The sequence below is a fragment of the Croceitalea sp. W27 genome, assembly GCF_055693185.1.
Genome location: NZ_CM146327.1, coordinates 1326054 through 1440394, shown reverse-complemented (window position 1 = coordinate 1440394; position 114341 = coordinate 1326054). Strand labels below are relative to the sequence as shown.

Genomic DNA, 114341 nt, shown 5'->3' with positions numbered 1-114341 from the left:
GCGCTAACCAATAGACCGCAGCATTTGGATCGCTGCCACGAATAGATTTTATGAAAGCAGAAATAATATCATAATGTTGCTCGCCAGTTTTATCATATAAAACGGTGTTCTTTTGAACTTTCTGTAAGACCAAATCATTGGTTATAGTAATCTTAGCTTTAGATTCTGAATTAATAAGTAGTTCAAAAATATTTAAGAGTTTTCGTCCGTCTCCACCAGAGAGTCTTAATAGGGCTTCGGTTTCTTTGAGTTGTACCTTTTTAGTTTTTAAATGCTCATCTTTTGAAAGTGCCCTTTTTAATAGAGCTTCTAAATCTTCTTTTTCAAAAGAATTTAAAATATACACCTGGCATCTTGATAGTAAAGCCGGAATTACCTCAAAACTCGGATTTTCGGTAGTTGCACCAATCAATGTTACCCAGCCTTTTTCCACCGCGGCTAGCAAAGAGTCTTGCTGCGATTTGCTAAAACGATGAATTTCATCGATAAATAGTATAGGGTTTTTAGCAGTAAACAACCCGCCACTTTGTTTGGCTTTTTCAATGACCTCACGAATGTCTTTCACACCACTGTTTATGGCACTTAAGGTGTAAAAAGGGCGCTTGCTTTCTGCTGCAATAATGTTGGCTAAAGTTGTCTTACCCGTGCCAGGAGGCCCCCAGAGGATTAGAGACGGAATTATGCCCTGCTTAATTTGATGGGTCAAAGCTCCTTTTTCACCAACCAAATGAGCCTGACTAATATAGTCTTCTAAACTTTTTGGTCGCATGCGCTCTGCGAGAGGTTCATTCATTTTATAAAAATAACTAAAAATGAGTGTGACAATTTATCCGATTTTGCAATTGTGGAAAAGAAATTGCGACTTTAGTGTTATGTCATCAGAGAATCATTTGAAATTTTCTAATAGCGTGCTATTTATACCATTGTTTGTGGTACTTAGCATCTGGACTGTTTTTTGGTTTGAAATAAAATTCAATATCAATTTAAATGAATTTGGTATTGAACCAAGGAGTATAAAAGGCCTTAGAGGAGTACTTTTTTCTCCGTTTATTCATGGTTCAGTCGAACACTTATATAATAATACCATTCCCTTGGCCACTTTAACCGCGGCCATTTTCTACTTCTATAATAAAGACGCCGGTAAGGTTTTATTTTTTGGAGCGCTATTCTCAGGGTTGCTGACATGGTTTATTGGTAGGCCTTCATATCATATAGGTGCAAGTGGACTTATTTATGTTTTGGTGAGTTTTATCTTCTTTAAGGGGATTTTTGCACGGCATTATAGACTAATAGCCTTATCTCTTGCCATGGTTTTTTTATATGGAAGCATGATTTGGTATATTTTTCCGATTAAAGAGGGTATTTCATGGGAGGGCCACTTATCTGGTTTTTTAGTGGGTTTGATACTTGCTCTTGTTTTTAAGACAAAACTTGTAATTGAGAAAAGATACTCTTGGGAAAGAGATGATTATAACGAGGAAGAAGATGAGTTTCTAAAACATTTTGATGAAGATGGCAATTTTATTGAAAGTGTTGACCCGCCGATTAATGAAGTGAAGATCAGCTATCACTTTAAAGAGAAAAAAGACAGGGAAGAGGGTTAAAGCTGTCGCTGCCTAACTACTTCGTACAAAAACACACCACAGGCTACAGAAACATTTAAAGAGGCTATTTCGCCCATCATTGGTAGTTTTGCCTTATTATCGACCATTTTTAGAATAGATGGATTTATACCACGGTCTTCTGAACCCATAATGATGGCGCATGGTTGCTTTAGGTCTAAGTCAAAAATAGATTCATTGGTTTTTTCGGTGGCCGCAACAAGTTTTACACCTGATGCCTGCAAATAAAATATGGCATCTTTTAAATGATCAACTTTTGAAATAGGAATATTAAAGGCAGCACCAGCAGATGTTTTTATGGCATCATCATTAAGAGGTGCCGAGCCGCTTTTTGGAACTATAATGGCATCTACGCCGCAACATTCTGCAGTCCTTATAATTGCCCCAAAATTTCGCACATCTGAAATCTGATCTAATAATAAGAGGAGAGGAGCGGTATTTTTTTCAAGAATGCCTTCCAACAAAGGTTCGAAATCTTGAAAACCTATTGATGAAATATTGGCAACTACTCCTTGATGGTTATGCTCTGTAAGTCTGTTGAGCTTTTCTGCTGGAACATAAGAACTACTGATTTTATTTGTTCTTATAGTACTCTCCAATTCTTTGAATAAATCACCTTTTAGACCTTTTTGAAGGTAAACTTTATTTATTGGCTGATTGGCCTGTATGGCCTCAATCACTGCCCTAATACCGTAAATTTGGTTTTTATCTGTCATTTTTTGCAAATAAATAACCCGTTCAATTTATTGAACGGGTTATTTAATTCTTTAAAGTTTTTGTTATTGATTTAAGAAGTTTACTGCTCTTAACAACTCTGACTCTGATTTAATTTTTAATCCAGACTCTTTGTAGAATGCTTTTAAATCTTCTTTCTTACTATCTTGAACTAGATTTAATAATTTTTTATTTTTAAGTTCAACTTCATCAATTCTATTTCTACCTTCTACCTCTAAATAATACTCAGTGAACTGAGAGAACCTTGCGGGCGTTGCTTTGATAAAAGAATTTTGAGCCTTCTGACCTTCAGTAAATTTAATATCAATTCTTTTATATAATCGATATTGGCCTTTTTGAAGTAGTGTTAAATAACCATTTTGAGTTCTATTTTTCTTATCTATAAAGGTTTTGAAACTCATTGGTTTCCCGTCGATAGAAATTATTGAAATACTTTTATCCCTTCCTAAAGCCCTTATTCCTTCATTTTCTAGATTTTGTTTTTTAACCTCAACCTCCTCATTATATGCATTGTATCTGTAATACAAATTCCCGTAGTTTTCTTCTTTGTAAAAGATCTTAGCTGGAAGAAAAACATCCGAAGTGTAAGGAGAACCTTGAATAGCATTATTTTCCTTGGTCAATTTGGTTTGGGCTTCAGAAATAGGCCCTAAAATTGTATTTAATTGTGAGGCCGCACTGTAATTTGATAAGCCGGATGATCCGTAATTGGCAATTTGACCTGAAGTCTGAGCGGCTAAACTTATTATTCCAAATAATAATACAGTCAGTAAAGATATTTTTTTCATCATTAAAGAATTTTAAGTGAAATTAGTTAAAGGTTGAATACCAAGCAAATATGAACAAAACATTAAATGTTAAAAAAGATCAATAAACAGGTAGACGGTTGAGGTTTAATATTACCTAAATGCTTATTTGTTATATTCATATATGCTTAACGGCGCATTATTCTTTGACACTAGGAGTAACTTGCGATTACTGATTTTTATCATATCTAAATCTCTAACTTCTCCATTTAAAATTAAACTACTTTTAGTAAATTCTTCGGGCATGTAACCATTTGACTTATTAGATAACAATACCAAACCTGAGAACGCATCTAATCTAGGGGTTTCTACTTCGGTTTCATAAATGTTTCCACCTAGTATTACGTCTTCATATCCATCTCCATTAAAATCTTCAAAAACTGTTTGAAGAATTGGAAAAAATTGGGCCTCAATGGGTAAACTGGCACTTTTAAATTTATTTTCACCCTGGTTTATGAGCAAAATAGACTTAAAGTTTGTGACTTCATTTTGATATGCTGTTTCTAAACCTTCTCCGTATATGTCTACTAACTTTGCATTTGCAAATTCGTTATACGTTTTGAACTTTTCTAGAATAAAGGGCATTTGTTGAGATGAGCATTCTCTTCCTCTAACGGGTACATATTCACCTTTATACTTCTTACTTAAAACAATATCAGTTGAGCCATTTTCGTCAAAATCGTTTGCGTAGATTTTGAAGGGTTTAGAACCACTAGCTTTGAACTTTAAGTTGAGTCCAACATTTCCGATAACATAGTCCGGTAAGTTATCATTGTTAATATCGGTTTCACTTATTGAAAACCACCAGCCTTTATCTTCTATTCCGGTTTCATCTGTTCCAATTAGGGAAAAGTTACCTGAGTTGTTTTTAAAAAAGCCAATAGTTGACCATTCTCCAACTGCAATAAAATCATCCCAGCCGTCATTATCGAAATCTGTTGTCAATATATCGTTGATAATGCCAAAATTCAACAAATCGGATGCTTTTTCTTCTGTACTATTTTTTAAGATGCCGTTATGGTTTTCATAAAGAGTTGAAGGTGCATGGTTGGGATAGTTTTTTGGAATTATCCTGTTACCAACTAAAATGTCTAAATCTCCATCTTTATCAAAGTCAATAACAGAAACGGTTTTTCCACTCTCAGGATAATATTCCAAAGTTGGGCTTTTGAATCGGACAAATTCTCCTGTGCCATTATTAAGATAAATACGGTCGGCATAAAGAGAGGAGTATTTGGCAAATTCATTACCCCCGCTTACAACAAATAAATCAAGATCATTGTCATTATCAAAATCAAAGAAAACGGATTCCATATCTTCAAAAACACGATCTGTTTCGAATGCCTTTGAACAACTTTTTTTAAAGGTTCCATCAGTATTTTGTAAAAATAGAGTGCCGGGCTGACCTGAGGGCCCTCCTATAAAGAAATCTTCTTTACCGTCACCGTTTACGTCTCCTTTACTGATATAAGGGCCTAAGTTTGACTGTTTGTAGGGTAATAAAATTTCCTTTTCGAAATCGTCATAGCTATTCTCTTTTTGGGTATAATTAATGCCGAGCCTCTTGGCATCGAGCTCTTTAAACAGTTTTCTACTACTTTTTTTTGGCGGCACTTTTATATTTGCATTCTCTTCTTTAAATGTAATTGTATTATTAATGGGAATGTCATATAATTCTTCATAAAAACCGTTTGGCCATAAAACTTGCACAGTGTCTATTTTATTAGAACTGCCAATCCCAAAATGCGCTATATTTTGATGGGAAGACCTATAACCTCTAACTCGTCTTGTTTCTATAAATTGGCTCTTGCCATTGTAACTTATTTTAATTTTAGGATATGATTCGGATAGTTTTGAGACTGCCTTTACTTTAAGGTAATTACCCAATTTATTTTCCATGGTAGTATTTCTATAGACAAAACAGTTTTCATCAATATTGTTAACTACAATATCTAAATCCCCATCATTATCTAAATCTCCTACAGCTGCGCCATTACTAAAAGAAAAGTCACCTAACCCCCATTTTTTGGCCTTTTCTTCAAAAAGGAGCCTTCCTTTATTTTCAAACAAAATATTTGGAAGCTTTTCCGAAGTCATGGATTCATACAAATACTTTTTTACGTCTATAGGAACGTTGCCATTATATTTTACTTTGGCTTCATAGACTTTTCTTTGCAAGTCATTATCTAAAGCATATCGTCGATACCCATTGGTAATATAAACGTCTTTATCTTCATCATGATCAAAATCTGACATTAAGACCGACCAACTCCAATCCGTATTGGCCATTTCAGTCGCTTGAGAAATATTTGAATATTTATTTTCTCCTAAATTTAGCTGTAGCGAGTTGAACATGTATTGATGATGAAAGTCGGCTTTATTTACTAGATAGTCAAATTTCTTTGTATTCATAGATGCCATTAAGGTTTTAGACCTGACGTGGTCGTTAGCAGCCATATCTAGGACAAAAATATCTTGCATCAAATCATTATTGATGTCAGCAATGTCCATACCCATTCCATAGAAAGAGATGTGATTGGTATATTGTTTTATTTGGTCTGTAAAAGTTCCATTTTTATTGTTTATGAATAAAACATCAGGAATATAATAATCACTGGCAATATAGAAATCTAACCATCCGTCATTGTTAATATCTGAAACAGTAAGGCCTAAGCCAAAAATTGGAAGTTCAATATTGGCCTCCTCGGTAACATCTGTAAATTTCCCATTATCATTGCGATACAAGTGAGAACTACTGGCATGCTTGAGTTGTTTATTTTTTTCGGTTAGTTTTAAAAGGTTTATTGGGTCGACACCATATAGCTCACTTTCATTCATCACGATACAATCTAAATCTCCATCTTTATCATAGTCAAAAAAGGCAGATTGGGTGCTAATACCAGTATCTGCTAGTCCTCGACTTTCAGCCTCCTCCTTAAAGCTTCCATCTTTTTGATTGATATATAATAGATTTTTTCTATTTTGAGGACCGTGAGGACCTCCTTGAGACAAATAGATATCCATCCACCCATCATTATTGATGTCAACAAATGAAATTCCATTTACCCAATTTTTCCCAAAGTTGATTTTGGCACTATCAGAAATATCGGTAAACTTTAAGTCACCAAGGTTTTTATATAATTTGTTTTCTACTTGATTTCCGCAGAAGAACACATCAAGTAGGCCATCATTATCAAGGTCTTCAAGGCCTACTCCCGCACCATTATAAAAATAGTCGTAATTAAATAAATTCTCCAAAGTACTTAAATCTTCGGTTAAGGTGTTAGAGAAATTTAAATTACTGTCGTCGGCACTAATTCTTTCAAATATGGGTATAGTATCACTTTTATTTTTTTCTACTATTTCCTCATTTTCTTTGCAAGAAAAAATTAAGACTAGAATGGCTATTAAATAATGAATTTTGGGCACTTTGTTATTGTGTTGATTCATCTATAAAAGTAAGTACTAAAATAGTCAAAGGATATATAATAAAGAAAGCCACTATATAGTGGCTTTCTTAAAATGTTTAAAATCAGACTAGACTAGATGCAAATACTTAAAATTATTTCTCCAACAGTTGGACTTGGTCCGTCTTCTACTGCTAGTTCGCCAGTTGGGCCAATAATCTCATAAGTATGTTCTCCTTCAAAACTACCAGAAGTGTATGTGAAATTTAGTACACTTGTTCCATCAGGAACGTTGAAAGTAAATTCCCCAGATGACCCAGAAGTAATTGTATAATCTGTTTCGGTACCATCTAAATCAACTGTAATAAAGGCACCATCCCATCCATCACCAAAGCTATCATTAATCTTGATAGTATAATCACCAGGAACGGGAGCTGTAGGAACACACTTGATTACCAAAGGGTACAAGAATGGTGAATTAAAAAATGACCCTGTAATTGTACCTGTATTATCGGTATTTGTGAAAACACGACCATCGGTAAGGGTCAATTCAAGTCTAAACAAAATCCTGTCTCCACCATCAAATTCTCCATCAACTAAACCTAATGTACTAAGAGCATCTGCAAAAGAGCTTGATACGCTTGCTCTCGGAAATCCAAATTCTCCAGGTTCAAATTGATCAGCAGTTAAGGTCTCAACAAGAACTTCAGGTCTACTTTGATCACCATTGAATCTTGGTTTATCGGGATCATCGGTGTTATCATCAAAACCAATGTAAAAATCAACTTTTTCTAACAAATCGCCATTTTCTTGATCTTGTTCTTCAAACACTAAGCTCCAAGCGGTACTAGTATCATTTCTGTCAAAGAAAGAGCCCTCTTGAGATATAGTTCTGAGAATAGCGCCTCTTTGTTCATTTGACGTAATTTCGTCAAATGGTTTGTCAGCGTCCGCGCATGAAATTAGCAAGATAAAGGACGCTAATACGGCTTTTATGTATTTTATGTTCTGTTTCATTGTTTAGTATTTTTTAGTTAGCAGGAGGAAATGTTGGGCTAGCTGGATTTGTATCCCAAAACACTTGCGTTGCTAAATCTGATTTCTGAGTTAAATTTGGATTTGTAATCACCTCGTTTTGAGGTAATAAAAATGTTCTTGGAAATGCTCCTGGCTCTGGTTCCCAATTTGGAGCTAGAGTGGTAGGATAACCAGTTTTACGATAGTAATTATACCCTTCTGTTGCACCTCCATATAGTGCTGTCCAATATTGCTCTGCAAATATATTTTCTTTATCATCACCTGTAGCAGCATTAAAATCAGCAATTATTCCATCCACGTAAGAGGTTACCGCAGCAGCATTTGGTTCAAATGATAAATCTGCATTTGAATCTAGACTGCCAAAAGTCTGAACCTTAGCTATAGATTTTGTAATACCATCTCTAAGAGCGGTTGCTTTAGCGGCATCGGTGCTAGCCATAGCGCCAATCCAAAAATCTACATAAGAGGCTAGTATTATAGGTTCAATACCTGCTCCACTACCGCCTTGTCCAAGACCAACTTCTCCAAAACTACTGTCATCAAACAATCCCCCGGCCGGATAAACACCAACAGCTGTTCTCAGGAAGTTATCTGGTGGAGTTCCTTCATCATTTCCATGTGATCTACCCCAATAGCCATTTGCCACACTACAATAAACAAAACCATCATAGTGAGGTGGAGGCACAACTAATGAACACGACAACGATTCTTCATCAGCAGGCACACCTGGTGCTCCAGGGGTTCCCTCTTGTTGTCTATAGAAATAGTAGCGAATTCTTGGATCGGCATTTTCAACCATTTTATTCATTAACCAATTTGATTGGTATATGTTCGCTCCAGATGGGGTGTAATCTTGAGCATAATCAGGATGTCTGTTATCCGGTTGTAATTCTGAAGTACCATACTGAATTTCGAAATCATCGTCGTTATCAGTAATGTAGTTACCCCCAGCCACAATACTTTGGAATGCAGAACTATTTCCCGTAAGGAAATAAGAACGCATTCTAATTGTGTTAATAAGCTTGATCCAATTATCATTATCGCCTCCGTAAAATAAATCAGTAGCTCCTTGAGCTGGTGGGTCAGCTGCGAACAAAGCTTCTGCTTCACTTAAAAGAGTAAATGCTGCGGCATATACATCCTCCCCGCTATCAAGATTAGGGAAAGGAAAATCAACAGGATTCAGTGCTTCACTAAAAGTAGCTTGACCTATATAATCTACTAATTGAAACAATTGATGCGCTAGCAGAGTTTTGCCGACACCTATGTGAAAAGAATAATCTACATCTGAACCTTCATCAATAGCAATAAGTGTATTTAAATTGGTATACATACCAACTTGAACAAAATCTCCAACATTGTTGCCACCACTACTATACGTCCTTCTCCACACCTGATCAAAGGTGTCTCCAGGATAGTTATTGAAATAGATTTGACCAAACATGTAATCAATTCTTACCAATTCCGCTCCTAAGTCGCTTATTACTCTTTGGTTAGAGCCATAGGCCAACTGTATTGCATTTAGCAGTAAATTAGGGTCTGCCTGATCGGCGGCAAGATCATTTGGACTAACTCTTAAGTCCAGCTCAGTTGTTTCACATGCCACAAAAACTGTGCATGTAATCATAACCAGTGAAATATATTTAATTAAATTTTTCATATTCTCTATCATTAACAATTTTATTAAAATGTTGCTTTAAGACTGAATCCATATCTTCTAGAACTAGGTCCATTGATAAAGTCAAAACCTCTACCGTTACCAATACCAACTCCCTGAACATTTGGGTCAAAATTCGCCCCGTCAGGAGTGTTATATGCGTCATACCAAAGATTGAATCCTTGTGCTGTAATCGATAAAGACCCAAATGGTGTTTTATCCAAGAATTTAGAGGGGAATGTATATCCTAAAGAAAGCTCTTGAAGTCTAACCACTGAAGCGTCATAAATTCTTGTTTCAGTTGGGCCAAATAATAAGTTATTAAAATAATAGGTCGAATTATTTATTTGTCTGTTATTTACTTCAGTAGCTATACCAGTTGTAGCATCAACAGAATTTTGTGCGAAACCTGGTAAAATATAGGTGTTTTCTCTGTTTTCGGTTTCTGTTATTAACCCCCTACCTAACAATACAGCGATGGTACTTGAAAGTACATCACCACCTTTAACATGGTTGATTTGAAATCCAAGATTCCAGTTCTTGTATCTTAAGGTGTTGATGAAGTTCATAGTGTAATCAGGAATTGCATCACCAATAATTGGAACATTACCATCAGCATCCTGTTCAACCGCAACATAACGACCGTTTGTTCCTACCAAAAAGTTTCCGGCTGCATCTCTTGCAATGGCAGTACCTACAATGGTACCTAAAGATTCTCCTTCAATAGCAGCATTTGATCCGCGGAAAAGCGCCCCGCCAACGGCTAAAGAACCTGCATATGCAATAAAGTCTTGGTCTTGCTGGGTGACCGTTTCATTATTGGTAAAGAAGTTCACTCTAGAATTCCATGAGAAATTTTCGCTTTGGAAAATATCAATACCAAAATCAGCTTCGATACCCTCATTTTGAATCTCTCCAATATTACTTTGTGTAAAGCTGAAACCAGTTGCTGGTGCCAAAGGCTCTCTTACAATTAAGTCGTTTGTTCTTCTATCAAAATATGTGAAATCCAATGAAATTCTGTTTTTCCATAATTTAGTTTCAAATCCGAATTCTAATTCTTCTAAAAGCTCAGGCTTTAGATCTGGGTTTGCCCTAAAGTTGTCAACCTGATTAGTTGTAATGCTTGTGCCGTTGTTATCAAATATCTGGGTATTCTGCTCTACAACGTTTATAGTTGGATATCCTGTCGGGAAAGTTGCAGAAGTACCATAACTGGCTCTTACTTTTAAAAAGTTAATCCCATTTTCAGATTTTAATTCAGGAAATGCATTTGTAGGTAAAAAAGACAAACTTGCCCCGGGATAAGTCCTACTATTATTTGCGGTAGTTAGGTTAGAGACCCAGTCGGACCTAGCAGAAAGATTTAAGAATAAGTAGTCGTCATAATCAATGGAAGCTTGTCCTAAAACACCAACGATGTTTCTCTTTTGAGAAAATTGAATAGGAGTTTGATTTTGGTAGTTAAAATGCCTTTTTATACCAAAAACAATCTGACCAGTACTACCGACACCATTTTGGTCGAAGAAATCTTGTCTAGATGTTGCCCCTGCAGTAAATGTTAGTCCAACCTTTTCTGATAAGTCATAGTTACCGTTTATGGATACAAAGTGATCCCAAATAGTGTTGTTGTTATCAAAAGTATCTAAGAACCCAAATATGGCACTGTTAAATTCAACACCACCCTTATTAGAACCATTGGTATTTCTTTCGTTGTAAAAGTCTAAACCAGACCTCCAGTTAAGGTTAAGATTGTCATTAATGTCATATGTTAATGCCACGTTCCAGTTAAAGCGATTAGTTAATTGACGGTAGGTAACATTTTTAGCGGTCCATCTTGGATTTATAATATCGTTACCATTTCTATAGTAAACACTTGAACCGTCAATTGGGTTTTCAAATGGCAAGCCCAACAGATCCACACTACGTGGCGTGAACAGAACGTTACCGTATACAGAGAGACCATCCGTTCCATTACCTCTACTTGAAGCAACAGGTGGGGTTTTATAATCGGTTCTCGCATAGTTCATTGTCCCAGTCACGGTAAACTTATTAGAGAGTTTTGAGCGGCCCCCAATAGAAATATTAGACCTATTTAAAGAATTACCAGGGGTAAAACCTTTGTCATCTAAGTAACCAACGTTGACGTTGTACGTAGTATTTCCATCAGGTGTAGCTCCCGCAACATTCACAGATGTATTATTAACAAACCCGGGCTTAAAAAATTCTTCAACTGAATTGTAGGGTCTCCAATCATATCTGGCACCCTGTAATTCTGGAAAAGCTTCTCGGGTAGACCTAACTGCCGTGGAAGAATATGGATGTTCAAGTGTTCCTTGATCGTCAATGGCTGATTGTCTTCCCCAACCAGAAACACCTTCTCTATCAAAACTTGGCCCCCAGTTACTGAAGAACCATCCAAATGCTTGGTCAAAACCATTACCATATTGGTCCTGGTAATCTGGTAAAGAGGCAAACTCGTTGGTAAAAAATGATTGATTAACCGTTATTTCAGTCTTTTTTACCCCACCGGTTGAAGCTCCCGCCTTTGTGGTGACCAGTATAACTCCGTTTTTACCTTGAGTACCGTAAAGTGTCGCTGCCGCTAAACCTTTCAGTACCTCGATGCTTTCAATGTTGTTAGGGTCCAAATCTAAAAAACGAGAAGAACCAGTGGCCCCGTTAATGAAGCCTGAGTCAACACCGTTTTGAGAAGTATTGGTGTCACTACTAAAAGGAATACCATCAACAATAAATAATGCTTGGTTACTTCCGCTAAAAGAACTTAAACCTCTTACTGTAATGTTTGTAGCTGAACCTGAGGCACCACCAGCCGCTGTAATCTGCACACCTGCAGCCTTACCGGCAAGGACTCTACCAACATCACCTTCGGCGCGTTGTTCGAGCTGTTCTGAACCTACCGAAGTAGTGGCATAACCTAGAGCTTTTTTCTCTCTTTTAATACCTTGTGCAGTCACAACTACCTCTTCTAAGGCTTGAGCATCTTCGCTCATCTGTACATTAATCGTGCTTCCAGCGCCTACAGTGCGTCTCTCGTCTTTTTGGCCGATGTAGCTAAAAAGAATAGTTTGGCCGGCACTTGCTGATATGGAATAGTTTCCATCAAAATCAGTTTGTGTACCATTGGAAGTTCCTTCTACGACAATGTTAACTCCAGGTAAAGGTAGACCGTCTGCGTCTGTAACCGTACCTGAAATCGTTTTGTCCTGCGCAAACGTTAGATGCACAACAAACGCTAGTAAAAGCGTTAAGATTCCATTAAGTTTTGTTCTCATTTGTTAAATTATTTGAATTAGCTAGCTGCTAAAATCATAATTTCATGTTAATAATCCAAGCGAATATTAATAAACTTTTAAGAATTGCTGAATTATTGGTTTTTTAAGGAAAAAATGAAAATTGATAAAAATGAGAGCTGAAATTATTCTGTTAAAGTAATTTTTGATAGTTTGTTAATTTATTTAAGGGATAAGAAGCTTATATGTGGCTGATGAGAAAAGTAGGTAAAACCTTAATAGAATATATAGTTCTTTTGGATTAAATAGAACAATGACTTCTTTTGATAAATTGGCATTTAGGGAATAGTTTTTAAAATAATTAAATTCAGATTTGAATTTTTGCGAAATATCCCTACATTTGCAGCCCTCAAAATGAGGGTTATTTTATTTAATAAAAGAATTTAATGCCAACAATTTCACAATTAGTTAGAAAAGGAAGGGTCACAATTACCAAGAAGAGTAAATCGGCCGCTTTGGATTCTTGCCCACAAAGAAGGGGAGTTTGTACGCGTGTTTACACTACTACACCAAAAAAACCGAATTCGGCAATGCGTAAAGTTGCTAGAGTTCGATTAACAAATGGTAAAGAAGTAAATGCATACATTCCTGGAGAAGGGCACAATCTCCAAGAGCACTCGATAGTATTGGTAAGAGGCGGAAGGGTAAAAGATTTGCCAGGAGTTAGATATCATATCGTTCGTGGAGCGCTAGACACCGCTGGTGTTGCAGGCAGAACACAACGTAGATCTAAATATGGTGCAAAACGCCCCAAAAAGTAATCAAAACTTTTAGTAAGAAGAGATGAGAAAAAGACAGGCAAAGAAAAGACCATTATTACCAGATCCTAAATTTGGTGACCAGTTGGTTACACGTTTTGTAAACATGATGATGTGGGATGGAAAGAAGTCCACAGCGTTCAAAGTATTTTATGATGCAATCGATATTGTAGAAGAAAAAAATACTGACGAAGAAAAAACAGCTTTAGAACTTTGGAAAGATGCATTATCTAATGTAATGCCACACGTTGAGGTAAGAAGTAGAAGAGTGGGTGGTGCTACATTTCAAATTCCAATGCAAATTCGTCCGGATAGAAAGATTTCAACTGCGATGAAGTGGTTAATTTTGTATGCAAGAAAAAGAAACGAAAAATCTATGGCGCAAAAATTAGCGGCAGAGGTTTTAGCGGCTGCAAAGGAAGAAGGTGCTGCGGTGAAGAAAAGAGTTGATACTCATAAGATGGCCGAAGCAAATAAAGCATTTTCTCACTTTAGATTTTAAGAAGCAAAATGGCAAGAGATTTAAAATTTACAAGGAATATAGGTATTGCAGCACATATTGATGCTGGAAAGACAACAACTACAGAACGTATATTGTTTTATACCGGTGTTAGTCATAAAATAGGTGAGGTACACGATGGTGCAGCAACTATGGACTGGATGGAGCAAGAGCAAGAACGTGGTATTACAATTACGTCGGCAGCGACAACATGTGAATGGCACTTTCCAACGGAAAACGGGAAACCAACTGCAGACGCTAAAGGATATCATTTTAATATTATTGATACCCCTGGTCACGTTGATTTTACGGTTGAAGTAAACCGTTCATTACGCGTTCTGGATGGTTTAGTATTCTTATTTAGCGCAGTTGACGGTGTTGAGCCGCAATCTGAAACTAACTGGAGACTTGCTGACAATTACAAAGTGCCTAGAATAGGATTTGTTAATAAGATGGATCGTCAAGGATCAAACTTTTTAATGGTTTGTAAGCAGGTAAAGACAATGCTTGGTTCTAATGCAGTTCCGATTGTTTTGCCAATTGGTGAAGAAGCTGACTTTAAAGGTATTGTGGATTTAGCCAAGAACCGAGCTATTGTATGGCATGATGAAGGTTTTGGTTCTACTTTCGATGTTATTGATATTCCAGAAGAAATGAAAGCGGAGGTTAAGGAGTATAGAGCTGCCTTAATTGAAGCTGTTGCTGAATATGACGAGGAATTGATGGAGAAGTTCTTCGAAGATGAAGATTCTATAACAGAAGAAGAGGTTCATGCTGCTTTAAGAGCTGCGGTAATGGATAGAGCTATCATACCTATGATATGTGGTTCTTCTTTTAAAAACAAAGGTGTTCAGTTCTTATTAGATGCTGTTTGTAGATATTTGCCTTCTCCTTTAGACAAAGATGATATTGTTGGTACGGATCCAGATACTGGAGCTGAGTTAACAAGAAAACCAGATGCTAAAGAGCCGTTTGCTGCTCTTGCATTTAAGATTGCTACAGATCCTTTTGTAGGTCGTTTAGCATTCTTTAGAGCATATTCTGGTCGTTTAGATGCGGGTTCTTATATTTTGAATAACCGTTCAGGTAAGAAAGAACGTATCTCACGTATCTACCAAATGCATTCCAATAAACAAAATGCCATCGATTATATCGAGGCAGGGGATATTGGTGCAGCCGTTGGTTTTAAAGATATTAAGACTGGAGATACCATGTCTTCTGAGAAGCATCCTATCATATTAGAGAGTATGAACTTCCCTGATCCTGTAATTGGTATCGCTGTCGAGCCTAAGACAAAAGCCGATGTTGAAAAACTAGGTATGGCTTTAGGTAAATTGGCTGAAGAAGATCCTACTTTTCAAGTTAAAACGGATGAGGCTTCGGGACAGACTATTATATCTGGTATGGGTGAGCTTCACTTAGACATTATCGTTGATCGTTTACGTCGCGAGTTTAAAGTAGAGGTTAATCAAGGTGAGCCACAAGTAGAGTACAAAGAGGCATTGACTAAAATGGCTTCTCACAGAGAAACTTATAAGAAGCAATCTGGTGGTCGTGGTAAGTTTGGTGATATTGTGTTTGAAATGGGGCCTGCGGATGATGATTTTGAAGGAACAGGACTTCAGTTTGTTGATGAGATTAAAGGTGGTCGTATTCCTAAGGAATTTATTCCTTCCGTCGAGAAAGGTTTTGCTGCTGCAATGAAAAATGGTCCATTGGCAGGTTATGAAATGGACACAATGAAGGTTAGGCTGATAGATGGGTCTTTCCATCCAGTTGATTCTGATGCGCTATCTTTCGAATTGGCAGCCAAAATGGGTTACAAAGCTGCTGGTAAAGCTGCCGGTGCTGTAATTATGGAGCCTATCATGAAAATAGAAGTATTGACGCCTGAAGAGAATATGGGTGATATCGTTGGGGATTTAAACCGAAGAAGAGGTACAATCTCTGATATGAGCGATAGAGCCGGTTCTAAAGTGGTAAAAGGTGAAGTTCCACTTTCTCAAATGTTTGGGTATGTTACTTCATTAAGAACTTTGTCTTCTGGTAGAGCAACATCAACGATGGAATTTTCGCACTATGCAGAAACTCCATCCAATATTTCAGAAGAAGTTATCAAGGCAGCTAAAGGTGTAACCGCTTAATTTGTAGAAAATGAGTCAAAAAATTAGAATAAAATTAAAGTCTTACGATCACAATTTAGTGGATAAATCTGCTGAGAAGATTGTAAAGACGGTAAAGACAACCGGTGCTGTAGTAACAGGTCCAATTCCTTTACCAACAAATAAAAAGATATTTACTGTGTTGCGTTCGCCGCACGTAAATAAGAAATCTAGAGAGCAGTTCCAATTAAGTTCTTATAAGAGATTATTGGATATATATAGTTCTTCTTCGAAAACAATTGATGCTTTAATGAAATTAGAGCTTCCAAGTGGTGTAGAAGTGGAAATAAAAGTGTAAGTTTGCACGCCCTTAGAAATAGGGTTACATGTCCTGAGCTGCGTGCGAGGGAAAAACGGTGAAAGAAAAAAATCTGGGTCAGAGGATTTTCTTGACCCTTTTTTAATGCCATTAAATTGGTAAGTTGATAAAGTAAATAATTAATATAATTAAATATGTCTGGGTTAATAGGAAAAAAAATCGGCATGACCAGCATTTTTGACGAGAATGGAAAGAACATTCCATGTACTGTCATTCAAGCTGGACCGTGCGTGGTTACCCAAGTCAGAACCGAAGAGGTAGACGGGTATAGTGCCCTTCAACTCGGTTTCGATGACAAGGCAGAAAAGCGTGCTAATAAGGCCGAATCGGGCCACTTTAAAAAGGCAGGTGCTTCTCCAAAGAAAAAAGTCGTTGAGTTCCGTGATTTTGAAGGTGAGTTTAAATTAGGTGACACCGTAGGTGTTGACATTTTTGCTGAAGGAGAATTTGTTGATGTAGTTGGTACATCAAAAGGTAAAGGTTTTCAAGGTGTAGTTAAAAGACATGGCTTTGCTGGTGTCGGTCAGGCTACTCATGGACAGCATAACAGATTAAGGGCTCCGGGTTCTATTGGTGCTGCTTCTTATCCTGCAAGAGTATTCAAAGGAATGAAGATGGCTGGTAGAATGGGTGGTGACAGGGTTACTGTTCAGAACTTAAGAGTGTTAAAGGTGGTTTCCGAAAAGAACATAATCGTTGTTAAAGGAGCTGTACCTGGTCATAAAAATGCTTACGTAACTGTAGAAAAGTAAGAAAATGAAGGTAGCAGTTTTAGATATAAAAGGAAAAGAAACAGGTAGAAAGGTGGAGCTTTCTAATGATGTTTTCGGTATAGAGCCTAATGAGCATGCCATCTATTTAGATGTTAAGCAGTATTTAGCGCATCAAAGACAAGGTACGCACAAGGCAAAAGAGAGAGCTGAAATCGCTGGTAGTACCAGAAAGATTAAGAAGCAAAAAGGTACTGGTACGGCTAGAGCTGGTAGTATCAAGTCTCCTATCTTTAGAGGAGGTGGTAGGATTTTTGGCCCAAGACCAAAAGATTATAGCCAAAAACTTAATAAGAATGTAAAGCGACTTGCTCGAAAATCAGCATTTAGTTTAAAGTCTAAGCAGAAGGAATTGTTAGTTGTTGAAGACTTTAATTTCGATACCCCAAAAACTAAAGATTTTGTGAACGTTTTGAAATCTTTAGGGATTGAAAACAAAAAATCTTTAATCGTCTTGGGCGACTCGAATAATAGCGTATATTTGTCGTCGCGTAATTTTAAAGGTTCTGAAGTTGTAAAAAACTCAGAATTAAGCACTTACAAGATTTTAAATGCTAAAAGTGTTGTTCTTTTGGAAAGTGCGGTTGAAGGAATTGAATCTAACTTAAGTAAATAAGCAGAGCATGAGTGTGTTGATAAAGCCAATCATTACAGAAAAAATGAACGCAGACAGCGAGCTTTTCAAGCGTTATGGTTTCTATGTTGACCCTAAGGCCAACAAGTTACAGATTAAGGAAGCTGTTGAGGCAACTTACGGTGTGTCTGTTGAGAAAGTTAGAACTATGAATTATGGTCCAGAGCGTCGTACGCGATATACTAAGACCGGTATTCAACATGGAAAAACAAATTCTCGTAAAAAGGCAATAGTTGATGTTGCTGAAGGAGATATCATTGATTTTTACAGTAATCTATAAAGACAAGTAATGTCAGTTAGAAAATTAAAACCGATAACCCCCGGACAGCGTTTTAGAGTAGTAAATGGTTTTGACGCCATTACTACTGATAAGCCGGAGAAGAGCTTGCTCGCTCCGTTAAAAAAGTCTGGTGGTAGGAACAGTCAAGGAAAGATGACCGTAAGCCATAGAGGTGGTGGTCACAAAAGAAGGTATCGTGTGATTGATTTTAAAAGAGACGTGCAAGGTGTTGCCGCCGAAGTTAAATCAATTCAATACGATCCTAATAGAACTGCGTTTATTGCACTTTTAGAGTACAAGGGCGGTGATAAAAAGTATGTAATCGCACAGAATGGGTTGCAGGTTGGTCAGAAAGTTATTGCTGGCAAAAAAGCTGCTCCTGAAATTGGTAACGCGTTGTTTTTAAAGGATATTCCTCTTGGAACTGTGATTTCATGTATTGAGTTAAGACCGGGACAAGGTGCTGTAATGGCAAGAAGTGCTGGAACATTTGCTCAGTTGATGGCAAAGGATGGAAAATTCGTTACTATCAAATTGCCTTCTGGAGAGACAAGGTTGGTTTTGGCTAATTGTTTGGCTACTATTGGTGCGGTTTCAAACTCTGATCATCAGTTGCTGGTTTCTGGTAAGGCGGGTAGAAGCAGATGGTTGGGCAGAAGACCTAGAACTAGACCTGTAGTAATGAACCCTGTAGATCACCCAATGGGTGGTGGTGAAGGTAAATCTTCAGGTGGTCACCCAAGATCTAAGAACGGTATTCCGGCTAAAGGATTTAGAACACGTTCTAAGACTAAGGACAGTACAAGATATATCATAGAACGTAGAAAGAAATAAAAGAAAAAGTAAATGGCACGTTCATTAAAAAAAGGACCTTACATTCATCATAGTTTAGAGAAAAAAGTTCAAGCTAATATTGAGTCTGGTAAAAAGACTGTAATTAAAACTTGGTCTAGAGCTTCTATGATTTCACCTGACTTCGTAGGTCAGACTATAGCGGTGCATAATGGTAGACAGTTCGTCCCAGTTTATGTTACTGAAAACATGGTAGGTCATAAATTAGGAGAATTTTCACCAACTCGTTCGTTTAGAGGACATGCTGGTGCTAAAAATAAAGGTAAAAAGTAAGCTATGGGAGTTCGAAAAAGACAGATGGCTGAAAGAATTAAGGCAGAAAAAAAGGAACTTGCTTTCGCTAAGTTGAATAACTGCCCTACTTCGCCACGAAAAATGCGTTTGGTAGCTGATTTGGTAAGAGGTAAGCAAGTTGAAATGGCTTTGGCTATTTTAAGATTCAACCCTAAAGAAGCTTCTAGAAAACTGGAGAAGTTATTACTTTCTGCAATTGCTAACTGGGAGGCTAAGAACGAGGATGCTAATATCGAAGATGCAGATTTATTCGTCAAAGAAATTCGTGTTGACGGTGGTACCATGTTAAAAAGATTGAGACCTGCCCCGCAGGGACGTGCACACAGAATAAGAAAACGTTCTAACCATGTAACAATGGTTTTGGGCGAAAACAATAATACAGAAGCTAAGGCATAATATGGGACAAAAAACCAATCCGATAGGAAATCGCTTAGGAATTATCAGAGGATGGGAATCTAACTGGTACGGTGGAAACGATTACGGAGACAAACTAGCCGAGGATGACAAGATTAGAAAGTACATCCATGCGCGTCTAGCAAAAGCAAGTGTTTCAAGAGTTATTATTGAGAGAACTCTAAAACTGATTACTATTACTATTACCACGGCCAGACCAGGTATTATTATCGGTAAGGGTGGTCAAGAAGTTGATAAATTGAAAGAAGAGCTGAAGAAAATCACCAATAAGGAGGTTCAGATCAACATTCATGAAATAAAAAGACCAGAGGTTGATGCTCATTTGGTTGCTGCTAGTGTCGCTAGACAGATAGAGAGTAGAATTTCATATCGTAGAGCTATAAAGATGGCAATTGCCGCTGCAATGCGTATGAATGCTGAAGGTATCAAAATTCAGATTTCAGGTCGTTTGAATGGAGCTGAAATGGCACGTTCGGAATCATATAAGGATGGTAGAATTCCTTTATCGACTTTCAGAGCCGATATCGACTATGCTTTGGTTGAGGCACATACTACTTATGGAAGATTAGGTATTAAAGTATGGATTATGAAGGGTGAGGTATATGGTAAGCGCGAATTATCTCCATTAGTTGGCTTGTCTACGGGACAAGGCAAAGGTGGAAAGCAAGACGGGAATAAAAGACAACAACGTCGCAGAAAGTAATAAGATAAAGAAAAGGTAAGATGTTACAGCCGAAAAGAACAAAATTTCGTAAAGCCCAGAAGGGACGAATGAAGGGTATTTCACAGCGTGGTCACCAACTTTCAAATGGAATGTTTGGTATCAAGACTTTGGATTCGCATTTTATTACTTCCCGTCAGATTGAAGCTGCTCGTATTGCTGCAACAAGATATATGAAAAGGCAAGGTCAGTTGTGGATTAAGATATTTCCAGACAAACCTATTACTAAAAAGCCTTTAGAAGTACGTATGGGTAAGGGTAAGGGTGCTCCAGAATACTGGGTGGCCGTTGTAAAACCAGGCAGAATTATGTTTGAGGTTGCAGGTGTTCCATATGATGTCGCAAAAGAAGCATTAAGACTTGCAGCACAAAAATTACCAGTAAAAACAAAATTCGTTGTCGCAAGAGATTACGAGGCGGCTTAATAAACTGATAAGAGATGAAACAAGCAGAGATAAAAGAACTATCGGTTGAAGAGCTTCAGCAGAAATTAGCTGAGACTAAGAAAGAGTATGCGGATTTAAAGGTGGCGCATTCAGTTACACCATTAGAAAATCCATTGCAGATAAGAAAGACCAGAAGAACGGTGGCGAGATTGGCGACAGAGTTAACTAAAAGGGAATTACAATAACGGGTTCGGCCTTATGGAAGAAACAACAAGAAATTTAAGAAAAGAAAGGATTGGCGTAGTAACCAGTAACAAAATGGAAAAATCCATTGTCGTGTCTGAGGTAAAGCGTGTAAAGCATCCTATGTACGGTAAATTCGTTTTGAAGACCAAAAAGTACGTTGCTCATGATGAAAAGAATGATTGCAACGAAGGTGATACCGTAAAAATTATGGAAACCCGACCATTGAGTAAGACTAAATGTTGGAGATTGGTTGAAATCCTTGAAAGAGCTAAATAATTATGTTACAGCAAGAATCTAGATTAAAGGTTGCGGATAACACAGGTGCTAAAGAAGTACTTACTATTCGCGTACTTGGGGGAACAAAAAGAAGATACGCATCTGTCGGAGACAAGATTGTGGTTACTGTGAAAGAGGCTACGCCAAACGGGGCCGTTAAAAAGGGTTCTGTTTCTACAGCAGTTGTAGTAAGAACGAAAAAGGAAGTAAGAAGACCTGATGGTTCTTACATCCGTTTCGATGACAATGCTTGTGTATTGTTGAATCCAACCGGTGAGATGAGAGGTACACGTGTTTTCGGTCCTGTTGCAAGAGAATTGCGTGACAAACAATTTATGAAAATAGTTTCACTTGCCCCTGAGGTATTGTAATTGAACGAGAAGATGACAAAGTTGAAAATTAAAACAGGAGACACCGTAAGAATTACTACTGGAGACCATAAGGGTACAGAAGGTAAGGTTATGCGTGTTGATGCTGAAAAAAATAAAGCTATTGTTGAGGGTGCCAATATGGTGTCTAAGCATGAGAAACCAAGTGCAAAGAATCCTCAAGGTGGTATTGTAAAAAAGGAGGCTCCTATACATATCTCAAATCTTTCTTTGGTAGATTCCAAAGGTGAAGCTACTAGAGTAGCCTATGAAGTTAGAGATGGTAAAAAAGTTAGAGTGTCTAAAAAATCTGGAGAAATAATCTAGTTATGAGTTACATTCCAAGATTAAAGCAAGAATATAAAGAGCGTGTTGTAAAAGCACTTTCTGACGAGTTTGGTTATAAAAACGTAATGCAGGTTCCTAAACTACAGAAAATAGTTCTTAGTAGGGGAGTTGGTGCTGCGGTAGCAGATAAAAAACTAATTGACCACGCTGTTGACGAGTTGACAATGATTACGGGTCAAAGAGCCGTAGCAACAATGTCTAAAAAAGATGTTGCAGCTTTCAAACTTCGTAAGGGTATGCCTATCGGCGCTAAAGTTACGCTACGTGGAGAACGTATGTATGAATTCTTAGATCGTTTGATAACAACCGCTTTACCAAGGGTGAGAGATTTTCAGGGCGTGCGAGCAACAGGTTTTGATGGAAGAGGAAATTATAGTCTTGGAGTTACCGAGCAGATAATTTTTCCAGAAATCAATATCGATAAGATAAATAGAATCAACGGTATGGATATCACCTTTGTGACTTCTGCCGAGACTGATAAAGAAGCAAAATCATTGTTAACCGAATTGGGAATTCCCTTTAAAAAGAACTAGTATGGCTAAGGAATCAATGAAAGCCCGTGAACGAAAAAGGGCAAAAACGGTAGCTAAATATGCTGAAAAGCGTAAGGCACTAAAAGAGGCTGGTGACTATGATGCTTTGCAGAAGTTACCAAAGAATGCATCACCTGTTCGTATGCGTAACCGTTGTAAGTTAACGGGTAGACCAAGAGGTTACATGAGAACTTTCGGTATATCAAGGGTGACATTTAGAGAGATGGCCAATCAAGGTTTAATACCTGGAGTCAAAAAAGCTAGTTGGTAAATAGAATTAAAGAGTAGTAGAAATGCTTACAGATCCAATATCAGATTATTTAACACGAATTCGTAACGCTAGTAGAGCTGGCCATAGAGTAGTAAATATTCCGGCATCCAACCTTAAAAGGGAGATGACCAAAATTCTATTCGATCAAGGATATATCCTTAGTTACAAATTCGAAGACGACACAACTCAGGGTAATATTAAAATTGCTTTGAAGTATGACAAGTTTACGAAAGCACCAGTAATCAAAAAGTTACAACGTGTTAGTAAGCCAGGTTTAAGAAAGTACTCTGGTTCTGAAGATTTACCACGAGTATTAAACGGTCTGGGTGTTGCTATAGTTTCTACTTCTCACGGAGTAATGACTAGCAAACAGGCAAAACAAGAAAATGTTGGTGGCGAAGTATTGTGCTACATATATTAATAAGAGTAAAGTTTTAGAGAAATGTCTAGAATAGGTAATAATCCAGTTTCAGTTCCAGAAGGAGTAACCGTTGAACTTAAGGACAATGTGGTTACTGTGAAAGGAAAGCTTGGCGAATTGACCCAAGAATTTTCAGGAGTTGAAGTAGCAATGGAAGACGGTAATATAATGGTGAAAAGACCATCTGACTCCAAAGAGCATAAGGCAAAACATGGTCTATACAGATCTTTGTTCTTGAATATGGTAGAAGGAGTTTCTAAAGGATGGACTAAGGAATTGGAATTAGTTGGTGTTGGTTACAGAGCAAGTAATCAGGGTCAAAAACTAGATTTGGCCTTAGGTTTTTCACACAATATAGTCATCGACGTTGCTCCAGAAGTTAAGATTGAAACTATATCTGAAAAAGGAAAGAACCCTATTGTAAAGTTGACTTCATTTGACAAGCAATTGGTTGGTCAAGTGGCAGCAAAGATTAGAGGTTTCCGTAGACCAGAGCCTTACAAAGGAAAAGGTATCAGGTTTGTAGGTGAACAAATTAGAAGAAAAGCAGGTAAATCAGCTTAATAAGTACGAATTATGGGATTGTCTAACACTGATAGAAAATTACGCATCAGAAGAAGAATCAGAAAGATTTCTTCTGGTACTGAAACAAGACCTCGTTTGTCTGTTTTCCGTAGTAATAAAGAAATTTACGCTCAACTGATCGATGATGTTAACGGTAAAACCTTAGCGGCATCATCATCAAGAGATAAAGGTATTGATGCAAAAGGTACTAAGACCGAAGTTGCGAATGCTGTAGGTAAAGCCATCGCTGAAAAAGCAAAGAAGGCAGGTATTGAAACAGTAGCATTTGATAGAGGTGGTAACTTATATCATGGAAGAGTAAAATCATTGGCAGAAGGAGCCAGAGAAGCAGGACTTAAATTCTAAATCAATATGTACCAGAAATACAAAAATGTAGAAATTGTTAAGCCAGGTGGTTTAGATTTAAAAGACCGTTTAGTTGGTGTACAGCGAGTAACAAAGGTTACTAAAGGTGGTAGAGCATTCGGTTTCTCTGCGATAGTTGTTGTAGGTGATGAAAACGGTGTTGTCGGTCATGGATTAGGTAAATCTAAGGATGTTGCAACAGCAATTGCCAAAGCAATAGAAGACGCAAAAAAGAACTTGGTAAGAATACCTTTGAACAAAGCTACACTTCCTCACGAACAAAAAGGAAAGTTTGGCGGGGCTAGAGTTTTTATCAAGCCAGCATCACAAGGTACAGGAGTAATCGCCGGAGGTGCTGTTCGTGCGGTGCTTGAAGCAGTTGGAATTCACGATGTACTTTCAAAATCTCAAGGTTCTTCAAATCCTCACAACGTTGTTAAAGCGACTTTTGATGCTTTATTGCAGTTAAGAGATGCCGGAACTGTTGCAAAACAAAGAGGTGTTAGTTTAGAAAAAGTATTTAAAGGATAGTAAGTAATGGCGAAGATTAAAGTAAAACAATTGAAGAGTGCCATCAAGAGACCTCAGAATCAAAAGAGAACTCTTGAAGCATTGGGACTAAGGAAAATTGGCCATGTTGTTGAACATGATGCAACACCTAATATCCTTGGTATGATAAAGAAAGTTGAACATTTGGTTTCTACCGAGAAATCTTAAAGAATAGATAGAATGGATTTAAGTAGTTTAAAACCAGCAGAAGGAGCTATAAATAGAGATGGAAAACGTCTTGGAAGAGGTCAAGGTTCAGGTAAAGGTGGAACTGCGGCTAGAGGTCATAAAGGAGCGAAGTCTAGATCTGGTTATTCTAAGAAAATAGGTTTTGAAGGTGGTCAAATGCCATTACAAAGACGTGTTCCGAAATTTGGTTTCAAAAATATCAATCGCAAGGAGTATCAGGGTGTGAACTTAGATAAGTTACAGACCTTAGTTGATAACAAAGCTGTTAAAGGTGAAGTTACTTTTGAGGCTTTGGTAGAGAACAGATTGGTAAGACAAAACGAATTGGTTAAAATTTTAGGTGGTGGTGAATTAAAGGCCAAACTTAAAGTTTCAGCTCATAAATTTAGTGCTACGGCTAAAGCGGCTATCGAAGCGGCAGGTGGTGAGGCAATAAGTTTGTAACGATATTTTATTATGAAGAAATTTATTGAGACCATATCCAATATTTGGAAGATTGAAGAACTAAGACAACGTATTATAATTACGCTTGGCTTGTTGTTGGTGTACCGTTTCGGTGCCCAAGTAGTACTTCCTGGTATTGATACAGCTCAATTGGCAAATTTATCTGCAAATGCAGGTGATGGTATTTTAGGTATTCTTAACGCTTTTACCGGAGGGGCATTTGCTAACGCTTCGGTTTTTGCATTGGGTATTATGCCTTATATCTCGGCCTCAATTGTGGTTCAATTAATGAGTATAGCAATTCCTTATCTGCAAAAGTTGGATAAAGAAGGCGAGAGCGGTAGAAAAACCAAGAATCAGATTACAAGATGGTTGACTATTGCTATTTGTATCGTTCAAGCCCCTGCTTATTTATACGGTTTAGGAGCCCTTGGTGTTCCTGACAGTGCTTTTATTTTAGGTAAAGGTTTAGATTTTATTGTGCCCGCGGTGATTATTTTGGTTACCGGTTGTGTATTTGCAATGTGGTTAGGTGAAAAAATAACTGATAAAGGTATTGGTAACGGTATATCATTATTGATAATGATAGGTATTATTGCTACGATGCCACAGTCTTTTGCACAAGAAGCAGTTTCTAGATGGAACGGTACAGGTGGGCCAATGCTTATTATTGTGGAAGTAGTTATTTGGTTCTTAGTGATTCTTGCCAGTGTATTGTTAGTAATGGCTATTCGTCAAATTCCTGTACAATACGCACGAAGAAGTGCTTCTGGTGGGTATGAAAAGAACATTACTGGCTCGAGACAATATATTCCATTAAAGTTGAATGCTTCAGGGGTTATGCCAATCATTTTTGCTCAAGCGATTATGTTTGCGCCAAGTTTAATCGGTAGAACTTTTAATGACACTGCTTTTGGCCAATGGATGGAAGTTCAATTTGCTGATATTTTTGGTCTAGCATATAATATTTTATTTGCTGTGCTTATTATAATATTCACCTATTTCTATACAGCGATTACAGTTCCAACGAACAAAATGGCTGACGATTTAAAAAGAAGTGGCGGTTTTATTCCTGGTATACGTCCAGGTAAGGAAACAGGAGATTATTTAGATAAGATAATGTCTTTAATAACATTCCCTGGTTCAGTGTTTTTGGCCTTGTTGGCAGTATTGCCAGCAGTTGTAGTTAAGCTTATGGATGTGCAGGCAGGATGGGCATTGTTTTACGGAGGTACATCATTGCTGATTATGGTAGGTGTTGCTATTGATACTGTGCAGCAAGTGAATTCGTATTTATTGAATAGACATTACGATGGTTTGATGAAAACCGGTAAAAATAGAAAAGTAGCTTAAATAGAAGTTAGATGCTAGAGGTTAGATGTTAGATAAATTCACAACCAATTTTGAATGAACTAGCTAACTGAAAACTTAGAACTGAAAACTAAAAACTAAATAATGGCAAAGCAGCCAGCAATAGAACAAGATGGATCAATTATCGAAGCGTTGTCAAATGCAATGTTTCGTGTTGAATTAGAAAACGGTCACGTGGTGACGGCTCATATTTCAGGAAAGATGCGTATGCATTATATCAAATTACTTCCTGGAGACAAGGTAAAACTTGAGATGAGCCCTTACGATTTGACCAAAGCAAGAATTACATACAGATACTAAGATGAAGGTTAGAGCATCAGTAAAGAAAAGAAGTGCCGACTGCAAGATTGTTCGCAGAAAAGGCAGATTATACGTAATCAACAAAAAGAATCCTAGATTTAAACAAAGACAAGGGTAGTTATGGCAAGAATTGCAGGGGTAGATATCCCAAAACAAAAGCGAGGCGTAATTGCACTTACCTATATCTTCGGAGTTGGTAGGAGCCGTGCTAAAGAAATTTTAGCAAAAGCTGGTGTTAGTGAAGACACAAAAGTTTCTGATTGGAACGATGATGAAATCGGGAAAATTCGTGACGCTGTTGGTTCTTACACAATTGAAGGTGAGCTTCGTTCAGAAACGCAGTTGAATATTAAACGTTTGATGGATATTGGATGTTACAGAGGTATTCGACACAGATCTGGTCTGCCATTAAGAGGTCAGCGTACAAAGAACAACTCTAGGACAAGAAAAGGAAAGCGTAAAACAGTTGCTAACAAGAAAAAAGCGACTAAATAATAGTTAGGTATTATGGCAAAAGCAAATACTAAAACAACCAAGAAACGTAAAGTTATTGTTGATTCTAATGGGGAAGCCCATATCACAGCATCTTTCAATAACATTATCATTTCTTTGACCAACAAAAAGGGAGACGTAATCTCATGGTCTTCTGCAGGTAAATTAGGATTTAGAGGTTCTAAAAAGAATACACCATATGCTGCTCAAGTAGCTGCTGAAGATTGTTCTAAGGTGGCTCATGAAGCTGGTTTAAGAAAGGTAAAAGTTTTCGTAAAAGGACCAGGTAATGGTAGAGAGTCAGCTATACGTTCTATACACAATGCGGGAATTGAGGTAACAGAGATTATCGATGTTACTCCAATGCCACATAATGGATGTAGACCTCCAAAAAGAAGAAGAGTATAATTAATCAATATGGTTCGCCTTAGGCGGATTTTCACCGAAGGTGTACAAAAGATTATCGAAGGATAAGCCTTAATTCATAATCACACTTTCATAAACTTAGAAGATGGCAAGATATACAGGACCAAAATCAAAAATCGCACGTAAGTTTGGCGAAGCGATATTCGGAGACGACAAAGCCTTCGAAAAAAAGAATTACCCTCCGGGACAACACGGTAACAACCGTCGCCGTGGAAAAAAATCAGAATATGCAATCCAGTTAATGGAAAAGCAAAAAGCTAAATATACCTATGGTATTTTGGAAAAACAGTTTAGAAATTTATTCGCGACTGCCAAAAGAAAAGAAGGTGTAACTGGTGAAGTGCTTTTACAATTGTGTGAATCTCGTTTAGACAACGTTGTTTACAGAATGGGTCTTTCTTCATCAAGAAGAGGGGCAAGACAACTGGTATCACACAGGCATATTACAGTAAATGGAGAGTTAGTAAACATTCCATCATATTCATTAAAACCTGGCGATGTTGTTGGTGTTCGTGAAAAATCAAAATCTGTTCAAGCTATAAATGATTCCTTGGCGAATAATAGTAGCGTTTACGAATGGATTACATGGAACAGTGAGAAGAAAGAAGGTGCTTTTGTGAGCATTCCTGAAAGACTTCAAATTCCAGAGAACATCAAAGAGCAGTTAATCGTCGAGTTATATTCTAAATAAAAACAACACTAATCCAATATGGCACTACTTAATTTTCAGAAGCCCGATAAAGTTATAATGATAGACTCGACAGATTTCGAGGGGAAATTCGAATTTCGCCCTTTGGAGCCTGGCTATGGATTAACTGTTGGGAACGCATTACGAAGAGTACTACTTTCTTCCCTAGAAGGTTTTGCAATAACTGCAGTACGAATCGATGGAGTTGAGCATGAGTTTTCGGTTATCCCGGGCGTTGTTGAAGATGTGACGGAGATAATCTTAAATTTAAAACAAGTTCGTTTTAAAAGACAGATTGATGATGTTGAAAGTGAAACAGTTTCTGTTTCGTTGAGCGGAAAAGATAAATTGACCGCTGGTGACTTTCAAAAATTTATTTCAGGGTATCAGGTTTTAAATCCAGACTTGGTTATCTGTAATATGGATGCTAAGGTTTCAATAAACCTAGAAGTAATTATTGAAAAAGGACGTGGTTACGTTCCTGCGGAAGAGAATAAAAAATCTAATGCTCCAATAGGAAGTATTGCGGTTGACTCGGTTTACACACCGGTCAAAAACGTAAAATATAGTATTGAAAACTTTAGGGTAGAGCAAAAGACCGATTATGAAAAGTTGGTTTTTGAAATCTCTACTGATGGTTCTATCCATCCTAAAGACGCTTTAACAGAGGCGGCTAAGGTTTTAATACACCACTTCATGTTGTTTTCAGATGAGCGTATCACATTAGAAGCTGATGAGATAGCGCAGACCGAGACTTATGATGAAGAATCACTGCACATGCGTCAACTATTGAAAACCAAATTGGTCGATATGGATTTGTCAGTTCGGGCACTAAATTGTTTGAAAGCTGCGGAAGTGGATACTTTAGGAGATTTGGTTTCTTTCAATAAGAACGACTTAATGAAATTTAGAAACTTTGGTAAAAAATCATTGACCGAATTAGAAGAACTAGTGATTAACAAAGGACTTCAGTTTGGAATGGATTTGGCAAAGTATAAATTAGATAAAGATTAAATAATCATATTTTGCTCTCCGCAATAACGGATTTGGTAGCAAGATGATAATATAGAAAAATGAGACACGGAAAGAAATTTAACCACTTAGGTAGAACAGCGGCCCACAGAAAGGCAATGCTTGCTAATATGGCATGTTCTTTAATTGAGCACAAAAGAATAAACACGACCGTTGCAAAAGCAAAAGCTTTAAAGCAGTTTATTGAGCCATTGATTACAAAATCAAAAGCTGAAAACAATCAGACTATTGAAAAAGGAACTCACAATCGTAGAGTTGTTTTTAGTAATCTGAGAGATAAGCATGCTGTAACCGAATTGTTTGGCGATGTTGCTGAGAAAATTGGTGATAGACCAGGTGGTTACACAAGAATCATTAAGTTGGGTAACCGACTAGGTGATAATGCAGATATGGCAATGATAGAGTTGGTTGATTACAACGAAATCTATAACGCAGATAAACCTGCTAAGAAAACTACGAGAAGAAGCAGAAGAGGTGGTGGAGCCAAAAAGGCAACCCCAGCACCAGTTGAAACAACAGCAACTGATGACTCTGAAGAATAGTATGTTAATTACTAGTTTAAAATACATTAAAGGATACGCTAAAACGTATCCTTTTTTTATGTTTTTTTGTTAAATTTTATTTACGATATGAAATATCACACAAGAAAAAAAGCACTTATATTATTACAGGACGGGACTATTTTTTATGGGAAAGCCGTAGGAGATAGAGAAGGAACTGCATTTGGTGAAGTTTGTTTCAATACTGGTATGACAGGTTATCAAGAGATTTTTACGGATCCTTCATATTATGGACAGCTTATGGTGGCCACTAATGCGCATATTGGCAATTATGGAACTCATGAAGATGAAATTGAATCAGATTCTATAAAAATTGCTGGTTTGATTGTCAAGAACTTCAGCTATAACTATTCTAGACCAAGCGCAAATGCTAGTTTGTTGCAATTTCTTGAAAAGAATGATTTACTGGCAATCTCTGATGTTGACACTCGGGCTTTGGTGAGTTACATTAGAGACAACGGTGCGATGAATGCGGTTATTTCTACAAGGGTTGACGATATTGAAGCTTTAAAAGCAGAATTAAAAGAAGTTCCAAGTATGAAAGGTTTAGAGCTGGCCTCTAAAGTTTCAACTAAAGAACCTTACATCTATGGTGATGAGAATGCAAAGTATAAGATTTCTGCTTTAGATATTGGTATCAAGAAGAATATTCTTCGAAACCTGGCAAAACGCGGTGCATGTGTGAAAGTTTTTCCATTCGATACTTCTAAAGAGGAAATGATTGCTTGGAACCCCGATGCATACTTTATCTCGAACGGACCAGGCGATCCTGAGCCTTTAACTGAAGCTATTGAAACTACCAAGGCCCTGTTGGAAATGGATAAGCCTTTATTCGGTATTTGTCTAGGGCATCAGGTATTGGCGCTTGCAAACGGAGTTTCTACCTATAAAATGCATAATGGACATAGAGGTATAAACCACCCTATTTTAAATCTGATGACGGGTAAAGGTGAAATTACATCTCAGAACCATGGCTTTGCTATTAATAGAGAAGAGGCTGAAGCAAATGGTGATCTAGAGATTACACATACCCATCTAAATGATAACACGGTAGCCGGACTAAAGTTGAAGGGTAAAAATGTGTTTTCTGTTCAGTACCATCCAGAAGCAAGTCCTGGGCCGCATGATGCAGATTATCTTTTTGATCAATTTTTCGATGCCATAAAAACAAGTGCTAACTAAAACGTTGTAGTTTATTTTTAGGTTATTATCAGGTAGTTATGTAGTTTTCTTTAAGGCTAAAAGAGCGTCCTTTCGTATCTTCGTTCTTCTTAATTTCAATCACAAATAAATATAACAATGAGCATTATTATCAATATTCATGCGAGACAAATTTTAGATTCGAGAGGTAACCCAACTGTAGAGGTTGATGTAGTTACGGAAAACGGAGTTTTGGGCCGTGCAGCTGTTCCATCGGGGGCATCTACTGGCGAGCATGAAGCTGTAGAGCTGCGTGATGGAGGAGACTCTTTTATGGGCAAGGGTGTTGGAAAGGCGGTCAATAATGTGAATACCCTCATTGCAGAAGAGTTAGTTGGTGTTTCTGTCTTTGAGCAGAACTTTATCGACCAAGCGATGATTGATTTAGATGGTACCCCAAATAAATCAAAATTAGGCGCTAATGCTATTCTAGGTGTTTCTTTAGCTGTTGCAAAAGCTGCAGCGGAAGAGTTGGGTATGCCATTATATCGATATGTTGGTGGTGTTAGTGCTAATACACTTCCTGTTCCGATGATGAACATTATCAACGGTGGATCACATTCAGATGCACCTATTGCTTTTCAAGAGTTTATGGTGATGCCTGTCAAGGCGAAAGACTTTAGTCATTCCATGCAAATGGGAACTGAAATCTTCCATAATCTAAAAAAGGTACTACATGATAGAGGATTGAGCACTGCTGTTGGTGATGAAGGCGGCTTTGCACCTACTTTAGAAGGTGGTACAGAAGATGCTTTGGATACTATAGCAAAAGCTGTTGATAAAGCGGGATATAAACTAGGTGATGACGTGATGATTGCTTTAGATTGCGCTGCCGCTGAATTTTATATAGATGGAAAATATGACTATACAAAGTTTGAAGGCGATAAAGGGCAAGTAAGATCTTCTGAAGAGCAAGCCCAGTACCTAGCCGATTTATGCGCAAATTACCCTATTATCTCAATTGAGGATGGTATGGACGAGAACGATTGGGACGGTTGGAAAATGCTAACCGATAAAGTTGGTGATAAAGTGCAATTGGTAGGTGACGATTTATTTGTTACCAATGTGGAGCGCCTTTCTCGTGGTATAGAGAACGGAATTGCGAATTCTATTCTTATCAAAGTAAACCAAATAGGCACGTTGACAGAAACAATTGCAGCCGTGAATATGGCCAAAAATGCAGGGTACACCTCAGTGATGTCGCATCGTTCAGGAGAGACCGAAGATAACACCATTGCAGATTTGGCGGTTGCATTGAATACGGGTCAGATCAAAACTGGTTCAGCCTCTCGAAGTGATCGTATGGCCAAATACAATCAACTGCTTCGTATTGAAGAAGAATTAGGTGACACTGCTTATTATCCTCAAGAAAAAGCTTTTAAAATAAAGTAGAATTATTTCTATAGTGTAAAAATTGAATCATAGCCTTTCTTCTTTTAGAAAGGCTTTTTTTTGAACTATAGATAATGTATATTATGCTTCGAGACCAACTAATTATAGAAAGGATATGAATAGTTTTCTTTTTGCAGCAGCTGAGAACGATGGTATAGCCAATTGCAAAGCTGGCGGAATGGGAGATGTAGTAAGAGATGTTCCCAGACAAATCTCTGAAAAAGGAGATAAGGCCCATGTGGTTGTTCCTTCTTATGGTAGGTTACACCAACAAGGGGTCTTAAAGACCAAGTTGAACTTTTCGCTTCGCGGGATGGTTTATACTGCTGAGTTGTATGAGGTTAAACCGAAAAAAGAGTATCCAAATGTCTATCATTATGTTGTTCACCATCCCGAAATAGAGGCGGGGGGTATTGCACATATTTATCATGATGACCCCGAAGAGCCTTTTTATACAGATGCTATTAAATATTTTATTTTTTGTACTGCGGTAGCCGAAGCTATAAAAAAAGGGGCCTTCGGTAAATTAGATATTGTTCACCTTCACGATTGGCATTCTAGTTTATTGCTTTTTCTTAGAGAATATCATAGAGGTTATGAGAATCTTAGAAAAATAAGATTTGTCTATAGTATTCATAACCTAGCGATACAAGGTATCCGCCCTTTTGAAGATAATTATTCTTCTTTACGAAATTGGTTTCCTGATATTCCTTTTGATGAAAAAGGCCTTATTGATTACAGGTATCAAGATTGTATTAATTTAATGGCAGTAGGCATCCGTTTGGCAGATGCCGTTCATACAGTGTCTCCCTCCTACAAAGAAGATGTAATGAAGCCAAGTTCACCACCAGAATTTATCGGAGGTGAGGGCTTAGAGAAAGATTTGCAACAGGCCGATAAAGAAAATAGACTTTTTGGTATTCTTAACGGCTGTAATTACAAGAATATTAATGTCGAAGAAAAAGGCCAAATCTATCGAAATACGGTTAAGGCCCTTTTTAGCTGGCTTCAAGAAGAGTCAAAAAAATATAAAGCTGATTTTTTGGCCCATACCGGGGAGAAAATTATGCAATATGTAGATAACGAACCAAAGTTTATTGTTTCGAGTGTAGCTCGATTAACGGAACAAAAATTCTATTTTTTTAAACGTTCTCCGGAGGCTTTCGTTGCTATCTTAAAAAAGCTAGAGAAAATAGATGGTATTTTTATCCTTCTTGGAACTGGAGCCCCAGAATATGAAGAACTATTTAGGGATATCAGTTACAAGCACAAGAACTTCATTTTCACAAACGGACAATCGGAGAATTTGATTGATTCTATGTATTTAGAATCTAATCTCTACTTTATGCCAAGCCTTTTTGAGCCATGCGGAATCAGTCAAATGCTCTCCATGCGAAACGGAAATCCCTGTTTGGTTCACCATACGGGCGGACTTATAGATACCGTTAAGCATATGAAAACAGGTTTTGGTTTTGATGGGGACTCTTATGACCAAAAGATTAAAAATATGCTTTCCACTTTTGATATTGCGTTGGATATTTTTGTAAACGATAAACCAACATGGAAAAAGATTCAAACTAACGCTAAGAAAGCACGATTCACGTGGCAAAAATCAGTAGATGAATATTATAAGGTTCTTTATAAAATGTAAACCTATTTTCTTACTTCAAGTATTGTTAAGAATTCTCCAAAATTGAAGGGCATTATTGTTAAAACCTTTCCTTTTTCGTAATTTTAACAGCTTATCATAATAACTATAAATCATTTAAATGTCGGACAAAGCAACACTTGAATTTGAAGGAAAAAAGTATGAATTCCCGGTTATAAAGGGAACGGAAGATGAGTTGGCAATCGATATTAAAACTTTGAGGGGAACTAGCGGAATCGTTACCATTGACCCAGGTTACAAAAACACAGGCTCTTGTGAAAGTGCAATTACTTTTTTAGATGGTGAAAAAGGAATTTTACGTTACCGCGGGTACTCAATTGAAGAACTTGCCGAAAAGGCTGATTTTCTTGAGGTGGCCTACCTTTTGATTTTTGGAGAGCTGCCAAACAAAGAGCAGTTGGCTGCCTTTCATTTAGATATTAAGAACGAATCTCATGTAGATGAGGAAATGAAAAAGATTTTGGACGGTTTTCCAAAGTCTGCTCATCCAATGGGTGTATTATCTTCACTTACGAGTGCCTTAGTGGCATTTAACCCTGGTTCGGTCGATGTGGCTTCCAGCGATGCTATGTACAATTCCATTGTGCGTATTCTGGCCAAGTTTCCGGTATTGGTTGCTTGGGCTATGCGCAAGAAAATGGGACTCCCTTTAGATTATGGGGACGATTCTTTAGGTTACGTTGAGAACATTCATAAAATGATGTTCAAAAGACCGAATCAAGAATATAAAAGAAATAGAGTGGTTATTGATGCGTTGGATAAGTTACTTATTCTACATGCTGACCACGAACAAAACTGTTCTACATCGACGGTGCGAATAGTTGGTTCTTCTCATGCGGGATTATTTGCTTCCCTTTCTGCCGGTATTTCGGCATTGTGGGGCCCATTGCATGGTGGTGCAAACCAAGCCGTATTAGAAATGTTAGAAGCTATTGAGGCCGATGGCGGTGATACCAAAAAATATATGGCCAAAGCCAAGGATAAATCAGATTCTTTTAGGTTAATGGGCTTTGGGCATAGGGTCTACAAAAATTTTGACCCAAGGGCAAAGATTATCAAGAAGGCCGCTGATGAAGTTTTAGGGGATTTGGGCATTAACGACCCTATTTTAGATATCGCCAAAGGATTAGAGAAAGAGGCGCTTGAAGACGAGTACTTTGTAAAAAGAAAGCTTTATCCAAATGTAGATTTTTATTCGGGCATTATTTATCGTTCGCTGGGCATACCTACGGATATGTTCACGGTAATGTTCGCTTTAGGAAGATTGCCGGGGTGGATAGCACAATGGAGAGAGATGCGTCTGCGTAATGAGCCTATTGGTAGACCAAGGCAAATTTATGTAGGTGAAAACTACCGCCCTTTTGTTGGCGTTGACAAGAGGTAGATTGCTACCTTAATAAAAACAATAAAGCTCTTTTATCTAATAAAAGGGCTTTTTTTATACCAAAAAACGAGTTTATTTTATAAAAATTTTTCAAATGCTTCAGTTGAACATTAACAATGAAACTTCGCCTTTAAAAGCTGTGGTGCTTGGTACTGCTGAAAGTTGTGGCCCAACACCAATACCTGAGGAAGCCTATGACCCTAAGTCTTTAGAGCATATTCTCGCTGGAACTTATCCTACAGAAGCTGATATGATTGAAGAAATGGAAGCCTTTGCGAAAGTATTTGAGAAGTATGGTGTAAAGGTTTATAGGCCATCTGTTTTACACGATTGTAATCAGATATTCTCTAGAGACATCGCTTTTGTAATTGGTGATAAATTGGTGCATGCCAATATTCTGCCCGATAGGGAAAAAGAGTTTCAAGCGATACAGCATGTAATAAGTGAAATAAAGCCAGAAAATATCATATATCCTCCTGAAGAAGTGCATATAGAGGGAGGGGATGTGATGCCTTGGAACGATTATATCTTTGTAGGCACGTATACCGGTTCAGATTATCCTGATTATATAACGGCCCGAACAAATAAAGAAGCGATAGAATTTTTAAAAAAACAATTCCCAAACAAAACTGTAAAGTCTTTTGAACTAAGAAAATCCAATACGAATGCCAAAGAAAACGCTTTGCATTTAGACTGTTGTTTTCAGCCTATCGGAAAAGATAAGGCCATTCTTCATAAAAATGGATTTTTGGTTGAAGAAGAGTATCAATGGCTTGTAAATTATTTTGGAACAGAAAATATATTTGAAATAACGGCTGAAGAAATGTATCAAATGTTTAGCAATGTATTTTCAATATCACCTGAAGTTGTAGTTTCCGAACGTAACTTTACTAGACTAAACAACTGGCTTAGAGGTCAAGGTTTTACCGTAGAAGAAATCCCCTATGCTGAGATTGCCAAACAAGAGGGGCTTTTACGATGCAGTACCTTGCCCTTAATTCGCGAATAAAGAAAAAGTATTTAAATGCAGATTACCAATACCATCCTAATGATTCGCCCTGTGGCTTTTCGTATGAACGAGCAGACGGCTGTAAATAATTATTTTCAAGAAGATATAGACATAAAGAATCAAACGATCAACACAAGAGCTCAAAAAGAGTTTGACGACTTTGTAAGTGTATTGCGCGATAGAGGAGTAAATGTAATCGTTGTTGATGATCGAAAAGAAACCGATACCCCAGATTCTATTTTTCCGAACAATTGGGTTTCATTTCATGCTAATGGTACAGTAGTGGTTTACCCCATGTTTGCTGAAAATCGTAGAAAAGAAAGACGCGAAGATGTTTTTGACATTCTTGAAGAAAAAGGCTTTCGAATAGATAATATAGTCGATTATACTTCAGCTGAGAAAGAAGGCGTTTTTCTAGAGGGTACCGGCAGTATTTTAAAGGATAGGGTTAATCAAAAGGCCTACTGTGCACTTTCAGAAAGGGCACATGAAGAATTGTTCATCGAGTTTTGCGAAGATTTTGATTGTTTTCCGGTCATATTTACTGCTAATCAAACTGTAGATGGTCAGCGATTGCCAATTTACCATACCAATGTAATGATGGCAATGGCAGAGACTTTCGCTGTTATTTGTTTGGATACCATAGATGATAAAAAGGAACGTAAAAACGTTACCGAACATCTAAAAAAAGATGGTAAAGAGATTATTACTATTACGGAAAAACAAATGCATCATTTCGCTGGCAATATGCTGCAAGTATATGGTGCGAAAGACAAACGCTTTATGGTCATGAGCTCAGCGGCATACCACAGTTTGCGCGAAGATCAAATAAGTGCTATTAAAAAGCATTGCGATATCATACACAGTTCTTTAGAAACTATAGAAACTTGTGGGGGTGGTTCGGCACGCTGTATGATGGCGGAGGTGTTTTTACCTAAAGCTTAGTCTGATTCTGTAGCTGTAAACTCTCTAATGGCCTGGTTGGGTTCCATAATGTTGTAACCTTTCCAAAATTCAGGGTCATACTTTGCCATATAGGTGGCCTTGATACTTTTATCTTCTTTAAAACTATCAAACTGGTTTTGGTCGATAATGGTATTGTCAAAAATCACGAGTTCCCATTTATTGGTATTGGTCATTCTAAAATCAATATTTAAACGTAGTTCATTTTGTTTGTTTCTACCTTTAACATGCTTGTTTTTTTCTATGACATCTAGCGGTCTATCAAATCTAAACCAACGTCCAAAACTAAAATCCACAAATTTCAAGTCATACTTGTTATTGGAGAGTTTCGTAAAGTGCATTGAACCTTTATATAGTATTTCCCTATAAAAAATACCTAATAACCTGAAGTTTCTTAGGTTCTTAAGATTTTCAAAGTCAATTCTCATGATGGCAAAATCTTCAATATTAACAAAGATTCTTCCTTTAAAGTCTGCACCGCCCTTTGGTTTAAAATCGATTACATAAACTCCAGCGTTGTCAATATCGGCATATCCGGCAAGTTCGAATTCATACTTCCTACTTTTGTTTATGACATTTAGTTTAGTGTCTTCTTCGTAAAAGACCTCGCCTAAGAGTTCGTCAAAAATGTGTTTTTGTTCATCTACAAAGTCAGAGACGGTGTCTTTCTTCATTTCTTTTTCGAGTTCTTTGGCCTCTTCGGCTTCTAAATCACTCATAATAGAATCTACCTGTATTTTTTCACTGAAGATTCCTGATTTTATTTTTAAATAGGAATCAGGCTTAACGTTTTGTTTGAAGATATTCTCCATACGCTTACCCAATTCATCAAAAGAGCCGATATCTTTTTTATCATAAAGATTGGCTGCTTTTAAGACATTCACTTTATAGTCTTTTTTAGTCTTGTAGAAATCACCGAGAGCTTCAGTATAGTGATATGAATTTCTAGGGATTATACTTGCAAGGCTATCGATAAACTCCTTGTCTAGCTCTTCAATAGAGGATTTTTCAAATCCGAAATCCACTTTTTGGATGTTCCCAAAAACCGACTGTCTCAAGAAATAACGTTGTTTTATGGGGTCATTATTTGTGTTCTGAGGTAAACGCTCTTTCATTTTGTCAATAATCTCATCAACCTCTAATTCTTTATCGAATAGGTATACTCCGCTAAGTTCAATAGCTTTTGGTTGTATGTAAATAACACTATCTAATAGGCTTTCATAGGTAAAACCCAATTTTTCATAGCCCATACTAGAGATATAGATAGAATCAAGTTTTTGCGTGGTAGCATCTAATACAAAACTAAATCTGCCTTCTTCATTAGAAATTACGCCTTGGTTTTCGCCATACTGAATGGTTACATATGGAATAGGGTTTTTGGTTTTACCATCGACTACTTTTGATGAAATAGTTTGTGCTAGGCTAGATGAAACAACAGATAGGCAAAGTAATAGTGTAAGCGTGTAATATGATTTCATGTAAATTGGTTTTTTGATAAAGTGATGTATATAGATAAAGACGTTTTTTGATTGGGAATGGTTGCTTCAAAAGTCGAGCCAAGATTATTTTTTGGCAATATTTCTGATCATACCGCCAAAAATAAAATAATGCAAAGGCACTATACTATACCAGTATAACCTACCTTTTAGGCCACGTGGACGAAAAGTTGCAGTTTGATGCAACACATTGTCTTCGTCAATTTTAAATTCTAGCCAAGCTTCGCCAGGTAGTTTCATCTCGGCAAAAAGTAATAAACGTTTTCCTTTTTTGTCAGCTAAAAGAACACGCCAGAAGTCAAGGGCATCTCCAGCAAAAATTTTATCAGGATGTGTTCTTCCCCTTCTAAGTCCAACACCACCGAAAAGTTTATCTAAAAACCCTCGAATTTTCCAGAGCCAGTTGCCATAATACCAACCTGTTTTGCCTCCTATCTTCCAAATTCTTTTTAACACCCTTTTTGGGTCGTCTACTTTTAGTTTTTGTTCATCCCTAAGCACCCCAAACTTGGGAACCTGAACATACTTTTCAAGATTCTTATTAAAACGACCGCTGACCATGCTGTCTTTCCAACTACTCATAACAAGATTCTGCTCAATTTTTTTAAAGGCCATGTCAATAGCTTCCATGTAGGAATGTGGCGTAATATCTAACAGCTCAGAAAGTCTATTGTCGTTTGCAATGACCTCAATTTTCATGCTATCGACTAGGTTTAGCGCCAATTTATATGAGGTTGAGGTAACAAAATATAACCAGTATGAGGATAGTTTTGGTGTCATTACCGGTACGGTGACTATCCAATTTTTGAAACCTCTTGCCTTGGCGTATTGATGGAGCATTTCTTTGTAAGTAAGCACATCTGGCCCCGCAATGTCAAATGATTCATTATAGGTCTCTGAATTCCCTAGTACTCCCGTTAAAAACGCAATGACATCGCGAATAGCTATAGGCTGCGTTTTGGTCAAAACCCATTTTGGGGTAATCATAAACGGAAGTTTTTCGCATAGATCTCGTATAATTTCAAACGAAGAACTACCAGAACCCACAATAATTCCGGCACGTAAAACGGTAAGGCTAAAATTGCCTTTGTATAAAATCTCTTCTACATTTTTTCGAGACCAAAGATGTTTAGAAAGATTTTTGTCATTGACAATGCCACTTAAATAAATAACCTGTTTAATGTTGGTGTCTTTTACCAGGGCATTGAAATTTTTAGCGGTAATAGCCTCCATCTCATCAAAATCTTTGGTTGATGAGGTCATGGAGTGTATTAGGAAATAGGCAGCATCAATATCCTTCGGAATTTTTCCTTCCGAAACATCATCTAAAAAATCAATTTCTAAAACCTTGATCTTAGCCAGGGTTTCTTGGTCTACCGATAAACGTGAGGCGTCTCTAACGGTGCAGACAACATCGTGGCCAGCATCAAGCAATTGCGGAAGCAATCGCATACCGATATAACCATTGGCACCTGTAAGCAGAATCTTCATGATTTGGGAACTTTGAACATTTTAAAAATGGATATAAAGGGGCCTAAGGTTATTGCCAATAACAAAACAATTATGACCCAGCCAATGCTAAAATGATTTACTTCTTTTGCCATTAGTATAGCATTAAGTGAAATCACCAGAAAAATTAATGCGATGCCAAGATTGAGCCAGGTTAACATTCGAATACTTATTGCATAGATCTTTGACGCGTTTTTCTCGGTTACCTTGGTGGGGTAATTAAAGTTCCATGGCTTCATTTTAGTAGCGAGCATAGTCATTCCAAAATATATTGCTAGATTTAGAATAGGCAGTACCCAAAGTGTTGATTTATTTCCAAACCCGTCAGCTTCACCTTTAATGTTAAAATGGGCTGGAATAACCTCTGGCAAGCTAGCATAAAAAGAAAAAACCAAAATAAAATTAAGCGCGACGAGAAGCCAACCTGCTAAAATTAGTTTTCGGTCAAAATCATTAGGTTCTACATCAATTTTTGGATGGTTCTTAAACATTATAAATCTTCAATTGAAGTGGGGGCATTATCTGCCTTATAGTCCAATAATTTTCTAAAATATTTTTGAATGGCCTTGGTATCTGATTGTACCTTGATAAAATAATGATCTCGATAAACAGAATATACAGCAAAATCACCTTTATAGATGGTTAGTTTATAATATGGAATTAACAATGCATACGTTTCAAGTAATGATCTAAAACGAACGATAATACCCTTAGGTCGCATTTCTATATTACATGAGTTTCTGTTGTTATCTAGTATCAAAAGGTTCTGTATTTCAATACTGGTTTCTTTAATAAATAGCTTCGGAGAACCAATTCCTCCTAGTTTTAGACGTTCTTTTAGGGTAAAGGGTTTGCCCACTTCATCATCAACCTTTTTGGTTATTTTCTTATCGTTGTACGAAACATTTAGTAACATATCTTAAAATTAGTGAAATACAGGGTTTCATGACTTTTGAATAGTCTTAATCTTATCTAAAAAGGTTAAAAAAACGTAGTTTTGCAGCTTGAAAAGGCAATTTTGATGGAGCTACAAAAGGTTTTAGAGCAAAAAGTACAACAAGCGGTCAAAGATTTATTCAAAGCTGATTTACCCTCGGTGGAATTTCAACCCACCCGGAAGGATTTTGAGGGAGATGTTACCGTTGTCGTTTTTCCAATGTTACGTGTTGTAAAGGGCAATCCGGTGCAAATCGGAACACAAATAGGGGAGTATCTTGTCGCTAAGGTAACTGAGGTTTCTAAATTTAATGTAGTCAAAGGCTTTTTGAATTTGGTAATAGCGGATTCGTATTACCTAGATTTCTTCAGAACTATTTCCACAGATGCCAGCTATGGCTATGCAAAAGTAGCTTCTAAAGATGCTGTTATGGTCGAGTATTCTTCACCGAACACAAACAAACCACTGCATCTGGGACATATTAGAAACAATCTTTTAGGTTATTCGGTTGCTGAGATATTAAAAGCGGCCGGACATAAAGTATATAAAACCCAAATCATCAACGATCGTGGCATACATATTTGTAAAAGTATGTTGGCATGGCAGAAGTTCGGCGAGGGTGAAACTCCTGAATCTTCCGGGTTAAAAGGAGATCATTTGGTAGGGAAGTACTATGTTAAATTTGAAGAAGAACTTAAAAAACAAGCTAAACCAATTTTTAATGAATATATAAAAGGGAATATATCTCCGCCTGTAGTTGGAGGATACGAAATTAAGTTTTTAGTAAAGGAAATTGAACAGCTAAAACAGAAAATAGAAAAACTAGAATCCAATGATTCAAGTAAAAAACCAGAAATACTGAAAATAAAGGAGAAAATAGTTGAAAACACTTCCCAAATAAATGATTATGCCAGAAACCGAACTGATTTAATGTCTTCTGCATATAGTATGCTTCTTCAATGGGAAGCTGGTAATGAAGAAGTAGTTTCCCTTTGGAAAAAAATGAATGACTGGGTATATGCTGGTTTTGACACTACCTATAAAAATATGGGAGTTGACTTTGACAAACTCTATTATGAAAGTGACACCTATCTTTTAGGACGGGATGCGGTTAAAGAGGGACTTGCCAAAGGAGTCTTCTTTAAAAAGGACGATGGCAGTGTTTGGATAGACCTTACCGATGAAGGTTTAGATGAGAAAATCGTACTAAGATCAGACGGTACTGCGGTTTACATGACCCAAGATATTGGTACGGCAATTCAAAGGGTGACCGATTTTCCGGACATTAACGGGATGGTATATACCGTAGGTAATGAGCAAGATTATCATTTTAAAGTATTGTTCTTAATTCTAAAGAAGCTGGGCTATTCTTGGGCTGAAAAGTTATACCATTTAAGTTATGGTATGGTAGACTTGCCATCTGGAAAAATGAAGAGCCGAGAAGGTACTGTAGTAGATGCCGATGATTTAATGGAGAATATGACTAGCACAGCAGCGACTATTTCTGAAGATTTGGGCAAATTGGAAGGTTATACGAAAGAAGAAAAGCAAGACCTCTATAAAATTATTGGTCTTGGGGCATTAAAATATTACATACTTAAAGTAGATCCTAAAAAACGGATTTTATTCAATCCTGAAGAGTCTGTTGATTTTCAAGGAAATACAGGCCCTTTTATTCAATACACCTACGCTCGAATTCAATCTATTTTACGAAAGGCAAATGATCTTGGTATTTCTGATTCGGTAAAAGACTTAGATGCTAGTGACTTAGCACTTCATGAAAAAGAAAAGGAGTTGTTAAAGCAGTTACAGCTTTATCCGGAAACCGTGCAATTGGCAGCGGAGAATTACAGTCCGGCACTCATCGCGAATTATACGTATGATTTGGTAAAAGAGTTTAATTCTTTTTACCAACAAGTATCTATTTTGGGCGAAGCTGATGAGCAGAAACGACTTTTGCGGGTTTCCCTTTCTAGAAAAGTTGGGGAAGTTATCCAATCCTCATTTAGATTATTGGGGGTAGCGGTTCCAGAACGGATGTGATGGAAGATTTAACAGAAGTGCAAAAACAAATAGCGGCAATAACCCTAGTAGTAGGTTTACTGCTTGTTTTTGTAAAGGCGCTCTATGAACGTTTTGTGCATGAACGGTTTACGTTCTTTAATCTTTTTCACCCTGTAAAGCCTATAAATGCTAAAGAACGTCGCTTTATAAGTAGCTTTCTTGTTCCTTTTGAATCCTTTAGTGCCGCACAGCGAAAACTTTTTTTAAAGCGTTTTGCTTGGTTTAAATCAAAGAAACCTTTTGTTTTTTATGGTGATATTAAAAATAAGGAAGAAATAAAAGCCTATGTATCCGCTTCGGCGATTTTGATGACCATGGGGCTCAAAAACTTTCGTTTTGAGAATTCTATCAATAGAATTATTATTTATCCTTCACAATATTATTCCAATATTGGGAAACGCCATCATATAGGAGAATATAATCCTCGAATGAAAATTTTGGTCTTTTCTGCCGAAGACTTAAAACAAGGATTTAAAATTCCGAATGACAATAAAAACTTAGGGCTACATGAAGTAGCACACGCCTTGTTGTTTGAAAATAGAAGAAAGTCAACTTGGGAGGCTAGAAGGTTTAAAGTGGGTTTGATGAAATTAAGAACGGTCTTTGATTCTACCAGCTTTGAACAAAAGATGAGTCAATCTGATTATTTAAGAGATTATGCCAAAACCAATTTTATAGAATTTTTTGCGGTATTGATTGAAAGTTTTTTTGAAAGCCCAAGAGATTTAGAGCGCGAGTTTCCAGAAATATTTTTCTACTTGGGCAAAATGCTGAATAATTAAAGTACAAGCCCTAAAAGTAAAAGGTCCAGATTTTAAATCTGGACCTTAATTTAGTAACCAACTAAAATTATAAGATTAGTTCTTGTCCCGGGCTGCAACTGCAGCACCGTAAACCACAAGACCAAATCCTATTTTATTTATGGCGTCTCCAATGTTGTAGATAACATCCATATTAAGGCCTAAATTTGCAAGTCCGTCATACCAGCCCGGTGTTCCGGCCATATATCCAAGTGGATAAATTGCCCACCCGACTAATACGAACCAACAAAGCATTTTATGTGCTTTTAAAACTGCACCGCCCGCTTCGGTCGCCAATTTTTTGGCACTACCTAACCATATTTCATATACGATGTAGAAATAAGCTATCCCTGAAATGAGACCCCAAACTGCAGGTCCGCTACCGGTATTGTATACTGCTTCGCCAAAGTAACCTGTAACAAGCATTACTACGGATGCAAGAATAAGCTTCCACATTAATGATTTTCTAGCGCCCGCAACCTTAAGAATCAAGTAAAACTCTACACACATTAAAGGTACCGTTAAAACCCAGTCGACATAACGGAAAAATGTTGGAGATTCTTCAAATGCAGCCCAGTAATCACGCATGTACCAATAGTGCACAGCTGCAATAAAGGTGATAAGACCAGAAACTAAAATGGAAGTTTTCCATTTTTTGTCAAAATCGTTCATTGATAAAAAGAAGAAAGCCGAAGCTGCCATCATAGCCATGCATCCCACAAAGAATGTGAAACCGACGTAGTCGTCAGTGGCAATTTTTGATACGTCTGCCAAAAGAGGCATGTTTAGAAACATTGTTTTCATATATATAAAAGTTAATTGTTTGCGTTTTGTTGAATCAAATCTAATAAAACTTAAACAAAAAATAGATAATATTGTTTAATATTTTTTTAATATATTTAAACAAAATCAAAATTCTAGTATTTTGAAGAACTGGATTATTGTAAGTACATTTTTTTGTCTTTGGATTTCAACTATGTTCAGTGGTTCGATTCAAACTTATTTGGCCTATGCTCTAATACTAACATTTGGTGTTTTGCATGGAGCGAACGATATTAGTGTAATTCGCATAAGCGCAAAAAAGAATGGTCTCTCTTTTGGTTTTTATAGGGTTTTAGGCTATTATATTCTTACAGTTTGCAGTATATCACTCTTATTTTTATGCTATCCTCCGGCTGCACTCATCTTATTTATTATGTTGAGCGGTTACCATTTTGGTGAGCAACATTTGAGCAGTAGGTCTACCAAGGAGTCACTATTTTCGATACTATTGTACTTCTTTTATGGATTAACAATACTGTTTATGATATTCTATTTAAATATAAACAAAGTGACTTTAATACTTAAAGAGGTAACCGGGTTTGAAATTATAGATGTCTTTTTTGGATATGGATTGTTAGGGGCAGGCATTTTTCTTACTACAATTCTGGCGTATATGAGTGTTACAAAAAAGATAATGGTTAATCTCGTTGAAGAATTTTTTTACCTATTGGTACTTTTCGTTGTATTTTCCACTGCAAATCTTCTTTGGGGGTTTTGTATTTATTTTGTAATCTGGCACAGTCTACCTTCACTTAAAGACCAGATTAAATTTTTATATGGCAATTCAAGTAGGCAACACTTTATCAAGTATTTGCATTCTTCTTGGGTTTATTGGGCAGTATCGGTAGTGGGTCTTTGTATTTTATTTGCTTTTTTTATTGATAATAGGGCACACCTTATTTCTATATTAATTTATTTCTTGGCAGCTATCACTTTTCCTCATGTTATAGTGATGTCTAGACTTAAACATTCTTAAAATTTAACTCTAAAACTCACATTAGGTGTAATGCCTAACGAGCTATTTATGACCGTTTCAATTTCGTTGTTTTCCGAAACACGGTAATATTGATTTAATATATTTTTTCGATTGGTCAGGTTCAAGACTGAAATACTTGCGCTACCTTTTAATCTTCTGGTAATATTGAAGCCATAGTTGGCAGAGGCATCAACCCTCAAGTATTCGGGTAGTCTACTGCTATTGGGCTCTTCGTAATTGATTCTATTGGGAAATGAGGTAGTATCTAAAGCTGCATCTCCTTCTTGTGGTGCAGTAAATGGCTTACCTGTTCTATAATTAATCCCTAAGCCTAACTTGAGTTTTTTTATGTTGTAGGTGCCGGCTAAGGTTATCGCATGGCGCACATCCAAATTGTTTGGAAAAAGGTTTGGAGGAATGCTGTCGAAATTATAGTCATTCTTATTGTAGGTATAACTAAGCCAAGTACTATAATTGCTACCTCTTTTATTGATTAAAAATTCAAGGCCTTTGACATCGTATTCGCCTATTTCTCCACTAAATTGATTTTGATTTTGAAAACCTTGGGTTCTGGTGCTAATACCTTCAACCTTTTTATAGAACGCTTCCAATCCGACATAAAAAGAATTTTTCTCGTAGTTAAGTCCAATAGAACCTTGTTTGCTACGTGTGATAGGTAATTCATTTTCATCTGAAAGAATCCAACGCCTTTTTTCGACACCTAAAAAGTTCTGTTCTAAGTCTATTACTTGATTGGTAGACTGACTTTTGAATTCTCCTAAGAGTTGCGCCCGTAGGTTTTTAGCTAACCTAAAATTCACATTTAATCTAGGCTCTAACAACCATTTAGAAAAAGTATCAAGATTTTCGATGTAGTTGACACGTAGTCCGCCACTCGCAATAAGCCTATTTTCAAAAGAAGTATAGTTGATTTGTGAGTAGGGAGCGTGTATTCGAATTACACCTCTAATATTTGAGTCGAAAGGAGGTTGTGTGACATCGGTAATATTTGTTATGCCCGTTTCAATATATTGGTAGCCATTACCCAAAGATAACCGGTCAGAAATGGCGTAGGTAGAATCAAATTTCAGGGCATTTTCGATAACTGTATTTTCTTGAATGAGCAGCTGATTATTATTAAAAAAGTTTTCTGCACCTAGGTCATATCTGGACACATATACGTTTAAATGTGATGAGAATTTAGAATTCCATTGACTTTGAAGTTGTAAGCCAAGCGAAACATTGGCCTGTTCTAAAAAACTTTGTGTGGTTTCACTGGTGTTCGTATTTGTTTGTATATACCGTAAATCATTGGTCATACCGATAAAATTGAGACGCAACTTTTGATTTTCATTAATATCATAAAGGAGTTTTGCAGTAAAATCATAGAAAAGAAAAGTAACATCCCTATCAATATTTTCATCAATGGTTTGATTCTGCTGATTCTGTATTTCTGAATCTTGAAAAGCGCGTTCTGTAAAACTGTTATAGGTCGGTGTGTTTAAAAAATCGGTGGTCGAACGACGTGCAGAGAATTGAAAAGCTACTTTATCATTTATTGGAAATTGACCATATACATCTCCGCTAATGAGGTTTATACCCGCTCCACCGACAAACAATCCCTCAATATCATCTTTGGTTTGCATGCTAATAACACTACTGACGCCATCTCCATAATGCGTTGGTGTGCCATTTTTGTACAGCGTTACCTTATCGGTTAGATAAGGGTTAAAGGCAGAAATTAATCCAAAAAAGTGACCAGATTGATACATTTTAATTCCGTTCCATAGTATAAGGTTCTGATCATTTGTACCCCCGCGGACATTGATATCGGAAACAGTTTCATCAATACTCTTAACACCGGGTAATGCCTGAACCGATTGTAGTACGTCAGGTTCAATGAGGCCCGGTAATATTCCTAACTCCGCAGTATTCAATGTAATGCTAGCGTCGGCTTGTTTTACAAGACCCGAAGTCAGAAATTCATAAACCACGACCTCTTCGAGCCTTTCTAAATTTTCATCAAGTAAGATGTTCGTACACTCAGCGGTATCCGCTAGGTCGTCGATGGCAATGTACCTTGTTATATAGCCTAGGTATCGAACTTTGAGCGATGCGTTTCTTGGGATATCATTAAGTGAAAAACTACCGTTTGAATCGGTCACAGTAGCTATTTCGCTTCCTAAAACTTCTACAGTAGCCCCAGGTATGGTATTTTGGGCATAATTGTCCAATACGTTTGCACATATCGAGACCAAAGAACTTTTTGTTAAGGTGTAATAGCGCTGGTTTAATTTTTCAATCTTTAACTTCGTCTGGGTTTCAAGCGCTGTGATAATGGAGTTTAAATTATTGAAGTTCGGAACAGTTATTTTTACTCCGAAAAGATCTTCGTCAACAAACGAGAATTTAATAGCATACTTACTTTCGAGTTCCGTTAAATAAGATTTAAGGGATACCTCGTTTTCTTCTTGTGCCAAAATAGATGGTATTGACAATAAGAAAAATAACGAAAAAAGAATTTTGACTAAAGTGCTACGGAGTGTTCTCGCCATAGAAAAGCACATTATTACCCTCTAATTTATAATTAATCTTTGAAGGTGTACTTATACTTTCTAACGCAATTTTTATGGCTGTGTTGCTAAAGCTTCCAGTAAATAACTGATTATCATTAATATTTTCTGTTTCAACCTTAACATTGAACTGCCTTTCGAACTCTGCCAAAACATATTTCAAGGGTATGCTTTTAAAAGAACTCTCATTGTTTACCCATGATGGTTGACCATTTTTTATGGCAGTATCATCCATTACTTTTCCATTGACTACGAGAAAAGAAGTTCCTGCCGGTAATTTTCGTTCTTTGTTGTTATATAGAACACTTACCAAACCTTCGTAACAAGTAACTTCAAAAAAATCAGTTCTATTCTCAACATTAAACTGGGTTCCTAAAACGGATACAGTACCTGATGCGGTCGAAACCGTGAATTTTTTTCCTTTGGCTACCTTAAAGAATGCTTCGCCATCTAGTTCAACGTTTCTTTCTTTAGTCCATTTCTTTTCGCTGAAAGAAATTTGAGAGTCTGCATTTAATATTACTTGAGAATTATCTGGTAATTGCACTTCCGTTCTTTCGGCAAGTTGCGTGCTGTATGATTGGTCAAGCGTATTCAAAAAGAAGTAGGAGCCCGCCAGTAATATGGCAATAGCTGCTGCAACCCTTAAAAATGATTTAAAGGGACGCAATGGTATTACTTTGGTTTCTTGAAAATCTTGAGCATTTTTAAAGTTCTCATAAGCATTGTCCGCATCAAAATCAGGTGCTTTCAATTGCTTTGAAACCTCAGAGATTCTCATATATGAGGCATACTCATCAGATTTTTTAAATTCTGAGAGTTCTGCTTCCGTAAGCTCGTTATTGAGCCATTTTGCTAAATAATTTTCTTGCATAACACTATGCTTTATGTCTTTATAACAATCTAGTAATCAAAAACCCTACTTTTTTATTTTTTTAGCTCTAAGCTGTCAGTTCTAAGCTATAAGTTGTCAGTTAACACCTAAATAAATTTCGACTTCAGAACTATCTCCTTGTTGGGATTTAATTCCGTAAACCTCAAAATCAGCTTTGTAACTTCTACTAAGTTCGTTGTCCTTTGACCAAATTTGTTTCCAGGCGGCGACTATGGCATCTGGCATTTTTCCTTTAGCAATGATTTTTTTATACTTTCCGCCACTAATTTTTTTTCCTATCATTCCAGTCGGAACATTTTCCAGATTATTCACTCTATGACCAATAATTGCCGTATAATTTCCAGTATAGTCAGATTCATAATTTGTGAATACAGAATAAACATCACTTGATAGTTTATTAGTGATTTTTGAGCTTATTTTTTCGGAATAAAATTTACTCCAGAGTTTACCCATATCCTCAATAGATTTTTCATCATTATTAGTAGATTCCGTTGCTATACCGACTATATAAAATGTTTTGAGTTGTTGTTTCATAGTATCGTTTGGCCTGCAACTTAAAAAGCTGACTAGAATTATTAATATGAATGATTTGTACTTCATTTTATATTTTCACTTACTACTTACTACTTACTACTTACTACTTACTACTCATATCCCATCAATCTTTTCCCTTAGCGTTTTTAGTGCCAAATGCATCCTTTTTTCAATTGCTTTAATACTTACACCTTCCATTGCTGCTATTTCTGCATATTTTTTTCCATCAATACGATTCAAAAGAAAAGTGGTGCGTTGGTTTTCTGGTAAAGTATCTAAGGCCTTATCTAATTTCTGTTTAAATTGTTTTTCTTCCAAAACGAATTCAGGAGACTCGTTGGAGATCGAATTGGAATACATATCTGCATATTTTAGGCGAACCTTTTCTGCCTTTATAACATTTAAATATAAATTGTTGGCAACGGTATATAAATAAGACTTTGCTTTCTCTGGAGTTACCTTGGCACAATTCTCCCAGAGTTTTACAAATGCTTCCTGTACGGCATCATTTGCTTTTTCCTTATTTCCGAACTTATAATATATATAGTTGAAAATCGTTTTAGAATTAGCTTTAAACACGGAGCTAAAGATTTGCTCCTCACATACGTTGCTCATTTAGAAAGGTATCGCTTGGCTTGCTCAAAGATATTTTAAAAAAAATTAAAAAAGAGGTAGGGTATTTTTATGCTATGTTGTTTTACTAGCAAATAAGCAATGAATAAATCCAAATCATTATGAAAAAGATAATCAAAAACTTAATGTGTCTAGGGCTTTTTAGCATGGCTCTAATTTTTAACTCTTGTCAAGAAGAGTTCGAAGAAGTAAATGGCGGCAGCGACCAAGAAACTATAACAGCAAGTTCTACGACAGCAAGCTTGATAAAGAACACTTCTACAAAAGATGGTTCTTTTGATAACATTGTTGATGGGGCAAGTTGTTTTGCAATTAACTTTCCTTACACTGTTGAGGTAGCTGGTATTCAAATTACCATTGATTCCATTGAAGACCTTCATTTAATCGAAGAAATTTTTGATGAATTCGATGATGATGAAGATATTTTAGAAATAATCTTCCCTGTTACAATTACACTGGGTGATTTTACGGAAATCACTATCGAAAACAAAGAAGCACTTCGTGAGTTAATCGCAGAGTGTACAGAAGGCGATGATGATGATATCGAATGTATCGATTTTGTTTATCCTATTACCCTTTTCACTTTTGATGTTAATGAACAGCAGACAGGTTCAGTTACTATTAACAGTGATAAAGAGTTAAGAAGATTCTTTGAAGGTCTTGAAGATGATGACCTAGTAAGTATTGATTTCCCCATCACATTAAAAAAGTTTGATGGTACCGAGGTTATGGTAAGTAACAATGCTGAACTGGCTGCGGCTTTAGATGCAGCTAAAGACGAATGCGATGAAGATGATGACAATGATTATAATGATGACGACTTTAGTGAAGAAAGATTAGACGCTTACTTGGTAGAATGTCCTTGGTTGGTTCGTGAACTAAAAAGAGATGGTACAGATCAAACAAATCAATATTTCGAGTACCTAATGAACTTTACCGAAGATGGTGCAGTTACTGTTAGAGATAGAGAAGGTAATATGCTAACTGGCGAGTGGGAAACAAGTATTTCTGACCATGGAGTTGTATTGGATTTAGAGTTTGAGGTTCTTGTTGACTTTAACTTACAATGGTTGGTCTATGAGGTAGGCGAAGGTAGAATAAAACTTTTTGGAGATGATAACAACAAAATCATTCTTAAGCAATATTGTGAAAATGACACCAATGGTGAGGACCCAAACACCCTTAGAGAGATTTTAAAAGAGTGTGAGTGGATTATTAAAAGAGTGAAGAATGAAGGTGTAGAAATTGATAGACTTTTAGGTTACGAATTTAAATTTATGGCTGAAGGTGTTGTAACCTTAAGTAATGGAATAATGGTTTCAGAGGGTACTTGGGAAGTTGGTCTAAATGCCGAAATGAAACTTGCCTTACTGATAAGCTTTGGTGACGAGCAAGCCGTTAATTTCAACTGGCCGTTACGAGAACTTACCAATGAAAGATTAAAGTTCGAAGTTGATGGTACTGATTACGAATTGGTCTTGCAACGAGTTTGTGATGACAATGCTGGTGATGCCGATGTTTCGGAAATTAGAAATATCATGTTGGGTGGTCAATGGAATGTGGCGCTATATAGCGAAGGCGCAGTTGATATGACCGCAGCATATAACGGAGTTGATTTTAGCTTCTCTAACATGCACCAAGTGGAATTATCTGTAAATGATGATCCTTTCTTGACGGGGCTTTGGAGAGTTATAAGGAACAAAGACCAAGAGTTGAAGTTTTACTTGAATTTTGATGAAGATGGTATCTACGGTGACCTTACAGATGATTGGGATATTATTGAAGTATCGTCTGATAGAATAGAACTAATGAGCGTGAGTGGTGGAGATGGTTCTGAAGACTTTTTAGTATTCGAAAAAAGAGTTTAAGTTTTTTGCCCCACATCAATTTAAAAAGGACGACTTGAAAAAGTCGTCCTTTTTCTTTTTGCAAAAATTCAACCTAGACTTTGGCTATCAGTAATCCAAGAGTTATTCTTAAATTTGTGCTTCTTCAAAAAAATGATGTAAGCGCATGTTCGATAATTTAAGCGAGAAACTAGATAAGGCATTACACGTACTTAAAGGGCGTGGTCAAATCACTGAAATTAACGTGGCGGAGACCATGAAAGAAGTCCGCAGGGCTTTATTGGATGCCGATGTTAATTTTAAGATTGCAAAAGAATTTACAAATACCGTAAAAGAAAAAGCCTTAGGTCAAAATGTTTTGACCAATCTACAACCTGGCCAGTTAATGGTTAAAATCGTTAAAGACGAATTAACCACCTTAATGGGTGGTGACGCTGAAGAGTTAAATTTAACGGGTAGCCCTTCGGTGATTCTAATGTCTGGTTTACAAGGTTCGGGTAAAACCACTTTTTCTGGTAAACTGGCCAATTATCTTAAGAATAAGAAGACTAAAAAACCGCTTTTGGTAGCTTGTGACGTGTATCGTCCTGCGGCAATTGATCAGTTACATGTTGTTGGTGAGCAAATAGGTGTAGAAGTATTCTCTGACCGTGATAATAATGACCCTATTGCCATTGCAAAAGCGGGTGTTAAACATGCCAAAGAAAACGGTTGTAATGTTGTTATCATAGATACCGCAGGTCGTTTGGCCGTTGATGAAGCAATGATGGATGAGATTTCAAACATCCATAAGGCCATCAACCCTCAAGAAACCCTTTTTGTTGTAGACTCCATGACGGGGCAAGATGCTGTTAATACAGCAAAAGCTTTTAATGATATATTGAATTTTGATGGCGTTATTTTAACCAAATTAGATGGTGACACTCGAGGTGGTGCTGCAATATCCATAAAATCTGTAGTCGACAAGCCTATAAAGTTTATCGGTACCGGTGAAAAAATGGAAGCGATAGACGTTTTCTATCCTTCACGTATGGCCGACCGTATTTTAGGTATGGGTGATGTGGTATCACTGGTTGAACGCGCACAAGAACAGTTCGATGAAGAACAGGCGCGTAAGATCCAAAAGAAAATTGCAAAGAACCGTTTTGGTTTTGACGATTTTTTAAGCCAGATCCAGCAAATCAAGAAAATGGGGAACATGAAGGACCTTATGGGAATGATTCCTGGTGCTGGAAAAGCGCTAAAAGGCCTTGATATCGATGATGATGCATTTAAACATATCGAAGCTATAATCCACTCAATGACCCCAGATGAGCGTTCAAATCCCTCAAAATTAAATTCAAGTAGAAAGAAACGTATAGCTGCGGGCAGTGGTAGAACCATACAAGATGTAAATCAGCTTCTGAAACAATTTGAGCAGATGAGTAAAATGATGAAGATGATGCAAGGTGGTGGCGGTAAAAAAATGATGCAGATGATGCAGAATATGCGTTGATTTGTTAGTAGTTAGTAGTTAGTAGTTAGTAGTAAGGAAAAACTATAAAAATTAAAATGGAGATTCTTGACGGTAAAAAAGTATCGAACGATATCAAAAATGAAATTGCGGCCGAGGTTGCAAAAATGAAGGCGAATGGTGAAAAAGTACCACATTTAGCCGCGATAATAGTGGGTAATGATGGGGCTAGCTTAACCTATGTCGGCAGCAAAGTAAGGTCGTGCGAGCGTATCGGGTTTGAATCTACTTTGATTAAGATGCCCAGCACTACTTCAGAGCAAGAATTACTGAAAAAAATCGATGAGCTTAATAAGGATGAAAACATAGACGGTTTTATTGTTCAGCTTCCTTTACCGGAACAAATAGATACGCAAGAAGTAATCATGGCCATTCACCCTGATAAAGATGTAGATGGATTTCACCCTGCCAATTTTGGAAAAATGGCATTGGATATGAGCACCTTTATCCCTGCGACCCCATTTGGTATTTTAGAACTTTTAGAGCGTTATAATGTTGATACCAAAGGAAAGCATACCGTAGTTATCGGTAGAAGTCATATTGTAGGTCGACCTATGAGTATTTTGATGGGGCGTAAGGGTTGGCCCGGTAATTCTACGGTTACCTTAACTCACAGTCATACGAAAAACATTACACAAATTATATCACAAGCGGACATTGTTATTTCTGCGTTGGGAGTGCCTAATTTCTTAAAGGCAGAAATGGTTAAAGATGATGCGGTTGTTATAGATGTAGGTATTACTCGCGTGCCTGATGAGACCTGTGAACGAGGATACTACATTACAGGTGATGTTGATTTTGAAAATGTGAGCAAGAAAGCTTCTTACATTACTCCAGTTCCTGGCGGCGTTGGACCAATGACCATTGCCATGTTACTTAAAAACACCTTGTTGGCCAGAGAGCGCCATAGAATGCGCAGGTAAATCAATTGATTTTGTTTGGCGGTAGAAACAGTATTATAATTAGTATCTTTTAGTACTAATTTCAACCAGCCATGAAAACCCGTTTTTTACTCGTATTTCTCTGTATAGCGTTATTAAGTTCTTGTGATACCGCCGAGATAAATAACAATCTTATAGATGTTTCTTTTGCCGAAAGTGCAAGTGATAAGGCCTTAGATGGCCGTCTTTTATTGATGCTTTCCACAAATAATGAGAAAGAACCTCGTTTTCAGATAAATTCAGGGTTAACAACACAGCTTATTTTTGGGGTTGATGTCGAAAATATGAAAGCAGGTGATGAAATCAGTTTCGATGATTCCGTATTCGGATTTCCATATGCTAGTTTAAGAGATGTCCCGCAGGGCGAATACTATGTTCAGGCTTTATTACATACGTATGAAACTTTTAATCTTGAAACCGGGCACACGGTAAAATTACCGATGGATAATGGTGAAGGCCAACAATGGAACCGCTCTCCAGGAAACGTGTACAATGAACCATTTAAAATTACGATTGGTGATAATGGAATTCAAGACTTAAAGATATCCATGGATAAGGTAATTCCGCCTATTGAAGAGGCAGAGGATACCAAGTGGATTAAGCACATTAAAATAAAATCTGAAAAGCTTTCGAAGTTTTGGGGTCGAGATATGTATTTAGGGGCGCATATTTTATTACCAAAAGGTTTTGATGAAAATCCTGAGGCGAAATACCCGCTAATGGTTTTTCAGGGTCATTTTCCTTCTGATTTTGGAGGTTTTAGAACCACCCCGCCGGATCCTGACACAAAACCTGAATTTTCTTCGCGTTTTAATGTTGAAGGATATAACATCATTCAGCAACAAGAAGCCTATGACTTTTATAAGCGGTGGAACGAACCTGATTTTCCGCGTTTTTTGATTATTGAGATTCAGCATCCGACCCCTTATTATGATGATTCATATGCGGTCAATTCTGCCAGTCAGGGGCCTTACGGAGATGCAATCACTTACGAGCTTATTCCGCATATAGAAAAAGAATTTCGAGGCATGGGCGAAGGTTGGTCACGGTTTTTGTATGGTGGTTCTACGGGCGGATGGGAAGCCTTGGCGGTACAGGTAAAATATCCTGAAGAATACAATGGCTGTTTTGCGGCTTGCCCTGACCCAATTGATTTTAGGGCCTATTGTTTGACCAATATCTATGAGGATAAAAACGCATACTACTATGAGAGCGACCATAAAAAATTAGAAGTGCCGGCCCATCGTGATTACCTAGGCCAAATAAGTTCTACGATAAAAGATGAAAACCATTTAGAACTGGTGTTAGGAACAAAATCAAGATCAGGACAACAATGGGATATTTGGGAGGCTACCTATTCTCCGCAGAATAACGAAGGATATCCAGAACGGATATGGGATAAAAAAACCGGTGAAATTAACCCGGAAGTTGCAGCATACTGGAAAGAGAATTTTGACCTGCGACATATTTTAGAACGGGACTGGGATAAGCTTGGAGATAATTTAAAAGGCAAAATTCATATCTATTGCGGAGATATGGATAATTATTACCTGAACAATGCGGTGTATCTCATGGAAGATTTTTTAGAGCAGACCACAGACCCTTACTACGATGGCGAGGTTTTATACGGAGATAGGGCCGAACATTGTTGGAATGGTGATCCAGAACTGCCCAACCATATCACGAGAATGCGGTACAACTCTATGTACGTACCAAAAATCATGAAGCGTATTGCCGAAAGTGCCCCGGCAGGAGCAGACCTAAGAAGTTGGAGGTATCAATAAACATAAATAAACAAGCAAATGAAAGAAATGAAGTTTTCGCTCTATTTACTCATAGTAGCTATGTTAGTGGTTTCCTGTAAAGAAGAAAAGAAAGAAACAAAAAAGGTTGAAAAGCAAGAGGTTGCTGGGAATGATTGGGTGTATCTTTTTGATGGCACCAGTACCGATGGTTGGCGTGGTTACAATGGAAAGACCTTGCCACCGGGATGGGTTGTGGAAGATAGTACGCTTACCTTTAAAACAGATTTAGGACTTGAGCAGGATTATGAGGGTGGAAAAGACATTATTTATGCTGCCGAGGAATTCGACAATTTTGAGCTGTATCTAGAGTGGAAATTGCCCGAGGGCGGTAACAGTGGAATCTTTTACCATGTAAAGGAAGGTTATGACGGCCCACCTGTGGTCTCGCCAGAATATCAATTGATAGATGATGAAAACTATGCCAATATTCATGACTTAACGGGGTATAATTCCCAGTTTGGGTCTGAAAATCCAGAATTACTGCAAGACTGGCAAAAGACTGGGGCGGATTATGCCATGCATGTGGCCGATGAATCTCAAAAAAAGCTAAACCCTGTTGGGGAGTGGAATTCTTCAAAGATTGTTTTTACGCCAGAGAAAGTGGAGCATTGGCTCAATGGTAAAAAGTTATTGGAATTTGAACCATGGTCCGAAGATTGGCACAAAAAGAAAAACTCTGGAAAATGGGACAACGCTCCTGATTATGCAAAATTTAAAACTGGTTTTATAGGATTGCAGGATCACGCAAGCCCTATTTGGTTCAAAAACATAAAAATTAAAAGACTATAAAAAACCAACTAAAGATGAAAAAAAGAGAATTCTTAAAAAAGTCCAGTTTATTTGCAGCTTCTACTGCCGTTATTCCTGCAGTGACGTTTTCTTGCAAAGAAAAAGAAAAGAAAACCATATTAAAAGCGAAAGAACGCATACGTACTGCCCATATTGGCGTCGGAAATATGGGTGCTGAGGATTTACGGGATATTTCATCGCATGCTAAAGTTGATGTGGTCGCCTTGTGCGATGTTGATTCCAATAAACTGAAAGAAGCCGCAGAAAAGCATCCTAATGCTAAGTTATATGCCGATTACCGAAAAATGCTTAATGAAATGGCCGATGAGATTGATGCGGTCATTGTTTCTACCCCAGACCATACCCATGCACCCGCTTCTTTAATGGCAATGAATTTAGACAAACCTGTGTATTGCCAAAAACCCTTAACGCACCACGTTTCCGAGGCTAGACAAATGCGAAAATTGGCCAAAGAGAAGAATTTGGTGACGCAGATGGGGATACAGGTACATTCGTTTTATGATTATATGTTGGCAACACTATTAATCCAGTCTGGAATTATTGGTAAAGTGCATACCGTTCATGCCTGGTCGCCTAAAAATTGGGGATATGATGGCCCCGCTCCAGAAGGGAATGACCCTGTTCCAGAAAATCTGGATTGGAACCTTTGGTTAGGCACTTCGGCAGAACGTCCGTATAAGAATGATATTTACCACCCTGGTAATTGGCGAAAATTAGTGGACTATGGTTGTGGTACTTTAGGGGATATGGGGGTTCATATTTTTGACACGCCCTACAATGCCTTGGCATTGGATGTACCTAAGACCATAACCAATAATTGTAGGGAACCCAATGGATTTGGTTTCCCCGAAAATAATGTGGTAACATACCAATTTCCGGGCACCAAATATACCACGGATGAATTTAAATGGATTTGGTATGATGGCCCTGGGGCGCCAGAAAACCATGAAGATTTGGTGTTGCCCAATGCAGTCGCAAGTGCAGAAAGTAGCCCCCAAGAAGATGAATCCATGGAAGATAAAATAGCCTTGGACGCTAAAGTTGCAGAAGAAGGAAAACTACCGGAACAAGGCGCCATGTTTGTGGGTGAAAAAGGGCGCTTGTTATTGCCCCATTTTATGCAATTGCCTATGAAAATTGTTGATGGAGAATATGTGGATATCTCAGCAGAAATCGCAGCTGTTGAAAAGGCTAATAATATGGGGGCACCTAACCGTGATTATGCTTCTGAAGGGCCTAAGCACTATCACCAGTTTATAGATGCCTGTTTAGGAAAAGATGAGGTTACCGCTCCGTTTTCGTATGCCGCTCGGTTAACGGAAACCATTCTCTTAGGGGTCATTGCAGGGCGTTTTCCTAACAAAACCTTGCATTGGAATAACGAAACTGCACAGTTTGATGAAGAGGAGGCAAACCAATATTTAGACGCGCCATATCGTGAGTTTTAATTTTTTGTCATTCCTGTGAAGGCAGGAATCTATATGCTAAAGCTTAATTAAATTAGGTGCTTTGATAAAAGGGGGTCATACATATAAATTTTGTAACCAATCATAAATGAACATGATTTTAGAAATAGGAGTAAATTCGAAAAAAGTTATCCCTTATTTACTTGATGCTATCCTTGAAATCGGGGTTGGAATTACACTCTCGATTTTGAGCAAGGGAAATTCCACACTATTCTGGTTGGGGTTGTTTTTGATTTTATTAGGTGTTGTTCAATTGATGCGAAAAATAAAGACCTTCCATCTGTCAAAATCCCACTTATTAATCAAAAGACCATTTATGCCTTTCAAGTTTGCAGAAGTCAGTTTTGAAATCAAAAAAATCAAAAAAATAGAATTTAAAAGACTAATCCGAGTTGGACCTTACCTTCGGATTATTGGAAAAATAGATGGAAAAGATGGAGGTTTTATGCTTGCAATGAACAAAAAGACTATCGATAACTTTGAGAGAGAACTAAGATTTTTAGATATTCACGTTACTAGACATAAAATCTGAGGTTAAGTTTTATTATGAAAAAAATACGCCTGATATTATTTGGAATAGTAATAATGACTTCTTTGCAATCATGTTTACAATACAGACCAAAGTCCCAGTCAAATCCAACGGATGAAGTTAAACTTCCTGATGGAACTTTTTGGGTAAAATCGATAAATAAAAACGGAGTTTGGGTTGAAGTTGAGCTTCGTACACAATCACAAGAACAATGCTACTCTCTCCCTATTTGATGGAGTTACAAAGGAGTTTATCGAAAGAAAAAAATTCATCTTGGTTTGTGAAAGTGATTCTTCTGAATTTATTTGGATTGAAGATTTGAAGGAGCAGATTACAGTCTTTGACAATGGTGTTTTTCGATTTGACTCAGATAAGTGCTGGTTACAATAAACGCAGTCAATATTGTCTATAATTCCTTATTTTTTTTGAGCCACACCAAAAAAGTATAAAACAACAAAGATTTATCTAGCAAACAACTACCACATATCCTTAAAGTTTTAAACTCTAACGCCGCGGCGCACATACCTCTCAGAAATTAATAGCAATACTATATACTGGTCATTTATCGGTCAATATTTGCATTTTTATTCTGCTGGTTTTAGCATCTTTAAATACTAAAAATCAGTATTCTACGTTACTATTTTTCTATTACAAAAACTATTTAAGCCTCTATTAATAGGCTAGAGATTAAACCTTTTAAGGTAGGTTTAGTCTAACTTTAAAAATACCCAAATCAATATGACTAAGCCGATTTATTTTTCAATTCTATTTTTATGTGCCTTTTTATTCTTTTCCTGTAGTTCAGATGGAGATCAAGATGAATTTGTAGTAATCGAGGAAGCTGCATTAAATTTACCCGCAGATTCATTTGATTATGTAAGTTTAAATCTACCAGCTCATTTTACAACAAATGTAGCTGGGCAGCCTTTGCCAACCTCTATTTCTGGTTTAGATAATACGCCAACCGATAACCCAATTACTAATGAAGGTGCTACCCTTGGGAGAGTACTTTTTTATGATAAAAAATTAAGTGCTAATGGTACTATTGCCTGTGCTTCTTGCCATATACAGGATAAAGGTTTTTCAGATGATGAAATATTAAGTATTGGTTTCGATGGAGGATTAACAGGCAGACATTCTATGACGCTAATTAATTCAAGGTTTTACCAAAGGGGTCGTTTCTTTTGGGATGAAAGAGCAAGTACGCTAGAAGAACAGGTGCTAATGCCTTTTCAGGATCCTGTAGAGATGGGAATGACATTGGAGGAGGTCGTAAGCACTGTAGCGTCACAAGAATATTATCCTGAGTTATTTGAAAGTGCATTTGGCTCACAAGAAGTGAGTAGTGAAAACATATCGAAAGCATTGGCTCAATTTGTAAGGAGTATTGTTAGCTATTCAAGTAAATATGATGAAGGCCGAGCATCGGCAGCTTCGCCAGGTGCCAATTTCGCCAATTTCACGGATGAGGAAAATTTAGGCAAAAATTTGTTCTTTCAAACCATTCCTAATGGTGGTGGTGCTTGTTTTGGTTGCCATACAACAGAAGCTTTTGTTAGTGCCAACCCAGGGCCACAAAATAATGGACTTGATATAGCTTCCGTTACCGATTTGGGTGCAGGTGATGTATTCACGAATTCTATTTTTGTTGGTCGCTTTAAGACCACAAGTTTGAGAAATATTGAGTTAACGGCACCGTATATGCACGACGGGAGATTTGGCAGTTTAGAAGAAGTAGTTGAGCATTATAATAGTGGTATTCAAAACCACCCAACGCTTTCACCAGCTTTAATAGATGACAACGGCAATCCTGTTCGGTTAAATTTTACGGAAGCGGAAAAAGCCGCTTTAGTGGCATTCTTAAAAACACTAACAGATGATAGTGTTAGCAGTGAGGCTAAATGGAGCGACCCTTTTAATTAACCTGAGGTCGATATAAAACCTTAACCTTTGTGCTCGAAATAACAACGAAAACAGGCATTGTCACTTCGAACGCAGTCAAGAAGTCTTTAAAATATATCCTTCAAGTAGATCTCGACTCCGCTCGACCTGACAGTCAATCATAAAAAATGGAAGATCATGTTGATATAGATTATCTTGAATCGAACTCGAGTTAATCAAGAAAACTAGCTTAACTACCTATAGCTTTCTAAGAAGGAATACTATTTAGCAAACAGCTGCCCCATATCCTTAAAAGCCTTAAACTCTAAGGCATTGCCTGCGGGGTCTAAAAAGAACATGGTGGCTTGTTCGCCAACTTCACCTTTAAATCGAACATAGGGCTCAATTACAAAATCCACCCCTTTAGCTTTCAATTCTGTAGAAAAAGATTCAAAAGTATCCCAAGGCAATACAACACCATAATGCGGAACGGGTACATTTTTACCATCAACGGGGTTGGTATGTAATTCTTCTTCTTTATTCCTGATAGCTATCGGGATTGGTTTGTAATGGATGACCAATTGATGCCCAAAAAAATTAAAATCTACCCAAAGGTCACTACTACGGCCTTCTTTACAATTCAGAATTTCGCGATAAAAGGTTCTGCATTCCGCAAGGTTATGTACCGGAATTGCAATATGGAAGGGAGTTACCGTTGTTGTCATTTGTGGTCGATTAAATACACTATAAAAGTAACGATTTGGTCAAGATTGTAGAAATTCAATAATTTGGGTATTAACTTCTTCTTGGTGCATAGAGTGACCAAACCCTGTTGTGGTAATTAATTTACTGCCTTTCCAACTTTTATGAACTTCAACGGAGGCTTCATAGGGAACTTGCAAGTCTTTTGTATCGTGTATAAGTAATCCTTCTTTAGTATTGTTTGCAACAAAGATTCTGCTTGAAAATTCATGAAAATTAAACCCTAACCATTCTTTTAACCTTTGGTTCATAGCATCTCTGACCTTGTTATTAAATTTTAAGAGGTGTTGATAATGGTCCATAAATTGTGAAAACTCTGCCGGAGCACCAATAGTTATGATTTTTTTTACGGAAGAATGTTGATTTACGTAATGATCATAAAGCGTGGTCATGCCTCCAACGGAATGCGCAATAACGTGTGTTGGTTTATGTTTGTCCATTACAAATCGTGACGATTTTGAATACAGCGGTACGTGCAATCTATTTCCGGAGGAATAGCCGTGTGCAGGAGCATCAAAAGCAATAATATTATAGTCTTTTTCCTTTAATTTTTCAATCAGGTTTCTCCATCTAAACGTATTGCTCTCCCAACCATGTATGAGTAATATGGTATCGCCAGTACCGGGCCAATTGTAGGTTTGTATGTTATGTTCTCCAATAGTTTCGAGCGCAAGTTTTGCTTTGTCTAAAAACACCTTTTGATTGGTTCTAATACGACCTTGTCGTATGGTGCAAAAAACATCGAAAGCCTTTATCGCTGTTTGCCTAGGGTTAAAAATAACCATAAGGTTAAAAAGCTTTCCATAAAACAGAGGAATGATTTTAGCGAACAGTTTTTTCATTTGGTTACTTTTTGTAACTTACTCTTTTAAAGAAACTAAAATTACATATTCCTTTGTTAAGAAAAAAGGGGGTTCTATGTAGCAACTAAGTATGTTTATGGAAACTATTGCTGAAAATCAGAGAGTTAAGACCGTAAAAAAAATCGAAAAAATGTTTGGGCATATCGATTATAAGAACCCGCCCGAGTTGTGCCCGGTAAGAGATGTGATGTCGGTAGCTTCTGATCAATGGAGTACTCTAATAATATTGTGGTTGGGCTATTTTGAAACCCTTCGTTTTAATAAGTTGAAGAAATATGTTTATGGTATATCTAACAAAGTGCTAAGTCAACGCTTGAAGGTCTTGGAGGCCGATGGCTATATTTCTAGAAAAGCGTTCCCAGAAGTGCCGATTCGTGTTGAATATGCATTAACGGAATTTGGGCAATCTTATGTGGAACGACTATTGGAACTAACCGAATGGATGCAACAAAACAGCCCAAAAGTTTTGGCTAATAGAGAGAAATACGGAATAGTTTAATACTCATTCTCTTTTTCCATTGGTACAATCAATTTTCCAAAAAGGAAATGCTACACTTTCTGTCTTATCGACCCATTCCCCAATCCATTTAAATCCTTTTTCATTAATATTCGAGAATGTCAACCTAGAATAGCCTTCGGTACCGTTTGGTGCTTTTTGATCTTTGTACAGTACAATTGCACCTTCTTTGGTTTTACCTCCTTTCCAGGTTCCTAAGGTTGAGGTTGGCGCTGCAGCACTGTAATAATGCACATACCATTTCGTACTATCGGCTATGAATTGTCTTATGCTGCCAGAATGCCTGCCGTCTGCTTTAAGGGTTTCATCTTGAATAGCCATACCATTCATTATATATTTAAATCGCCATTTCATGGGTATGGGCTCTGCCCATGTTTGGTCTTGCTTTCGAGATTGTGATTTACAATCGCATTCGCCAATTAAGGGGGCATAATCAAGCAGCTCTTTTGGAGCTTCAGGGTTTGGCGCGCCAAAGGGATTTTCAGGTGACGGTTCGTAGTCATATTGTGCTAAAGAAAATAAGGGAATACTTAGTGCTAACAAAAGATAATTCGTTTTCATTTTTGGACAGGTTTACATACAAATTATCAAAAATGAAACTAGGGTAGCACCGGATTAATAAGAAATTAACATAGATTTATTGCTCTCTGTTAACGGTTGTTATATCAAATGCAGGGGTGCAAATGGCTAAATATTCACATTCTTCGTTAAACGGATTGGAGTATTGAACTCTTGTGTTTTTATGAATTTTAATCGATTCCCCAGCATTTAAAATCACTTTTTCACCATTAATCAGAAATTGTTTTTTGCCGGATATCACAAAGGTGAATTCGTCAAATTCTGGGGTTTGAAATGGTTCGCTCCACCCCGGTGGGGCTTTCATATGTGCAATACTTATAGCACCGTTTCCATCTGTGGCTTTACCAAAATGTTCAGCGATATGTTTGCCATCATCAGTGGGTACAACAAAAGGTTCTTTTTGAATTGTATAGTTTGCACTCAATAAGGCTTGATTTTTAATTCCACCCAATCATGAGATATTTCACCTTAGCCTCTGCAGGAATTTGAACTTCTTCAATAGTATTGCTGCCAAATCTAAGATTGGCTGGTAATTCTTGTTTGTCAATGGTAAAATACATATCGCTTTCTTTTACAAAAACTACCACGCTGTTTAGGGTGGTGACGATTTTTTTTACGGTATAATTATCTTGAATGTCCTTAAAAGTGCTATTTAGACCTATACCATTTTCGGTCGTAAAACGTGAATCAAAAACACGAATATTCTCTATTACCGGAATACTGTCATCGCTAGGGGTTAAGGTCAAAAGGTGTTTTCCGCCCTTTTCAAAAACCTTTACTTTTTGATAAGCAGGGCCAAGTTTAGAATTGAAAGTGTCTTTGACGATCGAATCGTCTGCATAGATAAGCTCTAAATCACGCGCTAGACTAATTTTGTCAAGTTTTCCTATGCTATTTTCGGTAATTAAATATGTGGTGTCTTTTTCTTCACAAGATAATAGTAATGTGGTACAAAGACCAAGTAACAAAGTTATTTTCTTCATTTGATTTTTGTTTATGTTGGGGTAAATTACCGAATCACTTTTTTCATTACACCGAGCACGCCTCTAATAAAAGTTGCACTGGTCAGTACCTTTACAATCGGGTTCATACGAGTACTCTTTCTGCGAGATGAGGTTCTTCTCGCAGCGGGTTTAGCCTTTTCTTTTTCGGCTTCTTTTTCTGCCTTTTCTATTTTTTCATTGAGAATCTCATAGGCACTTTCCCTGTCAATTTCGTCATTGTATTTCTTTACAAGTTTTGAAGACGTAATAACGGATTTTAATTCAGAATCGGTAAGTACATCCATTCTACTCATTGGTGCCCTGAGCATTGTGGCTGCCAAAGGTGTTGGTCGGCCTTTTTCATCAAGCGCAGAAATCAAAGCTTCCCCAATACCCAAAGATGTCAAAATCTCTTTGGTATCATAAAATTCAGAGTCCGGATAATTTTCGGCGGTCAATTTAATGGCCTTTCTATCTTTTGCAGTGAATGCCCTAAGTGCGTGTTGTACTTTTAAACCTAATTGTGACAATACTGCATCTGGAACATCAGTAGGGTTTTGTGTAACAAAATAAAGCCCAATGCCTTTAGAACGTATCAATTTTACGATACTCTCAATCTGATCTAATAATGCTTTTGAGGCTTCTTTAAATATTAAATGTGCCTCATCGATGAACAGAATGAGTTCTGGCCTATCACTATCTCCCTGTTCCGGGAAAGTTGCATAGATTTCAGCTAATAGGCTTAGCATAAAGGTGGAGAATAGCTTTGGCTTACCTTGTATGTCGGTTAGTCTAATAATATTGATGTAACCACGTCCATTTTCATCGATTCGTGTTAAATCGTCCACATCAAACGATTTTTCGCCAAAGAATAGGTCCGCACCCTGTTGTTCTAATTCAATGATTTTTCTGAGAATGGTTCCTGTTGAACTGGTAGACATTCTACCATATTCTTTTTGAAATTCTGCTTTGCCCTCTCCAGTGGCATATTGCAGGACCTTTTTAAAATCTTTTAAATCTAAAAGAGGTAGTTTATTGTCATCGCAATATTTAAAAACAACAGCAACGATACCTTCTTGCGTCACGGTCAAATCTAAAATTCTGGAAAGTAAGATTGGGCCAAATTCGGACACAGTTGCCCTAAGGCGTACACCTTCTTGTTCGGATAGCGAAAGTATTTCAACTGGGAAACCCTTAGCATCAAAAGGAAGGCCAATCGCCTCATGACGTTCGTCTATTTTTCGATGCCCAGGACTTGGTTGTGCAATACCACTTAAGTCTCCTTTTAAATCCATTAACAGCACAGGAATGCCTTTGTCTGAAAGATTTTCGGCAATTACTTGAAGTGTTTTGGTCTTTCCGGTACCTGTAGCGCCTGCGATTAGGCCATGCCTATTTAAGGTCTTCAATGGAATTTTAACAAAAGCCTTGTTTACGGTTTCGCCTTCAATCATTCCGGCACCCATAGTAATGAAATCACCCTTGGTGGTATAGCCCTTTTCGATATGTGCAAAGAATTTTTCTTTGTTGCTCATTGCATTCAATTTCCGATAAAAATAGGGTAATTTCGTAGAAGACAAAAAAGATTCAAAGAGTACAACTAAGAGTTAACAAGATGAAAAAATTAAATCAACGGCTACTAATTTGTGTGGGACTGTTATTTTCTACAATGGTAATTGCGCAAGAAAATACTGAGATTATCTTTCACAAACCTGAGAACCCTGCCAGAGCAAAGGCCCCGTTTAGCGAAGTGGTGCAGGCGGGCAACTTATTTTTTCTAGCTGGGCAGATTGGTATGGATAGATCTGTGGGAAAATTGGCCGAAAACGGTATTACAGGAGAAACGGAACAGACTATCAAGAACATACAAGGAGTTTTACAACATCATGGGTTATCGCTTGATAACGTGGTGAAGTGCACGGTAATACTTAGTGATATCAATGACTTTAAGGCTTTTAACGAGGTTTATGTCAAATATTTCACGAAAAAACCGGCAAGAACTACCTATGCAGCTGCTGGTTTAGCGGTAGGGGCAAAAATTGAGATTGATGTGATTGCCGTGAAGTAATACTATCTTTGCAACATGGTTTTACAAGAGGTAATGCATTTGGTGAATAAGGGAGAAATGCTCCCTTTGATGGAGGAGTTTTACACCATACAAGGGGAAGGTTTCCATAAAGGAACTGCCGCGTATTTCGTTCGCATTGGTGGTTGTGATGTGGGCTGTCATTGGTGTGATGTTAAGGAAAGTTGGAATGCAGAAACCCATCCGCCTACCGAGATTTCAAAAATAGTTGCCAATGCAGCTAATTATTCAGATACCATTGTAGTAACAGGAGGTGAGCCATTAACATGGGATATGAAACCGCTAACTGTAGCTCTTAAAGAAAAGGGTTTGAAAACCCATGTTGAAACTTCGGGGGCATATAGGTTAACAGGTGTTTGGGATTGGATTTGTTTGTCTCCTAAGAAAAATAAACTTCCGGTTGGCGAAATTTATAATAAAGCCGATGAATTAAAAGTCATTGTTTATAATAAGCATGACCTGATTTTTGCAGAAGAGCAGGCCGAAAAAGTTGGTGAGAACTGCATTCTCTATCTACAACCAGAATGGAGTGTTCGTGATAAAGTTACTCCCTTGATTGTTGATTACGTAATGAAAAACCCGAAATGGAAGGTTTCTTTACAGACCCATAAGTACCTGAATATTCCTTAACCGTTGGTATTTGGTCTACCGCCATTAGTTTCTAGATCCAACTGACATTCTGCATCTAGATTAGGGGCCGCAGCTGCTCCACGAGACACATTGGCTTCCATTTGTTTTACCAATCCCATACCGTCTAAAGTACACGATGAATGTAAATCTCCCTTAGAGAGTGTTTGAAGAGGTGATTTACCTGCACCTCCAAATTCGAGTTCAGCGCGCATTAAACATGGATCTACGTTACAATGATTATCTGAATCTGCGTCTTCATGGTCGTTCACTGCATCTGTTCCAAGGTTTACTAGGCCCATTAAATGACCAAATTCATGGTTTAGCGTTGCTATTTCAACATCTTCATCTTCAAGAGAGTTAGCTCTATCGGCTAGGGTTTTTACTGTTTTTTCAAAAATAATCATTGAAGTATTTCTGTACACCGCACCTAATGTTACCAGACCTTCATCCAAATCATCACCTTCGGAAGGAGCATCTGCAAAATAGATATAGATACCCAAGGTTCTACCATCATTATAGACTGTTCTATTTTCAATTTCCAAAGGTCCGATATCGTCATTTAAATTAAGACTCTCTTTATTCGGCGAGGGCAGCTCATTGAAAATAAGCTCAATAGTCCCTTTAAAAGTAAATCTCCTTAAAAAATCTTGAAATTGGTCCATCGCTGCTTGGGTGGGTCTAAAACCGGTAACGTAGGCAATCTCTATTTTAAGGTTGTCAAAATTGGTATTTGATAAAATATCATTGGCAGAAGAACCTGTTGCCCGAAAATTGGCTGGGAACAATTGCTGCGGATTTTGAGGCACTTGACTTTGATCATCATCTGGCGTTGGATTATCATCAGAAGCGCTTTTTGAGCATGCTAAAAAGACGATTAGAAATAAAGAAAGAAAGAGTATGACCGATTTTTTCATAGCATTTTATATGTTATAATAGAAAACGTATAAATTCATTTTCTATTATGATTTCACTGTAAGTCTGGCTAAATAGTCGTAATGCTTGCCTACTCTTACAAGTTCGCAATTAAAATTATTAACTTCTGCAGCATTTTTTAAGGTATTGTAATCTAAATATAACCATCCAAAAGGCTCGCTTTTAGCGTTTTTGTATTGCATGGTGAATTCTACTTCGCCATAATAGTCAGAATGTTCCGGAATCCAATATCCTCCATCATTATCTTCCTTATACATGTAAATAATATTACTGGAATCCAATAGAATTTGACCAGAAGTCTTTAATAAAGATTTAAAGTGTTTTAAATACATATCTAAATTTGAAAGCTTTTCAACAATACCTATGCCGTTCATCAATAGTAATAGCGTATCAAATTTTATTCCAGAATAATCAAGAATATTAGAATTAATGGTGTTTTTCACGCCTCTTAATTTACAGGTTTCTATTGCTCCTTCTGATATATCTAGTGCTACCGCGCTAAGTTCTTGGTTTTGAAGGTGCAAACTGTGGCTTCCTGCTCCGCAACCAATATCTAAGATGGTGCCTTTGCACTTTTTTAAGGCTTCTTTTTCTAAAGAAGGCATTTCGGTAAAAGAACGAAAAAGGTAAGGTAATGGAATACAGTCTTCTTCCTCTAAAGAAGAGAATGTTATAATATCTTCCGTATATTCTCCTTTTTGATAATCTAAAAGAGCTTCTCCAAAAATATCCAAATCGTAATTATTCGTATTTTGGGCCAAAGTTCCTTTTTTATTCGATATGAAACCTTACAAAGCTTTATTTTTTCTGTGTGTATTGTTGTTTTCAGTACCAACTATAGGTCAAGAAACTGATTTAATAGCTAAAGTCTCAACGTATCTTGAAAGTAATGGTACCATGAAGCAATATAAACAAGCTTATTTGGAGCTTTTAAACTTGATGGAAAGACAGTTTCCGAAATCGGATAGAAATAACAATGGATGGATATATCTTGAACGTAACGAAATAAAGGCGTTAAAGGAAATTCGTGATATGTTGGTACCTGTTTATATCAAACACTTTTCCACAGAAGATATAGCTAAAATGGAACAATTTTATACCAGTGATGCGGGGGTACAATTGGTAGTGGATAGAACAAAATTGACAAATGCCCAGCAAAATAAAGTCAACGATTTTTTTAATTCAAAAGTGGGCGCCAAAATAAAAGAGAAGCAAGAATTACTTTCTATTGAAATTGCCGCAGTATCGGAATATTGGAGTAAAGATTTATATCAAACTGCTGTTTTACTTTTAAAAGAAGAATGAAAGAAGTTTTAGAGCAGTTGCCAAAAAGGGCAATGGAGAAACATAGCGAAAACAAAAAATTCTTTGTGAAGCTTAAAAAGAAAGCTCCAAAGAATTTGGATTATCTTATGCAAGAGCTGCATGATAAGGAGTTCACCCAGACGGATTGTCTTACTTGTGCGAATTGCTGCAAAACTACCGGACCTTTTTTTACGAACACCGACATTGAACGTATTGCAAAGTTCTTTAGAATGAAAGCAGTAGATTTTATAGATAGATATCTTAGACTTGATGAAGAGAATGACTATGTATTACGGCAGGTGCCTTGTACTTTTTTAGGTGAAGACAATTACTGTACTATTTATGACGTAAGACCTAAGGCTTGCAGAGAATTTCCGCATACGGATAGGAAAAAGTTTCAACAAATAAGTAATTTAACGCTAAAGAATGTTGCTATCTGCCCAGCAGCCTTTAACATTGTTGAGAAGATGAAAGAGCGTATTAAAATATAGTCTCCAAAAACCCGATAAAATGGAACAGCTAATAACCTATTTTGAAAATATACCGGCCTTACACAGAAGCCTTATTTTAGTTGGGGGAATTACTTTTTTTTGGATTTTAGAAGGAATTGTTCCCTTGTTCAGTGTTAAATACAAAAAATGGAGGCATGCCCTGCCAAATCTCTTTTTTACATTAACAACAATTATTGTCAACTTTCCTTTGGCATTTTTATTATTAAAAACTTCGGATTGGACTGTTGAAAATAACTTTGGCATTATCAATTGGTTGCCAGAAATGCCCTTGTGGCTATATGTGGTGTTGGGCTTGATGCTGCTTGATTTAATCGGTGCTTATACGGCCCATTTGGTAGAGCATAAGGTTAAACCCCTTTGGATGGTGCACTTGGTACACCACTCAGACCATAATGTAGATACCACTACGGCGAACAGGCATCACCCATTAGAGAGTTTAATAAGATATTTATTTACATTACTTGGTGTTTTTGTAGTCGGTGCACCAATTGGTCTTATTATGTTGTACCAAAGTATTTCTGTTGTTTTATCTCAATTTAATCATGCAAACATTAGATTGCCCAGAAAAATAGATAATGCTTTAAGTTGGTTTATAGTTTCACCCGATATGCATAAAGTACATCATCATTTTGTATTGCCCTACACAGACTCTAATTATGGCAATATTTTTTCAATATGGGACCGGATTTTTGGAACCTACATGAAACTAGACCCTGATAAGATTACTTACGGTTTAGATACATTTCCTGATGAGAAAGAAAATAGTAGCATTTTAGGTTTGCTAAAACAGCCGTTTCATAAATACCGGAAACCTACAACGGGTCAATCATAAAGCAGGTAATTTTTTCTTATCCTTTTAAAAGTTTCTATATCTTTTTGCCAAGTAGCCTTAATTTCCTTTTCAGAAAGTCCTGCTTCAATTTGTTGTTGTAGTTTTTCTGTACCTGCGTGTTTTGTAAACCCAGAAGTAATAAAAAATTTGGATTTGTCAGTGCTATTTTTATAAGCTTTTAGCAACCATTTTAAAGAAACAGAATTCATGTGTTCGCTTGAGGTTAAATTCTCACCATAGCAAATCTTTCCTTCTTCCTTTGGATGTTTAGAACCAAAGTTGGGTTTGGGAGTATAACTGAAATCAAGTTCTGTGCTGTCTAAAAAAGAAGCACCGTAACGTTGAAATTGAAACTCAGTACCCCGCCCGGCGTTTATATTTGTGCCTTCAAATAAGCCCAAACTAGGATACAAATTAATAGAAATGTCATTAGGTAAATTTGGTGAAGGTCGTATTGGTAAGGAGTAAGAACGGTCATGAGTCCAGTTTTCAAGGCGAATTATTTTCAAATCGGCCTTTAGCCCTTCAGCTAACCATCCTTCTTCGTTTATCATTGTTGCATACTCCCCTATGGTCATTCCGTATACCAAGGGTATGGTTTGCATACCTAAAAACCCCGTATGTTCAGCTTCCATCGTAGGGCCATCAATATAATGGGCATTTGGGTTTGGTCTATCCAAAACAATAATAGGTATGCCACTTTCGGCGCAAGCTTCCATTACCAATTGTAAGGTTGCAATGTAGGTGTAAAAACGAACGCCAACATCTTGTATATCAAATAATACTAGTTCTACATCTTCTAGCTGTTCTTTAGAAGGTTTCCGGTTTTTACCATGTAATGAAAGAATTTTAAGACCTGTTTTTTTATCAAAACCATCTTTTACTTTTTCACCTGCGTCTGCTTTTCCGCGAAAACCATGTTCTGGTGCAAAGACTTTTTTTAATTCAATATTCATTGCTAGCAGAGAGTCCACAAGATGGGTATGGCCATCGGCATTAAATATTACCGAGGTTTGATTGGCAACAATAGCGACCCTTTTATTTTTCAAAAGGGGTATGTAGGCTTCCGTTCTATTTGCCGCAACAATAATTTCTTTTTCAATTGTTTTAGATGACAAAGAAGAGTCGTTCATTTTTTTGTCCTGTTTTTGCGCGCAAGCGGAAAAAAGGATAAACAACAATAAAAATGTACTTTTGAAACCAGAAAAAATGGGCATCCGTTGAATTTAGAATTTTTTATAGCCAAACGCCTTATTACAGGGAGGGAACATAAAATTAGTATTTCCGCCCCGATAATAAAAATTGCTATCGCTGCTATTGCAATTGGCGTTGTAATGATGTTAATAGCAATTTCCTCTGCTGCGGGGCTTCAGCTTAAGATACGAGAGAAAGTTTCGGCTTTTAATGGGCATATTCAAATCTACAATTATGACAATAATAGCTCTGATGTTTCCGTAGTTCCGGTTTCTATAGAGCAAGACTTTTATCCAGAGTTTAAAAATATCGATGGTATCTCACATTTACAGGCAGTGGCTACCAAAGGCGGTATTATACGCACAGAAAATACTTTTGAAGGCATGTTGGCCAAAGGTGTCGGAAAAGATTATAATTGGACCAATTTTAAAGAGTATTTGGTCGAAGGACGACTGCCTAATTTTTCAGCTGACCTAAATAACGAAGTTTTAATATCTAGGCTAAAGGCCAATCTTTTAGGTTTAAAGCTCGGTGACTCTTTCTTTGCAATTTTTCTGAAAGATAATGATCCTTCAAAACTACCTAACAATAGAAAATTTGATATTGTAGGGATATATGATAGTGGATTTGAAGAACTCGATAGGGACCATATTTTTATGGATATAAGACACATTCAGCGTATGAATAAATGGTCTGAAAAGGAAGTTGGCAACTTTGAAGTTTTTCTAGAAGATTTTGACCAGATAGAAGCCAAAAGCAATGCTATTTACGGTGCTGTTGTTTCTACCTTGGATACCCAAAACATCAAAAAAAAATATCACAAAATCTTTGAATGGATTGGACTTTTCGACTTTAATACCGCATTGATAATCGGTATCATGATTCTTGTCGGAGGTATTAATATGATTACTGCGCTTTTAGTGTTAATTCTAGAACGCACACAAATGATAGGTGTTTTAAAGGCCTTGGGTGCTGCAAACTGGAGTGTTCGTAAGGTGTTTTTGTACAATGCATCATACTTGATCATTCTTGGGTTGTTTTGGGGTAATTTAATAGGTTTGGGACTTATTTTTTTACAAGAAAAATACCGGTTTTTAAAGTTTCCGAACCCTGAAGAATATTATATCGAATACATACCCATGCATATCGATTTTGTTACTGTTCTTTTATTGAACATAGGGGTTATGCTTTTATGTCTTTTGATGCTTTTGGTTCCTTCTTATGCCATTACCAAAATAGCTCCCGTAAAAGCGATGAAGTTTGAGTAAATTGGTTTAGAAAATTAGTATTCAATTCCTGTTTATCATAGCAATTCAAAAACTTACCTTTGCGCCAATTATGGACTACGCTAATAACATTCTAGAAACTATCGGCAATACGCCCTTGGTAAAACTTAATAAGCTAACTGCTGAAATACCTTGTTTGGTGCTTGCAAAGTATGAAACCTTTAACCCTGGTAATTCGGTGAAAGACCGTATGGCACTACAAATGGTGGAAGATGCTGAAAAGGCTGGTGTTTTACAACCTGGCGGCACCATCATTGAAGGTACTTCGGGAAATACGGGAATGGGCTTGGCTTTGGCCGCTGTGGTAAAAGGCTATAAGATGATTTGTGTTATCAGTGATAAACAATCCAAAGAAAAAATAGACATTTTAAAAGCTGTGGGCAGTGAAGTTCATGTTTGCCCAACTGATGTAGCCCCCGAAGACCCTCGTAGTTATTATTCCACTGCTAAAAGGTTATCTCAAGAGATTCCCAATTCTTGGTATGTAAATCAATATGATAATCCATCAAACTGTAAGGCGCACTTTTTAAGTACGGGTCCAGAAATTTGGGAACAGACAAATGGTAAGGTTACCCACTTTGTCGTTGGCGTAGGTACAGGTGGCACCATATCAGGGGTTGGTTCTTACCTAAAAATGAAGAACCCTAATGTTAAGGTTTGGGGAATAGACACCTATGGTTCAGTTTTTAAAAAATATCATGAGACCGGTATTTTTGACGAAAATGAGATTTATCCGTACGTTACGGAAGGAATAGGTGAAGATATTTTGCCGTTAAACGTTAACTTTAGTGTTATCGATGGTTTTACGAAGGTGACAGATAAAGATGCAGCCGTATACACCCAAAAACTAGCTAAAGAAGAGGGTATGTTTCTTGGTAATTCCGCAGGGGCAGCAATAAAAGGTTTGTTGCAACTAAAAGAACATTTTACAAAAGATGATGTGGTAGTGGTTTTATTCCATGATCATGGAAGTCGTTATGTAGGCAAGATGTTTAATGATGATTGGATGCGCCAAATGGGGTATATAGAATAGTTTTGATAGAAAACAGTCCTTTCTAAATATTAGATTACTATGAAACAATTAATTGCTACGACTGCGCTCGGCCTTTTGCTTTGGGTTCCATTAAAAGCTCAAAATTTGAGCCGTACAGAAAAAAAGATACTTTCTACCATTGAGCAGAATAATACAGAGGCGATTTCATTTCTAGAAAAAGTAGTGAACATCAATAGCGGAACACTTAACCCAAAAGGGGTAAAGCAAGTGGGCATGGTGTTTAAGGATGCCTTTGAGAAAATTGGCTTTGATACCAAGTGGATTGACATGCCTTTAGAAATGAATCGTGCAGGACATTTATTTGCCGAAACATCAGGGGAAAAAGGTAAAAAATTATTGCTGATTGGCCATTTAGATACCGTTTTTGAGGAAGACAGTCCGTTTCAAAAATTTGAAATGGTAAACGATAGTATAGCGCATGCACCTGGTGGTAATGATATGAAGGGTGGAGATGTAATTGTACTTTATGCCTTAAAAGCATTGCAGAAAAATGGGCTTTTAAAAGATGCTCAAATCATTGCTGCCTTTACAGGTGACGAGGAAAGCACTGGTAAGCCATTAACGACCAGTAGAAAAGACTTGATTGAAGCTGCCAAAAAGAGCGATATCGCGCTAGGTTTTGAAACTTCAACAGGATTTAACTATGCGACCGTAGCAAGAAGAGGAGCTTCTGGCTGGGCTGTTGAGGTAGCGGGTAAACGTGCACATTCTTCGGGTATATTTAGCGAACGTACCGGTGCTGGTGCTATTTTTGAAATGTCAAGAATACTGCACCAATTTTATACCGATGTAAAAGGGGAGGAGTTGCTAACTTTTAATCCTGGAACCCTACTAGGAGGTACCTTTGTCAATTTTGATAAGACCGCGAGCAAAGGCGATGTTTTTGGCAAATCGAACGTTGTAGCCCAAAAGGCTGTAGTTCAAGGAGGGCTTCGTTTTATATCCGAAGAGCAAAAAGAGAATGCTAGGGCAAAAATGCGTGAGATAGTTTCTAATAACCTACCCCAAACTTCTGCGAACATTACATTTAACGACAGTTACCCGTCAATGGGGCCAACAGAGGGTAATCTCAGTTTGTTGAATACCTTAAATAGGGTTAGCCTTGACTTGGGACAAGGAGAAGTTTTAGCCTATGACCCAGGAAAAAGAGGGGCTGCCGATGTATCTTTTGTTGCAGAGTATGTAGATTGTTTAGATGGATTGGGTACCATGGGTTCGGGCGCCCATACACCGCAAGAAACGGTAAACTTAAATACTATCGAAGCTTTAACTAAGCGAACTGCAATTTTAATTTATAGGTTGATTAATGAATAATGTTGTTGCACTTGAACTTAATAACAAGTTCGTAGCTATTGAAGAAGGAGAACTAATAAGCTTTAAAGTAACTGATCACGAGTTTATTCACCAAAAGGGAAGTCCTGGTTGGAGCTCATCGGATACCGAAATGTTTCCGATTATCGGTCCGGTCAACGAAGCCGGATTCAAGGTTCGAACACCAAAGGGTATTGCCGTTCAGGATCAACATGGGCATTTTAGGCAAATGGAGTATGACTTAATTTTCAGTAATTCTACCAAGGCTATATACAGAAAGAAATATGTGGCGGGCACAGCCATAAAAAATTCGAAATATCCTAAAAAATCCAATGTCGAATGGCTTGATTGGCCTTATAGTTTTGAGTTTGAGAAATCATTTGAACTTACCGATAGTGGTCTTGAAATCGAATTTTCAATATCGGGCGATAAAGGTATGCCATTTATGTTGGGGTATCATCCGAATTTTAAGATACATACTGAAAACCCTATTATTCATGCAGGGAAAAGACAGATTACCTTAGATGAAGTGTTGGCCGTAGGTAGTAGGGCGCTAGAGGTATCGAACTGTGATATGGTTATATTGAAAGATAAAAAAGAAATCACCATAGAAACAGAAGGTTTTGGGCATTTTATGTGTTGGACCGAAATGGAGAATATGGTCTGTATCGAACCGATTTCATTTTACCCTTATGCCGTTTCTCAAGAAAACCTGAATAACGGATTTCAAATGTTGGAAGATTCGGCTCACTTTAAAGTTTTCTTTAGAACTAAAAGTTAAATTAAAAACGTTAAAAAAATCACAATTTCTTTAACGTTTCTTGCGTTATAATAACTACCTTAGAGCTAGAATAGCTTACGCAGAATACTAATGTTGAAAGATTTTATTGAGCGAGTGGGTTTAATGAATTGCATCCTGCTCTTAGTGGTAGTTTCAATTATCATTGTCTCAGAAGTACTTTTCCTAAGTGGAAAAAAATTAGATGCGATTTTTATTGCATTTTGGGCGCCGACCATTTTGGGTTTTATGAATTACCTTAAATACAAGAAGTAGTGGATTTTATCTTGGTTTATTCCATAATTGTAGCAACCATATTTTTAATTTGGCTGCTCTTTGTTGCCAAGATGTATCGTAAAATGAAAGAATAAGGCATTAGGCTATCCCTTTCAACCAGAATTTAAACTCTTTGGCCCTATTTCTGCTTACTACTAAATCAAAAGGAACTTTTTTTAACATTTTCACCATAAGTCTATTGTTAAAATAGTCTTCGACCGAGTGTATGTAATCCATATTGATGGTCATTTTTCTATTTATTCGAAAAAAGCTGGCAGGGTCGGCAAGTCTTTCAAGGCGTTCCATGGTGAAATCTATTAGATGTTCGCCCCCGTTTTTATCTATCAATCGGGTATCACCTCCATTGGAATAAAAACAGACAACATCACTTATCTGAACCAACTTTAATTTGTTGCCAGAACGTACCAAAAATCTTTTCTTGTACGTTGTGGGTGCCATGGTCTCAATCATTTTATCCATACGGGCCAAATGACTGCTATCATGATTTCTTCTTAGTACCTGGTATTTTTTTATCGCCTCTTGAACAGCTTCTTTATTAAGTGGTTTTAAGAGATAATCAATGCTATTATATTTAAAGGCTTTAAGTGCATAGGTGTCAAAAGTGGTGCAGAACACGATTGGTTTTTCAATGCTTACATTATTAAGAATTTTAAAACAATCACCATCTTCTAATTGAATATCCATAAACACCAAATCATAATCATTGTTAGCAACAAAAAAAGCGGCTGCTTCTGTAGTCTTTGCTATTTCTGCAACTACTTTGCATTCTATACCGGTATCTTTGATGTGTTTTTTAAGATACGTAGCCGATACGGGCTCATCTTCGACAATTACTAACTTTATTGGATCTAAGGTTTTATGCACAATCTAAATCTATGTAAAAGATAAGATATTTTTCTAGTAAAACGGGGTAATTACTTGGTTTGTTGAGTTTTTGATTTCATTTTTCAGCGCACTCTTCAGAATACTCTCGGTTTCAGCAGTATGTTTTTGAGGAACAAGAAAAGCTTCTAGAGAAGAATACGAAGTAATCTCTACATCATTTTCAACAAAACCATAACCCAAATACACACCATCTTTAATCACTACAAATGCTTTCTCGTTTAAATGTCGCCCCTTTCGCTGTAGAATGACATTGCTGGTATTTTGCTGTATTCCCTCAATGGCACTTTTCACCTTTAAATTGTAAGTGGTCGGGCTTTCTTTACCACAGCAGATACCGTCGCATATCATGATTTTATAGTGCGAACATTCGGTAGAAGTTTGTTGTAATTGACAGTACCTAGGGCATAAAGCGTATATTTTGCAGAGCTCTGCTAAATAGGTTCTACAATCTGTTTTATTGTTGAGAATAAGTATTGGATTGTAACTGTTTTTTAAAGTATTGAATGCCAAATGTAAGATACCACTTCTATCTTCATAGCTAAAGATTGCGTATTGGGTAGTATTTTTTTTTTGGGCCCGATTGTATTTTGGAAAATGCTTTTTAATTGCAGCTGACTCCATCAAAAGGGCAATCAATTCACTACCCGAGAGTTCAAAATCTATTTCGGCTACCTCATTGCACAAAAGAAGTTCGTGATTACTTTTGGTATAAAAATGCCCGAGTACTCTTTTTTTGATATTGATGGCCTTGCCTACATAGATAATTTGGCCCGTGGTATTTTTAAAGTAGTAGATTCCTGGAGTTGTGGGCAGTTCATCTATATTTTTTCTAGAAACTAAAGGTGGAAGTGTTGCTTCTTGGCTTCTTGCATTAAGAAAACCTTGTATGGTTGTTTGTGAATCTGGCGTTACCAGCAATTTCTGAAAAAGCAAAACCGTGGCATGTGCATCACCTCTGGCCCTATGCCTATCTTTTAACGGAATACCAATAGCAGAACATAATTTACCTAGACTGTACGATTGAAGCTCAGGAATCAACTTACGGGAAAGTCGAACAGTACATAGTTTCTTTCTGCTAAAATCTATACCAATTCGGCGAAACTCTTCTTTAATAACGCCATAATCAAAGTTGACCGCATGCGCTACGAATATGGTATCATCGGTTACTTCTAGGATTTTATTGGATATTTCTTTGAAGGTAGGTGCACTGGCCACCATTTGGTCATCGATACCTGTAAGACCTGTTATAAAATAAGGGATGGGGCATTTGGGGTTTACCAAGCTCGTGAATTCATCTACTATTTTACTTCCATCGAACTTAAAAATAGCAATTTCGGTAATTTTGTTTCCCTTAATGCCATTTCCGGTAGTTTCTATGTCTATAATGGTGTACACCCAATAAAATTAGCGAATATTTTAATTGTGGAGCCGGGGAGACTAGAACTTAATGCTCAAACACCCTATAAATAGGGCTTTTCAGAGGGTCTTTTTTTTATGCTCACCGAATAGGTGACTTTCTATTTGAAACTTTCATATTGTTGTCTTTTTTGGATGTAAATAGAAGTAAATAATACAATCTAAGTATTATAAAAAAATGAAGACGTAACATAGAAATCCTTTTCTCATAATTTATCTTTCTGTTAATAGATCAAAGAGTGGCCTATTTATATAGTAGTTAGCTGTCCCTATTCTTTTTTTTTCTAGCAATCCATCATCAGCTAATTTATTAAGATAGTTTGCTGCAGTCAATCGGGAAACTGCCAAATCGTTTACTACAAATTCAATTTTTGTATACGGATGTTTGAATAGGTTATTTAGTAAATCTTGACTGTAAAATTTATAGTTTGTTCTCAACTTGTTCTTATAGTCAGTCATTAAACTTTTAATTTCCACAATCAATTTAATGGTGTCTTTAGATGTTTGTTCTACTCCTTTTATCATAAAAAGTAACCATTCCTCCCAATTATTTTCATCTCTTACTTCTTGAAGCAACCTATAGTAATCTGGTTTATGCTGAATGATATAGCTACTTAAATATAGAATAGGTAAGGTCTGTAATTTGTTGAGAATAAGATAAAGAATATTCATGATTCTTCCAGTACGTCCATTGCCATCATAAAAAGGATGGATGCTCTCAAACTGAAAGTGTATAATAGCCATTTTTAAGATAGGGTCATAATCACTTAAATCATTGTTATTGATAAATTGTTCAAGGTTCTTCATGAGTCTTTGAATATCGGTCAAGTTTTGAGGTGGGGTATATACCGTTTCTCCCGTTGTACTGTTTTTAAGTGCAGTACCTGGTAATTTGCGAAATCCAGCATTGTTTTTTTCCAATACTTCCTGTATTTCCAATATTACCCTATTGTTTAGGACTCCTTTTTTAGAAGTTAAAGCAAATCCATGTTTTAATGCCTCAATATAGTTTTGTACTTCTTTTGCATCTAGAGACCTAAAGACATCTAAATTTAATTCTGATTTGTAAAGGTCATCATGAGTAGTAATAATATTCTCTATTGCAGAACTATCCTTCGCCTCTTGTAGCCCCAGAGTATTGATTAATATTGTTTGATTTGGAATAGTAGCTGCAAGCCCTTTGAGCTCAGCCAGAGCAGCATGAGCAGCTGGCAAGCTTTTTAATACAGCTATACTTTCCATGTCAATGGATAATGGTAACTCCGATAAGTTATATGCGTTCTCTTGAGACACTATGTATAGATTTTTTAATTTTCTATACAAAGATAATTCTTTATGTATAGAAAATCGATTTTTCTTTACATAATAAAAGCGATATGTATAGATTTTGATTCTTCTTATACTAAAGAAGGCATAATAAGAACATCGTAAATTGGGTTAAGACCATACACAAAATCCGCCCATTGCCCTTCCCCCGATACTTATCGGGATTGGTCAAAGCGCATCATTTGAAAAATCTTGAACACCATCCATTTTAAGAAAAATAAAATGAATGAAGTTCGCCTTGTTTTTCGGTAAAGATGAATTTTACCATCAAATCATCACATTTAAGATTAATTGTTTTAATATGTTATTTCAAAAAAGAAAATATGAACTGAATATAAAAGGTAAATAGGGCTCAATTTTTATTGCTTTAATTAGGTATAGTTTACAGGCGGACAGCGTTTACATTTTTTGCCCTGCCAGCAGGACGAAGAATGTAAAGCAAGAGGGTAACACGCTAAAGCGATGTTACGTATTTTAATTAATTGATTTTCAGATATTTAAAGATGTATCTAAATTTGTTGTCGTAGCAGATTTACGGTAAAAACGCCGATAACCCCTATAAACACTGAAAAAGTTTACTGTAAAATTATCAAAACGGAAAAAACGTTATTTTGTAAATACCTAACAGTCAAATAATTATATTTTTAGTCGTTTCGGAAAAAATCATTTTTTAGTAAAAAACCTTGGGAAGCCTTATTTTATGGCGATTTTTTTCGTAAAAAATGTGATTTTCAATAGGAAATGAAGCAATTTACCTCGATTTGAAGGGGCCAAATCTTTTAACAAGATTTGGTGTTTTTTATTACTATTTGCCATAGCAAGTGCGCCCTATTTCGATTTTACTTAACGCTTAGCCACCAGCACACTATAAAATCGAAACAGAATCCGCGCGCAAAGTTTAAGGGTAAGGATTTGGGGACTATTCCTGTTGGAAAAGATAATTAGCTGTTTCCTTGAACTTTTTGATTGTATTTTAAAGGGTTCAACTACAATTCTGAAATCAAGTTCGAAAGGTGTAATGTAAAGAGTTAGAGAAAGAGATTATACAAGTTTAATTATTTGATGATTCCAAATTATTTCATTCTGGTATAAATGATTCTTTTTTATCTAGATGCATTGGCACATAATTTTGAATTATATATGGAGTTATCTTTCGCAAAGTTTCTCCATTTACTGGATGCAAACCAGGAGCTGTAAAAAATTCATGTTCGTTACTTTTATTTTTAAAATACCATACCAAGGGCTTTCCATCTTCTGAGAAAAATTTGTAGGCCGCATTAACTTCTACTTTTCGCATATTTTTTAATTCCATCTTGTCTAATGGTTTCACTTGGGTTCCATATTTAGATAAGGGACCCTTGTTACATGAAATTGGAATGTAAATTGAATCTGCCCAGGTCATGCATTTGTCTACCGCAGTATTATTGTTATACCTAAAGCCAGACCATTCTTGAAAAGCAAAAAACAATAAAATCATTCCGAAAGCAATACTTATGATAAGTATTAATTTCTGTTTATTAGTTCCCTTAATTGGAGGTTGTTCAATAACCAAGTCCCTAGGTTTACTTTCTACATAGTCTCTAAAATCTTCGTAGCCCAAGTATTTACAAAATAAATCGATACTCTCTGCTTGAGGTACACCATATTTCACCTTTTTATTTATATACCTATCGTATGCTCTTTCGAGCGTTCTGGCACTTAAATCGGTTTCATTACTGATATGATTGGATAACGCAAATTTTGAATGAGAAGCATGCTCCTTCTTTGCTTTTCTAAAAACTTCACCTATGATTTCCCCTACTATTTTTTCATCCATTAGCTTAAAAATACAAATTTTGACCAGACACAAGTTCGACATCACCTATTGTCAACTATTGATTTCATTGATGTCAGTTAAATGACGAAAACAAGTCGATTTTTTGTCTGTAATTATCTCTTCACCTTCAATTTACTTTGTCCACAAGAATGATTCACTATGCATTGCTAACATAGTATTTCTAGAAAAATCATTCTTACGGAAATCTATAATGCGGCTAGTATTTGGCCAATTGGAGAGTAGCTAAACGCTGCCGTATAAGATTTCCACTTTCCAAAAAACGGAGTACTCCAAACTCAAACGGGATTGGTAAAAATGAATCTGGGAGAATCCCGGACGGCCAATCCTTTGTCAAATTTTTAAATAACAGATTTTATGAAACGCATAATGATAGCCGTAATGGCACTAGTTTTTAATACATTCTTATTTTCTTGTGACAAAGGAAGTGTAGCAGAAGATGAATCTTTTTATGAGACTCTTGCTACTGAAGGTGAGGATGGTGAGATAGATGAGGATCCAGATGCTTAAAGAACAGGATAATAATCGCAAATCTCATTAACCTTTTTATTATTTTCGAGGGATGAAGCATTTTCTTGTTTTATCCCTCTTTTTTTTGTCTTGGATAATCACAAAAGGAAATATCCTATCCTTTGAAACTATTCCTCATTCAAATGTTTTACTTTTTCAAAAAATAAATCAAGATTCAATAGTTTTATTGAAAATTAAAAATCGGATTAAGAACTATGCCAAAGCACAAAAGTATGATAGCGCAATTTTTTATTCCAAAGAGTTACTTAATCTTTCAAGAAAATTTTCGGATAGTACTTATTTAGAGGAAGCAAACTTTAGGCTTGGATATTATTATAAAACAACCGGACGTTTAGAAGAAGCCTTTACTTACTATAATAATTCTTTTAAAATTTTAAGAGATATAAGTGATAGTACATCAGCTGCCAGTAGGTTAACATCAATGGCTAACATACAAAAAGGATTGGGAGATTATGTTGGCAGTAAAATAACAGCTGTAGATGGGTTAAATTACCTTAAAAATAATCTGAATTTCAAACGCATTTCAAGTCTTGAACATATCATTTCTGTATGCTTTAGAGAGTTAAAGGATTATCAAAGTGCCTTAAGGTGGAATGAAAAAGCATTAGCAACTTTAAAAAAGACCAAAGCAGATATTCCTTATACAAGTCTTGTCATTATCAAAAATACAAGAGCCAACATATTATCAAATCAAAAGAAGTATGTTGAATCTATTTCTATCTTATCTGGACTTATGACAGATTCTTTAATTGTAAATAACCAAAAAGAATATGCTCGTTTGCTAAGTAATTTGGGTTATGTTAAATGGCTTGAAAATAAAAATAATTCTGTGTCGGATTCTCTATTACAAAAGGCGTTTTTAATAAGAGAACAAATTGATGATTCCCAAGGACTAATAGCTAGCTGTATTCATTTGACTCAATATTATTTTGATAGTGATAAAAGCAAAGCACTTCGTTTTGCTGAATATGCTTATTCTAATGCTAGAAAAAGAAATAGCTTACCAGCAATAATTGAATCTTTTGGTTACATTTTTCAATTAAAAAAAGATGTAAATGAAGAAGCAAAAATATATCATGAGGTTAATGAAAAATTAAAACGAGTTAACCAAAAGAATCGGGAAACCTATGCAGTTACAAAATTTGAAAACGACAAATTAATTGAAGATAATATCAAAAAAGATAAACAAGTTTTAATTGAGAAAAATCAAAAAACCAAGTATTTATTGGGCTTAATAGCTATTTGTTTTCTTGTATTATTAGTTGGTTATTTTTTCATACAAAGGACTAAACGTCTAAAAAAAGAAAAAGAATCTGCAGCCTTAAAGGCTATTCATGAAACCGAAGCCGAGTTATCACGTCGATTACATGATGATTTTGGCGGTAAACTCAATAATGCTATGGTCATGTTACAGAATAAGACCGATGTCAATGAAGTGCTTGACGTGGTTGATGAACTTTACAATCAAAGTAGAAATTTTTCGCGAGAGATCAATGTTGTTGACACGGGTGAACATTTTGAGGAAGAGCTTTTAGAAATGCTAAGGTTTAGAACTCCTTCAGACTCCAAACTAATGCATTCTGGGATTACAGATATTAAATGGTCAAGTATTACTCCAATAAAGAAAACCACACTCTTTAAGGTATTGCAAGAGCTTATGATTAATATGGGGAAGTACAGTAATGCCACACTCATAATTATTGGGTTTTCAGCTACGTCAAAAACCTTAAAAGTTGATTATGGTGATGATGGTGATGGAGCAACTAATAAAGAGTTACAAACTAAAAATGGGCTTCGCAATACAGAAAAGCGTATTCGAGCATTAAAAGGAAGCATTACTTTTGATTCAGAAAAAGGAAATGGGTTTCGAGCAGAAATCAAAATTCCTAAGTAATACACCTAATGAAATGTTCAAAAAAGTACTGCTAGCAGAAGATTTTCAAGATACCAATTTGGGTATTGTAGACATGCTAAAAAGCAAGCTTCACATTAAAGAAATTCAAGAAGAGTTGTATTGTGATAAAGCCTTTAACAGACTAAAACTAGCCAATTCTACTAATAACTCTTTTGAATTATTGATTACGGATATCCATTTTAAAGAAGATTATGTAGCGCGTAAAATTACCTCGGGCATTGAACTGATACAGTTAGCTAGAGAGCTTCAGCCCAACATAAAGGTTATTGTGAATTCTATGGAGGACAACCCTGTAAAAATCAATCCGCTTTTCAAAAAAGAAAAAATAGATGCTTATGTCTGCAAAGGCCGTCACGGTTTAGAAGAATTGGTTAAAGCCATTCATGAGGTTTACCATAATCGAACGTATTATTCGCCACAGATTAATTTAAATGTGACCAACAACGTTTTTCAGTTAGATCAATTTGATATGGATATTCTTAAAGACTTGTCTGATGGACTTACCAAAAAGGAAATCTCTAAAAAGCTTAAAAGACAAAATATCTCACCTAATAGCGAAAGTACAATAGACAAAAGAGTAAGCCGCCTTTTTGATGAATTTGGAGCAAAAAACACAAATCATTTAATTGCAAAACTAATTAAGTTGGGTAAAATCTGAATCCTTCACTTTTTTAATAGACTCTATTAAACAAATTTATATCCCTTACAGATTTCTGTAAGGGATTTTCTTTTAAAGGGTTTAGGTTTGAATTTTAACTTCAAAAAATTTAGAAATGGACAAATGGGAATTTTATCAAGATGCCTCTAAAGAGTGGAGATGGCGAAGAACTGCACCTAATGGAAGAATAGTCGGTGCTTCAACTCAAGGATATGTAAATAAATCAGATTGCATTGATAATGCAAAAAGACATGGATATAAGTAAAACTTATGGAATATAAAGTAGTACCATTAGATCCAACTTTTGATTCTAAAACTGCCACAACAACTTCTAATGATGGTGCAGATTATTTGGAAAGATTTATAAAGCATTATACCAGTCAAGGCTGGATTTATGTTAGAGTGGAAAGTATATCAACTTATGTTTCTGGTAGTTCTGGATGCTTTGGTGCCGGTTCAACACCAGGTTATACATCAGTTAAACAAATGGTTGTTTTTAAAAAAGAATAAATGAAACTATTATTCTTGGGTCTTATACACTTATACTGGAATATTATTCCAAAATCTATAAGAGGAAAATGTATTTTTCGTGAATCATGCTCAAAACATGTTTATAGAATTACAAGAGATGAAGGGTTGAAGGACGGGTTAAATGCACTGTTCTTTAGATATAAAAACTGTAGGGCAAAAACCATAATTTTTAAAAACCCAACGACAAATGAAATTCAATTGATTCTGCCCAGCGAGAAGATTTTGAATGAAGAAGAAGTTGCAGAAAAGTTGATTGAAACATTTAAATAATTATGGAAATTCAAACCCAGCTAAAAGCCTTATCTGAAAAAATAGGCAAGCTTAAAGATAAAATAGATACCGAAGAATCTACAAAACATGCATTTGTACTTCCTTTTATCGGTTTATTAGGATATGATACTTTTAATCCTACCGAGGTAGTTCCTGAATTCACAGCTGATATTGGCCTTAAAAAAGGTGAGAAAGTAGATTACGCCATTTTTCAAGATGGTCAACCTATTATAATCATTGAATGTAAAAATTGGAAGGAAAAATTAGATACACACAACTCACAATTATTCCGATACTTTCATGCGTCAAAAACGCGTTTTGCACTATTGACCAACGGAATTGAATATCGATTTTTTACTGATTTAGAAGCTACAAATAAAATGGACCAAAAGCCTTTTTTGGAGTTTGACATCACAAAACTTAAGGAAGGTACTGTTCATGAAATTGCCAAATTTCATAAATCCAATTTTGATGTTGCCAAAATCGTAAATAATGCAAGCGCTTTAAAGTATACCAAGGAAATAAAGAAGCTAATTACTGAAGAATTACAAACGCCCTCGTATCACTTTGTAAAACTGTTTGCTGGTAATGTGTATTCTGGCCGACTTACCGAAAAGGTAATGGGGGAATTTACTGATTTAGTAGGAAAAGCCTTTACACAGACCATAAGCGAAAAAGTAAACGATCGACTGAATGCTGCATTAAACAAAGAGGCTGAGCAACAGCAAGAAGAAACCCAAGAGCCCGAAGAGGTTAGTAAAATTGAAACCACCGAAGAGGAGTTGGAAGGTTTTAGGGTTGTGGTGGCCATTTTAAGGAGAAAGTTACCTGTAGAGCGGATTATGCATAGAGATACTCAGTCGTATTTCGGTATTTTATTGGATGATAATAATCGCAAGCCCCTATGTAGATTACACCTTAACTCAGGCACTAAATACATAGGTATAATCGACCAAAACAAAGATGAGACAAGACATTCAATAGCATCGGTTGACGACATCTATAAGTTTGAAGAGTATTTATTAAAAACCGTTGATTTATATGAAAATGAGTAAAGTCAATTTAGTAGCTGCCTTGATAGTTTGCTTCAATGGTTTGTCTCAACAACGAGTAGCGGTTACCGAAAGCACATTGGCATTGGGCTTTGATCAAACCGCAGAAGTGTTTTACAGTTTTGCTGCGGGTGATGAGATTGTCTTTAACATGAATATGGTGCAGGGCAAGCACATAAAAGCAATAGAAATTGTGGAATTGTCCAACAATGTAGTTTTTTCAGCTTTTAAAGCAAGCGTAATTAGAGACAAACGAATCAAGGTTAGGAGCAAAGGCTTGTATGCATTTCGATTTTATAGTTCTTCATTGACTAATAGGGTTTGTAGGTATAGGATTGATAGAATTCCATTGAGTCCAAATACTAAAAATTTTAATACCAATTGGAAATGGTTAACGGTAAGAGACACTATCTATACTCCTTATCAACAAGATAGTTTAACAGGATATAAAAACATAAACTATCAAGAAACCGTCAAAGAACTGAAGAGTACAAAATTAGAGGAAATAATGTTGTTTGAAAAAACCCAAACAGTTCATTCTTTTTATAATGAAAATGTCAGTCGGACGTTTCTTAAAGTCGATTTGCCAAAGGTTTATAATACATCGATTAAGGAGGAGCAAATTTTAGCTTGGGCCTACTGGATTGGTGTTGGTCAGGAATCTAGGGAAGCTTATAAAAAAAACCTGAACTCAATAACAAATTCCATAGGCAGAGCTGCCAACATGTATTATCAAACACCGCTCGCGGGCATTGCTGTTGGTGAAATCTCAAGTTTGATAACACCTCAAACAGGCGAAGATGTAAACTATTATTTTATTCCAGATTATCAAAATGCTCAGCTATTTTACAACAAGCAACAATTTCTTCAATTTGATAATGGAAAAGGCAGAGCAGCCTATGGTCGTAATGACAGGTTAATAAAAGGCACTTTTTATATAGGGTTACTGAATGATAATGAATGGCGGGGAATTGAGGTCGATATAAAAGTAATGGCAGTAAAACAAGTGAAAATTTATGAAAATGTAATTTATAAAAGAGAACGTCAGGAACCTCAATATGTGACATTGAATAAAACCCGAATGAATATTAATGAAACTAAAATTCGAGTTCCGGTAGAATAAAACTCATGAAAACAATTTCAATCTTTGTTACTCTTCTTTTGCTATCAATTTCTTTTACAGGGACTATTGAAACCAAAGTTTATATCTGCAAAGGAAAAGGAAGCAAAAAATACCACTACTCAAAGTCTTGTCGAGGCTTATCACGTCGTTCAACAAAAACATACGAAGTAACCCTAAAAAAAGCTAAAGAATTGGGGCGCACCTTATGTGGTTGGGAAGATTAGTTTCTACTGCTTTACGATAAAATATGCTTTTTAAAAATAATAAACCCAAAAAGTCATATCCAGCGTAGTCGATATGCTTATTGACGTAAAGAACCTTTAAATCGATCTCACTACTCTCAAATTAACAAAGGAACTTCTATAAAACATATTTTTCCGCTTTACAGATATCTGTAAGGTATTGTCTATGAATGGTTTTAGGTTTGGTAAACAAATTATAAAAACTAAAAATCATGGCTTTTCCAAAGTTCGAAATCAAAAAGAGCAGTAATAGCAAATTCTATTTTAACCTCCGTTCAAAAGGTAATGGTGAAATTATCGCCACTAGTGAAATGTACAATTCCAAACAATCTTGCAAAGATGGAATTGCAGCTGTGAAACGTGATGCTCCAGATGCGGAAATAGATGATACAATTCTTTAAAATAATTTAAATGGCAAAAAAAACAGTACCCGTGAAACCACATAGAAGATCAACTCCTTCTCCTGTTCCAAGAAAAAATCCTAATAGTCCAAAACCTGGCCCCAAAACTGTTCCTGTAAAGCCGCATAAGAGAAAACTACCTAAATAGTATTGGCGATATGAACAAAAAACTATTCAGGAACATTTTGCGCGCTGTCTCGGTATGCTGTGCGTTGCTATTGTTTATTGCCGTTTTACCCAATCCGTTGAGTTATTATTGGATGTTGCGGATAGTGGTTTCTGTTGGAGCTATCCTTGTAATTCTCAATAATATTTCAAAAACATATTGGGTAGTTCTTTTCAGTATAGTACTGGTGCTCTTTAATCCAGTATTTCCAATTCATTTTTACATGAAGATACCTTGGATACCTATTGATATTGCCTCCGGATTTTTGTTCCTCATTGAAATAATTTTTAACCGGCCCAAAAAAGTAAAACCAAAACCAATTAAGAAAGAGGTCAAAAAGTACGAACGTGACCGAATATACTAACCAAAACCATTAACAAGAATGGAAAAAATTGCCATTACTGCTGAATTGAAAAGTCATTTTTTAAGGCTATATCAAATTGCACTTTCAGATGAAGATTTTAGTCCTTTAGAAATGCAATTGCTCTATCGATTTGCAGAAGAGCGTGAAATTTCAAAATTAGAGTTAGATAAAATACTAACCGAACCTGTTGGAGAGATAACTATACCTGAAAGTCTTGAAAAACGTATTGCATACCTATATGACTTGGCCTTAATGATTTGGGCAGATAAAAAAATAACACCAGATGAGGAGGTTACATTAAAAAAGTACATTCAAAAATTTGACTTTATAGACGAAAATGTTGATGAACTATGCAAATATCTTCTTGAGAGTGCTCAACAAGAAAAATCAAAACAAGACATTCTTAAAGAACTTAATGAATAACTATTATGGGGATTTTAAAAAAGCTGGCTTCATTACGGCCTAAAAATGAGGAAAAAGAGGTCACGCTCAAAAAAGTGGAAAATAACGAACCTAAAGACTACACGTATGAAGGTTACGAAACTTCAAAATCATGTCAAGGTAGAGAGTATACCCTTAAAATATCATTGGAGACCATATACCAGAAATTTGAGAATGACTGTAAAATTGACTTGGCCAATCAAGAACGATTAAAGCAACCCTATACTACCGAATTGAAGGGAAAAACTACAGCTTTGCTCAATAAAACAGAAGAGAAAGAAGAGCTTGAAAATGAAATTAATGTTTATGAAGAAGAGATTGACAAACTGCGCCATGACACAATTAATGTGCGTAGAAATCCTCAAGAATATGGCTTAGATGTAGATAAGCGTTCAACTGCTAAGTTTTGGACAGGTATATGTTTACTTCTTCCATTAACTGTGTACATACTTATCTTTTACATTTCTACCTCGTACTCAGCATTCTTTAGAACATTTGACCCCAGTACAAGTCTATTTCAAGGTATATTTTACCCAAAAGCATTATCTCAGGCCTACAAAGATGGTCTATTAGAACTAGGATTTGTGTTATTTATACCCTTTGTGTTTTTTGCTTTAGGGTATTTAATCCACATGTTTCAGTCTAAAAAAGGTATTGTAAATACCCTTAAAATAGCAGCCCTTTTTGTCATCACCTTCTTGTTCGATTCTATCTTGGCTTACCTTATTGAAGAGAAATTATATAATCTAAACAAAACTTTTGATAGCCCTGACTTTAATATTCCCATCGCTTTTCAAAGTGTAGGTTTTTGGCTTATCATCTTTGCTGGGTTTGTTTCTTATATCGTATGGGGTCTTGTATTTGATTTTGTTATGAAAGAACATTCTGATAGAGACAAAATACAGTGCTTTATTAATGACAGATTAGAAGAAATACAAAACAAGGAGCAAAACATTTTAAAGCTTAAAGGGGGAATCAAAATAATACAAGATGAAATCACGGGTTTTGACAAACGTATATCCGAACTGCAGAACATCATAGATGGTTTTGTCCTTCCAATTCGCAATTACAAATTACTCTCTGCGCAATACCTTAAAGGATGGCAAAAATATATTGATGCAGAGCTTCGAATTGGGGTAAATGAAAAAAATGATTTGCAATTAACCTGCCGTAAAATCTATGATAATCATATCATAAAACTGGATTTGGACACCGACGACTATCAAAACAAAGTATACACTAAAACACTCTAACAATGCCAACACTTTTAAGAAAAATAGGGGCTATTGTCTTTCTAACTTTATTCACGGCCTGTATCGAAGAAACCAAGCAGGAAAAAGAGAATGAATTGGAGATAGCCCAGAAGGAAATTAGCAGTATTTGCCCAAAACACATTCTTCAAAACAAGAATAATAACCTTAACATAAGTATTCTCTTAGACCTTTCGGATCGTATTGAAAAAGGTAATCAGATGGAGAAGGATTCTGCATATTTGAGCAGTTTGGCAAAAGCTTTTATTTCTCACGTGAAAACGAAAAGACTATTGTTTTTAGAAGATAGGATGCAATTGTTCTTTAATCCAGAACCTTCAAATCAAAAAATAAACGAGATATCAGAGAAACTGAGTATTGTTTTTACCAAGACATCAAATAAGAATAGCATAGAAAAATCGCAAACACTTTATAACAAACTTCCATCACAATTATATCATTTGGCAAAAGCGGATGCTGAAAAACACAAAGGATACCCTGGGTCTGATATTTGGCGATTTTTTGAACATGATGTTAAAGATTATTGTATTGACGATTGTCATCGAAACATTTTAGTAATCCTTACAGATGGGTATATGTATCATTATAAAACCGTGATGGAGAATAAAGGACGAACATCATTTTTGACTCCAAAAGGTCTTTCCAGATTGAAATTGAATAAACCAAATTGGAGAGATGAATTAGAAAAGAAAGATTTAGGCTTTATACCTGCAACGACCAATTTAAATGATTTAGAAGTCTTGGTCATTGGTATAAGTAGTGATAACGAGAGTGCTTACGCCCAAGATGTTATTGAAGCATATTGGTATAAATGGTTATTAGAGATGGGAGTGCAAGAATCTAATATCAAGATTAAAAATGCTGATATCGCCAAGAACATGGAGAAAGTGATTTTTGATTTTGTTTTAAATAAATGAGTATGGCATTTCGGTTTCAAAAAAGGATAAAATTAGGTAAGGGACTAGGCATCAATGTAAGCAAATCTGGTATAACACCTAGCTATAGAAATAGAAAAGGAAGTCTAAGCACTAAAGGATATTCTGTAAGAACAGGTATACCTGGCTTAACGTATCGAAAGACGTTCTCCAAAACTAGAAACGTTGGATGTTTAGTATTGTTAATACTTCCGTTGTGCATAATGTTGACTTTTTTTTCATGTTCTGGGGAGGAGAATACAACTCCTTGCAGGGATACCAATTGCGCCAACTATACTTCACAAGCTAATGCACAGGCGGATTTTGACGCCGATCCCGAATGCAGAAATGATTTGGATGCTGATAATGATGGTATTGCCTGCGAAGAACCCGGTAATAGTGTAAAGACCTGTGCTTCAACTTCCAATTGCGGTTGTTCCAATAAAAACAAAGCTCCATGCCAAGCAGATCCATGTTGTAGATGGGTAGTTGGAGAAGGGTGCAAGTGTGGCTAGTTATCTAAACTAAAACTTAAAAAAACAGGTAAATGATCTGACAATTTTCTAGCCTTTTCTAAATTATCACAAACCCTTACAAAGTCTAGTACCTCACTTTCAGTTTTAAGAATATCTTTAGAGTAGAAAATGTTGTCAATAGGATGATTGAGGTACTCAAAACCATCACAAGTTCTCTTAAGTGTTGTTTTCTGATTTGAAATTGCAGCTTCGTATCCTGATTTTTTAAAAAAATTAAACACTGGTTTTGACTGGTCTACATTAAAATCACCAGCTAAAATTAGAGGTGAAGTTATCTTGGTTGCTATATAACTTGTCAAAGCACTTATTTCTGCTTCTGGGTTTTTATTATATAGTCTTGAGTGAAAGTTAATAAGAGTCAATTTTTTGTTTCCTAAGTAAAAATCTATCAAAAAAGGTTCTCTATCGATGACCTCATCAAGTTTCTTAATAAGGCTTCCCCTATTCTTGATTTTTATATGCTTTGTTTTCCAGACAAAAGCATATCGCTCTGTAACATATTTTGGGCTATTAGTGGGGTCGCTGATAACATAGTCCCATTTTGCCCCTTTTCTGTTTAGTAAATCAGTTAATTTGGCAACTGCCTGTGCTCCACCATAACCAGCAACTACTTCTTGAATCGCAACAATATCTGCTTCCCTTACTATTTCAGCTATTTGCTCTAATTCTTTACTGTTTTTAGTTTTACCAAAGTCTTGAATATTCCAGGAAATCAAACTAATTTCATCAACTTGTGAATATGTAATAAACTGTAAAAAGATGAAAAGGAAAGCAAGTGTTTTTTTAATCATCAGATATGGTTGTTGAACTTCTAAAGTAACCATAATACTATTGATTATTTACAGATTTCCGTAAAGCTTTAGTTGTTTTTAGCCCTTGATATTTCATTTTCAGTACTGGTCTCCGACCTTTCCAACTTCTCCTTCAAAACCGCCATATCATCGCCAATTTTTTTATTGATGATTTTAGCATAGTGTTGTGTAGTCCTTAGATTTTTGTGACCAAGCATTTTACCAACTGTTTCGATAGGAACGCCGTTAGAAAGCGTGACAGTAGTAGCAAAGGTATGACGAGCCAAATGCGTTGTAAGATTCTTTTTAATGCCACAGAGATCAGCTATTTCTTTTAGATAGGCATTTGATTTTTGGTTGCTAAGAACAGGTAAAATACAATCTCCATTAACCACTTTAGGGTGGTCTTTATATTTTTCAATAATGCTAAGAGCGGTTGGGAGCAAAGGGATACTAAACTTAGCATTAGTCTTAGTCCGTTTAGCCTCAATCCAAAGATTGCCATCAATGTTTTTTACTAAGTTATCTTGATTCAATTTTTGAACATCGGTATATGCCAGCCCTGTATAACAGCAGAATACAAACATGTCTCTAACAATATCAATTCGAGGCCACCTTATTTCTAAGTTAATTAAACTTTCTAATTCATCATTGGATAAGAACTCTCTATCTATCCATTTGAATTTTGCCTTAAAATTGTAGAAAGGGTCTCTTGCAATCCAACCGTTTGCAACTCCCAGGCGAACTATCTTCTTAAAATTGTTAATGTACTTTAAAGAACTGTTGTGATTACAGTTTTTGACTGACTTCATAAAGTAATCAAAACGAGTAATAAACTTTAAGTCTATATCTTGAATTGGAAAATCTTCTCGTTTATATTCATAACGGATGAATTCGGCAATGTGGTTTCTAGTTGTGAAATAGCGTTTCCAAGTTCCTATAGCAAACTCCTTATCCACTAGTTTCTTCATTTGACGATTGTGTTCATCAAAAACTTCGAGAAGCATTTTAACCTCCCTGTCCTTTCCTTGATAAATATTTTTGATGTCAACTGCGGTAAATGGTTTTCCTTCATCAACTAATTGAAACTGAATCTTATTTACTTTAGCTCTAATCATATCTAGGTATTGATTCAATTGAACAGCTTTTGTGCCTGAACCACGCATTTTTCCTGTTTTTGCACTCCATTTTTCTGGGTCAACTTTACGAGAAATACTTAATTCACTTCTTTTTCCATTAACTGTCAATCTTAGGTATATCGGTACTTTAGCTTCTTTTTTGAGGTTTCTTCTTTTGATATAAAATAGCTGTGCGAAAGAAGTATTCATTTCTTGTCCTGTTTTAGATACAAATCAAGATACAAAAAATAAAAATATTAATTTTATAATTAACATAAAATCAATTCTTTACAAAGAAATCGGTGAGCATTTTTTATTGAGATTATGCTCACCGAATAGGTGTACTAAAAACTAGTATTATTTGATATTAAATGGAAGTAAATAAAATAAAAAAACCTGTAAATCAGATATTTACAGGTATTTGAATTAATTTGGTGTTGTAAAAGTGGAGCCGGGGAGAATCGAACTCCCGTCCAAACAAGCAATTATAAAGCTTTCTACATGTTTAGTTTTCGTTTAATTTTCGATATGTACCTGACCGAAAACCGCCCAATACATACTTAGCTTCTTAAGATTTTGGTGACACTACCAAAGCGAATAGTATCCTTGTGTTGACTTTTATGGTGTCTTTAAACGAATCGCCGTCAACAAGGGCTATTCAAAGACATCTCGCTTCACTACCTTGTAGTGACGAGGCAAATCTTACTATAATTCAGATTATGCGGCAAGAGCGTAATTATTATCGCCAATTAAAAGTGTGAATCCTGAGATTAACGAGCTATAATCCAGCGCTCGACATGCTTACATTACCATTGGTCTCGCTGTCAAAACCAGTCGGCCCCATAATTTCAATGAACAATTTTTAAAAGGATGGCAAAGTTACATAATTTATCTACCTAGAGCAGAAAAGTTTGCCCACCCTTTTCAATACCCTTATTTTAGGTCAATAATTATACCAATTGCCAATGAAGTTCGGAATTATACAAGAACGTAAGAACCCACCAGATAAAAGAGTCGTTTTGTCACCTGCATTATGTCAAAGCGTTTTAGATAAATTTCCCGATGCAGAACTAGTAGTTGAGCCATCTCCTATTCGGGTTTTTTCTGATGAAGAATACACCAAAGCAAGAATAGAGGTTGCAAGTAAGATGGAAAATTGTGATGTGCTTTTAGGTGTAAAGGAAGTACCAATTAGTGCTCTAATTCAGAATAAAAAGTATTTTTTCTTTTCTCACACCATTAAAAAACAATCGTACAATAGGGATTTGCTGCGTGCTATTTTGGCAAAGAATATAGAACTGTACGACCATGAGGTTATTACCAATCAGAACGGGCAGCGTTTGGTTGCTTTTGGTAGGTATGCGGGCATTGTAGGGGCCTATAATGGAATACGTGCCTATGGACTAAAATTTGAGTTGTTCGAGTTGCCCAAGGCCGAAAATTTAAAGGATCATGCTGCTTTAATTACAGCGCTAAAAGAAGTGCACTTACCGAACATTAAAGTGCTTTTGACCGGGCGAGGAAGGGTCGGTAATGGAGCTAGGGAAATGTTGGATGCCATGAAAATGAGAAGGGTCAACGTCTCCGAATATTTAGAGGATAGTTTTGACGAACCTGTTTATTGCCAGATAGATGCTTCAGAGTATAACAAAAGAAAAGATGGTGTGCGGGGTAACAAAGCTGATTTTTTTGCTAACCCTGAGGCATACAAATCGAATTTTTTTCGATTCGCGAAGGTTACGGACTTCTACATTGCAGGCCATTTTTATGGTGATGGAGCTCCTTTTTTATATACTAGGGAAGATGCTAAACATTCAGAATTTAAAATTAAAGTTGTGGCCGATGTTAGTTGCGATATAGATGGGCCAGTAGCCACTACAATTAGGCCTTCAACAATTGCTGAGCCTATTTATGGGTACGAACCACAATCGGAAAGAGAGGTGGATTTTAAAGATAAAGGCGCCATTGCCGTAATGGCGGTCGATAATTTACCGGCAGAATTGCCTCGTGATGCCAGTGATGGTTTTGGGGAGGCTTTTTCAAAATATGTGATTCCTGCATTTTTTAACGGTGATAAAGATAGTATTCTAGACAGGGCAAGAATGACTTCGAATGGAAAGCTCACCAAAAGGTATCAATATTTGCAAGATTACGTTGATGGTAATGAAAATTGAATAGATTGATAAATTCTATTCTCTGCCGGTTAAAGGTGTCTTCAAAATAAGTATATTGTAGCGCTTTTAAACCAACCATGAAATTTATTTGGACCAATACTTTTGAAGCTACGGATGAAACAAAAAAGCTCTGTCTGGACATGGAATATCTGCTCAGAAAAAAGATTTCAAGGTTTTTAATTTCAAACTGGGACGAGCTAATGGACGATTTCGACAAGCTTGTTTTTGATATAGATATGGTTACAAAAGAGATAACCATATCAGATGATTCTCCGATCGGTTTAAAAAATATAATACTTCAAGATTTTTACCGAGAATTTAACCCAAATGGGCCAGGGCCAAAACCCATAGGCAAACTGCTTTAATCTGTCAGTTTAAGCTTCCAAGGTCTATCAGAATCTTTTTTGATGTTATTTTTTTGTCTACTTGGCATTAGACAAACCGTTAACAATGGCTTTAAATCGAAATAGTGCCGTTAGCATAAGCGTTCCAAAAAATATAGTTACAAGCCAGGCTAAGGGTTGCGTAGTGCTTTCCATAATTTGGATGAAAGTTTTCCATGGATTTATAAAAACATCCCAACTATTTAAGCGAATTACCCTTCCTAAATAAACCCCAAATCCGCATAAGAAAGCCATCAATACCGTATAAACATTGATTATTTTCTTAGCATAGTTGAGACTGTATAATTCACGCATTATTTTAAATGAATAAATGCCAGAAAAGAATCCTGTTAAGGCAAAGCTGGCGATTGTTAGAAAATCGAGCAAAAAGAATGTAGGGCTTGAAAGCTGAAGATGGATAAAATCAGTAATGATATAAGGTGCATTAGGCAAGAAAAGTAACCAGAGAAAAGTAAAACCTATTTTACTCCATGGTTTTGCCATTAGTTCGGGGTTCTTATAGATGATAAGCGCTATGATAAAAGGAATTAGCGCCAAAAGTAAATTCCATCCTAAGAAAAGAAGAAAAAATTCTTGTGTAAGCTTAATACGTAAAATGAGTATTAAAACTGAACATGCTACACCTGCGGACAGATAACTTATCTCTTTGAATTTTTCGTTTACAAGTTCTCTTAATTTCATTGAAGTTTAATTATTAGGTGAATGAATTCTTTGTGATTTAGAGTAAGGGCTACTGCTATAACGCAGTAAGCCCTTCAATAACCAACTAAAATATTTTAAGACTGATTCCAATCTATTTTTTTTGAGGCAAACATGATAATCGCCAGAATTACAAAAAGACCGATACTACCAACCAATAAGGCATAGTTTTCTAACTGTATGATGACAAAAATGAATGCATAAAGTGCCGTCATAGAAGAAAATATGAGTAATGGAAATTTGATATTTTTTAGTATCGTTCGTGAATAAATAGTAATCAAGCCGATAACCGCCGACCCTGCTATTAAATAAGCTCTTAGATAATTTTGATGTTCAGAAATAGAAATCAGTAGGGTATAGAACATGACCAGGGCCAAACCGATCATTAAATATTGAAAGGGGTGAATGTCTATTTTACTTATAATCTGAATGAGTAAAAATACAAGTAGGGTGAGCCCTATAATCATAAGACCATACTTACTGGTGCGTTCTGTTTTTTGATAGTCATCAACAGGTATGATTAGATTGGTGCCAAAAGAAAAAGCAGAAAGACTTGGTAGTCTGTCGAAGAACTGTTGCCCAAACTGACGATTGGTTTCCAATACTTTCCAATTGGCTTCAAAACCATTTTTACGTATTTTTTTAGTTTTATCATCAGGTAAAAAATTACCGTTAAAACTAGGGGAATGCCAATCAGATTTCATGTTTACCAGCGTCTCTCTACCAACAGGAATAAATTGTAGGCGCTCACTTCCATTTATCTTAATATCCATAGAAAAAGCCAATTCAGTGTCATTTTTAATGTTTTTTAAAAAGTTACTGGATAATGTGCTCATGGCTTGATCATCAAATAAAGGCTTTAGGTTTACTTGGCTAGTGTCTAACTGAATGGATATTTCATTGCGAATACCTTTTAAATTTGAGGTCTTCATCAGAACTGTTGCTTTGTTCCAGAAAATATCCTGCTCAGGAATTTCTTCTGCTGAAAAGTCGAACCCCTGAAAATTGCCTTTAAGATGGATGTCGGAAGTATAAACCACGGACTCATAAATACCTCGTTCGAGAGATTCCGTGTCTATTTGAGCATTTATATCGAGATTTTCAGGAAAAAAATAAGCATCATGAAATACATCTTCAAAGGTTTTTATATAGGTCTTTGAATTCGGATCAAACACTTTTTCCTCTTTGTAAGTTTTATAAGGAATTTTAATAATCGGTCCGTAAAGAGTGACCTGATTGCCCCATTTTTGATTGATCTCTTGAATAACCTCGGTCTGTCTATAACCTCTTTCGCGTATCAGGTCTTTTACAAAACTTAAGGGAATTAGAAGTATTACTAAAATAAACCCTACAATGAGCATTCTTGCTGAGATAGATGTTTTGAACCAGTTTCCTATTCGACTTCTTTTTGTTTCCATAATATATATTTAAAGTACTTTGATTTTCAAAGTGAATTCATAAAAAAATTAGTTTTTCTTGTTTAAAAGCTTTTCCAAAGCGTCAATGTGTTCTTTAAATGCAATTCGACCGCTTTTGGTAACACTGTATTTGGTATTTGGTTTTCGCCCTATGAATGATTTTTCCACTGTAATATAATTTGCCTTTTCTAATGTTTTGGCATGGCTGGCCAAATTGCCATCGGTAGCACCCAATAGCTCTTTTAAGGTGTTAAAATCTACATTTTCGTTAACAACAAGTACTGACATTATACCCAAGCGAATACGATGGTCAAATAGTTTATTAATGTTATCTATAAGCCCCATGTTATGCTTTATCTTCTTTGAAGTAGATTAAGCTTCCGTAAATGATATGTAAAAAGCCAAAACCAATAAGCCAGAACCAAAACCCATAACCTGGCATTGCTGCGCAGATAAGTCCTAGAACAATCTCAGTATAACCAAGATACTTTATAGTGCCAATAGTGTATTTTGAAGCGCTTACCAAGGCAAGACCATAGAAAATGAGCATGAGAGAACCTGTTAAACCATAATGTTGACTGCCCAACTTTATAAGTATGTATATGCCTCCGGTCACCAGTGGTACTAAAAAGCTCGCTAAGAGCCTTTTGGTTGCGGCATCCCATAATTTTTCGTTGTTCTTTTTGGCTTTTTTCGAGCTCAGTAAATAGGCGGTGATAAGGCTTAGACCGGCCACGGCTATAAGAATTGCAATAATCAGCTTAAAGTTCCAGCTATGTAATGTAACATAGCTTCCCGGTTCTGGAAGCAGAAAGAAATAAGTTATGGCAGCTCCGGTTATAGCGTATAGACCAGCCATTATTCCCGATAGCCCACTTAATGAGATAAACCGCGATGAGCGGTTCATCAAATCTTTGATTTGAGAAATGTCTTCTAAGTATTTTTCCTCTCCCATATTAAAGTACTTTGAAATTCAAAGCTAATATTTTTTTCAATTACACCTCCTTTTTTAACAAAGTTTATGATTGTTGATTATTTTTAGTTTATGAATCCTGCGGAAGATTACATCTTAAGTCAAAACGAGCCCTACCGAAGTATTTTATTGCATCTAAAAGCCACCATTGAGGCTGTGATACCAGAAGTTGATTTAAAATATAAATGGAACATTCCCTGTTTTTATGCCGATAAAAGTCCGATCTGTTACTTGAACGTATCACCAAAAAAGAAGTTTGTAGACATTGCCTTCTGGAACTCCGCTCATTTGACCAAGCATTTAGATAAAATGGTCACCGAAAACAGAAAGGTGGTCAAATCACTTCGTTATACAACACTTGAAGAAATAGATGATGCTATATTAGTAGCTGTTTTGGAGGAAGCTTATACCTTAAGAAGTAAAGGATTTTACTAGTTGTACTAGAGATTATTTATGGTAGCCCTAATGGCGACCAAATCTTGCAGTAATTTCTCCAACAAGCTTAAATCCAACATGTTTGCCCCATCACTTTTTGCATTGGCAGGGTCAAAATGGGTTTCCATAAAAAGGCCATCTACTCCCGCGGCTATTCCTGCTCTGGCCATTGTTCCTATAAGCGCTGGTCGGCCACCGGTTACGCCAGATGATTGGTTGGGTTGTTGTAGCGAATGTGTTACATCTAAAACAACCGGAGCGTACTGCTTCATAGTTGGTATACTCCTAAAATCTACGACCATATCTTGATAACCGAACATGGTGCCTCGATCTGTAATCCACACTTTTTCGTTATCAGATTCTTTCACTTTGGTAACGGCATGTTTCATACTTTCAGGACTCATAAACTGTCCTTTCTTAATGTTTACGGTTCTTCCTGTCTTTGCGGCCGCTACAATTAAATCTGTTTGGCGGGCCAAAAACGCAGGAATTTGTAGAACGTCAACATACTGGGCAGCCATAACGGCATCTTGTTCCGTATGAATATCAGTAATGGTAGGAACATCAAAGGTCTCGGATACTTTCTTAAGGATTTTCAATGCTTTTTCATCCCCAATACCCGTAAAAGAATCTATCCGGCTTCTGTTGGCCTTTTTAAAACTTCCTTTAAAAACATAAGGTATTTTTAGATCATCAGTAATTGCTACCACTTTTTCTGCAATGCGTAAAGCCATTTCTTCACCTTCAATAGCACATGGACCAGCCAAAAGAAAAAAGTTGTTACTATCTGTATGTTTTAGCTGAGGAATGAGACTTAACTGCATAAGTATATGTTTTAGGCAAAAATACTATTTTGAAAAAGTATCTGTTACTATACTACCCAAATTTACCTACTATGCAAAAAATAATACTCTTGGTCTTGGGACTATGGACTATCGGCGCCCATGGGCAATTTGGTAAAAACTGTGAACTGAGGCAGTTGAAAATAAATCTATTTAACCCAGGTATCGAATACGAAATGGCACTCGGAGTAAATAGTACACTAGACTTTAGGGTGGCTTGGCAGGCTGCTATTGAACCCGCATCTGAGAACCCTGTTGAAGATTATGATTTCTTTCCGGCAATAACGGTCCAGAATAGATATTACCACAATTTTAATGGACGAGATAGAAGAGGAAGACAGATTTATGGTAATTCAGGAAATTATATAGCACCTTCTCTTGCTGTTTTCTCACCAGGCTCCAGACTGGTCGATGGAGTTCTTGTCGACGGTATACATGGCTATGCTGGGTTGGTCTATGGAATACAACGAAGTTATAACTCTGGCTTAAGCTTTTCTATCGATGCGGGAGCAGGATATTATATTGGACCTTTTAGAGGTGGAATTCAACCGGTAGTGAATTTAAGTATCGGTTGGATAGTAAGTGAGAAACGTTGGTGCGTAGGGAAGTGATTTTCACCTCTCTGATAGAACGCTTATAATGTTCTAGTTGATTTTTGCGGTATGGTATTTGGCAAATCAATCGAATAACTAAAAATCAAATCAAAGATGAAAACCAAGTTTTTTCTAATTGCTTTATTAATAGCTTCATTATCATTTGCTCAGCCTACTAAAAATGTTGAAGAATCCCTAATAAAGGTGAATTTTATAAATCCTGGAATTGAATATGAGTGGGGTTTTGCAAAAAATCAAACATTTGATGTCTCGGCTGCACTGCAATTTGGAGCAAGAGGTGGCAGTGACAGAGGTTTTGACTGGGCACTGATACCCGCTTTTAATGCGTCCTATAAATATTATTATAACTTAAATCGAAGAAAAGAAAAAGGCAAACGTATTAGAGGTAATTCGGGTAACTTCATTGCCCTAAACAATACAACTTTTTTAAATGAGACCATTATTGGAAACTTAAATGTTACTGGTGGTTATTTTGGGCAAGTAGGTCCCGTTTATGGAATTCAAAGAACATATTCGAAAGGATTCAATTTTAGCTTAAAAATGGGTTTTGGATATTATTATGACGATTTTTATGAAGGAGAATTTGGTCCAATTTTAGGTTTTAGCATTGGCTGGGTTCTAGGAAAGTCGAAATAGTTGGAAACCCTCTCATAATCAATAAGATAAAAATAATATTTGTTTGTGTTGTAGCATAGCTAAATCAGAGTATCTTTGCACGCTCAAAAACAAGGTTATGTCTAAAATTAAGAATATTGCCATTATTGCTCACGTTGACCACGGTAAAACCACCTTGGTAGACAAGATTATGTTTCACTGTCAATTGTTTCGTGAGAATGAAAACAAAGGTGATTTAATTCTAGACAATAACGACTTAGAACGTGAACGCGGAATCACTATCGTTTCTAAAAACGTATCTGTTGTATATAAAGACACGAAAATCAATATTATCGACACCCCTGGTCACGCCGATTTTGGCGGTGAAGTAGAGCGGGTATTGAATATGGCAGATGGCGTTTTGTTGTTGGTCGATGCCTTTGAAGGTCCAATGCCGCAAACTCGATTTGTACTACAAAAAGCGATTGATTTAGGTCTTAAGCCTTGTGTAGTCATTAATAAGGTGGATAAAGAAAACTGCACACCTGAAGAGGTTCATGAGAAAGTATTCGATTTAATGTTTGAACTGGGTGCCGAAGAATGGCAGCTAGACTTCCCTACTGTTTATGGTTCTGCAAAGAACAATTGGATGAGTGATGATTGGAAGAACGAAACCGAAAATATAGAACCCTTATTGGACATGGTCATCGAACATGTGCCAGAATTTAAACCAGAACAGGGTACAACACAATTATTGATTACTTCGTTGGATTTCTCTTCTTTCACAGGGCGTATTGCCATTGGAAGATTACAACGTGGGACTTTAAAAGAAGGACAACAAGTTTCTTTGGTAAAAAGAGATGGAACCATAGTAAAGTCTAAAATTAAAGAGCTTTACACCTTCGAAGGCCTTGGCCGTATTAAAGTACAAGAGGTCGTTGCTGGCGATATTTGCGCCATTGTTGGAATGGAAGGTTTTGAGATTGGTGATACTGTTGCCGATATTGAAAATCCTGAAAAATTAAAGACCATCGCCATAGATGAGCCAACGATGAGCATGTTGTTTACCATAAATGACAGTCCGTTTTTTGGTAAAGATGGTAAGTTTGTTACCTCACGCCACATTAAAGAACGTCTTGAAAAAGAATTAGAGAAAAATTTGGCCCTTAGAGTTGAAGAGACCGATAGTGCTGACAAATTTATGGTGTTCGGTCGTGGAGTATTACACCTTTCTGTTTTAATTGAGACCATGCGCCGTGAAGGTTACGAACTGCAAATTGGCCAACCTCAAGTAATTATAAAAGAAATTGATGGCGTTAAATGCGAACCAGTTGAACATTTGACGATTGATTTGCCAGAAGAAGTTTCTGGTAAAGCTGTTGAGATGGTCTCTATCCGTAAAGGAGAAATGACTAGTATGGAAGCCAAAGGCTCTAGAATGTTGTGTGAGTTTGTAATTCCATCTAGAGGTATTATAGGGTTGCGAAATCAATTACTTACCGCAACGGCAGGTGAGGCCATTATGGCGCACCGCTTTTTAGAGTATCAACCGTTAAAAGGAGAAATCGCACAGCGTAACAATGGCTCGTTGGTTTCTATGGAGAATGGTTCTGCAATTCCTTATTCCATAGATAAATTACAAGATCGCGGAAAATTCTTTGTTGACCCAGGTGAAGATATCTATGAAGGTCAGGTTATTGGTGAAAATTCTCGTGCAGATGATATGACGGTCAATGTGACCAAAACTAAAAAATTGTCTAACGTACGTTCATCTGGTGCAGACGATAAGGCAAAAATTGTTCCGGCAATAAAATTTTCGTTGGAAGAAGCTTTAGAATATATTCAGAAAGATGAGTATGTTGAAGTTACTCCAAAACATTTAAGACTCCGTAAAATCTATTTAAAGGAAGTTGATCGCAAGCGGAATAAGATAGCTTAGTTGATTACTTTAATAATAGAACCGGCCATCGCTGCACCGATAATACCTGCATGATTCTTTAATTGTGCAGGTCTGATAGGCGTATCAATAATAATGTACTCTTTATACTCCGCCCAGTCTTTTGATGCCCCGCCGCCAAGAATAATATGATCGGGTGAAACGATCAAATCAACAATATTTAAAAATTTATTGAAGCGCTTCGCCCATTTTTTATAAGTAAGACCTTCTCTTTCCATTGCTGATCCTGCAGCCCATGTCTCAATTTTCTTAAAACCTTTATAAGGTATTTGACCTAGCTCAAAATTTGGTAAAAGTTCACCATTAAAAAAGGCACCACTTCCGAGCCCTGTGCCAATGGTAACTATTAAGACTAAACCTTCAAGGCCTTTTCCAACACCATGGTTCATTACGGCATAACCTGCTGCATCGGCATCATTAATTACCGAAAATTGTTGCCCGGTGGCTTCTTCGAATAGTTTATCAACATCAACACCCAACCAAGATGGGTCTAAGTTACCCGCCGATTTGCAAATGCCTTTTTTAATTACCGTAGGAAATCCGCAACCAACAGGACCCGAGTAGTCAAAATGTTTTACGAGCTGGGCAATAACATCGGCCATTGCTTTCGGTGTTCTTGATTTAGGAGTTGGAATTCGGTGTCTTTTGGTAAGCATCTCACCAGTTTCTGTATTAACCAATGCAGCTTTCATGCCCGATCCACCAACATCAATACCAAGAATTTCCATAGTAGGATAAAAATTTTATTTGGCAAAGAAACAAAAATCTTTTTGCAAGCGATTTCCGAAGAACATAGAATGTTGATAATCACCCTTAAAGTGTTTCTTCTAAAGGCTCAATGAAGTAATCTATAGAATTTAAAGAGTGATTTGGGTCTATAAAATCCAAAATATAATCTATTGCTTTTCCAAAACTGGTCAACATCTCCAATTGTTTGTTTTTTCCGAGTACGCTAGAAATGGTTTCATCTCTATTTCCGAATTTATACCCTCCTTTTTTAATCCAAATAAGATTAAATAGATGCTGCATCATCACATTGCCTAATTGATCTATAGAAATAGCAATTTTTAGCGCGTATTCCCCAATTCCTCCTAACCCTTTGGTGAAAAGCTGATGAAGAAGTCCAAAAACAAACCCAAATAGCCCTGTTGTAAATAATAAAACTATAGAAATCAATAGTAGAAGCAATCCGATTAGGGGGTTTTTACGTTTTGGCTTTTCTCCTTCAATTTCTTTATAGACCATTTTAAACCGCTTTTTGTATTACCTCGAACATCTTACTATTATCACACTTTAAAGTTTTGTGTGGGTATTTTAAAATAAGTGCATAATCATGAGTGGCCATAATAATGGTGCGCCCACTTTCATTAATTTCTTGCAGTACCCGCATAACTTCAACACTGGTCTGCGGATCAAGGTTGCCTGTAGGTTCATCGGCAAGAATTAGTTCAGGGTCATTCAGTAGCGCCCTAGCGATGGCAATGCGCTGCTGTTCACCTCCGGAAAGCTCATGCGGAAATTTAAAACCTTTGGTTTTCATACCTACCTTATCAAGAACCTCTTCAATCTTTGCATCCATTTTTGAAGTATCAGTCCAGCCCGTAGCTTTTAGCACAAACTTTAAATTGTTATTGATGTTTCTGTCAGACAATAATTTAAAGTCTTGAAAAACGATACCTAATTTTCTTCTTAGAAATGGTATCTGTTTTTCTTCTAAAGACTTCAGATTAAAATCTACAATACTACCATAGCCCTGTTTTAAGGGTATGTCTCCATAAAGCGTTTTCATGAAACTACTTTTACCGCTTCCAGTTTTACCGATTACATAAACAAAATCTCCTTTTTTTACCTCAAGAGTTACATTGTTAAGTATGAGATTTTCATTTTGAAAAATGGCAACATCCTGCAGTTTTAGTATCGTTTCGGGCATTTTATATCTTTAAGCAATTAAAGGTACGAAGTTCTATAAATTCTACGAATCTTAAATTTTGAAAAACATTAAATATACTTTGGCGCGGATTTTGACGTTATGGTATCATCAATCGAGAACAGCGTAGAACACTATGAATCGGAGAATCACTGCATTTCTTTTCCTATTTTTCTTAGGATTTAGCCTTTTGTGCACTGCACAGGAAACCAAAATTTACAATCACGAAAAGAAACAATTTCAAGATGCTTTGGCACTGTATAATAATCAACAGTATCAGGCAGCACAGGCTTTGTTCGAGAAAGTAAAATCATCTACCGACGATTATGAAACCGAAGCCAATAGCAGTTACTATGCTGCTAATGCTGCGATTCGATTAAATCAACGTGGTGCAGATAAGTTAATGGAAGATTTTGTGGAACGTTACCCCACATCTACCAAAAGAAATTCTGCCTTTATGGATGTGGCTGATTATTATTTTGAAACAGGCAAGTATCCGTATGCCTTAAAATGGTATAACAAAGTTGATAAAACTGCCATGTCAAAAAAAGACGAAGAGCGTTTCAACTTTAACAACGGCTACTCGCTTTATGCATCTAAAAAACCAAAGGAGGCCGAACGCTATTTAAGTAGGGTAAGTAACTCTGCAAAATACGGTTCTCAAGCAAAGTACTACCTGGGTTATATTGCCTACGAACAAGATGATTATGAAGAGGCCAACGCGCGTTTCGATAAGATAACGGACCCTAAACTTCTAGAAGAAAAGCTTTCGTATTATCAGGCAGATTTAAATTTTAAGCTAGGTAATTTTGAGAAGGCCATAGAAATGGCAAAAAAGCAGTTGCCAAAATCGGACAGAAGAGAGGTTTCTGAATTAAATAAAATTATCGGTGAAAGCTATTTTAATCTAGAAAAGTATGGTGAGGCCATTCCGTATTTAAAACAATACAAGGGAAAAAGAGGTCGATTTAATAATACGGACTATTATCTCTTGGGATATAGTTACTATAAGCAAGGTGATTTTGAATCTGCAATAGGGCAATTCAATAAAATTATTGGAGGCGACAACAGCGTTGCACAAAATGCCTATTATCATTTGGCAGAGTGTTATTTAAAGTTGGACAAAAAATCGGAAGCGCTCAATGCTTTTAGAAATGCCTCCCAAATGGATTTTAATGCAGAGATTGAAAAAGATGCGCTACTTAACTACGCTCGTTTAAGTTATGAAATAGGCAATGCCTATGAACCGGTTCCGCAGGTAATGACTGCCTATTTAGACAAGTATCCTAAAGATGAGCATCAAGAAGAACTGCAAGAGCTACTAGTAGACTCATACATTACTTCCAAAAATTTTGAAGGCGCCCTAACACTTCTAGAGAAAAATTCTAGCTACGCAAGTGATGAAACGTATCAAAAAGTGGCTTTTTATAGTGGAGTAGAACTTTTTATCGATAACAAGTATGAAGAGGCTTTGGAGCGTTTTTCAAAATCACTCAAAAAATCTGAAAGCCCTATATATGAGGCACGTTCTCAATATTGGAAGGCGGAATCTGCGTATCGTTTGAACCGTTTTGATGATGCCCTAGTTGGTTTTGAGCAATTCAGAAAGAATACCAATGCTAAAAATGTCGAAGAATACAAACAGCTCGATTACAATTTGGGGTATTGCTACTTTAAGATAAAAGATTATAAAAACGCCATAACCTTCTTTAAAAATAGTATTAAGAATAATGAAGATGAAGGTTTGGTCAACGATGCTTATCTAAGATTAGGAGACAGTTACTTCGTAACCAGTAGTTATAAAGCCGCCATATCCGCTTATGATGAAGCGTCAAAACTTGATGGACCCGAACGTGATTATGCCGCGTTTCAAAAAGCGATTTGTAATGGGTTTTTAGGAAATAATAAGGCTAAAATAGAAGGCCTCAATCAATTTATAAATCGTTATCCGAAGTCCGCTTTACGAGATGATGCGCTTTTTGAATTGGGTAATACCTATGTTAAAACGGACCAAGAAAGACAAGGTCTTGAAGCTTACGACAAGCTTATTGCTCAATTTAGCAAAAGCAAATTTGCCCCCAGGGCTTTATTGCGACAAGGTCTGGTCCACTACAATGCAAACAGAAATGAGCAGGCATTGACCAAATTGCGAAACGTTGTTTCTGAGTATCCGAACACTCCTGAAGCCAAACAAGCGGTGGCAACTGCAAAATTGGTCTATGTGGATTTAGGAAGGGTAAGCGAATATGCGGCTTGGGTTAGAAACCTTGACTTTGTTGAGGTAACCGATTCTGAACTAGATGCCGCAAGTTTTGAAGCGGCAGATAGAAAATATGCTCAAGGTAACACAGAAGCAGCTATTCGTTCTTATGAAGACTATTTAAAGGAATTTCCCAATGGATTGGAAGCGACCAAGGCCAATTTTAATCTTGCACAATTGTATTTTTCTAAAGGAGATAAAGAAAAAGCGTTGTCAAAATTCAAAATAGTTGCCCAGAATGATTTCGGAGAATATACCGAACAAGCGCTCACAAGAGTATGTGAAATTTATGTTGGAAGACAAGACTACGAAAGTGCCATTCCGTATTTACAACAGCTTGAAAACGCCGCTGAGATTGATCAGAATAGAACTTTTGCCCAGTCGAATTTAATGAAAGGCTATTACGGTCAAAAGAATTACGAACAAACATTGACTTATGCCGAAAAGGTATTGAATGCTCCAAAAATAGATAACCGCATCAAAAGCGATGCCCAGATAATGATAGCGCGTTCTGCAATCGAAACAGGCGACGAGCAAAGGGCCGAGCTTGCTTTTTCTGAGGTGAAGAAAATTGCAACAGGAGAAACTGCTGCCGAGGCCTGGTATTACGATGCGTATTTTAAAAATAAGAATCAAGATTTTGAAGCTTCTAATACCTCAGTTCAAAAATTGGCTAAAGACTATGCTTCGTATAAAGAATGGGGCGGAAAGGGGCTCGTACTAATGGCTAAAAACTTTTATGCTTTAGGCGATGCTTTTCAGGCTACATATATTTTAGAAAGTGTTATTGAAAATTTTGCAGAGTTCAATGATATTGTTGCAGAGGCTAGAGGAGAACTTGCATTGATAAAGTCAAGAGAAGCAGAAATAAATTCATCAGTCAATCCGAACGAGAACTAAAAAGAAAAAGATGTTTAAGTCATATCTACTATTTTCCATCATTGTTTTGAGCCTATTTGGGGTGGTTCAGGCCCAGAAAACTGACGATATTGGTACTGAGACGGTAACTGTGGTAAAACCATATTCACCTACCGTCTCAGATGCCTTTAAAATAAAGTCTGTTCCTAGCTTGTATGATTCCATAGTGCTTCAAAAAAAGCCGATTACCTATAGTATTTTCTCTGTGCCGGTAGCATCTACATTTACCCCGGCAAAAGGGCAGGCCTCTCGTGTTGAAAAAACGCCTCCACCGACTTTATATAATTCATACGTTTCCGTCGGATTAGGAAATTTTAATAATGCCCTTGTAGATTTTTACACAAGTAGGGAGTTCAATAGGGGCGAAGATTTATTGGATTTTGGCTTGAGCCATCACTCTTCTAGAGGCAATATCGATAGTACTCCGCTAGAGACCGATTTTTATGATACAAAATTTGATGTTTCCTATGCCAAGAAAGACCGTGATAGGGATTGGGGAGCTAGTATTGGTTTACAACATCAGCAGTACAATTGGTATGGTATAGAACGCGGAACTTTTACCGAGGCACAGTTAGCAGGTATAGATGAACAGCAAAACTATTTCAATGCCGAGGCCAAAGCACATTTGAATTTAGAAGATTCTTTCTTTAAAAGTGGTAAAATTTTACTTCGAAGATTTTGGGATGCCGTTGAATCTGGTGAGAATAGAGTGTTGCTAGAACCATCAATAGAATTGCCTATAACCGAAGAATTGGTGACCATTAATACCAAATTAGACTATGTCGGGGGTACTTTTAAGAACGAAAGTTTAAATAATACGCAGAACACCCAAGAAATCAATTATGGTCTATTTCAAGTTTCTGTCAACCCCAGTCTTTTGGTTTTACGTGATGACTTGACATTAAATCTTGGAGCCAATTTTGTCTATGGAACTGATTTGGAAAATAATGCCGGTAATTTTTACATCTATCCGGCAGTCACGGCTTCTTACCGCGTTTTAGATGAACAAGTTATCGCTTACGGCGGATTGGAAGGGCAATTAAGACAGAATTCATACTATGATTTTGTAAATGGTAACCCTTATGTTTCCCCAACTTTAGACATTCAACCTACCGATAGTCAATATGAGGCTTATGCTGGTTTAAAAGGACAGTTATTTTCTAACGTGGGCTACAATGTTAAAGGATCATATACAGCGGAAAACAGGTTGCCATTGTTTTTGCTAAATCCGCAAAACTTAGCCCGTGATGATGAAAAGGGATACAATTTGGGCAATTCTTTTCAAGTTTTTTATGACGATGTAAAGACACTTGGAATTTTTGCAGAATTAAACATAGACGTCAATCGAAATTTCACTCTTGGTCTTAATGCTGAGGTGTATGATTACACTACAGAAACTGATAACCCCGCATGGAACCTGCCTAATTTAAAAGGGTCGCTATTCATGGATTATCAGATCTCAGATAAATGGTTTATAGGTGCCAATCTATTCTTTGTTGGCGAACGTGAAGACTTGGTCGCTACGGCCCAACCAAATACCCCTGCGAACTTATTTCCTTCGAGTATAGTAACTTTAGAAAGCTTTTTTGATGCCAACGCTCACCTAGGCTATCGTTTTAATGAACAACTTTCAGTTTTTGCGAAGGCTTCTAATATTGCGAATAACAATTACCATCGTTGGTCTAATTTTCAAGTTCAAGGTTTTCAAGCTTTGGCTGGGGTATCCTATAAATTCGATTTCTAGAATAGGCGAAAATAAGAATGTCTTCTCAAGCATGACAATTTTCTTATCTTAGAAATGTATGCGCTGGGTTATCTATGTTGGGGTAGTACTTTTTTGTTTTCAAACTTGTTCTGTTTTTGCTCAAAATCTGGTAAAAAATCCAAGCTTTGAAGACTACCACGAATGCCCTAATATTTTAGGAACATTTAATGAACATGTGAAATCATGGTCAACCCCGACAGCAGGAACTACCGATTATTTTAATACCTGTAGTAAGGTAATGAGTGCTCCAGAAAATTTTAATGGAGTCCAACACCCGAAAGATGGTGAGGCATACGCAGGACTTTATTTTTATGCCCCTGGCGACTATCGAGAATATATTCAAGTAGCGTTAAAAACAAAGCTTAGACCAGATAAAGAATATCATTTAAGTTTTTATATCAGTTTAGCCGAAGGTTCCGATTTTGCGGTAAAAGATTTTGGTGTTGTCTGTTCATATAAACAAATAGCCTTAAAGACAAAAAAAGACCTCTCTAGAAGGCAATTGTATAGTGTAGAGGGAAATAAATTTCATTCTTTTGAAATTAATCATCCAGATTTTCATGAGGATAAAAGTAGCTGGCTGAAAGTGTCGGTTTCTTTTGTGGCAAAAGGTTACGAGCGATTTTTGGTATTGGGCAACCTTAGAAATAATAAACTGACCAGAAAAGTACAGACCAAAAGAAAAGAGTCAAAAAAAGGTGCTTACTACTATATTGACAAAGTTGAGTTGCTGGGCGATGCTACGGAAGAAATACTGCAGCCCGACGAGGAAATCACTAAAAATTTCCAGAATATTCTATTTGATTTTGACTCGTACGAGTTGGACCAAAATGCAAAAGAAACCATAAGATTGCTTAAAGAATATCTGTCGGACCATCCAGAGTTTATGGTAACCCTTATCGGGCATACCGATAGCAAGGGTGCAAAACCCTATAACCTGAACCTATCCTTGAAAAGGGCAGAAGCTATTACGGCCTATTTACTTCAATTAGGGCTTGAAAAAGAGCGTCTAAGCCTAAAGGGATATGGTAGCGCCAAGCCACTTCAGTCTAATGTGACCGAAGATGGCAGAAAAAAGAATAGACGCGTAGAATTCTTGGTTGCACCAATAAAAAATTGATTTTAATACTATTTTTCTTACTCAACTCGTTATAATTTATCTATAATCCTCGTAATTTCGAAAAAGCGAACTAACTTAAATAATACAATTATGAGTGAGATAACGGAGTTTTTTCAAAAACTGCTGGATACTTCAGATTGGCCTGCCCGCTGGGTGTGCGGTAAATGGAGCGATTTTCATGGTTGGTTATACATTGGGAGTGATGTCGCCATTTGGTTGGCTTACTTCATTATTCCTGTTGTTATCATTTGGTTTGTTCAAAAACGACCTAATGTTCCATTTTTACCGGTTTTCTGGCTGTTTGCAGCTTTTATCATTTTTTGCGGAACTACACATATTTTAGATGCCATAATCTTTTGGTGGCCCGCCTATCGGTTGAGTGCTTTAATACGGTTCATGACGGCATTGATAAGTTTTGCAACGGTTTTCGCTTTAATTAGGGATTTACCTAAATTATTGGATTACAAGTCTTCAGGTTTGTCCAATAACAGCGAAATAAATAAGTTGAAAAATCAACTCATAGAAAAAGAAATGGAGATTGAAGTTCTCAAAGAAAAGATTATAAAGCTTAGTTGATTTAAATGGCCAAGGTTGAAACTACATCAAAATGGGTGCAAACAGTTGTCCTTACAATTGTTGCAGTCATTTTCACTACAATCATTTTTATTATAGATGTAAATCTCCCCAAAACAATTGTCTTTGGGGCAGTTTACTGTATTGTCATACTATACAGCTGGTTATTGCCTGGCAAGTTTACATCGGTATTCGTTGGTT

The 114341-nt window shown here is 36.6% G+C and carries 127 protein-coding genes and 1 other RNA gene (2 of these 128 cut by a window edge); 88 read left to right on the top strand and 40 right to left on the bottom strand.

What is annotated here, in order from left to right:
* A protein-coding gene (locus tag ACZ1GR_RS06550) for a replication-associated recombination protein A (RefSeq protein WP_472611368.1) crosses the window boundary here: on the bottom strand, positions 1-793 show its 5' portion. The gene continues 485 nt to the left of window position 1, outside the view; the window shows 793 of its 1278 coding nt (coding positions 1-793); the start codon lies at positions 791-793; its stop codon lies beyond the left edge, outside the window.
* A gap of 79 nt (positions 794-872) precedes the next feature.
* On the opposite strand from ACZ1GR_RS06550, the gene ACZ1GR_RS06545 reads away from it, so the two are divergent.
* A complete protein-coding gene (locus ACZ1GR_RS06545) occupies positions 873-1604 on the top strand; it encodes a rhomboid family intramembrane serine protease (RefSeq protein WP_472611800.1) in 732 nt (243 codons plus the stop codon).
* On the opposite strand, the gene rlmB is transcribed toward ACZ1GR_RS06545, so the two are convergent.
* The 6 genes from rlmB to ACZ1GR_RS06515 form a co-directional block, all read right to left on the bottom strand.
* Complete coding sequence (gene rlmB / locus ACZ1GR_RS06540) at positions 1601-2338, bottom strand: 23S rRNA (guanosine(2251)-2'-O)-methyltransferase RlmB (RefSeq protein WP_472611367.1); 738 nt, start codon at positions 2336-2338, stop codon at positions 1601-1603. The genes ACZ1GR_RS06545 and rlmB overlap by 4 nt on opposite strands.
* A 63-nt stretch (positions 2339-2401) precedes the next feature.
* Complete coding sequence (locus tag ACZ1GR_RS06535) at positions 2402-3148, bottom strand: hypothetical protein (protein ID WP_472611366.1); 747 nt, start codon at positions 3146-3148, stop codon at positions 2402-2404.
* A 120-nt stretch (positions 3149-3268) separates the two neighbouring features.
* Entirely contained in the window at positions 3269-6613 is a 3345-nt protein-coding gene (locus ACZ1GR_RS06530; RefSeq protein WP_472611365.1) for a VCBS repeat-containing protein, read from the bottom strand.
* Between the two features lie 92 nt (positions 6614-6705).
* Positions 6706-7587 (bottom strand): hypothetical protein, encoded by an 882-nt coding sequence (locus ACZ1GR_RS06525; protein ID WP_472611364.1) that lies wholly within the window; start codon positions 7585-7587, stop codon positions 6706-6708.
* Between the two features lie 13 nt (positions 7588-7600).
* Positions 7601-9268, bottom strand: coding sequence for a SusD/RagB family nutrient-binding outer membrane lipoprotein (locus ACZ1GR_RS06520; RefSeq protein WP_472611363.1), 1668 nt, complete (start codon positions 9266-9268; stop codon positions 7601-7603).
* A gap of 23 nt (positions 9269-9291) precedes the next feature.
* The gene (locus tag ACZ1GR_RS06515; RefSeq protein ID WP_472611362.1) at positions 9292-12561 is read right to left on the bottom strand and encodes a SusC/RagA family TonB-linked outer membrane protein; all 3270 of its coding nucleotides are present in this window, start codon (positions 12559-12561) and stop codon (positions 9292-9294) included.
* 404 nt (positions 12562-12965) lie between these two features.
* Between ACZ1GR_RS06515 and rpsL the strand changes: the two genes are divergently transcribed.
* The 38 genes from rpsL (at position 12966) to ctlX (ending at position 37711) form a co-directional block, all read left to right on the top strand.
* Complete coding sequence (gene rpsL / locus ACZ1GR_RS06510) at positions 12966-13340, top strand: 30S ribosomal protein S12 (protein ID WP_031445118.1); 375 nt, start codon at positions 12966-12968, stop codon at positions 13338-13340.
* Positions 13341-13362: 22 nt separating this feature from the next.
* Positions 13363-13839 (top strand): 30S ribosomal protein S7, encoded by a 477-nt coding sequence (rpsG, locus tag ACZ1GR_RS06505; protein ID WP_311385963.1) that lies wholly within the window; start codon positions 13363-13365, stop codon positions 13837-13839.
* Positions 13840-13847: 8 nt separating this feature from the next.
* Complete coding sequence (fusA, locus tag ACZ1GR_RS06500; protein ID WP_472611361.1) at positions 13848-15980, top strand: elongation factor G; 2133 nt, start codon at positions 13848-13850, stop codon at positions 15978-15980.
* Positions 15981-15990: 10 nt separating this feature from the next.
* Positions 15991-16296 (top strand): 30S ribosomal protein S10, encoded by a 306-nt coding sequence (gene rpsJ / locus ACZ1GR_RS06495; protein WP_026915146.1) that lies wholly within the window; start codon positions 15991-15993, stop codon positions 16294-16296.
* Between the two features lie 155 nt (positions 16297-16451).
* Positions 16452-17069, top strand: coding sequence for a 50S ribosomal protein L3 (gene rplC, locus ACZ1GR_RS06490; protein ID WP_350291023.1), 618 nt, complete (start codon positions 16452-16454; stop codon positions 17067-17069).
* A gap of 4 nt (positions 17070-17073) precedes the next feature.
* Positions 17074-17703 carry a 50S ribosomal protein L4 gene (gene rplD, locus ACZ1GR_RS06485; RefSeq protein WP_472611360.1) on the top strand — a complete coding sequence of 210 codons (630 nt, stop codon included), beginning with the start codon at positions 17074-17076 and terminating at the stop codon, positions 17701-17703.
* A gap of 7 nt (positions 17704-17710) precedes the next feature.
* A complete protein-coding gene (gene rplW, locus ACZ1GR_RS06480; protein WP_472611359.1) occupies positions 17711-18001 on the top strand; it encodes a 50S ribosomal protein L23 in 291 nt (96 codons plus the stop codon).
* Between the two features lie 9 nt (positions 18002-18010).
* A complete protein-coding gene (gene rplB, locus ACZ1GR_RS06475; RefSeq protein WP_472611358.1) occupies positions 18011-18835 on the top strand; it encodes a 50S ribosomal protein L2 in 825 nt (274 codons plus the stop codon).
* Positions 18836-18847: 12 nt separating this feature from the next.
* Positions 18848-19126: a 30S ribosomal protein S19 gene (gene rpsS, locus ACZ1GR_RS06470; RefSeq protein WP_377768538.1), complete on the top strand. Its 279-nt coding sequence runs from the start codon at positions 18848-18850 to the stop codon at positions 19124-19126.
* Between the two features lie 3 nt (positions 19127-19129).
* Positions 19130-19543, top strand: a complete 414-nt coding sequence (rplV, locus tag ACZ1GR_RS06465; protein WP_472611357.1) for a 50S ribosomal protein L22 — start codon at positions 19130-19132, stop codon at positions 19541-19543.
* A gap of 1 nt (position 19544) precedes the next feature.
* On the top strand, positions 19545-20264 hold the full coding sequence (rpsC, locus tag ACZ1GR_RS06460; RefSeq protein ID WP_377768535.1) for a 30S ribosomal protein S3: 720 nt from the start codon (positions 19545-19547) through the stop codon (positions 20262-20264).
* 20 nt (positions 20265-20284) lie between these two features.
* On the top strand, positions 20285-20707 hold the full coding sequence (gene rplP, locus ACZ1GR_RS06455; protein ID WP_377768534.1) for a 50S ribosomal protein L16: 423 nt from the start codon (positions 20285-20287) through the stop codon (positions 20705-20707).
* A 14-nt stretch (positions 20708-20721) separates the two neighbouring features.
* Complete coding sequence (gene rpmC / locus ACZ1GR_RS06450; protein ID WP_350291031.1) at positions 20722-20913, top strand: 50S ribosomal protein L29; 192 nt, start codon at positions 20722-20724, stop codon at positions 20911-20913.
* Positions 20914-20926: 13 nt separating this feature from the next.
* Positions 20927-21190, top strand: coding sequence for a 30S ribosomal protein S17 (rpsQ, locus tag ACZ1GR_RS06445; protein WP_377768532.1), 264 nt, complete (start codon positions 20927-20929; stop codon positions 21188-21190).
* A 2-nt stretch (positions 21191-21192) separates the two neighbouring features.
* A complete protein-coding gene (gene rplN, locus ACZ1GR_RS06440; RefSeq protein ID WP_339337636.1) occupies positions 21193-21561 on the top strand; it encodes a 50S ribosomal protein L14 in 369 nt (122 codons plus the stop codon).
* 12 nt (positions 21562-21573) lie between these two features.
* Positions 21574-21885, top strand: a complete 312-nt coding sequence (gene rplX / locus ACZ1GR_RS06435) for a 50S ribosomal protein L24 (protein WP_377768531.1) — start codon at positions 21574-21576, stop codon at positions 21883-21885.
* A 2-nt stretch (positions 21886-21887) separates the two neighbouring features.
* Complete coding sequence (gene rplE, locus ACZ1GR_RS06430; RefSeq protein ID WP_377768530.1) at positions 21888-22439, top strand: 50S ribosomal protein L5; 552 nt, start codon at positions 21888-21890, stop codon at positions 22437-22439.
* Position 22440: 1 nt separating this feature from the next.
* Positions 22441-22710, top strand: coding sequence for a 30S ribosomal protein S14 (gene rpsN, locus ACZ1GR_RS06425; RefSeq protein WP_311352212.1), 270 nt, complete (start codon positions 22441-22443; stop codon positions 22708-22710).
* Between the two features lie 22 nt (positions 22711-22732).
* Complete coding sequence (gene rpsH, locus ACZ1GR_RS06420) at positions 22733-23131, top strand: 30S ribosomal protein S8 (RefSeq protein ID WP_377768529.1); 399 nt, start codon at positions 22733-22735, stop codon at positions 23129-23131.
* A 21-nt stretch (positions 23132-23152) separates the two neighbouring features.
* Positions 23153-23695, top strand: coding sequence for a 50S ribosomal protein L6 (gene rplF / locus ACZ1GR_RS06415; protein WP_377768528.1), 543 nt, complete (start codon positions 23153-23155; stop codon positions 23693-23695).
* 12 nt (positions 23696-23707) lie between these two features.
* Positions 23708-24061 (top strand): 50S ribosomal protein L18, encoded by a 354-nt coding sequence (rplR, locus tag ACZ1GR_RS06410; RefSeq protein WP_377768527.1) that lies wholly within the window; start codon positions 23708-23710, stop codon positions 24059-24061.
* A 6-nt stretch (positions 24062-24067) separates the two neighbouring features.
* Positions 24068-24592, top strand: a complete 525-nt coding sequence (gene rpsE, locus ACZ1GR_RS06405) for a 30S ribosomal protein S5 (protein WP_472611356.1) — start codon at positions 24068-24070, stop codon at positions 24590-24592.
* A gap of 6 nt (positions 24593-24598) precedes the next feature.
* Positions 24599-24778, top strand: coding sequence for a 50S ribosomal protein L30 (gene rpmD / locus ACZ1GR_RS06400; RefSeq protein WP_472611355.1), 180 nt, complete (start codon positions 24599-24601; stop codon positions 24776-24778).
* Between the two features lie 12 nt (positions 24779-24790).
* Positions 24791-25243, top strand: coding sequence for a 50S ribosomal protein L15 (gene rplO / locus ACZ1GR_RS06395; protein WP_377768524.1), 453 nt, complete (start codon positions 24791-24793; stop codon positions 25241-25243).
* A 12-nt stretch (positions 25244-25255) separates the two neighbouring features.
* Positions 25256-26596: a preprotein translocase subunit SecY gene (gene secY, locus ACZ1GR_RS06390; RefSeq protein WP_377768523.1), complete on the top strand. Its 1341-nt coding sequence runs from the start codon at positions 25256-25258 to the stop codon at positions 26594-26596.
* Positions 26597-26698: 102 nt separating this feature from the next.
* Positions 26699-26914, top strand: coding sequence for a translation initiation factor IF-1 (infA, locus tag ACZ1GR_RS06385; RefSeq protein ID WP_008613577.1), 216 nt, complete (start codon positions 26699-26701; stop codon positions 26912-26914).
* A 1-nt stretch (position 26915) separates the two neighbouring features.
* Positions 26916-27032, top strand: a complete 117-nt coding sequence (gene ykgO / locus ACZ1GR_RS06380) for a type B 50S ribosomal protein L36 (RefSeq protein ID WP_013305171.1) — start codon at positions 26916-26918, stop codon at positions 27030-27032.
* Between the two features lie 2 nt (positions 27033-27034).
* The gene (rpsM, locus tag ACZ1GR_RS06375) at positions 27035-27409 is read left to right on the top strand and encodes a 30S ribosomal protein S13 (RefSeq protein ID WP_377768522.1); all 375 of its coding nucleotides are present in this window, start codon (positions 27035-27037) and stop codon (positions 27407-27409) included.
* 12 nt (positions 27410-27421) lie between these two features.
* Positions 27422-27814 carry a 30S ribosomal protein S11 gene (gene rpsK, locus ACZ1GR_RS06370; RefSeq protein WP_339337647.1) on the top strand — a complete coding sequence of 131 codons (393 nt, stop codon included), beginning with the start codon at positions 27422-27424 and terminating at the stop codon, positions 27812-27814.
* 103 nt (positions 27815-27917) lie between these two features.
* Entirely contained in the window at positions 27918-28523 is a 606-nt protein-coding gene (rpsD, locus tag ACZ1GR_RS06365) for a 30S ribosomal protein S4 (protein ID WP_377768520.1), read from the top strand.
* An 18-nt stretch (positions 28524-28541) separates the two neighbouring features.
* On the top strand, positions 28542-29534 hold the full coding sequence (locus ACZ1GR_RS06360) for a DNA-directed RNA polymerase subunit alpha (RefSeq protein ID WP_377768519.1): 993 nt from the start codon (positions 28542-28544) through the stop codon (positions 29532-29534).
* Between the two features lie 59 nt (positions 29535-29593).
* Positions 29594-30094 carry a 50S ribosomal protein L17 gene (gene rplQ / locus ACZ1GR_RS06355; RefSeq protein WP_472611354.1) on the top strand — a complete coding sequence of 167 codons (501 nt, stop codon included), beginning with the start codon at positions 29594-29596 and terminating at the stop codon, positions 30092-30094.
* Positions 30095-30181: 87 nt separating this feature from the next.
* On the top strand, positions 30182-31294 hold the full coding sequence (carA, locus tag ACZ1GR_RS06350) for a glutamine-hydrolyzing carbamoyl-phosphate synthase small subunit (RefSeq protein ID WP_472611353.1): 1113 nt from the start codon (positions 30182-30184) through the stop codon (positions 31292-31294).
* A 117-nt stretch (positions 31295-31411) separates the two neighbouring features.
* A complete protein-coding gene (eno, locus tag ACZ1GR_RS06345) occupies positions 31412-32704 on the top strand; it encodes a phosphopyruvate hydratase (protein WP_472611352.1) in 1293 nt (430 codons plus the stop codon).
* A gap of 115 nt (positions 32705-32819) precedes the next feature.
* Positions 32820-34355, top strand: coding sequence for a glycogen synthase (locus tag ACZ1GR_RS06340; protein WP_377768515.1), 1536 nt, complete (start codon positions 32820-32822; stop codon positions 34353-34355).
* A 118-nt stretch (positions 34356-34473) separates the two neighbouring features.
* Positions 34474-35757 carry a citrate synthase gene (locus ACZ1GR_RS06335; protein ID WP_377768514.1) on the top strand — a complete coding sequence of 428 codons (1284 nt, stop codon included), beginning with the start codon at positions 34474-34476 and terminating at the stop codon, positions 35755-35757.
* 94 nt (positions 35758-35851) lie between these two features.
* Entirely contained in the window at positions 35852-36766 is a 915-nt protein-coding gene (locus ACZ1GR_RS06330) for a dimethylarginine dimethylaminohydrolase family protein (RefSeq protein WP_377768513.1), read from the top strand.
* A gap of 15 nt (positions 36767-36781) precedes the next feature.
* Positions 36782-37711: a citrulline utilization hydrolase CtlX gene (ctlX, locus tag ACZ1GR_RS06325; RefSeq protein WP_377768512.1), complete on the top strand. Its 930-nt coding sequence runs from the start codon at positions 36782-36784 to the stop codon at positions 37709-37711.
* Here ctlX and ACZ1GR_RS06320 read toward each other — a convergent pair.
* The 4 genes from ACZ1GR_RS06320 to ACZ1GR_RS06305 form a co-directional block, all read right to left on the bottom strand.
* Positions 37708-39207 (bottom strand): carboxypeptidase-like regulatory domain-containing protein, encoded by a 1500-nt coding sequence (locus tag ACZ1GR_RS06320; RefSeq protein ID WP_377768511.1) that lies wholly within the window; start codon positions 39205-39207, stop codon positions 37708-37710. The two genes, ctlX and ACZ1GR_RS06320, sit on opposite strands and share 4 nt — an antisense overlap.
* An 84-nt stretch (positions 39208-39291) precedes the next feature.
* The gene (locus tag ACZ1GR_RS06315) at positions 39292-40716 is read right to left on the bottom strand and encodes an SDR family oxidoreductase (protein WP_377768509.1); all 1425 of its coding nucleotides are present in this window, start codon (positions 40714-40716) and stop codon (positions 39292-39294) included.
* Positions 40713-41225 carry a DUF1648 domain-containing protein gene (locus tag ACZ1GR_RS06310; protein WP_472611351.1) on the bottom strand — a complete coding sequence of 171 codons (513 nt, stop codon included), beginning with the start codon at positions 41223-41225 and terminating at the stop codon, positions 40713-40715. The genes ACZ1GR_RS06315 and ACZ1GR_RS06310 overlap by 4 nt, the downstream gene beginning before the upstream one ends.
* Positions 41225-41650, bottom strand: coding sequence for a hypothetical protein (locus ACZ1GR_RS06305; RefSeq protein ID WP_472611350.1), 426 nt, complete (start codon positions 41648-41650; stop codon positions 41225-41227). Before ACZ1GR_RS06305 ends, ACZ1GR_RS06310 begins: the two co-directional genes overlap by 1 nt.
* Positions 41651-41755: 105 nt before the next feature.
* On the opposite strand from ACZ1GR_RS06305, the gene argS reads away from it, so the two are divergent.
* Together argS and ACZ1GR_RS06295 are read left to right on the top strand one after the other, a co-directional pair.
* The gene (gene argS / locus ACZ1GR_RS06300) at positions 41756-43714 is read left to right on the top strand and encodes an arginine--tRNA ligase (RefSeq protein WP_472611349.1); all 1959 of its coding nucleotides are present in this window, start codon (positions 41756-41758) and stop codon (positions 43712-43714) included.
* Entirely contained in the window at positions 43714-44517 is an 804-nt protein-coding gene (locus tag ACZ1GR_RS06295) for a zinc-dependent peptidase (RefSeq protein WP_472611348.1), read from the top strand. The genes argS and ACZ1GR_RS06295 overlap by 1 nt, the downstream gene beginning before the upstream one ends.
* A 75-nt stretch (positions 44518-44592) precedes the next feature.
* Here ACZ1GR_RS06295 and ACZ1GR_RS06290 read toward each other — a convergent pair whose 3' ends face one another.
* Positions 44593-45339: a bacteriorhodopsin-like gene (locus ACZ1GR_RS06290; RefSeq protein WP_472611347.1), complete on the bottom strand. Its 747-nt coding sequence runs from the start codon at positions 45337-45339 to the stop codon at positions 44593-44595.
* Positions 45340-45460: 121 nt separating this feature from the next.
* Between ACZ1GR_RS06290 and ACZ1GR_RS06285 the strand changes: the two genes are divergently transcribed.
* Positions 45461-46333 (top strand): Brp/Blh family beta-carotene 15,15'-dioxygenase, encoded by an 873-nt coding sequence (locus tag ACZ1GR_RS06285; RefSeq protein ID WP_472611346.1) that lies wholly within the window; start codon positions 45461-45463, stop codon positions 46331-46333.
* On the opposite strand, the gene ACZ1GR_RS06280 is transcribed toward ACZ1GR_RS06285, so the two are convergent.
* From ACZ1GR_RS06280 to ACZ1GR_RS06265, 4 genes are all read right to left on the bottom strand, one after another.
* A complete protein-coding gene (locus tag ACZ1GR_RS06280) occupies positions 46330-48813 on the bottom strand; it encodes a TonB-dependent receptor (RefSeq protein ID WP_472611345.1) in 2484 nt (827 codons plus the stop codon). The genes ACZ1GR_RS06285 and ACZ1GR_RS06280 overlap by 4 nt on opposite strands.
* 55 nt (positions 48814-48868) lie before the next feature.
* The gene (locus ACZ1GR_RS06275) at positions 48869-49780 is read right to left on the bottom strand and encodes a FecR family protein (RefSeq protein WP_472611344.1); all 912 of its coding nucleotides are present in this window, start codon (positions 49778-49780) and stop codon (positions 48869-48871) included.
* A gap of 96 nt (positions 49781-49876) precedes the next feature.
* Positions 49877-50335 carry a GyrI-like domain-containing protein gene (locus ACZ1GR_RS06270; RefSeq protein WP_472611343.1) on the bottom strand — a complete coding sequence of 153 codons (459 nt, stop codon included), beginning with the start codon at positions 50333-50335 and terminating at the stop codon, positions 49877-49879.
* A 114-nt stretch (positions 50336-50449) separates the two neighbouring features.
* Entirely contained in the window at positions 50450-50950 is a 501-nt protein-coding gene (locus ACZ1GR_RS06265) for an RNA polymerase sigma factor (protein ID WP_472611342.1), read from the bottom strand.
* 119 nt (positions 50951-51069) lie between these two features.
* On the opposite strand from ACZ1GR_RS06265, the gene ACZ1GR_RS06260 reads away from it, so the two are divergent.
* The 9 genes from ACZ1GR_RS06260 (at position 51070) to ACZ1GR_RS06220 (ending at position 61802) form a co-directional block, all read left to right on the top strand.
* A complete protein-coding gene (locus ACZ1GR_RS06260) occupies positions 51070-52836 on the top strand; it encodes a hypothetical protein (protein WP_472611341.1) in 1767 nt (588 codons plus the stop codon).
* A gap of 145 nt (positions 52837-52981) precedes the next feature.
* On the top strand, positions 52982-54310 hold the full coding sequence (gene ffh / locus ACZ1GR_RS06255; RefSeq protein WP_377768495.1) for a signal recognition particle protein: 1329 nt from the start codon (positions 52982-52984) through the stop codon (positions 54308-54310).
* Positions 54311-54366: 56 nt separating this feature from the next.
* Positions 54367-55251 carry a bifunctional 5,10-methylenetetrahydrofolate dehydrogenase/5,10-methenyltetrahydrofolate cyclohydrolase gene (locus ACZ1GR_RS06250; RefSeq protein ID WP_472611340.1) on the top strand — a complete coding sequence of 295 codons (885 nt, stop codon included), beginning with the start codon at positions 54367-54369 and terminating at the stop codon, positions 55249-55251.
* 71 nt (positions 55252-55322) lie between these two features.
* Positions 55323-57053, top strand: a complete 1731-nt coding sequence (locus ACZ1GR_RS06245) for an alpha/beta hydrolase-fold protein (protein WP_472611339.1) — start codon at positions 55323-55325, stop codon at positions 57051-57053.
* Positions 57054-57080: 27 nt separating this feature from the next.
* Entirely contained in the window at positions 57081-57863 is a 783-nt protein-coding gene (locus tag ACZ1GR_RS06240; RefSeq protein WP_472611799.1) for a 3-keto-disaccharide hydrolase, read from the top strand.
* A 14-nt stretch (positions 57864-57877) separates the two neighbouring features.
* Complete coding sequence (locus tag ACZ1GR_RS06235) at positions 57878-59332, top strand: Gfo/Idh/MocA family protein (protein ID WP_472611338.1); 1455 nt, start codon at positions 57878-57880, stop codon at positions 59330-59332.
* Positions 59333-59444: 112 nt separating this feature from the next.
* Positions 59445-59882, top strand: coding sequence for a hypothetical protein (locus ACZ1GR_RS06230; protein ID WP_472611337.1), 438 nt, complete (start codon positions 59445-59447; stop codon positions 59880-59882).
* A gap of 174 nt (positions 59883-60056) precedes the next feature.
* Positions 60057-60269, top strand: a complete 213-nt coding sequence (locus ACZ1GR_RS06225; RefSeq protein WP_472611336.1) for a hypothetical protein — start codon at positions 60057-60059, stop codon at positions 60267-60269.
* A 348-nt stretch (positions 60270-60617) separates the two neighbouring features.
* The gene (locus tag ACZ1GR_RS06220; RefSeq protein ID WP_472611335.1) at positions 60618-61802 is read left to right on the top strand and encodes a cytochrome-c peroxidase; all 1185 of its coding nucleotides are present in this window, start codon (positions 60618-60620) and stop codon (positions 61800-61802) included.
* Between the two features lie 239 nt (positions 61803-62041).
* Here the strand turns inward: ACZ1GR_RS06220 and ACZ1GR_RS06215 are convergent, their stop codons facing one another.
* Both ACZ1GR_RS06215 and ACZ1GR_RS06210 read right to left on the bottom strand, forming a co-directional pair.
* The gene (locus ACZ1GR_RS06215; RefSeq protein ID WP_472611334.1) at positions 62042-62485 is read right to left on the bottom strand and encodes a VOC family protein; all 444 of its coding nucleotides are present in this window, start codon (positions 62483-62485) and stop codon (positions 62042-62044) included.
* 39 nt (positions 62486-62524) lie between these two features.
* Entirely contained in the window at positions 62525-63364 is an 840-nt protein-coding gene (locus ACZ1GR_RS06210; protein ID WP_472611333.1) for an alpha/beta fold hydrolase, read from the bottom strand.
* A 97-nt stretch (positions 63365-63461) separates the two neighbouring features.
* Here ACZ1GR_RS06210 and ACZ1GR_RS06205 point away from each other — a divergent pair, with 97 nt between their 5' ends.
* Positions 63462-63884, top strand: coding sequence for a winged helix-turn-helix transcriptional regulator (locus ACZ1GR_RS06205; RefSeq protein ID WP_472611332.1), 423 nt, complete (start codon positions 63462-63464; stop codon positions 63882-63884).
* A 3-nt stretch (positions 63885-63887) separates the two neighbouring features.
* On the opposite strand, the gene ACZ1GR_RS06200 is transcribed toward ACZ1GR_RS06205, so the two are convergent.
* The 4 genes from ACZ1GR_RS06200 to ACZ1GR_RS06185 form a co-directional block, all read right to left on the bottom strand.
* Positions 63888-64463 carry a hypothetical protein gene (locus ACZ1GR_RS06200; RefSeq protein WP_472611331.1) on the bottom strand — a complete coding sequence of 192 codons (576 nt, stop codon included), beginning with the start codon at positions 64461-64463 and terminating at the stop codon, positions 63888-63890.
* A 76-nt stretch (positions 64464-64539) separates the two neighbouring features.
* Positions 64540-64932 (bottom strand): cupin domain-containing protein, encoded by a 393-nt coding sequence (locus ACZ1GR_RS06195; RefSeq protein WP_472611330.1) that lies wholly within the window; start codon positions 64930-64932, stop codon positions 64540-64542.
* Positions 64919-65464: a hypothetical protein gene (locus tag ACZ1GR_RS06190; protein WP_377768483.1), complete on the bottom strand. Its 546-nt coding sequence runs from the start codon at positions 65462-65464 to the stop codon at positions 64919-64921. Before ACZ1GR_RS06190 ends, ACZ1GR_RS06195 begins: the two co-directional genes overlap by 14 nt.
* 26 nt (positions 65465-65490) lie before the next feature.
* Entirely contained in the window at positions 65491-66999 is a 1509-nt protein-coding gene (locus tag ACZ1GR_RS06185; protein WP_472611329.1) for a helicase HerA-like domain-containing protein, read from the bottom strand.
* 80 nt (positions 67000-67079) lie between these two features.
* Here ACZ1GR_RS06185 and ACZ1GR_RS06180 point away from each other — a divergent pair, with 80 nt between their 5' ends.
* Together ACZ1GR_RS06180 and ACZ1GR_RS06175 are read left to right on the top strand one after the other, a co-directional pair.
* On the top strand, positions 67080-67532 hold the full coding sequence (locus tag ACZ1GR_RS06180; protein WP_472611328.1) for a RidA family protein: 453 nt from the start codon (positions 67080-67082) through the stop codon (positions 67530-67532).
* 15 nt (positions 67533-67547) lie between these two features.
* Entirely contained in the window at positions 67548-68180 is a 633-nt protein-coding gene (locus ACZ1GR_RS06175) for a 7-carboxy-7-deazaguanine synthase QueE (RefSeq protein WP_472611327.1), read from the top strand.
* On the opposite strand, the gene ACZ1GR_RS06170 is transcribed toward ACZ1GR_RS06175, so the two are convergent.
* Both ACZ1GR_RS06170 and ACZ1GR_RS06165 read right to left on the bottom strand, forming a co-directional pair.
* Positions 68177-69094 carry a hypothetical protein gene (locus tag ACZ1GR_RS06170; protein WP_472611326.1) on the bottom strand — a complete coding sequence of 306 codons (918 nt, stop codon included), beginning with the start codon at positions 69092-69094 and terminating at the stop codon, positions 68177-68179. The genes ACZ1GR_RS06175 and ACZ1GR_RS06170 overlap by 4 nt on opposite strands.
* A 45-nt stretch (positions 69095-69139) precedes the next feature.
* Positions 69140-69874 (bottom strand): class I SAM-dependent methyltransferase, encoded by a 735-nt coding sequence (locus ACZ1GR_RS06165; protein WP_472611325.1) that lies wholly within the window; start codon positions 69872-69874, stop codon positions 69140-69142.
* 19 nt (positions 69875-69893) lie between these two features.
* Between ACZ1GR_RS06165 and ACZ1GR_RS06160 the strand changes: the two genes are divergently transcribed.
* From ACZ1GR_RS06160 to ACZ1GR_RS06150, 3 genes are read left to right on the top strand one after another with little or no spacing between them, the layout of a single operon-like run.
* A complete protein-coding gene (locus ACZ1GR_RS06160) occupies positions 69894-70418 on the top strand; it encodes a DUF2059 domain-containing protein (protein ID WP_472611324.1) in 525 nt (174 codons plus the stop codon).
* Positions 70415-70909: a YkgJ family cysteine cluster protein gene (locus ACZ1GR_RS06155; protein WP_472611323.1), complete on the top strand. Its 495-nt coding sequence runs from the start codon at positions 70415-70417 to the stop codon at positions 70907-70909. Before ACZ1GR_RS06160 ends, ACZ1GR_RS06155 begins: the two co-directional genes overlap by 4 nt.
* A gap of 19 nt (positions 70910-70928) precedes the next feature.
* Positions 70929-71762, top strand: coding sequence for a sterol desaturase family protein (locus ACZ1GR_RS06150; protein ID WP_472611322.1), 834 nt, complete (start codon positions 70929-70931; stop codon positions 71760-71762).
* Here the strand turns inward: ACZ1GR_RS06150 and ACZ1GR_RS06145 are convergent.
* A complete protein-coding gene (locus ACZ1GR_RS06145) occupies positions 71753-72979 on the bottom strand; it encodes an exo-beta-N-acetylmuramidase NamZ family protein (protein ID WP_472611321.1) in 1227 nt (408 codons plus the stop codon). The two genes, ACZ1GR_RS06150 and ACZ1GR_RS06145, sit on opposite strands and share 10 nt — an antisense overlap.
* A 3-nt stretch (positions 72980-72982) precedes the next feature.
* Here ACZ1GR_RS06145 and ACZ1GR_RS06140 point away from each other — a divergent pair, with 3 nt between their 5' ends.
* The 4 genes from ACZ1GR_RS06140 to ACZ1GR_RS06125 all read left to right on the top strand — a co-directional run bounded on the left by ACZ1GR_RS06140 (position 72983) and on the right by ACZ1GR_RS06125 (position 77388).
* A complete protein-coding gene (locus ACZ1GR_RS06140) occupies positions 72983-74224 on the top strand; it encodes an ABC transporter permease (RefSeq protein ID WP_472611320.1) in 1242 nt (413 codons plus the stop codon).
* A gap of 70 nt (positions 74225-74294) precedes the next feature.
* Positions 74295-75275, top strand: a complete 981-nt coding sequence (locus ACZ1GR_RS06135) for a PLP-dependent cysteine synthase family protein (RefSeq protein WP_472611319.1) — start codon at positions 74295-74297, stop codon at positions 75273-75275.
* A 39-nt stretch (positions 75276-75314) separates the two neighbouring features.
* A complete protein-coding gene (locus ACZ1GR_RS06130) occupies positions 75315-76610 on the top strand; it encodes a M20/M25/M40 family metallo-hydrolase (protein WP_472611318.1) in 1296 nt (431 codons plus the stop codon).
* Positions 76603-77388: an aldose epimerase family protein gene (locus tag ACZ1GR_RS06125; RefSeq protein ID WP_472611317.1), complete on the top strand. Its 786-nt coding sequence runs from the start codon at positions 76603-76605 to the stop codon at positions 77386-77388. Before ACZ1GR_RS06130 ends, ACZ1GR_RS06125 begins: the two co-directional genes overlap by 8 nt.
* Before the next feature lie 372 nt (positions 77389-77760).
* On the opposite strand, the gene ACZ1GR_RS06120 is transcribed toward ACZ1GR_RS06125, so the two are convergent.
* The 4 genes from ACZ1GR_RS06120 to ACZ1GR_RS06105 form a co-directional block, all read right to left on the bottom strand.
* On the bottom strand, positions 77761-78546 hold the full coding sequence (locus tag ACZ1GR_RS06120) for a LytR/AlgR family response regulator transcription factor (protein ID WP_472611316.1): 786 nt from the start codon (positions 78544-78546) through the stop codon (positions 77761-77763).
* Positions 78547-78579: 33 nt separating this feature from the next.
* On the bottom strand, positions 78580-79962 hold the full coding sequence (locus tag ACZ1GR_RS06115; RefSeq protein ID WP_472611315.1) for an exonuclease domain-containing protein: 1383 nt from the start codon (positions 79960-79962) through the stop codon (positions 78580-78582).
* A 234-nt stretch (positions 79963-80196) separates the two neighbouring features.
* Positions 80197-81225: a Fic family protein gene (locus tag ACZ1GR_RS06110; protein WP_472611798.1), complete on the bottom strand. Its 1029-nt coding sequence runs from the start codon at positions 81223-81225 to the stop codon at positions 80197-80199.
* A gap of 1162 nt (positions 81226-82387) precedes the next feature.
* On the bottom strand, positions 82388-83125 hold the full coding sequence (locus tag ACZ1GR_RS06105; protein WP_472611314.1) for a hypothetical protein: 738 nt from the start codon (positions 83123-83125) through the stop codon (positions 82388-82390).
* Between the two features lie 375 nt (positions 83126-83500).
* On the opposite strand from ACZ1GR_RS06105, the gene ACZ1GR_RS06100 reads away from it, so the two are divergent.
* The 16 genes from ACZ1GR_RS06100 (at position 83501) to ACZ1GR_RS06025 (ending at position 93537) form a co-directional block, all read left to right on the top strand.
* Entirely contained in the window at positions 83501-83653 is a 153-nt protein-coding gene (locus tag ACZ1GR_RS06100; RefSeq protein ID WP_472611313.1) for a hypothetical protein, read from the top strand.
* Between the two features lie 52 nt (positions 83654-83705).
* Positions 83706-85568: a hypothetical protein gene (locus ACZ1GR_RS06095; protein WP_472611312.1), complete on the top strand. Its 1863-nt coding sequence runs from the start codon at positions 83706-83708 to the stop codon at positions 85566-85568.
* A 13-nt stretch (positions 85569-85581) separates the two neighbouring features.
* Complete coding sequence (locus tag ACZ1GR_RS06090) at positions 85582-86247, top strand: DNA-binding response regulator (protein WP_472611311.1); 666 nt, start codon at positions 85582-85584, stop codon at positions 86245-86247.
* 115 nt (positions 86248-86362) lie between these two features.
* Entirely contained in the window at positions 86363-86512 is a 150-nt protein-coding gene (locus tag ACZ1GR_RS06085) for a YegP family protein (RefSeq protein ID WP_472611310.1), read from the top strand.
* Positions 86513-86517: 5 nt separating this feature from the next.
* Positions 86518-86757 carry a hypothetical protein gene (locus ACZ1GR_RS06080; RefSeq protein WP_472611309.1) on the top strand — a complete coding sequence of 80 codons (240 nt, stop codon included), beginning with the start codon at positions 86518-86520 and terminating at the stop codon, positions 86755-86757.
* Positions 86758-87048, top strand: a complete 291-nt coding sequence (gene yidD / locus ACZ1GR_RS06075; protein ID WP_472611308.1) for a membrane protein insertion efficiency factor YidD — start codon at positions 86758-86760, stop codon at positions 87046-87048.
* Between the two features lie 2 nt (positions 87049-87050).
* Positions 87051-88103: a type I restriction endonuclease gene (locus ACZ1GR_RS06070; protein WP_472611307.1), complete on the top strand. Its 1053-nt coding sequence runs from the start codon at positions 87051-87053 to the stop codon at positions 88101-88103.
* Positions 88096-89223: a hypothetical protein gene (locus ACZ1GR_RS06065; protein WP_472611306.1), complete on the top strand. Its 1128-nt coding sequence runs from the start codon at positions 88096-88098 to the stop codon at positions 89221-89223. The genes ACZ1GR_RS06070 and ACZ1GR_RS06065 overlap by 8 nt, the downstream gene beginning before the upstream one ends.
* A gap of 5 nt (positions 89224-89228) precedes the next feature.
* The gene (locus ACZ1GR_RS06060; RefSeq protein WP_472611305.1) at positions 89229-89447 is read left to right on the top strand and encodes a hypothetical protein; all 219 of its coding nucleotides are present in this window, start codon (positions 89229-89231) and stop codon (positions 89445-89447) included.
* 230 nt (positions 89448-89677) lie between these two features.
* Positions 89678-89866: a YegP family protein gene (locus tag ACZ1GR_RS06055; protein ID WP_394970381.1), complete on the top strand. Its 189-nt coding sequence runs from the start codon at positions 89678-89680 to the stop codon at positions 89864-89866.
* 10 nt (positions 89867-89876) lie between these two features.
* A complete protein-coding gene (locus ACZ1GR_RS06050; protein WP_472611304.1) occupies positions 89877-90014 on the top strand; it encodes a hypothetical protein in 138 nt (45 codons plus the stop codon).
* Between the two features lie 10 nt (positions 90015-90024).
* Positions 90025-90396, top strand: a complete 372-nt coding sequence (locus tag ACZ1GR_RS06045) for a DUF6804 family protein (RefSeq protein WP_394970383.1) — start codon at positions 90025-90027, stop codon at positions 90394-90396.
* 18 nt (positions 90397-90414) lie between these two features.
* Positions 90415-90819, top strand: coding sequence for a hypothetical protein (locus ACZ1GR_RS06040; RefSeq protein WP_394970384.1), 405 nt, complete (start codon positions 90415-90417; stop codon positions 90817-90819).
* 5 nt (positions 90820-90824) lie between these two features.
* Positions 90825-92090: an MFS transporter gene (locus ACZ1GR_RS06035; RefSeq protein WP_472611303.1), complete on the top strand. Its 1266-nt coding sequence runs from the start codon at positions 90825-90827 to the stop codon at positions 92088-92090.
* Between the two features lie 2 nt (positions 92091-92092).
* Positions 92093-93025 (top strand): hypothetical protein, encoded by a 933-nt coding sequence (locus ACZ1GR_RS06030; protein WP_472611302.1) that lies wholly within the window; start codon positions 92093-92095, stop codon positions 93023-93025.
* 2 nt (positions 93026-93027) lie between these two features.
* The gene (locus tag ACZ1GR_RS06025) at positions 93028-93537 is read left to right on the top strand and encodes a DUF4236 domain-containing protein (RefSeq protein ID WP_394970387.1); all 510 of its coding nucleotides are present in this window, start codon (positions 93028-93030) and stop codon (positions 93535-93537) included.
* Here ACZ1GR_RS06025 and ACZ1GR_RS06020 read toward each other — a convergent pair.
* The 3 genes from ACZ1GR_RS06020 to ssrA form a co-directional block, all read right to left on the bottom strand.
* Positions 93534-94349: an endonuclease/exonuclease/phosphatase family protein gene (locus ACZ1GR_RS06020; protein WP_472611301.1), complete on the bottom strand. Its 816-nt coding sequence runs from the start codon at positions 94347-94349 to the stop codon at positions 93534-93536. The genes ACZ1GR_RS06025 and ACZ1GR_RS06020 overlap by 4 nt on opposite strands.
* 68 nt (positions 94350-94417) lie before the next feature.
* Positions 94418-95677 carry a site-specific integrase gene (locus ACZ1GR_RS06015; RefSeq protein ID WP_472611300.1) on the bottom strand — a complete coding sequence of 420 codons (1260 nt, stop codon included), beginning with the start codon at positions 95675-95677 and terminating at the stop codon, positions 94418-94420.
* A gap of 233 nt (positions 95678-95910) precedes the next feature.
* Positions 95911-96309, bottom strand: a transfer-messenger RNA (tmRNA) gene (ssrA, locus tag ACZ1GR_RS06010).
* A gap of 123 nt (positions 96310-96432) precedes the next feature.
* On the opposite strand from ssrA, the gene ACZ1GR_RS06005 reads away from it, so the two are divergent.
* On the top strand, positions 96433-97641 hold the full coding sequence (locus ACZ1GR_RS06005; protein ID WP_472611299.1) for an NAD(P)-dependent oxidoreductase: 1209 nt from the start codon (positions 96433-96435) through the stop codon (positions 97639-97641).
* Between the two features lie 77 nt (positions 97642-97718).
* The gene (locus tag ACZ1GR_RS06000; RefSeq protein ID WP_472611298.1) at positions 97719-98006 is read left to right on the top strand and encodes a hypothetical protein; all 288 of its coding nucleotides are present in this window, start codon (positions 97719-97721) and stop codon (positions 98004-98006) included.
* Positions 98007-98063: 57 nt separating this feature from the next.
* On the opposite strand, the gene ACZ1GR_RS05995 is transcribed toward ACZ1GR_RS06000, so the two are convergent.
* The 4 genes from ACZ1GR_RS05995 to ACZ1GR_RS05980 all read right to left on the bottom strand — a co-directional run bounded on the left by ACZ1GR_RS05995 (position 98064) and on the right by ACZ1GR_RS05980 (position 101117).
* On the bottom strand, positions 98064-98726 hold the full coding sequence (locus ACZ1GR_RS05995; protein WP_472611297.1) for a DUF1361 domain-containing protein: 663 nt from the start codon (positions 98724-98726) through the stop codon (positions 98064-98066).
* A 95-nt stretch (positions 98727-98821) separates the two neighbouring features.
* Positions 98822-100162, bottom strand: a complete 1341-nt coding sequence (gene creD, locus ACZ1GR_RS05990; RefSeq protein WP_472611296.1) for a cell envelope integrity protein CreD — start codon at positions 100160-100162, stop codon at positions 98822-98824.
* 48 nt (positions 100163-100210) lie between these two features.
* Positions 100211-100507: a winged helix-turn-helix domain-containing protein gene (locus tag ACZ1GR_RS05985; protein ID WP_472611295.1), complete on the bottom strand. Its 297-nt coding sequence runs from the start codon at positions 100505-100507 to the stop codon at positions 100211-100213.
* Position 100508: 1 nt separating this feature from the next.
* Positions 100509-101117 (bottom strand): hypothetical protein, encoded by a 609-nt coding sequence (locus ACZ1GR_RS05980; protein WP_472611294.1) that lies wholly within the window; start codon positions 101115-101117, stop codon positions 100509-100511.
* Between the two features lie 90 nt (positions 101118-101207).
* Between ACZ1GR_RS05980 and ACZ1GR_RS05975 the strand changes: the two genes are divergently transcribed.
* A complete protein-coding gene (locus ACZ1GR_RS05975) occupies positions 101208-101570 on the top strand; it encodes a DUF1801 domain-containing protein (protein WP_472611293.1) in 363 nt (120 codons plus the stop codon).
* A 5-nt stretch (positions 101571-101575) separates the two neighbouring features.
* On the opposite strand, the gene kdsA is transcribed toward ACZ1GR_RS05975, so the two are convergent.
* Positions 101576-102394: a 3-deoxy-8-phosphooctulonate synthase gene (gene kdsA / locus ACZ1GR_RS05970; protein WP_472611292.1), complete on the bottom strand. Its 819-nt coding sequence runs from the start codon at positions 102392-102394 to the stop codon at positions 101576-101578.
* Positions 102395-102465: 71 nt separating this feature from the next.
* Here kdsA and ACZ1GR_RS05965 point away from each other — a divergent pair, with 71 nt between their 5' ends.
* The 3 genes from ACZ1GR_RS05965 to typA all read left to right on the top strand — a co-directional run bounded on the left by ACZ1GR_RS05965 (position 102466) and on the right by typA (position 105559).
* Positions 102466-103023: a hypothetical protein gene (locus tag ACZ1GR_RS05965; protein ID WP_472611291.1), complete on the top strand. Its 558-nt coding sequence runs from the start codon at positions 102466-102468 to the stop codon at positions 103021-103023.
* Between the two features lie 96 nt (positions 103024-103119).
* On the top strand, positions 103120-103662 hold the full coding sequence (locus ACZ1GR_RS05960; RefSeq protein ID WP_472611290.1) for a hypothetical protein: 543 nt from the start codon (positions 103120-103122) through the stop codon (positions 103660-103662).
* Positions 103663-103759: 97 nt separating this feature from the next.
* On the top strand, positions 103760-105559 hold the full coding sequence (typA, locus tag ACZ1GR_RS05955) for a translational GTPase TypA (RefSeq protein ID WP_472611289.1): 1800 nt from the start codon (positions 103760-103762) through the stop codon (positions 105557-105559).
* On the opposite strand, the gene ppgK is transcribed toward typA, so the two are convergent.
* From ppgK to ACZ1GR_RS05940, 3 genes are all read right to left on the bottom strand, one after another.
* The gene (gene ppgK, locus ACZ1GR_RS05950) at positions 105556-106305 is read right to left on the bottom strand and encodes a polyphosphate--glucose phosphotransferase (RefSeq protein WP_472611288.1); all 750 of its coding nucleotides are present in this window, start codon (positions 106303-106305) and stop codon (positions 105556-105558) included. The genes typA and ppgK overlap by 4 nt on opposite strands.
* A gap of 85 nt (positions 106306-106390) precedes the next feature.
* Positions 106391-106822 (bottom strand): hypothetical protein, encoded by a 432-nt coding sequence (locus ACZ1GR_RS05945; RefSeq protein WP_472611287.1) that lies wholly within the window; start codon positions 106820-106822, stop codon positions 106391-106393.
* 1 nt (position 106823) lies between these two features.
* Entirely contained in the window at positions 106824-107507 is a 684-nt protein-coding gene (locus tag ACZ1GR_RS05940) for a cell division ATP-binding protein FtsE (protein ID WP_472611286.1), read from the bottom strand.
* A gap of 133 nt (positions 107508-107640) precedes the next feature.
* Between ACZ1GR_RS05940 and ACZ1GR_RS05935 the strand changes: the two genes are divergently transcribed.
* The 5 genes from ACZ1GR_RS05935 to ACZ1GR_RS05915 all read left to right on the top strand — a co-directional run.
* Positions 107641-110664: a tetratricopeptide repeat protein gene (locus tag ACZ1GR_RS05935; protein ID WP_472611285.1), complete on the top strand. Its 3024-nt coding sequence runs from the start codon at positions 107641-107643 to the stop codon at positions 110662-110664.
* A 10-nt stretch (positions 110665-110674) separates the two neighbouring features.
* Positions 110675-112426 carry a TonB-dependent receptor gene (locus ACZ1GR_RS05930; RefSeq protein WP_472611284.1) on the top strand — a complete coding sequence of 584 codons (1752 nt, stop codon included), beginning with the start codon at positions 110675-110677 and terminating at the stop codon, positions 112424-112426.
* 58 nt (positions 112427-112484) lie between these two features.
* A complete protein-coding gene (locus ACZ1GR_RS05925; RefSeq protein WP_472611283.1) occupies positions 112485-113567 on the top strand; it encodes an OmpA family protein in 1083 nt (360 codons plus the stop codon).
* Positions 113568-113657: 90 nt separating this feature from the next.
* Positions 113658-114143: a hypothetical protein gene (locus tag ACZ1GR_RS05920; RefSeq protein WP_472611282.1), complete on the top strand. Its 486-nt coding sequence runs from the start codon at positions 113658-113660 to the stop codon at positions 114141-114143.
* A 5-nt stretch (positions 114144-114148) separates the two neighbouring features.
* On the top strand, positions 114149-114341 hold the beginning of the coding sequence (locus ACZ1GR_RS05915; protein ID WP_472611281.1) for a sensor histidine kinase. Its footprint extends 1328 nt past the window's final position; the window shows 193 of its 1521 coding nt (coding positions 1-193); the start codon lies at positions 114149-114151; its stop codon lies beyond the right edge, outside the window.

Excerpts from the sequence above, each read along its gene's own strand:
- ACZ1GR_RS05985 (WP_472611295.1), bottom strand. The coding sequence starts at position 100,507 with ATGGGGCTTATAGATAACATTAATAAACTATTTGACCATCGTATTCGC.
- ACZ1GR_RS06080 (WP_472611309.1), top strand. The coding sequence starts at position 86,518 with ATGGAATATAAAGTAGTACCATTAGATCCAACTTTTGATTCTAAAACT.
- rpmC (WP_350291031.1), top strand. The coding sequence starts at position 20,722 with ATGAAACAAGCAGAGATAAAAGAACTATCGGTTGAAGAGCTTCAGCAG.
- ACZ1GR_RS06250 (WP_472611340.1), top strand. The coding sequence starts at position 54,367 with ATGGAGATTCTTGACGGTAAAAAAGTATCGAACGATATCAAAAATGAA.
- rplV (WP_472611357.1), top strand. The coding sequence starts at position 19,130 with ATGGGAGTTCGAAAAAGACAGATGGCTGAAAGAATTAAGGCAGAAAAA.
- ACZ1GR_RS06530 (WP_472611365.1), bottom strand. The coding sequence starts at position 6,613 with ATGAATCAACACAATAACAAAGTGCCCAAAATTCATTATTTAATAGCC.
- rplQ (WP_472611354.1), top strand. The coding sequence starts at position 29,594 with ATGAGACACGGAAAGAAATTTAACCACTTAGGTAGAACAGCGGCCCAC.
- rpsJ (WP_026915146.1), top strand. The coding sequence starts at position 15,991 with ATGAGTCAAAAAATTAGAATAAAATTAAAGTCTTACGATCACAATTTA.
- ACZ1GR_RS06305 (WP_472611350.1), bottom strand. The coding sequence starts at position 41,650 with ATGTTACTAAATGTTTCGTACAACGATAAGAAAATAACCAAAAAGGTT.
- ACZ1GR_RS06190 (WP_377768483.1), bottom strand. The coding sequence starts at position 65,464 with ATGAAGAAAATAACTTTGTTACTTGGTCTTTGTACCACATTACTATTA.
- fusA (WP_472611361.1), top strand. The coding sequence starts at position 13,848 with ATGGCAAGAGATTTAAAATTTACAAGGAATATAGGTATTGCAGCACAT.
- ACZ1GR_RS06525 (WP_472611364.1), bottom strand. The coding sequence starts at position 7,587 with ATGAAACAGAACATAAAATACATAAAAGCCGTATTAGCGTCCTTTATC.
- rlmB (WP_472611367.1), bottom strand. The coding sequence starts at position 2,338 with ATGACAGATAAAAACCAAATTTACGGTATTAGGGCAGTGATTGAGGCC.
- ACZ1GR_RS06020 (WP_472611301.1), bottom strand. The coding sequence starts at position 94,349 with ATGATTAAAAAAACACTTGCTTTCCTTTTCATCTTTTTACAGTTTATT.
- ACZ1GR_RS05930 (WP_472611284.1), top strand. The coding sequence starts at position 110,675 with ATGTTTAAGTCATATCTACTATTTTCCATCATTGTTTTGAGCCTATTT.
- ACZ1GR_RS06015 (WP_472611300.1), bottom strand. The coding sequence starts at position 95,677 with ATGAATACTTCTTTCGCACAGCTATTTTATATCAAAAGAAGAAACCTC.
- ACZ1GR_RS06515 (WP_472611362.1), bottom strand. The coding sequence starts at position 12,561 with ATGAGAACAAAACTTAATGGAATCTTAACGCTTTTACTAGCGTTTGTT.
- rpsD (WP_377768520.1), top strand. The coding sequence starts at position 27,918 with ATGGCAAGATATACAGGACCAAAATCAAAAATCGCACGTAAGTTTGGC.
- rpsN (WP_311352212.1), top strand. The coding sequence starts at position 22,441 with ATGGCTAAGGAATCAATGAAAGCCCGTGAACGAAAAAGGGCAAAAACG.
- ACZ1GR_RS06100 (WP_472611313.1), top strand. The coding sequence starts at position 83,501 with ATGAAACGCATAATGATAGCCGTAATGGCACTAGTTTTTAATACATTC.
- ACZ1GR_RS06200 (WP_472611331.1), bottom strand. The coding sequence starts at position 64,463 with ATGAAAACGAATTATCTTTTGTTAGCACTAAGTATTCCCTTATTTTCT.
- ACZ1GR_RS05920 (WP_472611282.1), top strand. The coding sequence starts at position 113,658 with ATGAGTGAGATAACGGAGTTTTTTCAAAAACTGCTGGATACTTCAGAT.
- ACZ1GR_RS06260 (WP_472611341.1), top strand. The coding sequence starts at position 51,070 with ATGAAAAAGATAATCAAAAACTTAATGTGTCTAGGGCTTTTTAGCATG.
- ACZ1GR_RS06135 (WP_472611319.1), top strand. The coding sequence starts at position 74,295 with ATGGACTACGCTAATAACATTCTAGAAACTATCGGCAATACGCCCTTG.
- ACZ1GR_RS06035 (WP_472611303.1), top strand. The coding sequence starts at position 90,825 with ATGGGGATTTTAAAAAAGCTGGCTTCATTACGGCCTAAAAATGAGGAA.
- ACZ1GR_RS05965 (WP_472611291.1), top strand. The coding sequence starts at position 102,466 with ATGCAAAAAATAATACTCTTGGTCTTGGGACTATGGACTATCGGCGCC.
- ACZ1GR_RS06315 (WP_377768509.1), bottom strand. The coding sequence starts at position 40,716 with ATGAAGATTCTGCTTACAGGTGCCAATGGTTATATCGGTATGCGATTG.
- ACZ1GR_RS06185 (WP_472611329.1), bottom strand. The coding sequence starts at position 66,999 with ATGAGCAACAAAGAAAAATTCTTTGCACATATCGAAAAGGGCTATACC.
- ACZ1GR_RS06215 (WP_472611334.1), bottom strand. The coding sequence starts at position 62,485 with ATGACAACAACGGTAACTCCCTTCCATATTGCAATTCCGGTACATAAC.
- ACZ1GR_RS06085 (WP_472611310.1), top strand. The coding sequence starts at position 86,363 with ATGGACAAATGGGAATTTTATCAAGATGCCTCTAAAGAGTGGAGATGG.
- ACZ1GR_RS06320 (WP_377768511.1), bottom strand. The coding sequence starts at position 39,207 with ATGAAATCATATTACACGCTTACACTATTACTTTGCCTATCTGTTGTT.
- ACZ1GR_RS06205 (WP_472611332.1), top strand. The coding sequence starts at position 63,462 with ATGGAAACTATTGCTGAAAATCAGAGAGTTAAGACCGTAAAAAAAATC.
- ACZ1GR_RS06045 (WP_394970383.1), top strand. The coding sequence starts at position 90,025 with ATGAACAAAAAACTATTCAGGAACATTTTGCGCGCTGTCTCGGTATGC.
- ACZ1GR_RS06340 (WP_377768515.1), top strand. The coding sequence starts at position 32,820 with ATGAATAGTTTTCTTTTTGCAGCAGCTGAGAACGATGGTATAGCCAAT.
- ACZ1GR_RS06095 (WP_472611312.1), top strand. The coding sequence starts at position 83,706 with ATGAAGCATTTTCTTGTTTTATCCCTCTTTTTTTTGTCTTGGATAATC.
- ACZ1GR_RS06030 (WP_472611302.1), top strand. The coding sequence starts at position 92,093 with ATGCCAACACTTTTAAGAAAAATAGGGGCTATTGTCTTTCTAACTTTA.
- ACZ1GR_RS06170 (WP_472611326.1), bottom strand. The coding sequence starts at position 69,094 with ATGAAAAAATCGGTCATACTCTTTCTTTCTTTATTTCTAATCGTCTTT.
- rplP (WP_377768534.1), top strand. The coding sequence starts at position 20,285 with ATGTTACAGCCGAAAAGAACAAAATTTCGTAAAGCCCAGAAGGGACGA.
- ACZ1GR_RS06060 (WP_472611305.1), top strand. The coding sequence starts at position 89,229 with ATGAAAACAATTTCAATCTTTGTTACTCTTCTTTTGCTATCAATTTCT.
- ACZ1GR_RS05960 (WP_472611290.1), top strand. The coding sequence starts at position 103,120 with ATGAAAACCAAGTTTTTTCTAATTGCTTTATTAATAGCTTCATTATCA.
- typA (WP_472611289.1), top strand. The coding sequence starts at position 103,760 with ATGTCTAAAATTAAGAATATTGCCATTATTGCTCACGTTGACCACGGT.
- ACZ1GR_RS06265 (WP_472611342.1), bottom strand. The coding sequence starts at position 50,950 with ATGAGCAACGTATGTGAGGAGCAAATCTTTAGCTCCGTGTTTAAAGCT.
- ACZ1GR_RS06295 (WP_472611348.1), top strand. The coding sequence starts at position 43,714 with ATGGAAGATTTAACAGAAGTGCAAAAACAAATAGCGGCAATAACCCTA.
- ACZ1GR_RS06210 (WP_472611333.1), bottom strand. The coding sequence starts at position 63,364 with ATGAAAAAACTGTTCGCTAAAATCATTCCTCTGTTTTATGGAAAGCTT.
- rpsS (WP_377768538.1), top strand. The coding sequence starts at position 18,848 with ATGGCACGTTCATTAAAAAAAGGACCTTACATTCATCATAGTTTAGAG.
- ACZ1GR_RS06005 (WP_472611299.1), top strand. The coding sequence starts at position 96,433 with ATGAAGTTCGGAATTATACAAGAACGTAAGAACCCACCAGATAAAAGA.
- ACZ1GR_RS06535 (WP_472611366.1), bottom strand. The coding sequence starts at position 3,148 with ATGATGAAAAAAATATCTTTACTGACTGTATTATTATTTGGAATAATA.
- rpsL (WP_031445118.1), top strand. The coding sequence starts at position 12,966 with ATGCCAACAATTTCACAATTAGTTAGAAAAGGAAGGGTCACAATTACC.
- carA (WP_472611353.1), top strand. The coding sequence starts at position 30,182 with ATGAAATATCACACAAGAAAAAAAGCACTTATATTATTACAGGACGGG.
- rplX (WP_377768531.1), top strand. The coding sequence starts at position 21,574 with ATGACAAAGTTGAAAATTAAAACAGGAGACACCGTAAGAATTACTACT.
- kdsA (WP_472611292.1), bottom strand. The coding sequence starts at position 102,394 with ATGCAGTTAAGTCTCATTCCTCAGCTAAAACATACAGATAGTAACAAC.
- ACZ1GR_RS06000 (WP_472611298.1), top strand. The coding sequence starts at position 97,719 with ATGAAATTTATTTGGACCAATACTTTTGAAGCTACGGATGAAACAAAA.
- rpsG (WP_311385963.1), top strand. The coding sequence starts at position 13,363 with ATGAGAAAAAGACAGGCAAAGAAAAGACCATTATTACCAGATCCTAAA.
- ACZ1GR_RS06055 (WP_394970381.1), top strand. The coding sequence starts at position 89,678 with ATGGCTTTTCCAAAGTTCGAAATCAAAAAGAGCAGTAATAGCAAATTC.
- rpmD (WP_472611355.1), top strand. The coding sequence starts at position 24,599 with ATGGCGAAGATTAAAGTAAAACAATTGAAGAGTGCCATCAAGAGACCT.
- yidD (WP_472611308.1), top strand. The coding sequence starts at position 86,758 with ATGAAACTATTATTCTTGGGTCTTATACACTTATACTGGAATATTATT.
- ACZ1GR_RS06335 (WP_377768514.1), top strand. The coding sequence starts at position 34,474 with ATGTCGGACAAAGCAACACTTGAATTTGAAGGAAAAAAGTATGAATTC.
- rpsK (WP_339337647.1), top strand. The coding sequence starts at position 27,422 with ATGGCAAAAGCAAATACTAAAACAACCAAGAAACGTAAAGTTATTGTT.
- ACZ1GR_RS06050 (WP_472611304.1), top strand. The coding sequence starts at position 89,877 with ATGGCAAAAAAAACAGTACCCGTGAAACCACATAGAAGATCAACTCCT.
- ACZ1GR_RS06110 (WP_472611798.1), bottom strand. The coding sequence starts at position 81,225 with ATGGAAAGTATAGCTGTATTAAAAAGCTTGCCAGCTGCTCATGCTGCT.
- ACZ1GR_RS06105 (WP_472611314.1), bottom strand. The coding sequence starts at position 83,125 with ATGGATGAAAAAATAGTAGGGGAAATCATAGGTGAAGTTTTTAGAAAA.
- ACZ1GR_RS06290 (WP_472611347.1), bottom strand. The coding sequence starts at position 45,339 with ATGAAAACAATGTTTCTAAACATGCCTCTTTTGGCAGACGTATCAAAA.
- ACZ1GR_RS05980 (WP_472611294.1), bottom strand. The coding sequence starts at position 101,117 with ATGGGAGAGGAAAAATACTTAGAAGACATTTCTCAAATCAAAGATTTG.
- ACZ1GR_RS06040 (WP_394970384.1), top strand. The coding sequence starts at position 90,415 with ATGGAAAAAATTGCCATTACTGCTGAATTGAAAAGTCATTTTTTAAGG.
- ACZ1GR_RS06125 (WP_472611317.1), top strand. The coding sequence starts at position 76,603 with ATGAATAATGTTGTTGCACTTGAACTTAATAACAAGTTCGTAGCTATT.
- ACZ1GR_RS06310 (WP_472611351.1), bottom strand. The coding sequence starts at position 41,225 with ATGTTTAAGAACCATCCAAAAATTGATGTAGAACCTAATGATTTTGAC.
- rpsQ (WP_377768532.1), top strand. The coding sequence starts at position 20,927 with ATGGAAGAAACAACAAGAAATTTAAGAAAAGAAAGGATTGGCGTAGTA.
- rplC (WP_350291023.1), top strand. The coding sequence starts at position 16,452 with ATGTCTGGGTTAATAGGAAAAAAAATCGGCATGACCAGCATTTTTGAC.
- ACZ1GR_RS05935 (WP_472611285.1), top strand. The coding sequence starts at position 107,641 with ATGAATCGGAGAATCACTGCATTTCTTTTCCTATTTTTCTTAGGATTT.
- ACZ1GR_RS06520 (WP_472611363.1), bottom strand. The coding sequence starts at position 9,268 with ATGAAAAATTTAATTAAATATATTTCACTGGTTATGATTACATGCACA.
- rplB (WP_472611358.1), top strand. The coding sequence starts at position 18,011 with ATGTCAGTTAGAAAATTAAAACCGATAACCCCCGGACAGCGTTTTAGA.
- ykgO (WP_013305171.1), top strand. The coding sequence starts at position 26,916 with ATGAAGGTTAGAGCATCAGTAAAGAAAAGAAGTGCCGACTGCAAGATT.
- secY (WP_377768523.1), top strand. The coding sequence starts at position 25,256 with ATGAAGAAATTTATTGAGACCATATCCAATATTTGGAAGATTGAAGAA.
- ACZ1GR_RS06220 (WP_472611335.1), top strand. The coding sequence starts at position 60,618 with ATGACTAAGCCGATTTATTTTTCAATTCTATTTTTATGTGCCTTTTTA.
- ACZ1GR_RS06360 (WP_377768519.1), top strand. The coding sequence starts at position 28,542 with ATGGCACTACTTAATTTTCAGAAGCCCGATAAAGTTATAATGATAGAC.
- ACZ1GR_RS06175 (WP_472611327.1), top strand. The coding sequence starts at position 67,548 with ATGGTTTTACAAGAGGTAATGCATTTGGTGAATAAGGGAGAAATGCTC.
- ACZ1GR_RS06545 (WP_472611800.1), top strand. The coding sequence starts at position 873 with ATGTCATCAGAGAATCATTTGAAATTTTCTAATAGCGTGCTATTTATA.
- ACZ1GR_RS06025 (WP_394970387.1), top strand. The coding sequence starts at position 93,028 with ATGGCATTTCGGTTTCAAAAAAGGATAAAATTAGGTAAGGGACTAGGC.
- ACZ1GR_RS06235 (WP_472611338.1), top strand. The coding sequence starts at position 57,878 with ATGAAAAAAAGAGAATTCTTAAAAAAGTCCAGTTTATTTGCAGCTTCT.
- rplO (WP_377768524.1), top strand. The coding sequence starts at position 24,791 with ATGGATTTAAGTAGTTTAAAACCAGCAGAAGGAGCTATAAATAGAGAT.
- ACZ1GR_RS06240 (WP_472611799.1), top strand. The coding sequence starts at position 57,081 with ATGAAGTTTTCGCTCTATTTACTCATAGTAGCTATGTTAGTGGTTTCC.
- rplN (WP_339337636.1), top strand. The coding sequence starts at position 21,193 with ATGTTACAGCAAGAATCTAGATTAAAGGTTGCGGATAACACAGGTGCT.
- rpsM (WP_377768522.1), top strand. The coding sequence starts at position 27,035 with ATGGCAAGAATTGCAGGGGTAGATATCCCAAAACAAAAGCGAGGCGTA.
- rpsH (WP_377768529.1), top strand. The coding sequence starts at position 22,733 with ATGCTTACAGATCCAATATCAGATTATTTAACACGAATTCGTAACGCT.
- rplF (WP_377768528.1), top strand. The coding sequence starts at position 23,153 with ATGTCTAGAATAGGTAATAATCCAGTTTCAGTTCCAGAAGGAGTAACC.
- rplE (WP_377768530.1), top strand. The coding sequence starts at position 21,888 with ATGAGTTACATTCCAAGATTAAAGCAAGAATATAAAGAGCGTGTTGTA.
- ACZ1GR_RS05975 (WP_472611293.1), top strand. The coding sequence starts at position 101,208 with ATGAATCCTGCGGAAGATTACATCTTAAGTCAAAACGAGCCCTACCGA.
- ACZ1GR_RS06150 (WP_472611322.1), top strand. The coding sequence starts at position 70,929 with ATGGAACAGCTAATAACCTATTTTGAAAATATACCGGCCTTACACAGA.
- ACZ1GR_RS05925 (WP_472611283.1), top strand. The coding sequence starts at position 112,485 with ATGCGCTGGGTTATCTATGTTGGGGTAGTACTTTTTTGTTTTCAAACT.
- creD (WP_472611296.1), bottom strand. The coding sequence starts at position 100,162 with ATGGAAACAAAAAGAAGTCGAATAGGAAACTGGTTCAAAACATCTATC.
- ACZ1GR_RS06155 (WP_472611323.1), top strand. The coding sequence starts at position 70,415 with ATGAAAGAAGTTTTAGAGCAGTTGCCAAAAAGGGCAATGGAGAAACAT.
- ppgK (WP_472611288.1), bottom strand. The coding sequence starts at position 106,305 with ATGGAAATTCTTGGTATTGATGTTGGTGGATCGGGCATGAAAGCTGCA.
- ACZ1GR_RS05940 (WP_472611286.1), bottom strand. The coding sequence starts at position 107,507 with ATGCCCGAAACGATACTAAAACTGCAGGATGTTGCCATTTTTCAAAAT.
- ACZ1GR_RS06230 (WP_472611337.1), top strand. The coding sequence starts at position 59,445 with ATGATTTTAGAAATAGGAGTAAATTCGAAAAAAGTTATCCCTTATTTA.
- ACZ1GR_RS06245 (WP_472611339.1), top strand. The coding sequence starts at position 55,323 with ATGAAAACCCGTTTTTTACTCGTATTTCTCTGTATAGCGTTATTAAGT.
- rplR (WP_377768527.1), top strand. The coding sequence starts at position 23,708 with ATGGGATTGTCTAACACTGATAGAAAATTACGCATCAGAAGAAGAATC.
- ACZ1GR_RS05995 (WP_472611297.1), bottom strand. The coding sequence starts at position 98,726 with ATGAAATTAAGAGAACTTGTAAACGAAAAATTCAAAGAGATAAGTTAT.
- infA (WP_008613577.1), top strand. The coding sequence starts at position 26,699 with ATGGCAAAGCAGCCAGCAATAGAACAAGATGGATCAATTATCGAAGCG.
- ACZ1GR_RS05945 (WP_472611287.1), bottom strand. The coding sequence starts at position 106,822 with ATGGTCTATAAAGAAATTGAAGGAGAAAAGCCAAAACGTAAAAACCCC.
- ACZ1GR_RS06065 (WP_472611306.1), top strand. The coding sequence starts at position 88,096 with ATGAGTAAAGTCAATTTAGTAGCTGCCTTGATAGTTTGCTTCAATGGT.
- ACZ1GR_RS06145 (WP_472611321.1), bottom strand. The coding sequence starts at position 72,979 with ATGCCCATTTTTTCTGGTTTCAAAAGTACATTTTTATTGTTGTTTATC.
- ACZ1GR_RS06275 (WP_472611344.1), bottom strand. The coding sequence starts at position 49,780 with ATGCAAGAAAATTATTTAGCAAAATGGCTCAATAACGAGCTTACGGAA.
- ACZ1GR_RS06180 (WP_472611328.1), top strand. The coding sequence starts at position 67,080 with ATGAAAAAATTAAATCAACGGCTACTAATTTGTGTGGGACTGTTATTT.
- rplW (WP_472611359.1), top strand. The coding sequence starts at position 17,711 with ATGAGTGTGTTGATAAAGCCAATCATTACAGAAAAAATGAACGCAGAC.
- ACZ1GR_RS06090 (WP_472611311.1), top strand. The coding sequence starts at position 85,582 with ATGTTCAAAAAAGTACTGCTAGCAGAAGATTTTCAAGATACCAATTTG.
- eno (WP_472611352.1), top strand. The coding sequence starts at position 31,412 with ATGAGCATTATTATCAATATTCATGCGAGACAAATTTTAGATTCGAGA.
- argS (WP_472611349.1), top strand. The coding sequence starts at position 41,756 with ATGGAGCTACAAAAGGTTTTAGAGCAAAAAGTACAACAAGCGGTCAAA.
- ffh (WP_377768495.1), top strand. The coding sequence starts at position 52,982 with ATGTTCGATAATTTAAGCGAGAAACTAGATAAGGCATTACACGTACTT.
- rplD (WP_472611360.1), top strand. The coding sequence starts at position 17,074 with ATGAAGGTAGCAGTTTTAGATATAAAAGGAAAAGAAACAGGTAGAAAG.
- ctlX (WP_377768512.1), top strand. The coding sequence starts at position 36,782 with ATGCAGATTACCAATACCATCCTAATGATTCGCCCTGTGGCTTTTCGT.
- rpsC (WP_377768535.1), top strand. The coding sequence starts at position 19,545 with ATGGGACAAAAAACCAATCCGATAGGAAATCGCTTAGGAATTATCAGA.
- ACZ1GR_RS06270 (WP_472611343.1), bottom strand. The coding sequence starts at position 50,335 with ATGAAACAACAACTCAAAACATTTTATATAGTCGGTATAGCAACGGAA.
- ACZ1GR_RS06070 (WP_472611307.1), top strand. The coding sequence starts at position 87,051 with ATGGAAATTCAAACCCAGCTAAAAGCCTTATCTGAAAAAATAGGCAAG.
- ACZ1GR_RS06330 (WP_377768513.1), top strand. The coding sequence starts at position 35,852 with ATGCTTCAGTTGAACATTAACAATGAAACTTCGCCTTTAAAAGCTGTG.
- ACZ1GR_RS06130 (WP_472611318.1), top strand. The coding sequence starts at position 75,315 with ATGAAACAATTAATTGCTACGACTGCGCTCGGCCTTTTGCTTTGGGTT.
- rpsE (WP_472611356.1), top strand. The coding sequence starts at position 24,068 with ATGTACCAGAAATACAAAAATGTAGAAATTGTTAAGCCAGGTGGTTTA.
- ACZ1GR_RS06160 (WP_472611324.1), top strand. The coding sequence starts at position 69,894 with ATGAAACCTTACAAAGCTTTATTTTTTCTGTGTGTATTGTTGTTTTCA.